The 113,476-nt window shown below is 71.4% G+C and carries 103 protein-coding genes and 1 pseudogene (1 of these 104 running past the window's edge); 52 read left to right on the top strand and 52 right to left on the bottom strand.

The window, feature by feature from the left end; all coding sequences use genetic code 11:
* The 3 genes in view from BLU79_RS06115 to BLU79_RS06105 are tightly spaced (at most 7 nt apart) and all read left to right on the top strand, a layout consistent with a single transcriptional unit that may run on beyond the window.
* On the top strand, positions 1-627 hold the 3' portion of the coding sequence (locus BLU79_RS06115) for a lipid-transfer protein (RefSeq protein ID WP_093904565.1). Its footprint begins 522 nt before the window's first position; 627 of the gene's 1,149 nt are visible here — the last part of the coding sequence; its start codon lies beyond the left edge, outside the window; it ends in the stop codon at positions 625-627.
* Between the two features lie 7 nt (positions 628-634).
* A complete protein-coding gene (locus BLU79_RS06110) occupies positions 635-1,051 on the top strand; it encodes a Zn-ribbon domain-containing OB-fold protein (protein ID WP_093904564.1) in 417 nt (138 codons plus the stop codon).
* Positions 1,048-1,821, top strand: coding sequence for an enoyl-CoA hydratase/isomerase family protein (locus tag BLU79_RS06105; protein ID WP_177000884.1), 774 nt, complete (start codon positions 1,048-1,050; stop codon positions 1,819-1,821). Before BLU79_RS06110 ends, BLU79_RS06105 begins: the two co-directional genes overlap by 4 nt.
* Positions 1,822-1,828: 7 nt before the next feature.
* Here the strand turns inward: BLU79_RS06105 and BLU79_RS06100 are convergent, their stop codons facing one another.
* The 3 genes from BLU79_RS06100 to BLU79_RS06090 form a co-directional block, all read right to left on the bottom strand.
* On the bottom strand, positions 1,829-2,386 hold the full coding sequence (locus tag BLU79_RS06100) for a hypothetical protein (RefSeq protein WP_177000883.1): 558 nt from the start codon (positions 2,384-2,386) through the stop codon (positions 1,829-1,831).
* Between the two features lie 170 nt (positions 2,387-2,556).
* Positions 2,557-4,926 carry a protein serine/threonine kinase AfsK gene (locus tag BLU79_RS06095; RefSeq protein ID WP_093904562.1) on the bottom strand — a complete coding sequence of 790 codons (2,370 nt, stop codon included), beginning with the start codon at positions 4,924-4,926 and terminating at the stop codon, positions 2,557-2,559.
* Between the two features lie 226 nt (positions 4,927-5,152).
* Positions 5,153-5,920 (bottom strand): AfsK-binding protein KbpA, encoded by a 768-nt coding sequence (locus BLU79_RS06090; RefSeq protein WP_093904561.1) that lies wholly within the window; start codon positions 5,918-5,920, stop codon positions 5,153-5,155.
* A gap of 134 nt (positions 5,921-6,054) precedes the next feature.
* Here BLU79_RS06090 and BLU79_RS06085 point away from each other — a divergent pair, with 134 nt between their 5' ends.
* Positions 6,055-6,690 (top strand): TetR family transcriptional regulator, encoded by a 636-nt coding sequence (locus tag BLU79_RS06085; protein WP_093904560.1) that lies wholly within the window; start codon positions 6,055-6,057, stop codon positions 6,688-6,690.
* A 105-nt stretch (positions 6,691-6,795) separates the two neighbouring features.
* Here the strand turns inward: BLU79_RS06085 and BLU79_RS06080 are convergent, their stop codons facing one another.
* Positions 6,796-7,248 (bottom strand): Lrp/AsnC family transcriptional regulator, encoded by a 453-nt coding sequence (locus BLU79_RS06080; RefSeq protein WP_093904559.1) that lies wholly within the window; start codon positions 7,246-7,248, stop codon positions 6,796-6,798.
* An 82-nt stretch (positions 7,249-7,330) separates the two neighbouring features.
* Between BLU79_RS06080 and BLU79_RS06075 the strand changes: the two genes are divergently transcribed.
* Positions 7,331-7,954, top strand: coding sequence for a LysE family translocator (locus BLU79_RS06075; RefSeq protein WP_093904558.1), 624 nt, complete (start codon positions 7,331-7,333; stop codon positions 7,952-7,954).
* A 10-nt stretch (positions 7,955-7,964) separates the two neighbouring features.
* Here BLU79_RS06075 and BLU79_RS06070 read toward each other — a convergent pair whose 3' ends face one another.
* On the bottom strand, positions 7,965-8,438 hold the full coding sequence (locus tag BLU79_RS06070; protein ID WP_093904557.1) for a nitroreductase/quinone reductase family protein: 474 nt from the start codon (positions 8,436-8,438) through the stop codon (positions 7,965-7,967).
* Positions 8,435-9,685: an acyl-CoA dehydrogenase family protein gene (locus tag BLU79_RS06065; protein ID WP_093904556.1), complete on the bottom strand. Its 1,251-nt coding sequence runs from the start codon at positions 9,683-9,685 to the stop codon at positions 8,435-8,437. Before BLU79_RS06065 ends, BLU79_RS06070 begins: the two co-directional genes overlap by 4 nt.
* A gap of 94 nt (positions 9,686-9,779) precedes the next feature.
* Between BLU79_RS06065 and BLU79_RS06060 the strand changes: the two genes are divergently transcribed.
* Positions 9,780-10,958, top strand: coding sequence for a thiolase C-terminal domain-containing protein (locus BLU79_RS06060; RefSeq protein WP_093904555.1), 1,179 nt, complete (start codon positions 9,780-9,782; stop codon positions 10,956-10,958).
* A 5-nt stretch (positions 10,959-10,963) separates the two neighbouring features.
* Here the strand turns inward: BLU79_RS06060 and BLU79_RS06055 are convergent, their stop codons facing one another.
* Complete coding sequence (locus tag BLU79_RS06055; protein ID WP_256333168.1) at positions 10,964-12,238, bottom strand: MFS transporter; 1,275 nt, start codon at positions 12,236-12,238, stop codon at positions 10,964-10,966.
* 14 nt (positions 12,239-12,252) lie between these two features.
* Positions 12,253-13,011, bottom strand: coding sequence for a GntR family transcriptional regulator (locus BLU79_RS06050; RefSeq protein ID WP_093904553.1), 759 nt, complete (start codon positions 13,009-13,011; stop codon positions 12,253-12,255).
* A 157-nt stretch (positions 13,012-13,168) separates the two neighbouring features.
* On the opposite strand from BLU79_RS06050, the gene BLU79_RS06045 reads away from it, so the two are divergent.
* The 3 genes from BLU79_RS06045 to BLU79_RS06035 all read left to right on the top strand — a co-directional run bounded on the left by BLU79_RS06045 (position 13,169) and on the right by BLU79_RS06035 (position 14,962).
* Complete coding sequence (locus BLU79_RS06045) at positions 13,169-13,753, top strand: short chain dehydrogenase (protein ID WP_093904904.1); 585 nt, start codon at positions 13,169-13,171, stop codon at positions 13,751-13,753.
* A gap of 84 nt (positions 13,754-13,837) precedes the next feature.
* The gene (locus BLU79_RS06040) at positions 13,838-14,263 is read left to right on the top strand and encodes a pyridoxamine 5'-phosphate oxidase family protein (protein WP_093904552.1); all 426 of its coding nucleotides are present in this window, start codon (positions 13,838-13,840) and stop codon (positions 14,261-14,263) included.
* A 33-nt stretch (positions 14,264-14,296) separates the two neighbouring features.
* Positions 14,297-14,962, top strand: coding sequence for a pyridoxine/pyridoxamine 5'-phosphate oxidase (locus tag BLU79_RS06035; protein WP_093904551.1), 666 nt, complete (start codon positions 14,297-14,299; stop codon positions 14,960-14,962).
* 18 nt (positions 14,963-14,980) lie between these two features.
* Here the strand turns inward: BLU79_RS06035 and BLU79_RS06030 are convergent, their stop codons facing one another.
* From BLU79_RS06030 to BLU79_RS06015, 4 genes are all read right to left on the bottom strand, one after another.
* Positions 14,981-15,853, bottom strand: a complete 873-nt coding sequence (locus BLU79_RS06030) for a GNAT family N-acetyltransferase (RefSeq protein ID WP_093904550.1) — start codon at positions 15,851-15,853, stop codon at positions 14,981-14,983.
* A gap of 149 nt (positions 15,854-16,002) precedes the next feature.
* A complete protein-coding gene (locus BLU79_RS06025; RefSeq protein WP_093904549.1) occupies positions 16,003-16,611 on the bottom strand; it encodes a GNAT family N-acetyltransferase in 609 nt (202 codons plus the stop codon).
* Between the two features lie 23 nt (positions 16,612-16,634).
* The gene (locus tag BLU79_RS06020; protein ID WP_093904548.1) at positions 16,635-17,024 is read right to left on the bottom strand and encodes a Zn-ribbon domain-containing OB-fold protein; all 390 of its coding nucleotides are present in this window, start codon (positions 17,022-17,024) and stop codon (positions 16,635-16,637) included.
* Positions 17,024-17,470: a DoxX family protein gene (locus tag BLU79_RS06015; RefSeq protein WP_093904547.1), complete on the bottom strand. Its 447-nt coding sequence runs from the start codon at positions 17,468-17,470 to the stop codon at positions 17,024-17,026. Before BLU79_RS06015 ends, BLU79_RS06020 begins: the two co-directional genes overlap by 1 nt.
* A gap of 173 nt (positions 17,471-17,643) precedes the next feature.
* Between BLU79_RS06015 and BLU79_RS06010 the strand changes: the two genes are divergently transcribed.
* The gene (locus tag BLU79_RS06010; RefSeq protein ID WP_093904546.1) at positions 17,644-19,281 is read left to right on the top strand and encodes a subtype B tannase; all 1,638 of its coding nucleotides are present in this window, start codon (positions 17,644-17,646) and stop codon (positions 19,279-19,281) included.
* A gap of 146 nt (positions 19,282-19,427) precedes the next feature.
* Here the strand turns inward: BLU79_RS06010 and BLU79_RS06005 are convergent, their stop codons facing one another.
* Positions 19,428-20,774 carry an MFS transporter gene (locus BLU79_RS06005; protein WP_093904545.1) on the bottom strand — a complete coding sequence of 449 codons (1,347 nt, stop codon included), beginning with the start codon at positions 20,772-20,774 and terminating at the stop codon, positions 19,428-19,430.
* Between the two features lie 371 nt (positions 20,775-21,145).
* Between BLU79_RS06005 and BLU79_RS06000 the strand changes: the two genes are divergently transcribed.
* The 18 genes from BLU79_RS06000 (at position 21,146) to BLU79_RS05915 (ending at position 42,278) form a co-directional block, all read left to right on the top strand.
* Positions 21,146-21,976, top strand: a complete 831-nt coding sequence (locus BLU79_RS06000) for a 2-amino-3,7-dideoxy-D-threo-hept-6-ulosonate synthase (RefSeq protein WP_093904544.1) — start codon at positions 21,146-21,148, stop codon at positions 21,974-21,976.
* Positions 21,973-23,172: a 3-dehydroquinate synthase II family protein gene (locus BLU79_RS05995; RefSeq protein WP_093904543.1), complete on the top strand. Its 1,200-nt coding sequence runs from the start codon at positions 21,973-21,975 to the stop codon at positions 23,170-23,172. Before BLU79_RS06000 ends, BLU79_RS05995 begins: the two co-directional genes overlap by 4 nt.
* A gap of 5 nt (positions 23,173-23,177) precedes the next feature.
* Positions 23,178-24,617, top strand: a complete 1,440-nt coding sequence (locus BLU79_RS05990; protein WP_093904542.1) for a class I adenylate-forming enzyme family protein — start codon at positions 23,178-23,180, stop codon at positions 24,615-24,617.
* A 59-nt stretch (positions 24,618-24,676) separates the two neighbouring features.
* Positions 24,677-24,952: an acyl carrier protein gene (locus BLU79_RS05985; RefSeq protein WP_177000882.1), complete on the top strand. Its 276-nt coding sequence runs from the start codon at positions 24,677-24,679 to the stop codon at positions 24,950-24,952.
* A gap of 8 nt (positions 24,953-24,960) precedes the next feature.
* Positions 24,961-25,224 (top strand): hypothetical protein, encoded by a 264-nt coding sequence (locus BLU79_RS05980; protein WP_093904540.1) that lies wholly within the window; start codon positions 24,961-24,963, stop codon positions 25,222-25,224.
* Positions 25,214-26,416 (top strand): beta-ketoacyl-[acyl-carrier-protein] synthase family protein, encoded by a 1,203-nt coding sequence (locus BLU79_RS05975; protein ID WP_093904539.1) that lies wholly within the window; start codon positions 25,214-25,216, stop codon positions 26,414-26,416. Before BLU79_RS05980 ends, BLU79_RS05975 begins: the two co-directional genes overlap by 11 nt.
* Complete coding sequence (locus BLU79_RS05970; RefSeq protein ID WP_093904538.1) at positions 26,413-27,207, top strand: hypothetical protein; 795 nt, start codon at positions 26,413-26,415, stop codon at positions 27,205-27,207. Before BLU79_RS05975 ends, BLU79_RS05970 begins: the two co-directional genes overlap by 4 nt.
* Entirely contained in the window at positions 27,194-28,864 is a 1,671-nt protein-coding gene (locus tag BLU79_RS05965; protein ID WP_093904537.1) for a class I adenylate-forming enzyme family protein, read from the top strand. The genes BLU79_RS05970 and BLU79_RS05965 overlap by 14 nt, the downstream gene beginning before the upstream one ends.
* On the top strand, positions 28,861-29,421 hold the full coding sequence (locus BLU79_RS05960; RefSeq protein ID WP_093904536.1) for a hypothetical protein: 561 nt from the start codon (positions 28,861-28,863) through the stop codon (positions 29,419-29,421). Before BLU79_RS05965 ends, BLU79_RS05960 begins: the two co-directional genes overlap by 4 nt.
* A gap of 3 nt (positions 29,422-29,424) precedes the next feature.
* On the top strand, positions 29,425-30,339 hold the full coding sequence (locus BLU79_RS05955; RefSeq protein WP_093904535.1) for an NAD-dependent epimerase/dehydratase family protein: 915 nt from the start codon (positions 29,425-29,427) through the stop codon (positions 30,337-30,339).
* Positions 30,336-32,216: an FAD/NAD(P)-binding protein gene (locus tag BLU79_RS05950; protein ID WP_093904534.1), complete on the top strand. Its 1,881-nt coding sequence runs from the start codon at positions 30,336-30,338 to the stop codon at positions 32,214-32,216. The genes BLU79_RS05955 and BLU79_RS05950 overlap by 4 nt, the downstream gene beginning before the upstream one ends.
* Positions 32,213-33,733 carry a nitrosuccinate lyase gene (locus BLU79_RS05945; RefSeq protein ID WP_093904533.1) on the top strand — a complete coding sequence of 507 codons (1,521 nt, stop codon included), beginning with the start codon at positions 32,213-32,215 and terminating at the stop codon, positions 33,731-33,733. The genes BLU79_RS05950 and BLU79_RS05945 overlap by 4 nt, the downstream gene beginning before the upstream one ends.
* Positions 33,730-35,328 (top strand): MFS transporter, encoded by a 1,599-nt coding sequence (locus tag BLU79_RS05940; protein WP_093904532.1) that lies wholly within the window; start codon positions 33,730-33,732, stop codon positions 35,326-35,328. The genes BLU79_RS05945 and BLU79_RS05940 overlap by 4 nt, the downstream gene beginning before the upstream one ends.
* A gap of 1 nt (position 35,329) precedes the next feature.
* Positions 35,330-36,058 (top strand): 3-oxoacyl-ACP reductase FabG, encoded by a 729-nt coding sequence (gene fabG, locus BLU79_RS05935; protein WP_093904531.1) that lies wholly within the window; start codon positions 35,330-35,332, stop codon positions 36,056-36,058.
* A 136-nt stretch (positions 36,059-36,194) separates the two neighbouring features.
* On the top strand, positions 36,195-37,400 hold the full coding sequence (locus BLU79_RS05930) for a flavin-containing monooxygenase (RefSeq protein ID WP_093904530.1): 1,206 nt from the start codon (positions 36,195-36,197) through the stop codon (positions 37,398-37,400).
* Between the two features lie 146 nt (positions 37,401-37,546).
* Positions 37,547-39,055: a flavin monoamine oxidase family protein gene (locus tag BLU79_RS05925; protein WP_093904529.1), complete on the top strand. Its 1,509-nt coding sequence runs from the start codon at positions 37,547-37,549 to the stop codon at positions 39,053-39,055.
* Positions 39,056-39,187: 132 nt separating this feature from the next.
* Positions 39,188-41,413 carry an acetate--CoA ligase family protein gene (locus BLU79_RS05920; protein ID WP_093904528.1) on the top strand — a complete coding sequence of 742 codons (2,226 nt, stop codon included), beginning with the start codon at positions 39,188-39,190 and terminating at the stop codon, positions 41,411-41,413.
* 25 nt (positions 41,414-41,438) lie between these two features.
* A complete protein-coding gene (locus BLU79_RS05915; RefSeq protein WP_093904903.1) occupies positions 41,439-42,278 on the top strand; it encodes an enoyl-CoA hydratase/isomerase family protein in 840 nt (279 codons plus the stop codon).
* An 84-nt stretch (positions 42,279-42,362) separates the two neighbouring features.
* On the opposite strand, the gene BLU79_RS05910 is transcribed toward BLU79_RS05915, so the two are convergent.
* A complete protein-coding gene (locus BLU79_RS05910) occupies positions 42,363-42,737 on the bottom strand; it encodes a hypothetical protein (protein ID WP_177000881.1) in 375 nt (124 codons plus the stop codon).
* Positions 42,738-42,955: 218 nt separating this feature from the next.
* Here BLU79_RS05910 and BLU79_RS05905 point away from each other — a divergent pair, with 218 nt between their 5' ends.
* The 5 genes and pseudogenes from BLU79_RS05905 to BLU79_RS05885 all read left to right on the top strand — a co-directional run bounded on the left by BLU79_RS05905 (position 42,956) and on the right by BLU79_RS05885 (position 46,779).
* The gene (locus BLU79_RS05905; protein WP_256333167.1) at positions 42,956-43,585 is read left to right on the top strand and encodes a flavin reductase family protein; all 630 of its coding nucleotides are present in this window, start codon (positions 42,956-42,958) and stop codon (positions 43,583-43,585) included.
* Positions 43,586-43,837: 252 nt separating this feature from the next.
* Positions 43,838-45,031: a TRM11 family SAM-dependent methyltransferase gene (locus BLU79_RS05900; RefSeq protein WP_093904526.1), complete on the top strand. Its 1,194-nt coding sequence runs from the start codon at positions 43,838-43,840 to the stop codon at positions 45,029-45,031.
* A gap of 84 nt (positions 45,032-45,115) precedes the next feature.
* Positions 45,116-45,405, top strand: a pseudogene (locus BLU79_RS05895) (hypothetical protein).
* Positions 45,406-45,513: 108 nt separating this feature from the next.
* On the top strand, positions 45,514-46,023 hold the full coding sequence (locus tag BLU79_RS05890) for an NUDIX hydrolase (protein ID WP_093904525.1): 510 nt from the start codon (positions 45,514-45,516) through the stop codon (positions 46,021-46,023).
* A 111-nt stretch (positions 46,024-46,134) separates the two neighbouring features.
* On the top strand, positions 46,135-46,779 hold the full coding sequence (locus tag BLU79_RS05885) for a hypothetical protein (protein WP_093904524.1): 645 nt from the start codon (positions 46,135-46,137) through the stop codon (positions 46,777-46,779).
* 39 nt (positions 46,780-46,818) lie between these two features.
* On the opposite strand, the gene BLU79_RS05880 is transcribed toward BLU79_RS05885, so the two are convergent.
* A complete protein-coding gene (locus BLU79_RS05880) occupies positions 46,819-47,589 on the bottom strand; it encodes a TetR/AcrR family transcriptional regulator (RefSeq protein ID WP_093904902.1) in 771 nt (256 codons plus the stop codon).
* Positions 47,590-47,695: 106 nt separating this feature from the next.
* On the opposite strand from BLU79_RS05880, the gene BLU79_RS05875 reads away from it, so the two are divergent.
* Positions 47,696-48,082, top strand: coding sequence for a VOC family protein (locus tag BLU79_RS05875; protein ID WP_093904523.1), 387 nt, complete (start codon positions 47,696-47,698; stop codon positions 48,080-48,082).
* Between the two features lie 39 nt (positions 48,083-48,121).
* On the opposite strand, the gene BLU79_RS05870 is transcribed toward BLU79_RS05875, so the two are convergent.
* Positions 48,122-49,450, bottom strand: coding sequence for an MFS transporter (locus BLU79_RS05870; protein WP_093904522.1), 1,329 nt, complete (start codon positions 49,448-49,450; stop codon positions 48,122-48,124).
* 72 nt (positions 49,451-49,522) lie between these two features.
* Between BLU79_RS05870 and BLU79_RS05865 the strand changes: the two genes are divergently transcribed.
* On the top strand, positions 49,523-50,566 hold the full coding sequence (locus tag BLU79_RS05865) for a GlxA family transcriptional regulator (RefSeq protein ID WP_093904521.1): 1,044 nt from the start codon (positions 49,523-49,525) through the stop codon (positions 50,564-50,566).
* On the opposite strand, the gene BLU79_RS05860 is transcribed toward BLU79_RS05865, so the two are convergent.
* From BLU79_RS05860 to BLU79_RS05845, 4 genes are all read right to left on the bottom strand, one after another.
* A complete protein-coding gene (locus BLU79_RS05860) occupies positions 50,474-51,787 on the bottom strand; it encodes an MFS transporter (protein WP_093904901.1) in 1,314 nt (437 codons plus the stop codon). The two genes, BLU79_RS05865 and BLU79_RS05860, sit on opposite strands and share 93 nt — an antisense overlap.
* 80 nt (positions 51,788-51,867) lie before the next feature.
* Positions 51,868-52,917 (bottom strand): alcohol dehydrogenase catalytic domain-containing protein, encoded by a 1,050-nt coding sequence (locus BLU79_RS05855; protein WP_093904520.1) that lies wholly within the window; start codon positions 52,915-52,917, stop codon positions 51,868-51,870.
* Positions 52,917-54,068 carry an acyl-CoA dehydrogenase family protein gene (locus BLU79_RS05850; protein WP_093904519.1) on the bottom strand — a complete coding sequence of 384 codons (1,152 nt, stop codon included), beginning with the start codon at positions 54,066-54,068 and terminating at the stop codon, positions 52,917-52,919. The genes BLU79_RS05855 and BLU79_RS05850 overlap by 1 nt, the downstream gene beginning before the upstream one ends.
* A gap of 107 nt (positions 54,069-54,175) precedes the next feature.
* Positions 54,176-55,087, bottom strand: coding sequence for an SDR family NAD(P)-dependent oxidoreductase (locus tag BLU79_RS05845; protein WP_093904518.1), 912 nt, complete (start codon positions 55,085-55,087; stop codon positions 54,176-54,178).
* A gap of 95 nt (positions 55,088-55,182) precedes the next feature.
* On the opposite strand from BLU79_RS05845, the gene BLU79_RS05840 reads away from it, so the two are divergent.
* The gene (locus tag BLU79_RS05840; protein ID WP_093904517.1) at positions 55,183-56,109 is read left to right on the top strand and encodes a cyclase family protein; all 927 of its coding nucleotides are present in this window, start codon (positions 55,183-55,185) and stop codon (positions 56,107-56,109) included.
* A gap of 372 nt (positions 56,110-56,481) precedes the next feature.
* On the opposite strand, the gene BLU79_RS05835 is transcribed toward BLU79_RS05840, so the two are convergent.
* The 3 genes from BLU79_RS05835 to BLU79_RS05820 all read right to left on the bottom strand — a co-directional run bounded on the left by BLU79_RS05835 (position 56,482) and on the right by BLU79_RS05820 (position 59,464).
* The gene (locus BLU79_RS05835; RefSeq protein ID WP_093904516.1) at positions 56,482-56,943 is read right to left on the bottom strand and encodes an ATP-binding protein; all 462 of its coding nucleotides are present in this window, start codon (positions 56,941-56,943) and stop codon (positions 56,482-56,484) included.
* 508 nt (positions 56,944-57,451) lie between these two features.
* On the bottom strand, positions 57,452-58,327 hold the full coding sequence (locus tag BLU79_RS05825) for an acyl-CoA dehydrogenase family protein (protein ID WP_093904514.1): 876 nt from the start codon (positions 58,325-58,327) through the stop codon (positions 57,452-57,454).
* A gap of 3 nt (positions 58,328-58,330) precedes the next feature.
* Entirely contained in the window at positions 58,331-59,464 is a 1,134-nt protein-coding gene (locus BLU79_RS05820) for an acyl-CoA dehydrogenase family protein (RefSeq protein WP_093904513.1), read from the bottom strand.
* A gap of 124 nt (positions 59,465-59,588) precedes the next feature.
* Between BLU79_RS05820 and BLU79_RS05815 the strand changes: the two genes are divergently transcribed.
* On the top strand, positions 59,589-61,103 hold the full coding sequence (locus tag BLU79_RS05815) for a class I adenylate-forming enzyme family protein (RefSeq protein ID WP_093904512.1): 1,515 nt from the start codon (positions 59,589-59,591) through the stop codon (positions 61,101-61,103).
* Here the strand turns inward: BLU79_RS05815 and BLU79_RS05810 are convergent.
* Positions 61,082-61,594, bottom strand: coding sequence for an EF-hand domain-containing protein (locus BLU79_RS05810; protein WP_093904511.1), 513 nt, complete (start codon positions 61,592-61,594; stop codon positions 61,082-61,084). The genes BLU79_RS05815 and BLU79_RS05810 overlap by 22 nt on opposite strands.
* A gap of 170 nt (positions 61,595-61,764) precedes the next feature.
* A complete protein-coding gene (locus BLU79_RS05805) occupies positions 61,765-62,145 on the bottom strand; it encodes an STAS domain-containing protein (RefSeq protein WP_093904510.1) in 381 nt (126 codons plus the stop codon).
* A gap of 364 nt (positions 62,146-62,509) precedes the next feature.
* Between BLU79_RS05805 and BLU79_RS05800 the strand changes: the two genes are divergently transcribed.
* Both BLU79_RS05800 and BLU79_RS05795 read left to right on the top strand, forming a co-directional pair.
* Positions 62,510-63,097 carry a sigma-70 family RNA polymerase sigma factor gene (locus BLU79_RS05800; RefSeq protein ID WP_093904509.1) on the top strand — a complete coding sequence of 196 codons (588 nt, stop codon included), beginning with the start codon at positions 62,510-62,512 and terminating at the stop codon, positions 63,095-63,097.
* 167 nt (positions 63,098-63,264) lie between these two features.
* A complete protein-coding gene (locus BLU79_RS05795; RefSeq protein ID WP_093904900.1) occupies positions 63,265-64,545 on the top strand; it encodes a zf-HC2 domain-containing protein in 1,281 nt (426 codons plus the stop codon).
* Between the two features lie 190 nt (positions 64,546-64,735).
* Here BLU79_RS05795 and purU read toward each other — a convergent pair whose 3' ends face one another.
* Together purU and BLU79_RS05785 are read right to left on the bottom strand one after the other, a co-directional pair.
* Positions 64,736-65,617, bottom strand: a complete 882-nt coding sequence (gene purU / locus BLU79_RS05790) for a formyltetrahydrofolate deformylase (protein WP_093904508.1) — start codon at positions 65,615-65,617, stop codon at positions 64,736-64,738.
* A 47-nt stretch (positions 65,618-65,664) separates the two neighbouring features.
* Positions 65,665-66,165: an SCO4402 family protein gene (locus BLU79_RS05785; protein ID WP_093904507.1), complete on the bottom strand. Its 501-nt coding sequence runs from the start codon at positions 66,163-66,165 to the stop codon at positions 65,665-65,667.
* Positions 66,166-66,282: 117 nt separating this feature from the next.
* Here BLU79_RS05785 and BLU79_RS05780 point away from each other — a divergent pair, with 117 nt between their 5' ends.
* Complete coding sequence (locus tag BLU79_RS05780) at positions 66,283-67,593, top strand: ABC transporter substrate-binding protein (RefSeq protein ID WP_093904506.1); 1,311 nt, start codon at positions 66,283-66,285, stop codon at positions 67,591-67,593.
* A gap of 27 nt (positions 67,594-67,620) precedes the next feature.
* On the opposite strand, the gene BLU79_RS05775 is transcribed toward BLU79_RS05780, so the two are convergent.
* Together BLU79_RS05775 and BLU79_RS05770 are read right to left on the bottom strand one after the other, a co-directional pair.
* Positions 67,621-69,561 carry a hypothetical protein gene (locus tag BLU79_RS05775; RefSeq protein WP_093904505.1) on the bottom strand — a complete coding sequence of 647 codons (1,941 nt, stop codon included), beginning with the start codon at positions 69,559-69,561 and terminating at the stop codon, positions 67,621-67,623.
* A gap of 201 nt (positions 69,562-69,762) precedes the next feature.
* On the bottom strand, positions 69,763-71,148 hold the full coding sequence (locus BLU79_RS05770; protein WP_093904504.1) for an NsdA family TPR-like regulatory protein: 1,386 nt from the start codon (positions 71,146-71,148) through the stop codon (positions 69,763-69,765).
* Positions 71,149-71,465: 317 nt separating this feature from the next.
* Here BLU79_RS05770 and BLU79_RS05765 point away from each other — a divergent pair, with 317 nt between their 5' ends.
* The 3 genes from BLU79_RS05765 to BLU79_RS05755 all read left to right on the top strand — a co-directional run bounded on the left by BLU79_RS05765 (position 71,466) and on the right by BLU79_RS05755 (position 74,585).
* The gene (locus tag BLU79_RS05765) at positions 71,466-72,128 is read left to right on the top strand and encodes a bifunctional DNA primase/polymerase (RefSeq protein WP_093904503.1); all 663 of its coding nucleotides are present in this window, start codon (positions 71,466-71,468) and stop codon (positions 72,126-72,128) included.
* 94 nt (positions 72,129-72,222) lie between these two features.
* Positions 72,223-72,996: an ABC transporter ATP-binding protein gene (locus BLU79_RS05760; RefSeq protein WP_093904502.1), complete on the top strand. Its 774-nt coding sequence runs from the start codon at positions 72,223-72,225 to the stop codon at positions 72,994-72,996.
* Positions 72,993-74,585 carry a transporter gene (locus BLU79_RS05755; protein ID WP_093904501.1) on the top strand — a complete coding sequence of 531 codons (1,593 nt, stop codon included), beginning with the start codon at positions 72,993-72,995 and terminating at the stop codon, positions 74,583-74,585. Before BLU79_RS05760 ends, BLU79_RS05755 begins: the two co-directional genes overlap by 4 nt.
* Positions 74,586-74,691: 106 nt before the next feature.
* Here the strand turns inward: BLU79_RS05755 and BLU79_RS05750 are convergent, their stop codons facing one another.
* A complete protein-coding gene (locus BLU79_RS05750; protein WP_093904500.1) occupies positions 74,692-75,573 on the bottom strand; it encodes an alpha/beta fold hydrolase in 882 nt (293 codons plus the stop codon).
* A gap of 705 nt (positions 75,574-76,278) precedes the next feature.
* Entirely contained in the window at positions 76,279-76,971 is a 693-nt protein-coding gene (locus tag BLU79_RS05745) for an iron-dependent transcriptional repressor DtxR (protein ID WP_093904499.1), read from the bottom strand.
* Between the two features lie 272 nt (positions 76,972-77,243).
* Between BLU79_RS05745 and BLU79_RS05740 the strand changes: the two genes are divergently transcribed.
* Positions 77,244-77,999, top strand: coding sequence for an SIS domain-containing protein (locus BLU79_RS05740; RefSeq protein ID WP_093904498.1), 756 nt, complete (start codon positions 77,244-77,246; stop codon positions 77,997-77,999).
* Positions 78,000-78,019: 20 nt separating this feature from the next.
* Here the strand turns inward: BLU79_RS05740 and BLU79_RS05735 are convergent, their stop codons facing one another.
* From BLU79_RS05735 to pdxH, 3 genes are all read right to left on the bottom strand, one after another.
* Positions 78,020-79,468, bottom strand: a complete 1,449-nt coding sequence (locus tag BLU79_RS05735; RefSeq protein ID WP_093904497.1) for a PAS domain-containing protein — start codon at positions 79,466-79,468, stop codon at positions 78,020-78,022.
* A 135-nt stretch (positions 79,469-79,603) separates the two neighbouring features.
* Positions 79,604-80,065, bottom strand: a complete 462-nt coding sequence (locus BLU79_RS05730) for a GNAT family N-acetyltransferase (protein ID WP_093904496.1) — start codon at positions 80,063-80,065, stop codon at positions 79,604-79,606.
* Positions 80,066-80,401: 336 nt separating this feature from the next.
* Entirely contained in the window at positions 80,402-81,088 is a 687-nt protein-coding gene (gene pdxH / locus BLU79_RS05725; protein ID WP_371131830.1) for a pyridoxamine 5'-phosphate oxidase, read from the bottom strand.
* Positions 81,089-81,356: 268 nt separating this feature from the next.
* Between pdxH and BLU79_RS05720 the strand changes: the two genes are divergently transcribed.
* Positions 81,357-82,457 (top strand): citrate synthase 2, encoded by a 1,101-nt coding sequence (locus BLU79_RS05720; protein WP_093904495.1) that lies wholly within the window; start codon positions 81,357-81,359, stop codon positions 82,455-82,457.
* A gap of 242 nt (positions 82,458-82,699) precedes the next feature.
* Complete coding sequence (locus BLU79_RS05715) at positions 82,700-84,031, top strand: serine/threonine-protein kinase (protein WP_177000921.1); 1,332 nt, start codon at positions 82,700-82,702, stop codon at positions 84,029-84,031.
* 42 nt (positions 84,032-84,073) lie between these two features.
* Here the strand turns inward: BLU79_RS05715 and BLU79_RS05710 are convergent, their stop codons facing one another.
* From BLU79_RS05710 to BLU79_RS05660, 11 genes are all read right to left on the bottom strand, one after another.
* Positions 84,074-84,715 (bottom strand): TetR/AcrR family transcriptional regulator, encoded by a 642-nt coding sequence (locus BLU79_RS05710; RefSeq protein ID WP_093904493.1) that lies wholly within the window; start codon positions 84,713-84,715, stop codon positions 84,074-84,076.
* Positions 84,703-85,437 carry an enoyl-CoA hydratase family protein gene (locus BLU79_RS05705; RefSeq protein WP_093904492.1) on the bottom strand — a complete coding sequence of 245 codons (735 nt, stop codon included), beginning with the start codon at positions 85,435-85,437 and terminating at the stop codon, positions 84,703-84,705. The genes BLU79_RS05710 and BLU79_RS05705 overlap by 13 nt, the downstream gene beginning before the upstream one ends.
* Positions 85,434-87,011, bottom strand: coding sequence for a 4-coumarate--CoA ligase family protein (locus BLU79_RS05700; RefSeq protein WP_093904491.1), 1,578 nt, complete (start codon positions 87,009-87,011; stop codon positions 85,434-85,436). The genes BLU79_RS05705 and BLU79_RS05700 overlap by 4 nt, the downstream gene beginning before the upstream one ends.
* 35 nt (positions 87,012-87,046) lie before the next feature.
* Positions 87,047-88,186: an acyl-CoA dehydrogenase family protein gene (locus tag BLU79_RS05695; RefSeq protein WP_093904490.1), complete on the bottom strand. Its 1,140-nt coding sequence runs from the start codon at positions 88,184-88,186 to the stop codon at positions 87,047-87,049.
* Between the two features lie 57 nt (positions 88,187-88,243).
* Positions 88,244-90,085, bottom strand: a complete 1,842-nt coding sequence (locus tag BLU79_RS05690; RefSeq protein ID WP_093904489.1) for an acetyl/propionyl/methylcrotonyl-CoA carboxylase subunit alpha — start codon at positions 90,083-90,085, stop codon at positions 88,244-88,246.
* 11 nt (positions 90,086-90,096) lie between these two features.
* Entirely contained in the window at positions 90,097-91,695 is a 1,599-nt protein-coding gene (locus BLU79_RS05685; protein WP_093904488.1) for an acyl-CoA carboxylase subunit beta, read from the bottom strand.
* Positions 91,692-93,431, bottom strand: coding sequence for an acyclic terpene utilization AtuA family protein (locus BLU79_RS05680; RefSeq protein WP_093904487.1), 1,740 nt, complete (start codon positions 93,429-93,431; stop codon positions 91,692-91,694). Before BLU79_RS05680 ends, BLU79_RS05685 begins: the two co-directional genes overlap by 4 nt.
* Entirely contained in the window at positions 93,428-94,222 is a 795-nt protein-coding gene (locus tag BLU79_RS05675) for a TIGR03084 family metal-binding protein (RefSeq protein WP_093904486.1), read from the bottom strand. Before BLU79_RS05675 ends, BLU79_RS05680 begins: the two co-directional genes overlap by 4 nt.
* A 90-nt stretch (positions 94,223-94,312) precedes the next feature.
* Positions 94,313-95,260, bottom strand: coding sequence for an EamA family transporter (locus tag BLU79_RS05670; protein ID WP_371131813.1), 948 nt, complete (start codon positions 95,258-95,260; stop codon positions 94,313-94,315).
* A 156-nt stretch (positions 95,261-95,416) separates the two neighbouring features.
* Positions 95,417-96,541: a lipid II:glycine glycyltransferase FemX gene (locus BLU79_RS05665; protein ID WP_093904485.1), complete on the bottom strand. Its 1,125-nt coding sequence runs from the start codon at positions 96,539-96,541 to the stop codon at positions 95,417-95,419.
* A 110-nt stretch (positions 96,542-96,651) separates the two neighbouring features.
* On the bottom strand, positions 96,652-99,624 hold the full coding sequence (locus tag BLU79_RS05660) for an FAD-binding and (Fe-S)-binding domain-containing protein (RefSeq protein WP_093904484.1): 2,973 nt from the start codon (positions 99,622-99,624) through the stop codon (positions 96,652-96,654).
* 160 nt (positions 99,625-99,784) lie between these two features.
* Here BLU79_RS05660 and serC point away from each other — a divergent pair, with 160 nt between their 5' ends.
* The gene (serC, locus tag BLU79_RS05655) at positions 99,785-100,903 is read left to right on the top strand and encodes a phosphoserine transaminase (RefSeq protein ID WP_093904483.1); all 1,119 of its coding nucleotides are present in this window, start codon (positions 99,785-99,787) and stop codon (positions 100,901-100,903) included.
* A gap of 71 nt (positions 100,904-100,974) precedes the next feature.
* On the opposite strand, the gene BLU79_RS48845 is transcribed toward serC, so the two are convergent.
* From BLU79_RS48845 to BLU79_RS05630, 5 genes are all read right to left on the bottom strand, one after another.
* Complete coding sequence (locus BLU79_RS48845; protein ID WP_256333166.1) at positions 100,975-101,412, bottom strand: hypothetical protein; 438 nt, start codon at positions 101,410-101,412, stop codon at positions 100,975-100,977.
* 50 nt (positions 101,413-101,462) lie between these two features.
* Positions 101,463-102,539 carry a serine hydrolase domain-containing protein gene (locus BLU79_RS05645; RefSeq protein WP_256333165.1) on the bottom strand — a complete coding sequence of 359 codons (1,077 nt, stop codon included), beginning with the start codon at positions 102,537-102,539 and terminating at the stop codon, positions 101,463-101,465.
* A gap of 200 nt (positions 102,540-102,739) precedes the next feature.
* Positions 102,740-104,287 carry a cellulase family glycosylhydrolase gene (locus BLU79_RS05640; RefSeq protein ID WP_093904481.1) on the bottom strand — a complete coding sequence of 516 codons (1,548 nt, stop codon included), beginning with the start codon at positions 104,285-104,287 and terminating at the stop codon, positions 102,740-102,742.
* Between the two features lie 127 nt (positions 104,288-104,414).
* Positions 104,415-105,236 (bottom strand): ABC transporter permease, encoded by an 822-nt coding sequence (locus BLU79_RS05635; RefSeq protein ID WP_093904480.1) that lies wholly within the window; start codon positions 105,234-105,236, stop codon positions 104,415-104,417.
* Entirely contained in the window at positions 105,233-106,294 is a 1,062-nt protein-coding gene (locus BLU79_RS05630; RefSeq protein ID WP_256333164.1) for an ATP-binding cassette domain-containing protein, read from the bottom strand. Before BLU79_RS05630 ends, BLU79_RS05635 begins: the two co-directional genes overlap by 4 nt.
* A 106-nt stretch (positions 106,295-106,400) precedes the next feature.
* Here BLU79_RS05630 and BLU79_RS05625 point away from each other — a divergent pair, with 106 nt between their 5' ends.
* On the top strand, positions 106,401-107,225 hold the full coding sequence (locus tag BLU79_RS05625) for a TetR/AcrR family transcriptional regulator (RefSeq protein WP_093904479.1): 825 nt from the start codon (positions 106,401-106,403) through the stop codon (positions 107,223-107,225).
* Between the two features lie 74 nt (positions 107,226-107,299).
* Here BLU79_RS05625 and BLU79_RS05620 read toward each other — a convergent pair whose 3' ends face one another.
* Positions 107,300-108,280: a TolB-like translocation protein gene (locus BLU79_RS05620; RefSeq protein WP_093904478.1), complete on the bottom strand. Its 981-nt coding sequence runs from the start codon at positions 108,278-108,280 to the stop codon at positions 107,300-107,302.
* A gap of 132 nt (positions 108,281-108,412) precedes the next feature.
* Here BLU79_RS05620 and BLU79_RS05615 point away from each other — a divergent pair, with 132 nt between their 5' ends.
* Together BLU79_RS05615 and BLU79_RS05610 are read left to right on the top strand one after the other, a co-directional pair.
* Positions 108,413-108,802 (top strand): VOC family protein, encoded by a 390-nt coding sequence (locus tag BLU79_RS05615; RefSeq protein WP_093904477.1) that lies wholly within the window; start codon positions 108,413-108,415, stop codon positions 108,800-108,802.
* A gap of 78 nt (positions 108,803-108,880) precedes the next feature.
* Positions 108,881-109,561, top strand: coding sequence for an SGNH/GDSL hydrolase family protein (locus BLU79_RS05610; RefSeq protein WP_093904476.1), 681 nt, complete (start codon positions 108,881-108,883; stop codon positions 109,559-109,561).
* On the opposite strand, the gene BLU79_RS05605 is transcribed toward BLU79_RS05610, so the two are convergent.
* Positions 109,549-110,343 carry an aminoglycoside adenylyltransferase family protein gene (locus BLU79_RS05605; RefSeq protein WP_093904475.1) on the bottom strand — a complete coding sequence of 265 codons (795 nt, stop codon included), beginning with the start codon at positions 110,341-110,343 and terminating at the stop codon, positions 109,549-109,551. The genes BLU79_RS05610 and BLU79_RS05605 overlap by 13 nt on opposite strands.
* Positions 110,344-110,551: 208 nt before the next feature.
* On the opposite strand from BLU79_RS05605, the gene BLU79_RS05600 reads away from it, so the two are divergent.
* Complete coding sequence (locus BLU79_RS05600) at positions 110,552-110,869, top strand: CU044_2847 family protein (RefSeq protein WP_093904474.1); 318 nt, start codon at positions 110,552-110,554, stop codon at positions 110,867-110,869.
* Positions 110,862-113,476, top strand: a 2,615-nt coding sequence (locus tag BLU79_RS48840) for an nSTAND1 domain-containing NTPase (RefSeq protein ID WP_256333194.1), incomplete at its 3' end; no start/stop codon positions are given. The genes BLU79_RS05600 and BLU79_RS48840, both read left to right, overlap by 8 nt.

The raw sequence follows: 113,476 nt of genomic DNA, 5'->3' as shown, positions 1-113,476 counted from the left end.
GCCAACCAGAACCCCGCGGCGGTGATGTACGAACGGCCCCTCACCCGCGAGATGTACATGACGTCCCGGTGGATCAGCGAGCCCCTGTGCCTCTTCGACAACTGCCTGGAGACGGACGGGGCGTTGGCCTGCGTCATCGTCAGCAGGGAGCGCGCCCGGGACTGCGCCAAGAAGCCCGTCTACGTCCACTCCGCCGCCCAGGGCCTGCCCGCCCAGCACCACGGCATGGTCAACTACTGGAACGACGACCCGCTCACCGGCCCCGCCTGGACCGCCGCCCGGCATCTGTGGAAGCACGCCGACGTCACTCCACAGGATGTGGACGTCGCCCAGATCTACGACGCGTTCACCGCCCTCATCCCGCTCTCGCTGGAGGGCTACGGCTTCTGCGGCAGGGGCGAGGGCGGGGCGTTCACCGAGCAGGGGGCCCTGGAGATCGGCGGGCGGCTGCCCCTGAACACCGGCGGCGGCGGACTCAGCGAGGCCTACGTCCACGGCTTCAACCTCATCAACGAGGGCGTCAAACAGCTCCGCGGCACCAGCACCGCCCAGGTCCCGGGCGCCGCCACCTGTCTCGTCACCGCCGGCGAAGGCGTCCCCACCTCCGCGCTGCTCCTGAGGAGTTGATCGAAGGATGCTCTCCCCCGTCACCGACCCCGATGGCGCCCCCTTCTGGCAGTACGCCGCCCAGGGCGAACTCCGCGTCCAGGCCTGCGCCGACTGCGGCGAACCCCGCTTCCCGCCCCGCCCCTGCTGCCCGCACTGCCAGTCCTTCGCGTGCGAGTGGCGCAGGACCTCGGGGCAGGGCCGCGTCTGGTCGTACGTCGTCCCGCACCCGCCCCTGCTCCCCGACTACGCGGAGCAGGCGCCGTACAACGTCATCGTCGTCGAACTCGCCGACGCACCCCGCATCCGCCTCGTCGGCAACCTCGTCACCGGCCCCGACGCCCGCCTCGACTCCCTCCCCCCGGCGCGGATCCGCATCGGTGCCAAGGTCCAGGCCGTCTTCAGCGGCGCCGGGCTCCCGCAGTGGGTCCTGGAGCGGCCATGAGCCTCACCGTCGCGGCCGACAAGGACACCGGCGTCGCCGTCGTCACCCTCGACCGGCCCGAACGCCTCAACGCCATCGACCTCGCGATGCGGGACGAACTCGTCGCGGCCTGGGGGGAGTTGCGGTTCGACGACACCGTACGTGCCCTCGTGCTCACCGGCGCCGGGGAGCGGGCCTTCTGCACGGGCCTGGACCGGGACGCCGTGGTGCCGCAGCCCGAGTCGCCGTACATGATGGACGATCCGCTGCTCCGGGTCGGGCCCAAGGCCAACGACCTGTGGAAACCGGTCGTCGCCGCCGTGCGGGGCATGGCCTGCGGCGGCGCCTTCTATCTCCTCGGCGAGGCGGACTTCGTCGTCGCCGACCCGACCGCCGCCTTCTTCGACCCGCACACCACGTACGGCATGGTCAGCGCCTACGAGTCGATGCTCATGGCGCTGCGGATGCCGTACGGGGAGGTGGCGCGGATGGCGCTCATGGGGAGCGCGGAGAGGTTGTCGGCGCGGCGGGCCCATGAGATCGGGTTGGTTTCCGAAGTCACCGAGCCCGGCGGGGCGTTGGCCGCCGCCGTCGGCTGCGCGACCGTCGTCGCCGGGTATCCGACCGAGGCGGTGCAGGGGACCGTGCGGGCCCTGTGGGCGGCCAAGGAGGCCGCCCTCGCCCAGGCGTTCGCGCAGGCGCCGCACCTGATCGCGCTGGGGAATCTGCCCACCGAACGCCAGGCGGAGTTGTTCGCGGCTCGGCGAGCCGGTGGGCACCGGGTGCGGTGAGCGCCCGTCAGTACGTGGTCGGGGCCTCGGGCTCGGCCCGGCAGTGGTCGACCTTCGCCACGAGATCCGGGCTGGCGAGGTCCACCTCGACCCGCTCCATCTCGTTGCCGCCGACAAACACCTTCTTGGTGCCCCGCTCCACACGGCGGTTCTTGGCGTCGAGGAAGTCCACCGTCACGGTGAAGAAATCGCTCTCGGCGTTCGGGTTGGTGACGGTGACCGTCGCGTAGGGCTGCCGCACGCTGGTGCAGGTGACCAGTTCAACGGTGGCGTCCTGGGCCGGCGACGCCGTCGGCGTCGGCGAGTAGTCGCCGCCGCTGCCACCGCTGGTGCCGGCGTAGTCGTCGTCATCGTCGTAGTCGTCGTACGTCGAACCCGATGTCCCCCCGCTGGAGGACGTGCTGTCGTGGTCCTGGCTGGAGCTGCTGCACCCGCCGCCCCCGCCGCCGCTGCTGTCGCCGTCGGAGCCGCCATGGCCCCGCCCCTTGGAGGAGAAGCCCGTCAGCGCCAGGCCGACCAGGACCGAAACCGCCGTGAGTTTGAGAATGTGCCCCCGTCGATGCATGGCGGCCACTCTAGCGATCGGCTGTCACGGTCATGTCACCGCATGGCGACCTCTGTGCACTCGGCGTAGCGTCTGCTGTGGGAGCTGGTACACAGTGCCGCTCCCCGAGGTGACGGCCGCCGTCCGGACCCTTCCGTGCGCCGGTACGACGGCCGTCCCCAACCCCTCGGTCACGCGCCCCGCGCCGTGCCCGTGCCCTTCTCCGCGTCCAGCGCGTAGACGCATCTGTCCTTGCTGCACGCGTACACGACGCCGTCCTTCACCACGGGCGACCCGGTGATCTCGCCGCCGGTGGCCAGCTTCCAGCGCAGGCGGCCGTCGTCGGCCTTCAAGGTGTACAGCAGGTGGTCGGTGGAGCCGAAGTGGATCCGGCCCTCGGCCACCGCGGGCGCGCCCACGATGTCGCCGCCCGCCTGGAAGCGCCACTTGGGCGTCCCGGTGACCGCGTCCAGCGTGTACAGGCCCTTGCCGCTGCCGACGTGGACATGGCCCGCGGCCACCAGCACCGGGTCGATCGAGGAGCGGGACTCGGTGGCGATGCGCCAGCGGTCGCGGCCGTCGGCGGCGTCCAGGGCGTAGACCGTGCCGAGGTAGTCGGCGAGGTACACACCGCCGCCGGTCACCGCCGGTCCCGGCACGAAGGCCGGCGGGCACAGGAAGACCGCCGGGGCCTCGAAGTGCCAGCGGACGCGACCGCTCGTCACGTCCAGCGACAGGACGCGGGTCCCGGCCGAGACGTACACATGGCCGTCCTGCGCCTGCGCCACCCGCACCGGGACGCCGCCGCAGGAGGCCGCGTCGCCGATGGGGTACGACCAGCGCTCGTCGCCGCTGCGGGCGTCCAGGGCGCGCAGGCGGGCGTCCTGCCAGACGTACACCGTGCCGTCGTACAGCGCCGGTCCGGCCTCGGGCGACTCGAAGTCGGACTGTGCGCCGGTGATCTCCCACAGCTTCTGGCCGGTCGAGGCCTCCCAGGCCTGGACGCCGCCGCCGCGCGTGCCGGTGACGACGGTGCCCCGCTCGGCCTTGAGCGAGTAGACCCAGGCGTCCGTCTGCAGACGCCACAGGTCGGCGCCCTCACGGCAGTCCAGGGCGAACAGGGTCGGGCCGTCGGAGGCGTGGATACGGCCGTCGGCGACCGCCATCGACCAGGCCACGTCCCGGGTCTTGAAGCTGCGGCGGCCGGTGGCCACGTCGAGGGCGTGCACCTCGAAGGAGGTGACGTAGACGAGGTCGTCGGCGACGGAGGGGGTGCCCCACACGTCGTTCGACATGCGGAAACGCCAGGGGCGCCAGCCGGCCGCCGGCTCCGGGGGCAGGGGCGGGGCGGCCGGTACGGCAGGGCCCACGGCCGGGTCGGTGCCGTTGACGCCGGGGCGGGGTTTGGACCAGGAGGCGACGAGGCCTGCCTCCGGAGGCGGCGCCTGCATGGCGGCGGCGCGGGCGTCGGAGACGCGGGGGCCGGGGCCGATGGGGACCGCGGCGCCGGCCAGCCGTACGGGGCCGGTGTCGGGGGCGCCGACCGGTACGGGCTGCGGGCCGGGGACGACCGGGTCGTGCGAGGGCGGGGGCGGGACGGGTGCGGGGGCGGGGGCGATACGGCCGCCGCTGCGGCCCGAGGACGACGAGGGCTTCGCCGCCGGCCGGCCGCCGCGCCGCGACTCGATCAGGCTCACCGCCCGCTCGGGCAGCCACGCGGACGCCGTACCGCTGTCGTCGGAGCCGGAGCCGAAGAGGTGCGGGGCGAGCTGGGCCTGGAGGTCGGCGGGGTTGGGGCGGGCGGTCGGGTCCATCTGCATACAGGACTCGATCAGCGGGCGCAGCTCGTCCGGGAGGCCTTCGAGGTCGGGGCCCTCGCGGAGCAGCATGAAGACCGTCTCGACCGGGTTGGCGCCGTGGAAGGGCGGGTGTCCGGTGGCGGCGAACACCAGCATCGAGCCGAGCGAGAAGACATCGCTGGCGCCGGTGACGCTGCGGGAGTCCTTCGCCTGCTCCGGCGACATGTAGGCGGGGGTGCCGACGGCGACGTTCGTCATCGTCAAACGGGTGTTCGAGACGCCGGACGCGATACCGAAGTCGATGACGCGGGGGCCGTCCTCGACGACGAGCACATTGGACGGCTTGAGGTCGCGGTGGACGAGCCCTGCGCCGTGGATGGACTGGAGGGCCTCCGCCACACCCGCCGCCAGCCAGCGCACCGCCTGGGCCGGCATCGGCCCGCACTCGTTCACTATCTCTTCGAGGGAGGGCGCGGGGACGTACGCGGTGGCCAGCCACGGCACGGCGGCGCGCGGGTCGGCGTCGACGACCGCGGCCGTGTAGAAGCCGGAGACCGCCCGGGCCGCCTCCACCTCACGCGTGAAGCGGACGCGGAACAGCTGGTCCTCGGCGAGTTCCGTGCGGACCGTCTTGATCGCCACGCGCCGGCCCGAAGCCGAGCGCGCGAGATAGACCAGCCCCATACCGCCGGCGCCCAGCCGTCCGAGCACCTCGAACGGCCCGATCCTGCGCGGATCGTGCTGCGTCAGCTGATCCACCACTCTGCCTGCCACCTCCCCGTACGGGCCCCGTCACCCAGATATGTACGCGACCCCGTGCAGCGTCTCACCACCGCACCGCCTTGGCGGCACGCACCCCGATTCTTCCTGTCCGAGGGCGTGGTTGCGAACCCAAGGGCGGAACGGGGTGTCTTGGGACAAAACCACACTCCGGCACCCGACGGAAAGCGCTGGTTCGCATATTGGGACGCCGGGGGTAAGAGTGAGGTCAGACTTCCGGGGCCGCCCGGCGCTCCAGCACCGCGAAGGACGCCCCCTGATTGTCGGTGACCACGGCGACCGTCCCGTACGACGTTTCGAAGGGCGGCACCTGGACCCGCCCGCCGAGCCGGCTCACCGTGTCGAGGATCTCCGCACAGTCCGCCACCTGGAAGTGGACGACGAAGTGGGGCGGCATCATCGCCGAAAAGCGCTCCGCGACCGCCGCCCGCCCGAAGTCCGGTTCGGCGTCCGGCCCGAACAGGGCGTCGGCGAAGAGCTTGCCGTAGAAGGCGCCTGCGACCTCGGTGTCCCGGGCGTACAGCTCGACCCAGCCGAAGGTGCCGGTCTGGTGCCGGCGCCCGAAGCCCTGGTGCTCGCCCGCCTGCCAGAGCCCGAAGACGGCACCCTCCGGGTCGGTGACCAGCGCGGCCCTGCCCAGGTCCGCCCCGATCTCCACGGGCGCGGTGACCACCTGCCCCCCGGCCTCCCGGATCCGCCTGACCAGCGCTTCCGCGTCCGAGGTGGCGAAGTACACCGTCCACACGGTGGGAAACCGCCCGTCCGCCTTGCGGGCGAGCGAGGCGACGGGCTCGCCGTCCAGCCGGGCGAGCACGGTGGAGTCGTACGCCTCCTCGAAGTCCCACCCGAAGAGCTCCCCGTAGAAGCGCTTGCCCGCCTCGACGTCGGGCAGCTGGGCGTCCACCCAGCACGGGACGCCCTCCGCGTACCCCGCCCCGTTTCCCGTTCCGTCTGCGGATGCCCTGTTTTCGGCCATGTCGTCAAAGTAACGGCCTCTCACGCAACCCGCAGACCAGGCACACCCGCCTCCGTATCCCCGTGCACCCCATTTGCAGTCGGCCGAATCGCGCCCCGATCACGCCTCGGTAAGCTGACGGCATGACAGGACAAGTGCGTACCGTCGACGGCCGCGTGGCCGGCCGGCGTGGGCAGGCGACCCGGCAGAAGCTGCTCGACTGCCTCAGCGAGATGCTCAGCTCTTCCCCCTACCGGGACGTCAAAGTCATCGATGTCGCCCGGAAGGCGGGGACTTCACCCGCGACCTTCTATCAGTACTTCCCGGACGTCGAGGGCGCCGTCCTGGAGATCGCCGAGCAAATGGCCACCGAGGGCGCCGGGTTGACCGAGCTCGTCGAGGGCCGCAGCTGGGTCGGCAAGGCCGGCTGGCAGACCGCCCAGGAACTCGTCGACGGGTTTCTGGAGTTCTGGCGCCGCAACGACGCGATCCTCAGGGTCGTCGACCTCGGGGCGTCCGAGGGCGACAAACGCTTCTACAAGCTCCGAATGAAGATCCTGAACTCCGTCAACAACTCCCTTGCGGAAGCCGTCACTCAGCTTCAGTCCAAGGGCAAGGTCGACAAGGACGTCAACCCGGCCGCGGTCGCGGGTTCGATCGTCGCGATGCTCGCGGCGGTGGCCTCGCACCAGAAGGGCTTCCAGACCTGGGGCGTGAAGCAGGCTGAACTCAAGCCGAACCTCGCGCTGTTGGTGCATCTGGGCGTGACCGGGAAGAAGCCGACGAAGTAGCGCCGGGCGGCCGACGGTTCGGTCGCCGGGTTCCCAAGTCCTGTCTCACCGGCGGCGGTTCACACGTGCGGGCCACCGCCTGCTGTTCATGTACGGCCCCTCGCCTCAGGCGGGCAGCGGCCGGTCCTGCACCACGTGCTTCATCACCAGCGTCGACGTCAGCCGCTGCACCCCCGGCAGCGTGGCCAGCCGCTCGTCGTAGAGCCGCTGGTAGGAGCCGAGGTCGGCGGCGACGACCCGCAGCAGATAGTCCGGCTCCCCGAACAGCCGCTGCGCCTCCAGCACCTCCGCGACCTCGCCGAGCGCCCGCTCGAACTCGGCGACGGTGTCCCGGTCCTCCTGCCGCATGGAGACGAAGACCAGCGCCTCGAAGGTCAGCCCGACGGCAGCCGGGTCCACGACCGCCCGGTACCCGCTGATGGCGCCGGACCGCTCCAGCTCCCGCAGCCGCCGGTGACACGGCGAGACGCTCAGCCGCACCCGCGCGGCCAGCTCGGTCACGGTCAGCCGCCCGTCCTGCTGAAGCTCGGCAAGAATCTTTCTGTCCACGTCATCCATGAGACAGATCTTCCCTCAGAAGTGGCGATCATGGGCAAACTTCGACAACACTTTCGGGCCATTCCCGCCTAATGTCCCCACCATGGACTCCGGACTGCTCCTCTCCTTCCTCGCCATCGACCTGCTGCTTGTCTGCATACCGGGCGCCGACTGGGCGTACGCGATCTCCGCCGGGCTGCGCGACCGCTCGCCGGTGACGGCGGTGGCGGGCCTGGTCGCCGGGTACGCGCTGCACACGGTCCTCGCGGTGGCCGGACTGGCGGTGCTGGTGGCGGGCGAGCCGGCGCTGCTGACCGCGCTGACGGCGGCCGGTGCCGCGTACCTGGTGTGGCTCGGGTGGGGCGTGCTGCGCCGGCCGGGCACGCCGGGGGCGGCCGAGGAGCCCGTCGCCGCGAGCCCGGCCCGGGCCTTTCTGCGCGGTGCCACGATCAGCGGCCTCAACCCCAAGGGCCTGCTGCTCTACCTCTCCGTGCTGCCGCAGTTCCTGGTGACCAAGGGCGACCACCTGCCGGTCCCCGCCCAGACCGCCGTACTCGGCCTGCTCCACATGGCGTGCTGCGCCGCCGTCTACCTGACGGTGGGCCTGGCGGCCCGCGCGGTCCTCGGCGCCCGCCCGGCGGCGGCGCGGGCGGTCGCGCGCACGTCGGGGGCGGCGATGCTGGGGATCGGCGCGTTTCTCCTCGTACAGCGCCTGGCGACGCTGTGACCCTACGGCGCTATGACCGGCGGACGATCCTGAACAGCCGGATCTCCCGCTCCACCCGGGCCTGATAGGTGGCGTACGGCGGCCAGAACGCGAGCAGGTTCTTCCAGACGGCAGCCCGCTCCTCGCCCTCCAGCAGCTGCGCCCTGACGGGGATGTCGGTTCCCTTCCAGCTGATCTCGGCGTCCGGATGCGCCAGCAGGTTCGCGGTCCAGGCGGGGTGGCCGGTGCGACCGAAGTTGGAGCCGACGAGGATCCAGCCGCTGCCGCCCTCCTCGGGCATGCAGGCGAGCGGCGTGCGGCGGGACAGTCCGCTGCGCGCGCCCGTGGAGGTCAGGATCACGCCGGGCAGCATCTGAGCGCTGAGCAGGACCTTGCCGCGGGTGAGCCGGTGCACGGCCCGGTCGAGCGCGGGGATCAGATGGGGGGCGACCTTGGCGAAGCCCCGGGTCGAGGACACCTTCTGTACGACCCGTACGCCGATCACACCGCCACCTCCCGGGCGTCGAAGAGCCGGGCGGCGTCGGCGGCGTGCGCTCGCAGCCGGTGCACCGGGCCGAAGAGCAGGTCGTCGCCGGCGGCCCGCTTGAAGTACAGGTGAGCCTCGTGCTCCCAGGTGAAACCGATGCCGCCGTGGAACTGGATGCCCTCGGCGGACGCGGTTCGGAGTGCTTCCAGGGCCTGCGCCAGCGCCAGCCGCTCCGCGGGGGGTGCCGCGATGGATTGTTGGGCGTCTGCGGGTTCGTTGTGGCTGGTCGCGCAGTTCCCCGCGCCCCTGGGGGGCGTTGCAGCCCACGCCGCGTAATAGGCTGCCGATCTTGCTGCCTGGACCGCCACGTACACGTCCGCCAGCCGGTGCTTCACCGCCTGGAAGGAGCCGATCGGACGGCCGAACTGGTCCCGCTGCTTGACGTACTCCACCGTCCGCTCCAGTACCCGGTCAGCGGCGCCCACGGCCTCGCAGGCCAGTACGGCGGCGGTCACCTGCCCCACACCCGCCAGCGCACCCAGCACGTCAGCGGCTTCCTCCCCCAGCAACTCCGCCTCCACATCGCGGAGTTGGAGGCGTCCCTGCGGTCGGGTGGCGTCCAGTGCGGTCTGTCGTACCCGTACGACACCCGCCGCCTCCCCCGCCACCAGGAACAGCAGCGTCCGCGATCGGGCGAACCCCCCGGCGTGCGCGGCGACCAGCAGCAGCCCCGCGCTGTGCCCGTCCAGCACCTGGTCGACCTGCCCGTACAGCCGCCAGCCGCCCTCCACCCGCCGCGCCTGCACACCGCCGGCACGCCCGCCGCCGGCCCAGTCGCCGCCGTTGTCGCCGGTCAGGGCGAGGGCGGCGGCGAGCGCGGGGCCAGGGACGGCGAGGGTGGCGGTCAGGGTGCCGGAGGCGAGGCGGGGCAGCAGTGCGGCGCGCTGGGCCTCGGTGCCGAGGGCGGCGATCAGCGGTGTGGCGAGGACGGCCGTGCCGAGCAGTGGAGAGGGGGCCAGCGCCCGGCCGGTCTCCTCACAGGCGAGGGCAAGTTCGGTCGCCGAGCAGCCGACACCGCCGTATGCCTCGGGGAGGGCGAGTCCGGGCAAGCCGAGCTGTTCGGCGAGGGCGGTCCACAGGGCGGGGTCGTGCCCGGCCGGGGTGTCGACGGCCGCGCGCAGCTCGCGGGGGCCGCAGCGGCTGTGGAGCAGCTCGCGGAGGGTGCGGCGGATCTCGTCCTGCTCTGGGGTGAAGCTGGCGTCCATGGGTTCTTCCCTCCGGCTCTTCCCTCCAGATCTGACGGGCCGTCATATTAGGAGGGTCGCAACGAGATGCCCAGAGGTTGGAGGCCCTCCTCTCATGACTCCCGCGAGCCGGAAGGTCGCCGTGGTCGGGGTCGCCCTCGCCGACTGCGGTCGGGTGGACGACGCCACCCCGTACACCCTGCACGCCCAGGCGGCCCGCCGCGCCCTGGCCGACGCGGGCCTGGACCGGGCTGTGGTGGACGGCTTCGCGTCCGCCGGCCTCGGCACCCTGGCCCCCGTCGAGGTGGCCGAGTACCTGGGCCTGCGCCCCACCTGGGTCGACTCCACCTCCGTAGGCGGCTCGACCTGGGAGGTCATGGCGGCACACGCGGCGGACGCGATAGCGAGAGGCCACGCGAACGCGGTACTCCTGGTGTACGGCTCGACGGCCCGCGCGGACATCAAGGCGGGCCGACGCACCGGGAACCTGTCCTTCGGCTCCCGGGGCCCGCTCCAGTTCGAGGTCCCGTACGGCCACACGCTCATCGCCAAGTACGCCATGGCCGCCCGCCGACACATGATCGAACACGGCACGACCATCGAGCAGTTGGCGGAGGTGGCGGTCCAGGCGAGGGCGAACGCCGCGCTGAACCCCGAGGCCATGTTCCGCACCCCGATCACCGTGGACGACGTCCTGTCGGGCCCGATGATCGCGGACCCCTTCACCAAGCTGCACTGCTGCCTCCGCTCCGACGGCGGGGCGGCGGTCCTGCTGACCGCCGAGGAGTACGTACGGGACTGCCGTACGGCCCCGGTGTGGATCCTCGGCACCGGCGAGCACGTCTCCCACGCCACCATGTCCGAGTGGCCCGACTTCACCACGGGCCCGGCGGCGGTGAGCGGACGGCTCGCCTTCGAGCGGGCCGGGGTGCGGCCGGAGGAGATCGACTTCGCGGAGCTCTACGACGCGTTCACCTACATGACCCTGGTGACGCTGGAGGACCTGGGCTTCTGCGGCAAGGGCGAGGGCGGCGCGTTCGTGGAGAAGGGACGGCTGCTGGTACGGGGCGGCGAGCTGCCGGTGAACACGGATGGGGGCGGGCTGTCGGCCCAACACCCCGGTATGCGGGGCCTCTTCCTGCTCGTGGAGGCGGTACGACAGTTGCGCGGCGAGGGCGGGGAGCGGCAGGTGTGGCGGCGGGGGCGGGTCGGGGAGTTGCCGCGACTGGGGGTGGCCTCGGCGACCGGGGGGTGGTTCTGCTCGTCGGGGACGGTGGTGCTGGGGCGGGGCTGAGGGGATCAGCGCACGGGCTCCGGGTCCTTCCCGTCAGGCAGTTCGCGTGCGGTTCGCAGCGGCGACAGGAGAGCGGGCAGGATGCTCAGCGTCATTCCGGCCGCACCGATCCACAACGTGGCCGCCGCTCCGAACACGGAGCCCGAGACACCACCCAGAAGCCCTCCCAGCGGAATACCGCCCCAGGACACGAAGCGAGCCGTCGCATTCATCCGCCCCAGGAGCCGATCCGGCGTCAGGGCCTGCTGGAGACTCGCTTGAGCCACATAGCGGACGACTCCGCCCAGCGAAAGGGCCGCCATTCCGATCGCGGCCGCGCACAAGCTCCACCCGGGATTCGCCATCGGCATCAGCACGGTCAGCGGACAGGTGACCAGTGACGCGAGCCAGATGGTCGGCCCTTGCCCGACTCGTTTCGACACCCTGGCCGCCAAGAGAGCCCCCAGCAAAGCACCACACCCCATGCCCGACAGGACGAGACCGATACCGAAGGACTCCAGTCCCATCTCCCGCTCCAGGAAGACCAGCAGCATGGTCTGATACATGACGAGGAAGAGGTTGAATACCGCATCCCCCAGCATGATCGCGCGCAGGGCGGGATGCGTGAGAACGAAATTCAGCCCTTCCCTGATGTCCCGGACCAGCCGAGAGCGCTCGCTGGACTCCGGCTTCGGCTCACGCTTACGGATACCGCCCGCGAGCAGGCCGGACAGGGCCATACCCGCCGAACTCACCAACAGCGTCACCGGCGCTCCGACCCATCCGACCAGCGGACCTGCCATGGCCGGCCCGCTGATGCCGGTCACCGAGCGGATGCCCGAGAGTTTCGCGTTTCCTTCGACGAGATGACCGCGCCCCACCAAGTGCGGCAGATAACTGACGTACGCGACATCGAAGAAGACGGTCAGCACCCCGTGAACCAACGCGACGGCGTAGAGCCAACCGACGGTCAGAAGGTCTGCCCACCACGCCGCCGGAATCGTCATCAGGACGAACGCCCGCAGGAAATCGGCGCTGATCATCACCGACCGTTTTCGCATACGGTCCACCCACGCACCCGCCGGCAGTCCGACCAGCAGCGAGCCCGCCGAGGTCATCGCGGTCAGCGATCCGACCTGGAACTCGTCGGCGTGCAAGGCCACGATCGCCACCAGCGGCAACGCCAGAAAGACGATGCGATCGCCCAGCTGACCGAGCGCGGTGGCGGCGAACAGACGCCGGAAGTCCCGGTCGCGTAAAAGGCCGAGCCGGGAGTGTGTGGGCGTTACGGCTCTGGGCACTACGGCTCTGGGCATTACGGCTGGTCGACCTTGAATTCGTAGACCACTTCCCGGCGCACGTCCGGGATGACGATGTCGGCGGTTTCGACCGGCCGGCCGTCGATGTCGTAAATGGTCCGCTCGATCGCCAGCACCAGATCCCCGACTCCGATCCCCAGCAGGTTCGCCTGTTCCTGGGTGGCCCGGGCCGGCCGCGGCACTTCGACCACGGTCTCGACGTCCACGCCGATGGACCGCATGCGCGCGACCACACCCCTTCCCGCGAGCGGGCCCTCCTCGGGCAGCACGACGGGGGTTCCGTCCGTGATGGCCATCGGTTCCCAGGAGGCGGAGAGCTGGACGGGTTGTCCGTCGGCCAGGAACTCGTAGTGCGTGGTGACGCAGAGGTCGCCGGGGCCGATGGCGAGCCGCTCGGCGACGGCGTCCGGTGCGGGAACGCGCGCCTGGCTGTGCCAATCCCAGGCACCGGCCCTCCCTCGCTCCTTCGCGCCGACTCCGTACAGGGATCCGCCGCGCCGTTCGCGATACCGCGAGCGGACCATGCGCAGGCGCTCGCGCGGCACCCGCACATAGGTGCCCGAGCCCGCGCGTCCTTCGAGGAGACCGTCGCTGATCAACTGGTCCACGGCCCGCTGCGTGACGTTGCGCCCGACCCCGTACTCCTCGGCAAGCCGCACCCGCGACGGCAGGCGCTCCCCGATCCCCCACTCCCCGGCAAGAACACGCTCCCGCAACGCGTCCGCCACCGCGAGATACGGCGCCTCTCTGGGCATTTCACGACTCCCCGGGTGCTGTGCCGCGCAGCCGCCGGTGATTCCGGACGGCGTGGGAAAGCTAGTGCACCGCGGGGGAGCTACTGGAGTAGGAATACGGTCGGTGCGGGGTGCGACCGCAGGGCCCCGGGACGCCGCCGCTGACATGATCGACGGCATGAAGGTACTCGTGATCGGGGCGACCGGAACGGTCGGCAGTGCTGTCGTCGGTGCGTTGGAGACTTCCCATGACGTCGTGAAGGCCTCGCGAAGCGGCCCGGTGAAGGTGGATCTGGAGGACCCTGCCTCCTTGGACGCGCTCTTCGACGAGGTGCGGGACCTGGACGCGGTGGTGTGCTGTGCCGCCAGTGGGCCGCTGGTGGATCTGGAGTCGGCGGCGGACGAGGAGATCGCCGGAGGAATGCGGGGCAAGCTTCTGGGACAGGTCGCCCTGGCTCGGCGGGCCGTGCGGCATCTGCGGGACGGCGGGTCCGTCACCCTGACCGGAGGCACCTTCTCCGCTCCGCTGGCCGGCGGGTCGCTGGGGGCACTGATCAACTCGGGGCTGGAGGGCTTCGTCCGCAACGCCGCCGGGGAGCTGCCGCGGAATCTGCGGATCAATGTCATCAGCCCGGGGTGGATCAAGGAGACCCTGGAAGGCATGGGCCTCGACTCGGCCGGTGGTACTCCCGTCTCCGAGGTGGCGCGGGCCTATGTGGAGGCCGTCGAGGGGGCCATGCAGGGGCAGACCGTACGGCCGTGAGCGGTTCGGGAACACCTGCTCCCCGAGTGCGTGTTGTGCTGCAGCGGAAGGTCATCGGCGCCCGAACCCCTGGAGGAGACCGGAATGGCACTGACCCGGGAAGAGCGTGAAGAGTTTCTGGCCGAGGCGCATGTCGCGGCGCTGGCGGTCGACGCGGGGGCGGGGCGGGCTCCGCTGACCGTGCCGATCTGGTACCAGTACGCGCCCGGTGGCGACATCTGGGTCATGACCGGGCTGGACACCCGGAAGAACCAGCTGATCCAGGCGGCCGGACGGTTCTCCCTGATGATCGACCGGCTCGAACCCACCATCCGGTATGTGTCGGTCGAGGGGCCGGTCGTCGAGACGACCCCCGCCACCCTCGAACAGCTCCGCGAGATCTCCGCCCGCTACCTCCCGGCCGAGAAGGTCGACGGCTATGTCGACTTCGCCTCGAAGAACCACGGCGAGCAGGTCGTCATCCATATGCGGCCCGAGCGGTGGGTGTCGTCCGACCTGGGCCAGGTGTGAGCCGATCTCGACCCCGCACCTGACAATCGGGGCATGGGAACAGATCTTCATGAGCTGCTGAGGTCGCTGCGGGTGTGGGACCCGGAGGTCACCGAGCTGACCTCCTTCGACCCGGCCGCCGCCCCCGCCGACCCGCTCGCCCTCTTCACGGCCTGGTTCGCGGAGGCGGTCGCGGCGGGGCAGGCGGAGCCGCACACCATGTCCCTCGCCACGGCCGACGAGGAGGGCATGCCGGACGTACGGACCGTGATGCTGCACGGTGCCGACGCGTCCGGCTGGTCCTTCGCGACGCATGCCGGGAGCCGCAAGGGACGTCAGCTCGCGGCACGGCCGTACGCGGCCCTCGGCTTCTACTGGCCGGCGCAGGGCCGTCAGGTGCGGGTCCGCGGGCCGGTCACGAGCGCCCCGTCCGCCGAGTCCCAGGCCGATCTGCACGCCCGCTCGACCGGCGCGCTGGCGGCGGCGCTGACCGGGCGGCAGAGCGAAGTCCTCTCCTCGGTCGAGGAGTTGGCGCGGGAGTCGCAGGCCGCCTGGGACCGGGCCCAGCGGGAGCCGGACGCCCCGGTCCCGTCCTGGACTCTGTACCGGCTCCGCGCCGAGGAGGTCGAGTTCTTCCAGGGCGACGCGGCGAGGCGGCATGTACGGCTCGTCTACCGGCGTACGGAGGCGGGGTGGGACAGGGGGCTGCTCTGGCCGTGAGCTGGACGTACCAGGCGGTCAGAAGCCTCGGTTGCCCCGGAAGTCGTACGCCGCGAAATCGGCCACCACCCGGTACCCGATGCGCTGATAGAGGCTGTTGCTCGTCTGGTTGGCCAGGTCCGTGAAGAGCAGCACCTCGCGCACCCCGGAGCCGAGCACGGCCCGGCTGACCTGGGCGGTGACCGCGCCCGCGTAGCCGCGTCCGCGCAGGTGGGCCGGGGTGTAGACGGGGGCCACCCGGACCTGGCCGGCGACCACCGGGGTCACGCCGGCCATGGCGAGGGGGGTGCCGTCCTCGCCCTCCCAGAGGGTGACGCCGCCGTAGGAGATCCGCGAGTCGGCCCAGGCGCCGGCGTCACGGGCGGCGTGATCACCGACGGCGTCGATGAACTCGCCGTACCAGCACGCCAGTTGCTCCCGGTCCTCCTTGCCCGCGATGCGCGCCCGGCCCGCCGGAACGGGCTGTGGAACGGTCAGGTTGCCCAGCCGGTACAGGCGTTGGCGCTGGGTGACGGTGCCCCGGACGCCCGTCTGCCGGCGCCAGGCGGCGCTGAAGGCCTCGGCGGTGTCGCGGGCCGCGAGGACACCGGGGACTTGCTGGCCGAGGGCTATCAGGTGGGCGGCGAGGGAGTCCGCCTCGTCGGGGGTGAGCGGGGTGACGTTCAGGCGGTAGGGCGGGGTGCGGAAGTAGGCGGCCCGTACCTGTCCGCCGACCTCCAGCACACCGAAGACGGGCGGCTCGTCGCCGTATGCGCGCAGCCCGCTCGTGCGCAGCGACTCGGTCACCGTCAGGGCGACGGTGTGCAGATCGGGGCGTGAGCGCAGGAAGCCTCCGGCGTGGGCGAGAAAGCCGGTGAGATCCTGGGTGCAGTACCAGTCGTCCGGGCGCATACCTCATGATCCCGCGCCCGGGCGGAGGTTGTGCACCCTTTTCCTCCGTGGACACCAAGCCGACACAAGAGCCCACCCCCAGGCGGGCGTTGAGGGGCTCGGGGTTCACGGCCCGGCGGGCCCGCAGGTTGACGTCCAGGGCCCTCCGCCTACACGTCGACGTCCGGGTCCTGCGCCAGTCGCGCGTGCAGATGCATGTCCCGGTACGCGTCGTGCCGCCCCGCCTCCCACATCGCGCCCCGCAGGGTCCCTTCGGAGCGGAAACCGCAGCGCTCGGCGATGCGGCAGGAGGAGTCGTGGCCGACGGCGTGGTCGAGTTCGAGGCGGTGCAGGCCCATGCCGTCCGGCTCGGTGAGGGTCCAGCGGGCGACGAGGGAGAGCGCGTGCGTGGCGACGCGACGGCCGCGGGCCTCGGGGAGGACCCAGTAGCCGACGCGGGCGGAGTTCATCACCGGGTTGATGACGTTGACGCCGATGTGTCCGAGGGGTGCGCCGGTCGTCGCGTCGGTGACGCAGTACGGCGCCGAGGCGCCCTCCGCCGAGTTCCGTGCCGCGTCACGCAGGGAGTCCCGGGCGCTGTCGAGGTCCGTGGTGATCCGCAGCGGGGTGTTCCAGCGCCGGAACTCGGGGTCGGTGCGCCCTCGGAACCAGGCGTCGACGTCGGCCGCGGAGTCCGGGTCCCACGGGCGCAGGCGCAGACCGTGGCCGTGCAGATCGGGGAAGGGGTGGCTGGAGGGTCGTATGCCGGCGTGAGTCATCGGGTCATTGAAACGCGCGTCGGTCACCTGACAGGGCGGAACACCGGTACCCGGTCGCGGAAGACGACCTCCAGGTCCGTCCCGCCCCTCAGCCGCCCGGCGTCCGCGCACTCCACGACCTCGGTCATCATCCGTGGCCCCTCGGCGAGTTCGACGACGGCGGCGACGTACGGCGTCCGCTCCCCGAAGGGCGGCAGGTCGTTGCGGTGGACGACGGACCAGGTGTAGAGGGTGGCCCGGCCGCTCGCGGGTTGCCAGTCGACGTCCTCGCTCCAGCAGTGGGGGCAGAACTCCCGGGGGTAGTGGTGGGCCCGGCCGCACGCCCGGCAACGCCGGACGAGGAGCCGCCCTTGCGCGGCGGCGTCCCAGTAGGTCTGTGTGAAGGCGTCGGCCTCCGGTATGTCGTAGCGCATCAGAACAGACCCAGGGCGCTGTCCACCGACCACGACTGCCACGACATCCCGAACAGCGCGACCAGCGAGATCAGCGCCATCATCGAGTTCTGCCCCTGCTCGGCCCAGTCGTGGATCATCAGGGCGAAGTAGAGGCCGTTGAGCAGCAGCCCGCCGACGAGGGCGATCGGGGTGAGGAACCCGAGGATCAGCCCGAGCCCCAGGGCCAGTTCCGCGTACAGGACGACGTACGCCATGGTCCGCGGCCGGGGCGCCACGACGACCTCGAAGCCGGACCGTACGGCGCTCCAGCGGTGCTTGCCCGCCACGTCCGCCGCCCAGGCGATCCCGGCCCCCTCGAACCAGCTCTTCCTGTCCTTGTGCCGCCAGCTCTCCAGCCACCACAGCCCGAGGCCTATGCGGAGCACGGCCAGCCATTCCGCACCTGTGAGCCAGATCGCATCCATGGATCTGACGGTACGTCAGATAAAGGGAGTCTGACAATCGCCTGTGCGTCCGCGATGAGTCCACGGAATTGTTGGCAATATTGTCCGCACTCCCGTTAGGTTCACATCCGGAAGCCGAGACGACCGAGGAGCCGGACGTGAAGCACAGGGCAGTCAAGCGCAGGAGCGTTGTCATGGGGATCGGGGCGACCGCCGGGGTCGCGGCGGTCGGGGGCATAGCCCTGACCGCGCAGGCGTCGAGCGAGTCGAGCGACACGAGCGGCGGCTCGGGGGCCTCGTCGTCGGACGCCCTGGTCTTCGACACGGACGCGTACACGACCCTGACGACGACCATCACGGACGCCGACGGCGCCGAGCACGACGTGGAGTACCGCTTCTACAAGGCGATCACTTACGTCAGCAAGCCGGTCGACGAGACGTACCAGAGCCTGAACGTCAGCGTTCCGGTCAAGATCGACGGGACGGCCGTGGACGCGACCGACGCCCCGATCCTGTTCGCCAACTCGGTGGGCGGTTACATGCCGTCGTCGGTCGCGGACGCGACGGGCGTGGGCGGGGGCGGGACGACCGGGATGCCGGGCGGTGGCGCGGCGAGCTCTTCCGCATCGCCCAGTGCGTCGGCGTCGAGCGGCAGCGGATCCGGCACGGGCTCCGGCTCCGGCGAGGTCGCCTCCGGCGGCAACGGCATGGTGAACGGCCAGGGCGAGATGGTCAGCCTCCCGAAGCTGGCGCTCGCGGCCGGGTACGTGGTCGTCGAGCCCGGCGCCCGCGGTCGTACGCTCAAGAACTCCTCCGGCGAGTACTACGGCGTCGCACCCGCGGCGATCGTCGACCTCAAGGCCGCCGTCCGGTACGTGCGGTTCAACAAGGGCCGCATCCCCGGCAACGTCGACCGCATCGTCTCCTCCGGCACCAGCGCGGGCGGCGCCCTGTCCTCCCTGCTCGGCGCGTCCGGCGACAGCCCGCTCTACGACAAGTACCTCAAGGCGATCGGCGCGGCCGACGCGAGCGACGCCATCTTCGCGACCGGCGCCTGGTGCCCGATCACCGATCTGGAGCACGCCGACGGGGCGTACGAGTGGAACTGGGGCTCCAACGCGACGAGTTCGGGCTCGCAGGTCGACCAGACGGTGTCGAAGGAGCTGCGGTCGCAGTTCGCCGAGTACCAGGCGTCCCTCAGGCTGAGGGGGCTGGGCGGCTTCGGCGCGCTCACCGCCCGCAACTACGACGCGTACCTGGTCGAGCAGTACATGGAGCCGTCGGCGACGAAGTACCTCGCGGCACTGTCGGACGCGGACCGCACCTCCTACCTGGCCGCGAACACCTTCATCACCTGGTCCGGCGGCAAGGCGGCCTTCTCCTGGGCCGACTTCCTCACCCACGTCGGCGCCCGCAAGAAGTCGACGCCGGCCTTCGACGCCTTCGACCTGTCGGCGGGCGAGAACAACCTCTTCGGCAAGGGCACCACGCAGGCCCGCCACTTCACGCTCTACAGCCTGCGTCACGAGAGCGGCAGCAGTGCGCGCCTGGACAGTGACCTGCCCGAGACGCTGCGCCTGATGAACCCGATGCCCTTCCTGGTGGAGAAGGCCAACCCCAAGCGCACCAAGCACTGGTGGATCCGCCTCGGCACCAAGGACTCCGACACCTCGCACACGGTCTCCGCCAACCTCGCCGCCGCAGCGAACGGCCTCGGCGACGAGGTCAGCCACCTCTACTACTGGGACGAGGGCCACGGCGCGAACTCCGACCCGGGCGACTTCATCAAGTGGATCGCCCGGATCAGCGGCCACAAGGCCAAGCGGAAGTAGTCCCCCCTCCCCCCACGGCCCTTGAGGGCCCCACGGACGCGGTGCCGGTTTCCCGTCATACCCCGGCCACCGCCCACGACGCCGAGCCCGGCGCACGTCAGGAGTCAGGGCTCGGCGTCGTGCTGTGCCGTCGTCGTGCTGTGCCGTCAGGCGTCGAACTCGTGGTCGCGGGTCTCCGGCAGGGCCAGCAGACACAGGAGGCTCAGCAGGCAGAGGCCGCCGGTGTAGAAGCCGAGGACGAGCGGCGAGTCCCAGGTGCTGTTCAGCCAGGTGGCGACCAGGGGGGCGAAGCCGCCGCCGAGGGTGTTGGCGAGGATGAAGGCCGCGGAGGCACCGGTGTAGCGCAGCCGCGCCGGGAAGAGCTCGGGGAGGAAGGCCGCCACCGGGGAGAACATCAGGGCGAGCAGGGCGAGTCCGATCGTGTAGGCGCCGGTGATCACCCAGGCGTCGCGGGAGCTCAGCGAGGCGTACATGGGTACGGCCCACAGCACGCTGCCCACGGCCCCGGTCAGCATCACCGGGCGCCGACCGATCCGGTCGGCCAGCCTGGCGGCCGGGAGGGTGACGGCGATTCCGGCCGCCGCGCCGACGCTCGCGGCGGTCAGCATCGTGTTCTGCGGGATGCCGAGTTCCTTCGGGCCGTACGACAGGCTGTAGACGATCGTCAGGTAGTAGACGGCCGAGCCGCCCAGCGCGGCGCCGATGCCCAGCAGCAGCCGGCCGGGGTGCCGGGCGAGCAGCGTGCCGAGCGGGAAGCGGGAGGTCGGGGCCGCCGCCGACGCCTCCGTCGGCGGCGTGAACAGCGGTGACTCGGACACCGTCGTCCGCACCCACAGGCCGACCACGACGAGCACGGTGCTGAGCAGGAACGGGATCCGCCAGGCCCAGTCGGTGAAGCCGTCCCGGCCCACGAGGTTCAGGGTGGGCAGGATGACCGCGCTGGACAGCAGGAAGCCGAGCGAGGGGCCGATGTTCGGGATGGACGCGTACAGCGCCCGGCGTCCGGGCGGCGCGTGCTCCGCGGCGAGGAGCACCGCCCCGCCCCACTCGCCGCCCATGCTCACGCCCTGCAGCAGACGGAGCGTCACCAGCAGGACGGGGGCGAGGACTCCGACGGTCTCGTAGGTGGGGAGCAGTCCTACGCCGATCGTTGCCACGCCCATCAGCAGGAGGGACGCGACCAGGGCGCGGCGGCGGCCGAGGCGGTCGCCGATCGTCCCGAAGAGGGCGACGCCGAGGGGGCGGGCGACGAAGGCCGCGGCGAAGGTGAGGAACGCGGCCAGCGAGGAGACGGTGGCGTTGCCGGAGGGGAAGAAGGCGGGTCCGAGGACGAGTGCGCTGGCGGTGCCGTACACCGCGAAGTCGTAGTACTCGATCGTCGTGCCGACCAGGCTCGCGGCGGCGACCCGCGGCGCGTTGGCCCGGGCGGTCCCGGGTGTCGGCCGTGGGGACGTGCCGATCACGGAAGCGGCTGGGGACGGTAATTCGGACATGGGGAATCCATTCAGGTGGGGAGCGAAAGGCACCCTAAACCCGGGAATTCCATTTCGACAAGGAATTCGACGACGGAGTTATTTACACGCGTGACCGTCGATGAAACGCCCGATGCCGTTATGAGTTCGGACAGATCGTCCCAATGCATAGAACTACACCAGAATATGCACCCGGCCAGAGCGTCAACCTCTGCCACCCGTCAACTCACTGTCAATATTCATACACTCTCCGGCATGAATATTTGCCAGCCGTTACACCTTGCCAACGGCTGATCACTCGCGGAATGCTGACCTCCAAGGGAACTTGAAAGTTCTACGACCATCGATTTTCGGACATTGGAAGGACCACGGACGGGGAAGGCACATTACCCATGCTGAAAACCGGCAAGTTATTTCGCTTGAGAAGACTTTCGCTGGCCGGGGACGGCCGGCATCTCCTCGTGCCGCTCGACCACAGCGTTTCGGACGGCCCGATCGTCCCCGCCGACAAGTGGGACGACCTGTTGCGCGCGCTGGTGGACGGCGGGGCCGACGGGGTCATCGTCCACAAGGGACGCGCCCGCGCCTTCGCGCCGGACATCCTCAAGAACTGCGCGCTGGTGGTGCACCTGAGCGCCAGCACCGCCCACTCCGCCGACGTACACGCCAAGGTCCTGGTCGCCGACGTCGAGGAGGCACTGCGGCTCGGTGCGGACGCGGTGAGCGTCCACGTCAACATCGGCTCGGACACCGAGGCCCGGCAGCTGGCCGATCTCGGGGCGGTGGCGCGTTCCTGCGACGCGTGGGGCATGCCGCTGATCGCGATGATCTACCCGCGCGGCCCCCGGATCACGGACCCGCGCGACCCGGCCCTGCTCGCGCATCTGGCCAACGTGGCCGCGGACCTGGGCGCGGACATGGTGAAGACCTCCGTCGCCCTGCCGCTGGAGCGGATGGCCGAGGTGGTGGCGGACAGCCCCATCCCGATCCTCGCGGCCGGCGGTCCGCCGGACGGCTCCGACCTCGTCGAGTACGGCACCGCGGTGATGGCCGCCGGCTGCCGGGGGCTGGCCATCGGCCGCCGGATCTTCTCGGCCCCGTCCCCCGGTGCGCTGGTGTCCCGGCTCGCCTCCGTCGTGCACGGGCGGTACCCGGGCAGCGGCACGGACATAAGCACGAACTCCCCCACCGACTACTCGACGATCGTGGCAGGTGTCGCATGAGGTTCGCATGGATCGATCTCCGTGAAGTCCCCCGACAGCAGATCCAGGCGGTCGTGGACGCGGCCGTGCACGCCCGGATGGCAGGCGTGGTCTCCGCCGACGCGGAGCTGCTCGCCACCCTGCCGCCGACGGTCACGCGCGTGCTGATGCCCCAGAACCCCGCCGCGAAGAAGACCTCCACCGAGAAGGACGCGCGAGACAAGACGGCCAAGGAGCCTTCGAAGGAGACCCCGAAGGAGACCAAGCCCGCCACCGGATACGACGTCCTGCTGCGGAAGTTCACCACCCAGGACGAGCTGGACGCCCTCGCCACCGACCATCGCGCCGGCACCACCGGCACCTCCGGCACCTCCGTCGCCGGTTTCATCGACGTACGGGACGACCGCACCCTCCAGCTGTCGTGCACGGGCGCCATGGCGCTGCCGTACACCGTCATCCACTTCGCCGATCCGACGAAGATCCCGCTGGAGATCGTGCTCGCCGCGGCCGAGTCGGCCGAGGGCAAGCTGGTGACCGTCGTCGACGGCCTGGAGGAGGCGGCGATCGTCTTCGACGTGCTGGAGCGCGGCTCGGACGGCATCCTGTTCACGCCCCGCGGCGCCGACGACGTGTTCGCCCTCGCGCGGCTGCTCCAGGCCACCACACCCCAGCTGGAACTGTCGACGCTGACCGTGGAGAGCATCCGGCACGTCGGGCTCGGCGACCGGGTCTGCGTGGACACCTGCTCGCACTTCGAGGAGGACGAGGGCATCCTCGTCGGCTCCTACTCCTCCGGGTTCGTGCTGTGCTGCTCCGAGACCCACCCGCTGCCGTACATGCCGACCAGGCCGTTCCGGGTCAACGCCGGCGCCCTGCACTCGTACACGCTCGGCCCCGACAACCGCACCAACTACCTCAGCGAGGTCGGCTCCGGCACCGCCCTGCTGGCGGTCGGCGCCGACGGGCGCACCCGGCGGGTGGTGGTCGGCCGCGCCAAGCTGGAGTCCCGGCCGCTGCTGGAGATCCGCACCCACGCCGAGGACGGCGGGCTGGTCAGCCTGACCGTGCAGGACGACTGGCACGTACGGGTGCTCGGCCCGGGCGGCAAGGTCCTCAACGTCACCGAACTCCAGCCGGGCGACGAGCTGCTCGGCTACCTGGCCACGGACAAGCGCCATGTCGGTCTGCCCATCGGCGAGTTCTGCAAGGAGGTCTGAGCCCCATGGGCGAACGCGCGGCGCACCTCCCGCAGCTCACGACGGACGGGCCGGACGACGGCATGGCCTCCCTCGTCCGAAGACTCTTCGACGCGCACGACGACGCACTCCCCTACCTGGCCCACCGCCAGGAGCTGGTCACCCGGGGCGAGTTACGGGACCGGGTGGCCCAGCAGGCCGCGGTCTTCGCCGGATACGGCATCGGTGCGGGCAGCACCGTCGGCCTGCGGACACCGCCCAGCTTCACCCAGGTCGAGGTGCTGCTCGCGCTGTGGCGGCTCGGCGCCCAGGTGCTGCTCTTCGACTTCCGGCTCAAACCCGCCGAGGTGACCGCGCTGTGCGCCACCTGCCGACCACAGTTCATGGTCAGCGCGGGTGTCAACGTCCGGGCGACGTTCGGTTTCCGGTCCGAGTACGAGGTCGTCACCGAACGCCTCGGCGGCGGTCGTCCGGCCGGCACCGGCCACCGGCTGGTCCAGTTCAGCTCGGGCTCCACCGGGCGGCCGAAGGTGATCGGCAGAACCGCCCGTTCCCTCGCCGCCGAGGTGGACCGGTTCACCAGCGTTCCGGGCATGCCGGGCGTGGACGACCGGCTGCTGCTGCTCAGCTCGACGGCGCACAGCTTCGGTCTGATCGCCGGGCTGCTGCACTCGCTCGTGGCCGGGGTCCGCGTCGTCTTCGCCCCGCGGATCTCCGCCCGCGACATCCTGCGGACCGCGGTGGAGCACCGGATCACCACCCTGTTCGGCGTGCCCATGCACTACGAGTTGCTCGCCGCCGCCTCCGATCCCCCCGCACTGCCCGGGCTGCGCGTCGCGGTGTCGGGCGGCGAGCTGATGCCCCCGCAGGTCGCGGCGCGGTTCGCGCAGCGGTACGGGATCGCGGTCGGCGAGTCCTACGGCACCACGGAGACCGGTGTGGTCGCCATGGACGCGGGCGGCACCCTGCGGCCTGCGGTCGGCCGGGCCGCACCGGGTGTGGTGGTCAGGGAGCACCAGGGCGAGCTGGACGTCGCCCTCGACGAGTCGCCGTACCTCTTCGACTCCGGGGGCACCCAGTACGCGGACGGCTGGTTGCACACCCGGGACCGGGCCACGGTCGACGCCTCCGGGACGGTGCTGGTGCACGGCCGCGCCGACTCCCTCGTCGTGATCGGCGGCCTCAAGGTGGACCTGTCGGAGGTCGAGAACGTGCTCCGCGAGCATCCGGCGGTCCAGCAGGCGGTCCTGGTCCACGAGGGCGTGACCGAGGCGTACGTCGCGGTCGCCGCCGGGGCCGAGCGGCCGTCCGCGGAGGAGCTGCTGCGCTGGTGCCGGGAGCGGCTGGCCGACTACAAGCTGCCGCGGCTGATCCGGGTGCTGGAGGCCCTGCCCCGCACGTCCAACGGGAAGCTGCTGCGGCAGGCGGCGGTGCTTCAGGCGGCTGCGCCGGACGGCGGTTCCTGACCCGGGCGCACCTGTGCCCCCCCCTCTCCCTTCCAACCCCTCACGTGGAGACACCGATCATGAGTACGTCGACCCTGGAAGACGAGATCCGCGAGTTCGTCCTGACCGCGGTCATCGACGAGATGAACGTCCTGCTGAGCCGCGAAGGCATCACGGACGACAGCCCGATGACCGTCGGCGGGCTGGAAGTGGACTCGCTGAGCCTGATCGAGCTGACGATGCGGCTGGAGTCGCGGTTCGGCGTGGAGATACCGGACACCGACATCGAGCCGCTGGCCTCGCTGACCCTCGGCGGACTCGTCGCCGAGGTGATCCGGCGCGGTGCGAAGGCATGAGTGAAGGCATGAGTACGGCCACCTTCACCACCGAATCCGTCCGCGAACTGCTGTCGGACCGCAACATCTTCCCGGGACTGCCCGACGACCTCGGCGAGGACGCCGAACTGGTCCTGGACTCGCTCGGGTTGGTGTGGCTCCTGCATGTGATCGAGGAGCGCCACGGCCTGGTCGTGGAGCCCAGCGACGAGGAGATCTCCGGGCTCACCTCACTGCGACGGCTCACCGCGTACCTGCGTGCCGTCGAGGAGGGCGGCCACGATGAGCGGTAGCGGTGAGGTCAGGGTGACCGGATTCGGGGTGCGTACCGCGTTCGGCGGCGGCGCCGACGCCGTGCGGCGCGGGGTCTTCGCGGGAGTCCCCGGGTTCGCGCCCACCACCCGGTTCGACACCGGCCCGTACCGTACGCCGATGGCGGCCGCCGCCCCCGACGGCCCCGACGCGGTCGAGGACTGGGCACTGCGCCACGCGCTCGCCGAGTGCGGTACGCGGGCCCTCGACATGGCGGGGCTGGGCGCGGGCACCCGGGCGGCGGTCCTGCTCGGCGTCGCGGGCGACCACACGAGCGTCACGCGGTACTGGCGCGGTGCCGGTGAAGGCGAGGCCGACACCGGTGCGGGCGCGGGCGCCGCGGCCGACCGAGCCGCCGACGCCGTACCCGCCCGGCTCACCGAACTGCTCGCCGTACGGCTCGGGTTGACCGGACCGCGGCTTACCTTCACCAACGCCTGTGTCGCCTCCGCCGCCGCGATCATCCACGGCTGTCGGCTGATCTCCTCCGGGCGGACCGACGTGGCGGTCTGCGGCGGCGGCTACCTGGTGGAGGAGGAGACCTTCGGGAAGTTCGACTCCGGGCGGGCGCTGTCCCGGGACGGCATGGTGCGCCCGTTCAGCGCGGACCGCAGCGGGCTGCTGCTGGGCGACGGGGTGGCGGTCGTCGTACTGGAGTCGGCCGAGCACAGCCGGCGCCGGGGTGCCCGGCCGCTGGCGTCGGTGGTGGGCTGGGGCGCGGCCACGGACGCCCACCACATCGCCCAACCGCACCCGCAGGGAGCGGGGTTGGCGCGGGCGGCGCGGCAGGCGATGCGGCTGGCCGGCGATCCGGACGGGACGGCCCTCGGCTACGTCAACGCCCATGGCACCGGCACCAAGTACAACGACGGCGCCGAGACCCGCGGCCTGCGCGCCGCCTTCCCGGATCGGGCGGAGTCGATACCGGTCAGCTCCACCAAGAGCACCACCGGCCACCTCCTGGAGGCGGCGGGCGTCGTGGAGTTCGTGATCACGCTGCTGGCCCTGACGGACGGGGTCCTGCCGCCGACCGCCGGATTCACCGCGCCGGACCCGGAGTGCGACCTCGACTACGTGCCGAACCGGCCGCGCCGGGCCGACCTGCGCCGGGCCCTCACCGTCAACGCCGCGTTCGGCGGCGCCAACACCGCACTCGTGCTGGAGCGGCCATGACGACCAGCGAGAAGTCCCCGCTCCGGGCCCCTCTCGGCATCCTCGCCACGGCGAGGGCCACCCACGGCACCGGCAGGGACGACGACATCCCGCTGCCGAGACTGCCCGGCTTCGTGGAGTCCGCGTTCAGCCCGCTGGCGTACGAGGTGAGCAGACAGTGTCTGACCGAGCGGCCCGGTGAGGGCTCGCGCACCGCCGTCGTGCTGGCCGGTCTGCTGGGCGACACCACCACCGCCGACCTGGCCAGCACGCGCATGGTCTCCGGCAAGGTGCACAACCCGCTGCTGTTCATGCAGGCCACGCCCAACTCCGTACTGGGCCACACCAGCCGGGAGTTCGGGATCACCGGGCAGATGTTCAGCATCTCCAGCGTCGACGACCCGGTGACCGAACTGCTGGCCATGGCGGATCTGCTGCTGGAGGACCCGGAGCTGGCCCGCGTCCTGGTGCTGGGCGTGGAGTTGGGCGGCGGAGAGCGGGTGGCCGCCATCCACCGGGAACTGACCGCCGACGGCCCCCCTGCCCTCCCCGCGTCCGCGGGGCTGGCGGCGGCGGCGCTGCTCGGCCGCCCCGGCGCCGAAGCACCGGTGACGATCCTGGCGGCCGAGGCACCCGCACCCGGGGCCGTCGACCGTCCCGGCGGCATACAGGGCCTGTTCGACCTGGCCGCCGCCCACCGACGGGTGCTGCGGGACGGCGGGAGCCACCTCCTGCCCGGCCCCAACGCGTTCGTCCTCACCACTGATACCGCCGACACCGCCGACGAGACGGAGACCCATGCTCATCAGTAGGCAGGAGCGGGCACGGATCTGCTCCGACACCGAACTGGGCGCCGGCAACCTCCTGGACCGCCTGAGGGCGTACGGCCGCCCGCTCGACGAACCCGTCCTGCGGACCGACGGCACCTGGCGGGCGCCCGACGGCAGCCGCCCCGAGGTGCTGACGCTCGGCGAGCTGTACGCGGCGGTCGAGGCGTACGCGGGCTGGTACGCCGCCCACGGTGTACGGCCCCGCGACCCGGTCGCCCTCCACTCCTACTCCAGCGCCGAGTTCGCGGTGAACTTCCTGGCGCTGACGTCCCTCGGCGCGATCCCGTCGTTCGTCAACGGCAATCTGGCCCAGGAGACCGCCCGGGAGTACGTACGCCGGCAGGGCGCGGTCGGCGCGTTCACGGACGAGGCCCATCGCGAGGTGCTCGCGGACTCCGGGCTCGGCTTCCACGTCACCGCCGACGACATCCGCCCGGAGCACCGCGCGTCGCTGCCGCCGTCGTACCCGTACCGGCACGACCCGACCGACCCGGTGCTCATCTCGCACTCCTCCGGCACCACCGGCATGCCCAAGGGCGTACCGCACACCCACCGCACCCTGATGTACGCCCAGTTGCACCGGCTGCGCTACTCCACCGGCACCGACATGGAGCGCACCCTGGTGGGGCTGCCGGGCGCGCACAACGCCATGGTGGCGACGCTGCTGTACTGCCTGCTGCTGCGCACCGACATCAAGCTGCTGTCCAGCCAGCGCGGCGCCGATGTGCTGGACGCCGTCGAGGAGTTCCGGCCGACCACCGTGCTGGCCTTCGCCGGGACGTTCGGCGAGATGGCCGCCGAGGACCTGACGAAGCGCGACCTTTCCAGCGTGCAGGTGTGGTTCAACACCGGGGATGCCGCGCACGAGGCGCACATCCGCGCCCTGGTGGCGTACGGCAGTCACCAGAAGATCGGCCGGGACCTGCGCCGCGTACGGGTCGACGGCTCGGTCTTCGTGGACGGGCTGGGCTCGTCGGAAGCCGGCTACTCCGTCTTCCACAACCGGCACACCAAGGACACCGACGCCTACTCGCGCCGCATCGGCAAACCGATCAGCTTCGCCGAGGCCGCCGTACTCTCGGAGGACGGCATCCCGCTGCCGCCCGGACAGATCGGCCGCCTGGGCCTCAAGTCCCCGACGCTCACGCCCGGTTACTGGAACGACTCGCTGACCTGGAACCGGATGCGGCTCGGCGGCTACTGGCTCACCGGGGACCTCGCCCACCAGGACGAGGACGGCAACTTCTACCACCTCGACCGCGCGCCGGACGCCGTCCGCACCCGGGCCGGCATCGTCTTCAGCACCCGCACCGAGGAACTCCTGCTGGCCGAGCTGCCCGAGCTGGCCGACTGCACGGTCGTCGGGGTCGCCCCGGACGGCGTACGGGCGGACTGGGACGGCGACGGTGAGGGCGAGGCGTACGCGCTGCTCCAGGTGACCGATGAGGACGCGGCGGACGCTGCCGGTGGCGACGAGGCGTGGACCGAGCGCGTCAACTCCGTGCTGACGGCCGCCGGATTCCCCCCGGTGCACCGGGCCCTGCGGATGAAGCCCGACGACGTGGCCAAGGGTGCCACCGGCAAGGTTCTCAAACGAGTGATGCGCGACAGGTTCGCCGCCGAGGAGCAGCACGCATGAGCAGCACGAGTACAGCCGACGGCGACGGCGTCAACCACCGCGCCCGGGCGAGTGAGGCATACCGGCTGTGGTGGCAGCACGACGCCAACTGGTACCAGGGCGTGGCCGCACGGTTCGGTCAGGAGGCCGCCAACGAGCTCAACGCCGAAGCGCTGCGCAAGGTCGCCCTGCACGTCGCACAGCGTGTCGGCCGCCTCTCCGGCCCGCTCCCCGACACCGGTGACACCCGCAAGGACCTGGAGGAACTGCGCCGCCGCTACGACGACTGCGGTGACCGGATGTTCCCGCCGGAGCTGCGCAACGCCTCCACGGAGGTCGAGGACGACGACCTGATCGTGCTCACCCTCAAGCGGAGCTTCGCCATCACCATGGTGCGGATGGCCGGTTCGCTGGACGGCTACCGCTGCCCCTGCACGGACATCCACGCGGGCTGGTCGGAGGGCCTCGGCGTGACCCTCACGGAGAACAGGGCCGAGAGCTGCCTGAAGGACGGCGCCAAAGCCTGCCGACTGCTGATGCGGATCGCCACGCCCCTGACCGCCGGCGGGGAGGGCTGACGTATGCGCGTACTGGTCGCCGGGGCCACCGGCGTGGTCGGACATCCGCTGGTCGGCGCGCTGCGGGCGCGGGGCCACGAGGTGAGCGCACTGGTACGGGACGCGTCGCGGGCCCCGGAGGCGGACCGGGTCGTGGTCGCCGACGCGCTCGACCGCGAGGCCGTGCTGTCGGCGGTGTCGGCGGCCCGGCCCGAGGTGGTCGTCCACCAACTGACAGCATTACGGCTCCTGCGCGACGACCCTCCGGAAGCCTTCGCGCAGACCGCGCGGCTGCGCACCGAGGGCACCGCCCACCTCGTCGAGGCGGCCCGCGCGGCCGGTGCGCGGCGGCTGGTCGCGCAGTCCATCGCCTTCGCCGCCGCACCGCAGGGCCCGCCGGTCCTCGACGAGGACGCCCCGCTGTACGTGGACGCCCCGGACCCCGGCTGGGCCGCCACCGTACGGGCCGTCGCCGAGCTGGAGCGGCTGGTGGCGGGCAGCGGCCTCGCGGGGATGGTCCTGCGGTACGGCACGCTGTACGGACCGGGGACCGGGTACGCCCGGGACGGCGGGACCGCGCTGCGGGTGCTGGCCGGGAAACTCCCGCTGCCGGAGGGCGGCGCCGGAATCACGTCGTTCCTGCAGGTGGACGACGCGGTGCAGGCGGCCGTAGCGGCCGTCGAGTCCGAGGCGACCGGCTGCCTCCACGTGACGGACGACGACCCGGCCCCGGCCGCACAGTGGCTCCCGCACTACGCCCGCACGCTCGGCGCCCCGCCCCCGCGCACCCTCCCGGCGGCGCTCGCGCCCCGGCTGCTGGGCTGGTTCATGACCCATCAGCTGACCACGGCACGTGGCGCGGCGAACGACCGGGCGCGTACGGCACTGGGCTGGAAGCCGGCGCATCCGAGCTGGCGCGACGGGTTGGGCCGGGAATGACCCTCTCCCTCTGTGTGATCGGCGTAGGTCCGCGCGGGCTGTCCGTCCTGGAGCGGATCTGCGCCAACGCCGCGGGCACCGCCCGGCCGGTCACGGTCCATCTCGTCGACCCGTATCCGCCCGGTCCGGGCGCGGTGTGGCGCACCGGCCAGCCGGGCGAGCTGCTGATGAACACGGTCGCCTCCCAGGTGACCCTGTTCACCGACGACAGCGTGGACTGCGCGGGCCCCTCGGTGCCGGGGCCCAGCCTGTACGCGTGGGCACGCATGATCGCGCAGGACACCGCGGGCCACCCGCTCCAAGTGCTCGACGAGGCACGCCGACTCGGCCCGGACTCCTATCCGACCCGGGCGTTCCACGGCCACTACCTGGAGTGGGTGTTCCGGCACCTCTTACATACCGCGCCCGAGGAGGTGACCGTCCGCACGCACCGGTCGACCGCGGTCGCGCTGGACGACACCCCCGACGGGCGGCAGACGGTGACGCTGGCGGACGGCGTCCGGCTGGCCGGGATGGACACCGTGGTGCTGGCGCTCGGCCATGCGGAGCAGCTCCCCGGCCAGGAGGAACGCGCGCTGGCGGGTTTCGCCGCCCGGCACGGTCTGACGTACGTGGGCCCCGCCAACCCGGCCGACGCCGATACGGCCGGGATCGCGCCCGGCACATCGGTCGCCCTGCGCGGCCTGGGGCTGAACTTCTTCGACCATCTGGCGCTGCTCACCGAGGGCCGCGGCGGCACGTTCAAGGAGAGCGAGAACGGCCTGGTGTACCTCCCGAGCGGCAACGAGCCGGTGCTGTACGCCGGTTCGCGGCGCGGGGTGCCCTACCACGCCCGGGGCGAGAACCAGAAGGGCGCGCTCGGCCGCCACCACCCCCGGTTCCTGACCCCCGAGGTGATCGCCGGACTGCGGCGGCGACCGGTCAGCTTCCGCCGCGACCTATGGCCACTGATCGACCGGGAGGTCCGGACCGTCTACTACGAGGCGTGGATCCGCGCGGCCCAAGGGGCCGGGGCCGCCGAGGAGTTCGTACGGTCCGCTCTCGCCGGCCGGTGTCCCGAGACGGACCTGCTCGACCGGTACGCGGTGCCCCCCGGCGAGCGCTGGGTCTGGCGGCGCGTCGAGCGCCCGTACGGCGAGCGCGCCTTCGCCGGCCGCGCCGACTTCCGGCACTGGCTGCTGGAGTACCTGCGGCGGGACGTCGCCGAAGCCCGACTCGGCAATGTGGACGGGCCGCTGAAGGCCGCGCTGGACGCCCTGCGGGACCTGCGCAACGAGATCCGGCTGGTGGTCGACCACGGCGGCGTCCTGGGCGAGTCCTACCGCGGCGAACTCGACGGCTGGTACACGCCGTTGAACGCCTTCACCTCGATCGGCCCGCCCGCCTTCCGGATCGAGCAGCTGATCGCGCTCGTCGAGGCGGGGGTGCTGCATGTCGTCGGACCGGGGATGCGCGTACGGCCCTCGGCCCGCGAGGGCGGCTTCCTCGTCGACGCGGAGCAGGTGTCCGAGCCGCCGGTGCTGGTCGGCGCGCTGATCGAGGCGCGGCTGCCCGGCATCGATCTGCGGGGCACCGCCAACTCGCTGCTGAGGTCGCTGTTCTCGGCCGGTGCCTGCGTCCCGTACCGGCTGGGCGGTCACGAGACGGGCGGTTACGAGACGGGCGGGCTGGCCGTGTCCGGCAGCGCGCCCCGACTGGTGGACGCGGCGGGCCGCGCGCACCCGCGCCGGTTCGCGTTCGGGGTGCCGACGGAGGGGGTGCGCTGGGTGACGGCGGTCGGCGTCAGGCCCGGCGTCGGCTCGGTGACCTTGGAGGACTCGGACGCGATCGCGCGGGCGGCACTGCTGCTTGCGCAGGATGGGAGTCGACGAACGTGAACGCGCTGTCCGTGGGCACCGACGCGGGCCTGCTCGCCCCCACCTGGGCGGACACTCCGGCGGCTGCCGAGGTGACCGACGAGGCCTGGCTGCAGGCCATGCTGGACGCCGAAGTGGCCCTGGCCCGGGCCCAGTACGCCGTCGGGCGTACGCCCGCCGCCGCGGTGGCGGCGATCGCCTCGGCGGCCCGCGCGGACCGGCTGGACCTCGTCGCCCTCGCCCGCGCGGCCAGGGCCACGGCCAACCCGGTGGTGGCGCTGGTCACCGCGTTCACCGAGCTGGTCGCCGCCAAGGACCCGGCCGCGGCCGAGTACGTCCACCGCGGGTCGACCAGCCAGGACATCCTCGACTCGGCGGCCATGCTGGTCGCCCGCCGGGTGCTCGGCCTGATCGCCGCCGACCTGGACCGTGTCCGCGCCGCCCTCGCCGCCCTGGCCGACACCCATCGGCACACCGTGCTGGCCGGGCGCACCCTCGCCCAGCACGCCGTGCCCACCACCCTCGGCCTCAAGGCGGCGGGCTGGCTCCAGCTGGTCGCCGACGCCCTCGTCCGGGTCCGGGCCGTCGCGTCCACGCTCCCGGCCCAGCTCGGCGGCGCGGCGGGCACGCTCGCGGCGTACGGGGAGTACGCGGTACTGGACGGCGGGCAGGGGGAGGGCGACGCACGGAAGGGCGAGGGCAACGGCATGCGGGGCGCGGGTGGGACGGAGTTGCTCCGACCGTTCGCGCAGGCGCTCGGCCTGGCCGAGCCGGTGCTCCCCTGGCACACCGCACGCACACCCGTCGCCGACCTGGGGGCGGTGCTGCAGCTGGTCACCGGGGCGCTCGGCAAGTTCGCGCTCGATGTGCAGACGCTGTCCCGCACCGAGATCGGCGAGGTGTCCGAACCCGCGGCGACCGGACGCGGGGCCTCTTCGGCGATGCCGCAGAAGCGGAACCCCGTACTCGCCACCCTGATCGTGTCGGCCGCCCGTCAGGTCCCCGCGCACGCCCTCGTCCTGGCGCAGTGCATGCTCGCCGAGGACGAGCGGCCCGCCGGGGCGTGGCACGCCGAGTGGCAGCCGCTCCGGGAGGCGCTGCGGCTGGCGGGCGGGGCCGCGCACACCGCCGTGGAACTCGCGGAGGGACTGGTCGTCCACCCGGAGCGGATGCTCGCCAACCTCGAACTGACCGGCGGCGCCGTCGTCGCCGAACGGCTGACGGTGGCGCTCGCCCCGGCGCTCGGCAAGGCACGGGCGAAGACGCTGCTGACCGCCGCCACGGCCGAGGCGTCCGACACCGGACGCCCACTCGCCGAGGTGCTCTCCGAACACCCCGAACTGTCGGCCCGGTTCACCCCCGCCCGCTTGGCGGAACTCCTCGACCCGGCCGGCTACACGGGCGCGGCCGACGCACTCGTCGACCGGGCGCTGCGCGCATACGGGGGCCTCGGCGCCATCCCTGACCTCGGAGGTCGCGGCGGCACCCCTGATCTCGGAGGTCCAGTCGGCACCCCTGACGAGGAAGGCATGCGATGACCACCGTGAGCAGCACCGAAAAACAGGCGTCGCCCACCCGCTCATGGCCCGTCCTCCTGGTCGTCGTCTGCGCCCAGATGCTGATCTGGCTGGACACCTCGATCCTCAACGTCGCGGTCACCACGCTGGCCGACCCGGCCGCGGGCCTGGGCGCCACCCCCGCCGAACTGGAGTGGGTGGCGAGCGCCTACACCCTGGTCTTCGCGGGCGCCCTCTTCGCGGGCGGCGCGCTCGCGGACCGCTTCGGCCCCCGGACCACCCTTCTCGCCGGACTGGCCCTGTTCGGCGCCGCCTCCGCAGCGGGCGCGTTCGCACCGGACGCGGGCTCGCTGATCGTGGCGCGTGCCTTCATGGGCGCGGGCAGCGCACTGCTGATGCCCGCGACCCTGTCGGTCATCGTGCAGAGCACCCCGGAGGAGAAGCGCACCCGGGCCATCGCGATCTGGAGCTCCTCCAGCGGTCTGGGGGTGGCGGTCGGCCCGGTCGTGGGCGGGGTGCTGCTCGACCACTTCTGGTGGGGTTCGGTGTTCCTGGCCAACGTGCCGATCGTGGCCCTGTGTCTGGCCGGGGTGGTGGCCGTGGTGCCGGCGCTGAAGGGACCCGGGCGCAGGGTGCTCGACCTGCCCGGCCTCGCGCTGTCGGTGCTCGGCCTCGGCGGTGTCGTCTACGGCATCATCGAGCTGGGCAACGGACGGACCTGGTACGGCGCCCACGTCCTCCTGCCGCTCGTCCTGGGCGGCGCCCTGCTCGCCGTCTTCGTGGCCGGTCAGCGTCGGTCCCCGGCGCCCAGCCTGGATCTACGGCTCTTCCGGCAGCCCGGGTTCACGGCCGGGAGCGTGGTGCTGCTGATCGCGTTCATGGCGCTGGCCGGGCACCTGTTCTACGCGGCCTTCTACCTCCAGGGACCCCGTGGCCTCTCCCCCGCCGACGCCGGAACCGTGATGATCGCCGCCGCCGTCGGCATCGTCCTGGGCAGCCAGGCGTCCCCGGCGATGAGCCGGCTGCTGTCGGCCCGGTGGACCATCGCGGCCGGAGTCCTGGCCACGGCGGCCACGTATGTCGGCTACCTGTGGTTCGGCGGAGGGACCCCGATCCCGGTCATCGCCGCGCTGCTGTGGGTGCAGGGTTTCGGGATGGGCCTGGTCGGCACGCCGGTCACGGCCGTGATGATGCGCGGGGTGCCGCCCCAGCTCGCGGGCGCCGGATCGGCCGTCAACAGCGTCACCCGACAGGTCGGCGGAACGCTCGGGGTGGCGATGGCGGGCTCGATCCTCTCCGCCGTCTACCGGGACCACATGGCGGACACCGCCCTGCCCGTCGGCCCGCAGGGCCTGTCGGCGGACGCGGCGGAGCAGGCCCGCACCTCGGCCGAGACGGCCCGCTCGCTGGCCGGTTCGCTACGGCTGCCGGAGCTGGCGGCGGCGGCCGACCGCGCCTTCCTGGACGCCATGTACACGGCCACGTTCTGGACGGCCGTCCTGGCCTTCGCCGGGTTCGTCGTGGCGGTCGTGGGCCTACGCGCACGGGACGTCAAGGGCAAGGACGTCAACAGCAAGGACATCAACAGCAAGAAGAGGGAAAAGGAAAGGGGCTGAAGTGGCGGGCACGAGGGAACAGGCGGCAGCTCGCTCGGTCTTCGTGACCGGCGGGAACCGGGGCATCGGACTGGCCACGGCCCGCCGCTTCGCGGCGGCGGGAGACCGGGTCGCGGTGACCTACCGCGGGGACAGGCCACCCGCCGACGACAACCTCCTCGCCGTACGGTGCGACGTCACGGACGCCGGGCAGGTCGACCAGGCCTTCAAGGAGGCCGAGGCGGCCCACGGCCCGGTCACCGTCCTGGTCGCGAACGCGGGTGCCACCCACGACCGGCTGCTCCTGCGGATGACCGAGGAAGACTTCACCTCCGTCATCGACACCAACCTCACAGGCGCTTTCCGGGTGGCCCGGCGGGCGGTGCGCGGGATGATCGCGCAGGGTCACGGCCGTATCGTGCTGATCTCCTCCACGGCGGCCCTGCACGGCGCCGCCGGGCAGACCAACTACGCGGCGGCGAAGGCGGGGCTGGTCGGTTTCGCCCGGTCGCTGACCCATGAACTCGGCCCCCGCGACATCACCTGCAACGTGGTGGCCCCCGGGCTGACCGAGACGGACATGAGCCGCGCGCTCACCGAGGAGCAGCGCCGGCACCTGCTCGCCCGGACCCCGGCCGGCCGCCTCGCCCACCCCGACGAGGTGGCCGACGCGGTGGCGTTCCTGGCCGGTGCGGGATACGTACGCGGCGCCGTGATCCCGGTCGACGGAGGGGCCGGACTGGGCCACTGACCCCTTCACTTCAGCCCCACAAGCAGGTGCTCTACGTCACAGACCCCACCCACTCCTCCTACAGCCGTGATCGATCCGCAACCAATTCCGGTCTTGACCGAGACCCATCAACCGGCTGCGTGATTACGCTCCGACCATGGCCGACACCCCCCAGCACACGGACCACCCCGTCACGGACCGCCCTGCCACGGACCGCCCCGTCTACGTCATAGGCGGCGGCCCCGGCGGACTCTCCGTCGCGTATGCCCTGCGCGCCCAGGGCATACGGGCCGTCGTGCTGGAGAAGTCGGACAAGGTCGGCGCCTCCTGGCGGCGCCACTACGACCGCCTCCATCTGCACACCACCCGACGGCTGTCCGGCCTGCCGGGACTGCCGATGCCCCGCCGGTTCGGGCGGTGGGTGTCACGGGACGACGTGGTGCGGTATCTGGAGAAGTACGCCGAATACCACGACCTGGAGATCGTCACCGGTGTCCAGGTGTCCCGGATCGAGCCCGCGCCCGACGGCTCCGGCTGGCTGCTGCACGCCACCGGCGGACGTGAACTGACCGGCGCCGCGGTCGTCGTGGCCACCGGCCACAACCACACCCCACACATCCCGGACTGGCCCGGCCGCGACACGTACACCGGCGAGTTCCTGCACGCCGGCGAGTACCGCACCCCCGCGCCCTACGCCGGCCGCGACGTCCTGGTCGTCGGCGTCGGCAACACCGGTGCCGAGATCGCCGTGGACCTGGTGGAGGGCGGGGCCTCCCGGGTGCGGCTCGCGGTGCGGACGGTTCCGCACATCGTGCGGCGCTCCACCGCCGGGTGGGCCGCGCAGTTCACGAGCATCCTCGTACGGCGGCTGCCGGTCGCGCTCGTCGACCGGCTCGCCCGGCCGATGGCCAAGCTCAGCGTGCCGGACCTGTCGGACCACGGTCTGCCGCGTCCCGACACCGGCCTCTACAGCCGCGTCAAGGCAGGATCCATCCCCGTCCTCGACGTCGGCCTCATCGACGCCGTGCGCAAGGGGCGCGTCGAGATCGTGGCCGCCGTCGACGGGTTCGAGGACGGCAAGGTCGCCCTCGCCGACGGCACCCGCGTCTCGCCGGACGCCGTCATCGCCGCCACCGGTTACGTCCGCGCCCTCGAAGACCTCGTCGGCCACCTCGGCGCGCTCGACGCCCGCGGCAGACCGGTCGCCCAGGGCGCCCGCCCCCCGGCCGGCGCCCCCGGCCTCTACTTCACCGGCTTCACCAACCCCATCAGCGGCAACCTCCGCGAGATGGCGATCGACGCCCAGAAGATCGCGAAGTCGATCGCCCGCGACCGCCGGGCCTCCCGGCTTCCGGTGACGTAGACGCCCTCAACTCTCTTACGTATATCTCTTGTTACTTGCGGGTCAGTTGTGACGGGAGAGCTGTACCGCGCCACCGCACGGGGCCAGAATGTGAGCACTGTTCAACTTTTCTGCTCCGCCCCCTCTCGCCCCGACGGAGGACGCACGTGGCAAGCGAAAGACAGCTCCCCCGAAACCCCCGGCTCTCCCGCCGCTCCCTTCTCGGCGGCGCAGCCGCCGCTGCCGGCGCCGCGACCCTCACCACCACCAGTGCCGGCACCGCCTCGGCCGCGACCACGCGCGACGTCGACGTCGCGATCGTCGGCGCCGGCCTGGCCGGCCTCACCGCGGCCCGCGACCTGGTCGCCGCCGGCAAGTCGGTCGTCGTCCTGGAGGCCCGCAACCGGGTCGGCGGCCGGGTCATGGGCCTGAACCTGGCGGGCGGCGGTGTCACCGAGGGCGGCGGCGAGTTCATCGGCCCCACCCAGGACCGCATCAGGGCCCTCGCCGACTCCCTCGGCGTGGGGACCTTCGCCACCTACAACACCGGCGACAACCTCCTCTACAAGGACGGCAAGAAGACCCCCTACGCCACCGACGGCATCCTCGGCTCGGTCCCGCCCATCGACGCGGCCGGTCTCGCCAACGCCGCGATCGTGCAGGCCACGCTCGACGACCTGGCCAAGCAGATCCCGGTCGACGCACCCTGGACCGCCGCCAAGGCCGACGAATGGGACCGCCAGACCTTCGAGACCTGGCTGCGCGCCAACGCCGTCATCCCGTCGGCCAAGTTCCTCTTCGACGTGGCCTGCACGTCGATCTTCTCGGCCGAGCCCCGCGAACTCTCCTTCCTGTTCGTCCTCTTCTACATCGCCGCCGCCGGCAACGCCTCGAACCCCGGCACCCTGGAACGCCTCACCGAGACCGCGAACGGCGCCCAGGAACTGCGCTTCGTCGGCGGCTCCCAGCTGGTGCCGATCAAACTCGCCGCCACGCTCGGCGACCGGGTGGTGCTCAGCGCCCCGGTGCGCACGATCACCAAGTCCGGCGCCCAGTACGCCGTGACGGCCGACGGCATCACCGTCACCGCCAAGAAGGTCGTCGTCGCCGCACCCCCTCCGATCGCCGCCCGCATCTCGTACGACCCCCTCCTCCCCGCCGCCCGCGACCAGCTCACCCAGCGCCTGCCGATGGCCTCGGTCGGCAAGGCCATCGCGATCTACGACACCCCCTTCTGGCGGGCCGACGGACTCAACGGCCAGGTCGTCAGCGACACCGGCGTCATCAGTTCCACCTTCGACAACTCCCCGCCCGACGCCTCCTACGGCGCCCTGATGGGCTTCATCGAGGCCGACGAGGCCCGCAAGCTGGACGCGGCGAGCGAGGCGGAGGTCCGGGCCGCCGTACTGAAGGACTACACGACGTACTTCGGCGCGAAAGCGGCCTCCCCCACCTCCTTCGTCCTGCAACGCTGGAACAACGAGGCCTACACCCGCGGTGGCCCCGTCTCCATCGCCGCGCCCGGCGTCCTGACCCAGTACGGACCCGCCCTGCGCGAGCCCGTCGGCGGCATCCACTGGGCCGGAACGGAGACCTCCACCTACTGGATGGGCTTCATGGACGGGGCGGTCCGATCGGGCGAGCGGGTGGCGAAGGAGGTGCTGGCGGTGCTGTGAGCGGCCCCGAGCGGCCGACCTCCCGGTGGCCCGCGCCCAACTTTGCGTGCACAGCCGTTCCTGACTGAGCGTCAGTTCCTTTAATCTGACACTGCGTCAGTTAATCGCTGTCACACAGGAGCGGGCGGACCGATGCTTGGATCAACCCACGGCACCCTCACCACCGACTCCCGCCGGGCCCGGGTCATCGCATGCGGCGAGCAGCCCGGGCCCGCCGTCCACGGCCGACCGGCCGAGGTCGACGATCTCGACGTCAGCGGCCGGCCGCTGCACTCCGGCGTGCCCGATCTGGACCGCTTCTTCCGGCCGGAGTCGGTCGCCGTGATCGGCGCCTCGGACGCCGAGGGCCGGCCGAACACCGGTGTCACCCGCCAGCTGATCGCCTGGTCCGAGCGGGTCGGCGCCCGGCTCCACCCGGTGCATCCGAGCCGCCCGTCCGTCTTCGGCATCCCCTGCGCTCCCTCCGTCGCCGACCTGCCCGAGCAGGTCGATCTCGCCGTACTACTGGTCGCCGACCCCCTTCCGGTGATCGAGGAACTGGCCGAGACCAAGGTGAAGTTCGCGGTCGTCTTCGCCTCCGGGTTCGCCGAGACCGGCGAGGAGGGCGCCGCCGCCCAGGACCGCCTCACCGCCGCCGTCGAGCGATCCGGGCTGCGGCTGCTGGGCCCCAACACCAACCTCAACGCCTTCGAGCGGTTCCGCGACGACCTGGGCGGTCCCGCGATCGCCCTGATCACCCAGTCCGGCCACCAGGGCCGCCCCGTCTTCGCCCTCCAGGAGCTCGGCATCCGGCTCTCCCACTGGGCGCCCACCGGCAACGAGGCCGACCTGGAGAGCGCCGACTTCATCTCCTACTTCGCCGAGCAACCCGAGGTCGGCGCCATCGCCTGCTACGTGGAGGGCCTCAAGGACGGCCGTTCCTTCCTGCTCGCCGCCGACCGCGCCGCCTGCCACGGGGTGCCGATCGTCGCCGTCAAGGTCGGCCGCACCGAGACCGGCGCCCGCACGGCCGCCTCACACACCGGCAAGCTGACCGGCGCGGACACGGTGGTGGACGCGGCGATGCGGCAGTACGGGGTGATCCGGGTCGACGGCCTGGACGAACTCCAGGACACCGCCGCCCTGTTGGCCCGCGCGCGACCGCCCCGCGCCGACGGCGTCGTCGTCTATTCGATCTCGGGCGGCACGGGCGCGCACTTCGCCGACCTGGCCACCGAGGCGGGGCTCGCCCTGCCGGTGCTGTCCGAGACCAAGCAGGCCGAGCTGCACCAGTGGATACCCGAGTACCTGAGCGTGGCGAACCCCGTCGACAACGGCGGCCATCCGGTCGGCGACCACCGCGGCCGGAAGATCATCGACGCCATCCTCGACGACCCCGCGGTGGGCGTGCTGATCTGCCCGATCACCGGCCCCTTCCCGCCCCTCAGCGACAGGCTCGTCCAGGACCTGGTGGACGCCGCCGAGCGGACGGACAAGCTGGTCTGCGTCGTCTGGGGGTCGCCGGTCGGCACCGAGCCGGCGTACCGCGAGGTCCTGCTCGGCTCCTCGCGCGTGGCCACCTTCCGCACGGTGGCGAACTGCATCACCGCCGTCCGCGCCTACCTCGACCACCACCGCTTCGTCACCGGTTACCGCTCCCCCTTCGACCGGGCCCCCCGCACCCCGTCCCCTTCCTTCCGCAAGGCGCAGCCACTGATGCGCCCGGGCCAGCAGCTGAGCGAACACGCGGCGAAGCAGTTGCTGCGGGCGTACGGAATCCGCGTCCCGCGCGAGCAGTTGGTGACGAGCGCGGCGGCGGCCGTCCGGGCGGCGGGACAGGTCGGCTACCCCGTGGTCATGAAGGCGTCCGGCGCGCGGATCGCCCACAAGACCGAGCTGGGCCTGGTCAAGATCGGACTGACCTCTGCCAGTCAAGTCCGAGACGCCTACCGGGAGTTGACCGACATCGCCCGCTACGAGGACGTCTCGCTGGACGGCATCCTGGTCTGCCAGATGGTCGAGCGGGGCGTGGAGATGGTCGTCGGCGCCACGCACGACGAGCTGTTCGGACCGACCGTGACCGTCGGGCTCGGCGGGGTGCTGGTGGAGGTGCTGGGCGACGCCGCCGTACGCGTGCCGCCCTTCGGCGAGGACCAGGCGCGGGACATGCTCGCCGAACTGCGCGGGCGGGCCCTCCTCGACGGGGTCCGGGGGCGCCCCCCGGCGGATCTCGACGCGCTCGTCGAGGTCGTCCTGCGTGTGCAGCGCATGGCCCTGGAACTGGAGGACGACCTCGCGGAGCTCGACATCAACCCGCTGATGGTGCTGCCCAGGGGGCAGGGCGCGGTGGCGCTGGACGCGTTGGTGGTGTGCCGCTGAGATGAATGCCGACGATGAGATGAACATGCCTGCTTCCCCCCGTGTGCCCGGAAGTTCCGTGGATTTGGTAGATCCAGTGGATTCATTGGTACAGCACGCCACTGACAATCAGGTCTGCCGCATCACCCTCAACCGCCCCGAGGCCCTCAACGCCATCACTCCTGACCAGCGAGAACGCATCATCCACCTACTCGCCGACGCCTCCGCGGACCCGGCCGTACGGGCCGTCGTGCTGACCGGCACGGGCCGTGGCTTCTGCACCGGGGCGGATCTGCGGGGCGGCCCGGTGACCGGCGAGCGAGTCCCCGGCGACGTCGCCCGCACCATCCGTCTCGGCGCCCAGCGCCTCATCGCGGCCGTCCTCGACTGCGAGAAGCCGGTGATCGCCGCGGTGAACGGCACCGCGGCCGGCCTCGGCGCGCATCTCGCGTTCGCCTGCGACCTCGTACTGGCCGCCGAATCGGCGAAGTTCATCGAGGTGTTCGTCCGACGCGGCCTCGTCCCCGACGCCGGCGGCGCCTATCTCCTCCCCCGCCTCATCGGCCCCCAGCGGGCGAAGGAGCTGATGTTCTTCGGCGACGCGCTCTCCGCCGCGGACGCCGAGCGGCTGGGCCTGGTCAACCGGGTCGTCCTGGACGGGGAGTTGGACAAGACGGCCCGCGAGTGGGCCGAACGCCTCGCCACCGGCCCGACCCGCGCCCTCGCCCTCACCAAGCAGCTCGTCAACGCGTCCCTCGACACCGACCGCGCCACGGCCTTCGCGACGGAGGCGGCCGCGCAGGAGATCAACATGACGACGGAGGACGCGCGGGAGGGGGTGGCGAGTTTCGTGGAGCGCAGGGGCGCGGAGTACAAGGGGCGGTGAGTGCGGGGACGGTGAGTGCAGGGACGGTGAGTGCAGGGACGGTGAGTGCAGGAGCGGTGAGCGCGGGAACGGTGAGCGCGGGGCTCAGCCCCGCTTCAGAATCCGCAGGTCACCGGCGTCCGGATCACCGAACAGGACGAACAGTTCGGGGTCGCGCTCCGTGCCGCCGATCGTCCAGCGCGTCTGCCGCCCGCAACCGCCATCGAGTCGTACGACGACACCGTCACGTCCCTCCCGGTCGAGGAGCCAGGTTCCGGTGCCCTCGCACACGGCGAAAGGCGGCTCAGCCAGCCAGTCGCCGGACTCGGACTCGGTGGGCAGGTCGGTGAGTTCGGCCCGTCCGCCCGGGTGCAGTCGCAGGACCGCCCCGTCCTCGCCCCGCCAGACACCGGTGAGCTCGTCTGCAGTCAGGCGCGGGGGCTCGTAGTCCTTGACGACCCCGGTTGCCGTGCCCAGCACGCCGCCGACGAAGACGCTGGAACGCGGACGCCGCCGCAGCGGCGTTCAGATCGGCATACAGCCGGTCAGGACCGTCGGGTCTGTCACCCTCCGGGTCTGTGGACCCGTCCCTCTGCACTGCGTTTCCCCACCCCATACGCGCAGGATAGGCCGCGGTTCTCGGCCTTCTCGCACACCCCTTCCAATCTGACACACCGTCAGCTTCAATGGTTGGCGTGATGGGACACGCAGGGATGGCGGCCGCCGCCGTCCGCTACCTCAGGTCGGTCGAGGCGGCCCCCGAAAGGGGACCTGTCGAAGTGCTGCCGCGCCCCGAGCTGCGGTGCGTCGGCGAGGACGAACGTGCGCCCGTCGGACCGGCCGAGTTCCGGCGCGTGCTGGGGAACTTCGCGACGGGCGTGGCCGTTGTCACGGCACCCGCACCGGCCTCCACCACGGACGACCCGCAAGCCCCGGCCCCGGCCCCCGCCGGCTTCGCCTGCCAGTCCTTCTCCTCCCTCTCCCTCGACCCGCCCTTGGTCGCCTTCATGGTGGGCCGTACGTCGACGACGTGGCCGCGCATCGCGCGCGCGGGCGTCTTCTGCGTGAACGTCCTGAGCGCCGGCCAGGGCGAGCTGTGCCGTGCCTTCGCGGTGAGCGGCGCGGACAAGTTCGCCGGGGTGCCGTACGACGCGGCCCCGGTGTCCGGCTCCCCCCGCCTCGCGGGCACGCTCGCGTGGATCGACTGCACGATCCACGCGGTGCACACCGGGGGCGACCACCTCATCGTGGTGGGCCGGGTGAACGCCCTGGGCGCGAGCGAGGGTGACGAGGCGCCCTTGCTGTTCCACAAGGGGCGGTTCCTTTAAGGGGCGGTTCCTTTAAGGGGGGGGCTCCTTCATAAATCGAACTCAGCGGAACGGCGCGCTGTTACGCTGCCGGACCATGACGTACTTCTTCCCCCTCCGCTAGCCGCTCCGTCGGCACGACGCGGATCAACCCGGCGCCGATGATGCGGGACGGTCTTCCACCGTCCCGGGCTGCGACGTGGGAGAAGACAGGATCATGCGCACACGGCGTGTGTTCGTTCGGCATCCTCGTCCCGGCACGCCGACCGTCTCGTGACGGCGGCGCGCCTGGTGGCGCGGTGCGTACGCGGGCTGGAGCCCGCACTTGGCACGGAAATCCTGCGGACAGGGTCCGCGACCATCGACTGGATCGGCCACCGCGAGGTGGGCTTCCGAACCGGGAACAGCATCAGGACCAGGTCCGGCGACGGTTCCGGCGCCGGCGACAGCCATGACGGCGACGTACGGCTGCGGACCGCCGACGATGTCTTCCTGCTGGCCCGCCGCCAAAGCGACATCGGTCCGCACAAGAGCGACCTGGCCGGCCTGGCCGAACTGGCCCGTGAGGCCGACCTGGAAGCCCTGGCACGGGAACGCCAGGCACACGGCGGCCCGGCCGGGTTCAGCGGGATCGGCGGGTTCAGCGGGATCGAGATCTCGGCGTCCTTCCTGGGGCGGCGGACGTACAACCGCTACGACATCGAGGACGCCGTCGGCCTGGTGCTGGCCGCGCGCGCCGGTGTGCCGTACCACGCGCGCCGGCACGGCGAGCCCGCGCCGCCGGGCCACAGCGGGTGGCGGCTGACCATGGACGGCACCCACGCCACCCTGCTGCTCCGCCTGGGGCGGCGCCCCGCACACCGGCGCGCCTACAAGAACACGACGGTTCCGGGCACCCTGCACCCGCCGGTCGCCGCCGCCATGGCCCAGGCGGCCGAACTGCGCCCGGGCCAGCGGGTGCTGGATCCATGCTGCGGCGCGGGAACGCTGCTTATAGAGGCCCACCACATGGTGCCCGGCACCACACTGCTCGGCTTCGACCTCGATCCGGTCGCGCGCCGGGCGGCGCGGCGGAACGCCGGGTCGCTCCCGGTCGCCGTCGAGCATGGCGACGCCGGCGCCCTCCCCGTCGCCGACCGCAGCATCGACCGCGTCCTGTGCAACCCGCCCTGGGGAGAACAGGTCGACGCGGGCGGACGTCTCGCCGGGCACCCGGAGCGGTGGTGGCGCGAACTCGCCCGTGTCCTCACCGACGAGGGGCACGCGATCGTGCTGCTGCCCGAGGCACGCGGACTGGGCCATGCCCTGACGCTCGGTCTGACACCCGTCCACGTACAGCAGCTGAGCCTGTTCGGCAGCCGTCCGCTGCTGGTTCGGCTCGAACGCCAACGCACGGACCGGAGACGCTCGCGGGCCCGGCGGGAAACGGAGGTGGGTCAGCGCAGCGCTTTGTCCGTCCGTCCCTGACAGGCGTGGCTGTAGGGCCGGGCGGGTGGGTTGATCGGTCTGCCGGTCTTGATCGCTGCCGCGCCTGCTGATTGGCTCACCGGCATGAGTGGGCTCGGACCCGTCGCCTGGCCACCCGCCCCCATCAGGACCGAGAGGCTCGTACTCCGCGAGCCTGAGGGCCGGGACCATGCGGCGGCCATCGAGCCGCCGCCCTCGGCTGGTTCGCCGGCGCACTTCCCGGCGAACCAGTCGTGCTCGCCACCCAGACTGCCAACGTCCGCTCGATGCGCCTCGCGGCGAAGCTGGGGTTCATCGGGGTAGAGCGGTTTGAGGCCTACGGCGCCGAGCAGTGGTTCGGCATGTGGTCGTCCTCGGTCCCGCCGTCCGATTGAGCTCGTGCCCGACTGCGCGGCCACCGGTCTTCCGTCCGTGCGAGCTGACCGGTCATTTGAGCAGGCACTCCCGGCTGGATGTCGGTGCCCTCTGCCACCGTGTAATCCATGGGTGAATTGGTCGAGCGTGTCGACGAGCATGACGAAGTACTGGCTGTTGTGGACAGGGGCGATGCGATTCGCCGGAGATGGCTGCATCGCATAGCGACCATCGTGTGCCGTGACGCCGGCGGACGGGTTCTCGTACACCGCCGTGCGGACGACGTGTCGCTCTTCCCAGGGCAGTTCAACTGGATGGTCGGGGGCGCTGTGGGCGTCGCCGAGTCGTATGGGGACGCCGCTTCACGGGAGTTGGCGGAGGAACTCGGCGTCCAGGGCCGCCCTCGGTTCGTGCTCAAGTTCCTGTGCGCAGGAGCGATCAGTCCGTACTGGCTCGGCCTGCACGAGGTCGTCGTCACGGAACCGGTCCGGCCCGACCCCTCGGAGATCGCCTGGTACGGCTGGCTGACGGAGCCCGAACTGACGGAGTTCGTGCGCCGGGAAGCGTTCGTTCCGGATGCCCGTGAGGCGTTCACCCGATATCGCGCACTGAGCCGCACCACACGCTCACGCCCCTGATGACCGATCACGTCGAACCGATCAGGCCCGGCAACCGGGCTTCGCTCCAGGGCAGTTCGCCCCATGAGAGCCTTGCGCTGATCGTGATCGTGTCGAGCCCGGAGAGCATGCATGACCATCAACAGGCCGGGGCTGCCCGGGGACCTGCCGTCGGCGGAGGTTCTGTGGGCGCGCTGGGCGCTCATCGCCGTGCTGGAGGCCACCACGGCCGACGAGCAGGCGGGCCCTCACCGCACGGGAACCTGGGTGGACGACGAAGGGCTCCATCTGGACGACTCCGGCTGCACATGGTGGGGCTTCGCGCAGCGGGGCGAGGGGCGCTACGTGCTCTTCGGCGAGGACGAGTCCAGCGGCGCCAAGTGGCACGAGCCGCCGGTCGACATGCTCGCCGGCGCCCCCGACTGGCTCCCCCACGAGCGGCTGCGGGACCTGCTGAGCGGCTGGGAACTGGGCTGTGTCTACTGGTACGAGAACGGCACCTGGGCCCGGGCTCCGTACCCGGCGACCCTGGAGGACGACGGGCTCGACTGCGGTATCAGCCGTTTCGTCGAGAGGAAGGAGGTGCTGTGGACGATCGGCGACGAGGACCACGGCACCATGCCGGAGCACGACGCCGAGACACTGCTGGGCCACGCCGAGGGCTACCGGCTGACCCCGGAGATCCTGATGTCCCTCGTCACCGAGCCCGACTGGCGGGAACTGGACCGGCCCGCCATGAGCAAGGCACTGGAACGCGCGGGCCTGAACCGGGCGTAGGCCCGCCGGGCCCTACGGGTCAACGGGCACGTGAGGTCGCTACCGGGAACGGCTCACGATGAGGTGGGTGAGGCCGTCCAGGATGCGCTTCAGCCCGAAGTCGAAGGCGTAGTCGGGGCTGTACATACCCTGGTGAGCCTCACCCGCGGCACTCCCGACCCGCGCTGCGAGGGGGAACCGGGCAGGGTCGAAGACCCTGGCCAGAAGTGGCGCGTTGGCGGCCCACCACTGCTCGTCGGACATGGCGCTGTCGCGGGCGGCGGCCTGGTTGTCGAGGTCGGCGCGAGCGACGGACTGGACGAAGCCGAGCAGGAAAGTGAGGGCCGCGTCCATCTCGACATCGTCCAGCCCGAGGCCGTCGAACGCGGCAAGTTCGTGTTCGTACTTGGCCATGAGCCCGGGGCCGAGCGGCGGGCGTGTGGTGGGCAGGGTCGCCACCCAGGGGTGGCGCCGGTACAGGTCTCGGTTCTCGCGCGCGACGGCCTCCACCCTCGTACCCCACGGGGCGGCTGTGTGATCGGTACGCGGCATCTGCAGATAGGCGGCGTCCAGCATGAGGGCGAGCAGCTCCGCCTTGCCCGGGACGTACGTGTAGATCGTCATCGGCGTGACGCCCAGCCGCTGGGCGACGCTGCGCATGGTCAGGGCGTCCAGCCCACCCGAGTCTGCCAGCTCGATGGCGGCTTGGACGACGGCGTCGACCGTCAAACCCTGCTTGGGGCCCCGCCGAGGGCCACCTTTTGCGGGCTCGCGCCACAGCAGTTCCAGTGTGCGAGCAGGGTCGTCCACACTGCTTCGTTCCTTGGCCATGCGCTCCATCTTTTCCTTCTTTTCCTTGCGGCCCCCCCCACGTCCACTCCGTACTGCGTATAATGTACAACGTATAGAGATTGACTCTCGAGCCTCAGGAGGATCCATGAAGATCACTTCCACTGCCGTCTCCCTGACCGTCGACGACGTCCCCGCCTCCGCCGCATTCCTGACCAGGCACTTCGGCTTCCATGAGGCCATGGCCGCGGAAGGCTTCGCCTCCCTGGTCCGCGAGGACACCGTCAACGTGATCTTTTTGCAGCGCGGTATCGAGGTCCTGCCCGAAGGTGTCAGGGACCAGCACGCCGCCGGGGTGATCACCGCGTTCACCGTGGCCGACCTGGACGCCGAATACGAGCGGCTGCAGAGCGAAGGCGTCTCCATCACCATGCCGCTGCGTGAAGAGCCGTGGGGTGAGCGCCTCTTCCAGGTCACCGACCCGAACGGCGTGATCCTCCAGCTCGTCGCCTGGGCCACACCCGACAACCACTGACGGCCTCGGGGCGCCAAGCCCAGGCCCAGGCCCCGGAACTCAGGCCACAGCCACACCGTCCGCCGTACGCCGCCGGATCACCAGCACCATCAGCGTCGCCGCCGCGCACAGCGCCCCCGACGAGTACCACACCATGTCGTACGTCCCGAAGACGTCCCGCGCGACCCCGCCGAGGAAGGCCACCAACGCGGCGCCGACCTGGTGGGAGGCGAGGACCCAGCCGAAGACGATCGCGCTGTCCTCGCCGTACAGCTCCCGGCACAGGGCGACGGTGGGCGGGACGGTGGCGACCCAGTCGAGGCCGTAGAAGACGATGAAGAGAAGCATCGGCGGGTGGACGCTCGGGGCCAGCAGCATCGGCAGGAACAGCAACGAGACACCGCGCAACGCGTAGTACACGGCGAGCAGCCGGCGCGGTTCGATGCGGTCGGTGAGCCAGCCGGAGGCGATCGTGCCGACGACATCGAACACGCCGATGACCGCGAGCAGCGAGGCGGCGGCCTGGATGGGCATGTGCTCGTCGTGGGCGGCGGGCACGAAGTGGGTCTGGATGAGGCCGTTGGTGGAGGCGCCGCAGATCGCGAAGGAGCCGGCCAGCAGCCAGAAGGGGCCGGTGCGGGCCGCCGAGAAGAGCACCGACATCGCCCGGCGCGCGGCGCCCGGCACGGGGGGCGGCTTGGGCACGAACTCCTTCGCGCCGTACGGCTTCAGGCCCACGTCGGCCGGGTGGTCGCGCAGCAACAGCCAGACGAAGGGGACGACCACGAGGGCGGCCAGGGCCACCGTCACCGCGGCCGGACGCCAGTCGTGCTTGTCCACCAGCCAGGACAGCACCGGCAGGAAGATCAACTGGCCGGAGGCGGAGGCGGCGGTGAGGATGCCGGTGACCAGGCCGCGCCGCTCGGTGAACCAGCGGTTGGTGACCGTCGCGGCGAAGGCCAGCGCCATCGAGCCGCTGCCGAGCCCCACGAGCAGTCCCCAGTACAGCAGCAATTGCCAGGCCGCCGTCATCCAGTACGTCAGCCCCGAGCCGAGCGCGATCACGGTGAGCGCGACCGCGACCACCCGCCGGATGCCGAAGCGGTCCATCAGGGCGGCGGCGAAGGGGGCGGTGAGCCCGTACAGCGCGAGGTTGATCGAGACCGCGGCGCTGATCGTGCCGCGTGACCAGCCGAACTCCTGGTGCAGCGGGTCGATGAGCAGCCCCGGCAGGGAACGGAAGGCGGCGGCGCCGATGATCGTGACGAAGGTGACGGCGGCGACGAACCAGGCACGGTGCAGTGACACTGCGCGGCTCCGCCGCGGGCGGGGCTTCTTGGTCGGCCGGATGCCCTCTGCGGTAGCTGCTGCCTCGGTTGACTGGGTCACGACATAGAGCTTCGGGCCTGTGATCGGTCCGGAACGAGTGGCCCAAGAGACATCATTCGTTAGGATCGGGCCATGGATACGGCCACCAGCGCGGCCCGCGCCCAGCAGGAACCCTTCCGCCCGCACCGCGTCGTCGTGCTCGCCCTCGACGGCCTGCTCCCCTTCGAGCTGGGCATCCCGCACCGTATCTTCGGCCGCCCCAAGGACGCCCAGGGGCGACATCTGTACGAGGTCGTCACCTGCTCGATCCGGCCGCCGGGCCCGGTGCAGACCGACGCCGACTTCGCCATCCAGGTCGAGCACGGCCCGGAGACACTGGCCACCGCGGACACCGTCGTCGTACCGGCGTCGTACGAACTCGGCCCGGTCTTCGAGCAGGGCGTCCTCACCGACGAGCTGGCCGCCGCCCTCGCCCACATCCGCCCCGGCACCCGGCTCACGTCCATCTGCACCGGCGTGTACGTCCTCGCCGCCGCCGGCTATCTGGACGGCCGCCCCGCCACCACGCACTGGGCCGACGCCGAGCGCCTCCAGAGGCTCTTCCCGAAGATCGAGGTCGACCCGGACGTCCTGTTCATCGACGACGACGACGTGCTGACCTCGGCCGGCGTCGCGGCCGGGATCGACCTGTGCCTGCACATCGTCCGCCGCGACCACGGCACGGCGATCGCCAACGAGGTGGCCCGCCGCACGGTCGTACCGCCCCACCGGGACGGCGGCCAGGCCCAGTACATCCACCGCCCGGTCCCCGACCCGCAGCAGTCGTCCACGACCACGGCCCGCGCCTGGGCCCTGGGCCGACTCCACGAGCCGATCCAGCTGCGCGACATGGCGGACCAGGAGTCCATGTCCGTACGGACCTTCACGCGCCGCTTCCGTGAGGAGGTCGGCGTCAGCCCCGGCCAGTGGCTCACCCAGCAGCGGGTGGAACGCGCCCGGCACCTGCTGGAGTCCACCGACCTGTCCGTCGACCAGGTCGCCCGGGACGCCGGCTTCGGCACGGCCCAGTCGATGCGACAGCACCTACAGACCGCGCTCGGGGTCACACCCACGAGCTATCGGCGCACCTTCCGCGCCGGAAGCCGCGACGACGTCCGGGTCCACGGCGGCACCTGAGGCGTCCGCTCTTGGGGCGTCCGCACTTGGGGCGTCTGTGCTTGAGACGTCCGCGCGTGAACCGTCCCGGCGAGCCTCTCCCCACCAGCCGAGCGCCGTCAGCACCAGCGTCAGCTGCACTCCGACCAGGATGGCCGTGGACGGCGCCACCACCTGGAGCAGGCCGCCCGCGAGGGAACCCGTCGCCGCGTAGCCCGCGCCCGCGGCCGCGTACAGCACGGAGTACCCGGCGGCCAGGGCGCTCGGCGGCAGCGCCTCGCGCAGGGACAGGTTGCGGGTGATCAGCGCGCCCGACTGGAGCATGCCCGCCAGGACGAGGGCGAGCGCGATCCCGGCCGCACCCGGTATCAGCGCGGCGAGGGACACGAAGACCGACATCCCGCACATCAGCACGACGCTGCGCGCGCGGAGCCGCCCCGGCCACGACCTCATGCCGTACAGGAACGCCCCGAGCCCCGCCCCCAGGGCCATGCCGGCCAGCATCGGACCGGACCAGCCCACGCCGATGCCGCGCTGTTCGAGCAGGGCGGGCAGGGTGAGTTCGGAGAGGCCCAGCAACGTGATGCTGGCCGCGCCCGTGACGTACACCGGCCACGCGCGTATCAGCACGCGCGTCCTCGCCCGGCCCTCCTCCCCCTCCTGCTCCCCGTTCGACCAGCCGGCCGGCAGCGCCAGCTGGCCCGCGATCGACGACGCCATCAGGACGCCCGCGAGCAGCAGCGGCACCCGTGGCGCCACCCCGAGGGCGAGTCCGGCGACCGCGACCGGGGAGACGGCCCACACCCCGGACATCAGCATCGACTCGGCCGACAGCGCCTGCGCCACGGCACGCTCCGGGACCAGCGAGGTCAGCAGCGCCCGCTGACCGCCGGCGGTCGCGGCCGGTGCCCCACCGGCCAGGAACGCGAACGCCCCCAGCACCACCGGGTGCGCCCCGGCCAGCACCCCGAGCCCCGCGAACCCCACCGTCCCGCCCGCGAGCCCGACGACCAGATGACGCCGGCCGCGCGCCGGGTCCAGCCGCATCCCGAGGACCGGGGCGGCGACGATCTCGCCGAGCACATAGGCAGCCGCGAGCGTCGCACCCAGCGTGTAGCCGCCGGGCCGCTCCCGCACCAGGAACACCAGGGCCAACGGTGTCATGGCGACCGGCATACGAGAGGCGACGGCGGTGCAGGCCCAGATCAGGACCTGCTTGGAGGCGACGTCTCGATAGCTCATGAAGACGACGGTAAGTGCCGCCGCTGACAACCCGGCAGACAATTTCCGGGCCTGTGGAAAACCCGGAAATGCCAACCGCCTCAGAAGGTCAGCACCCCCCGAGCCACCTTCCCCGCCTCCGCGTCCGCCGCCGCCCGCTCGAACTCCTCGACCGGATACGTCTCGGTCACCAACTCGTCCAACAGCAGCCGCCCTTCCCGGTACAACTCGGCGTACAGCGCGATGTCCCGCTGCGGCCTCGACGACCCGTACCGGCACCCCAGGATCGACTTGTCCAGATACATGGAGGACACGACGAAGGAGGCCTCGGCGCGGGCCGGCGGAACCCCCAGCAGGATCGCCTGACCGTGCCGGTCGAGCAGATCGACGGCCGCCCGGATCAACTCGACGCGCCCCACGCACTCGAAGGCGTGGTCCGCCCCCGTCGGCAGCAGCTCGCGCACCCCGTCCACCGAGGTCAGGAAGTCGGTCGCCCCGAACCGCCGCGCCACCGCCTCCTTCGCCGGATTCGCGTCGACGGCGACGATCCGCAACGCACCTGCGATCCGCGCCCCTTGCAGCACATTGAGCCCAATGCCCCCCGTACCGATGACGAGCACACTGTCCCCGCGGTCCACCTTCGCCCGGTTGAGCACGGCGCCCACCCCGGTCAGCACCCCGCACCCGATCAGCGCGGCCGAGGGCATCGGAATGTCCTTCGGGATCCGGACCACCTGCACGGCCTTCACCACGGTCCGCTCGGCGAACGCCGAGTTGGAGGCGAACTGGAAGACGGGCCGCTCCCCTTGGACGAACGGCTGCCCGGGCCGCCCGATCGCCTGCCGGCACATGGTCGGCCGCCCCCGGTCGCACTCGGCGCACGTACCGCAGTTGGCCAGCGTGGACAGAGCCACATGATCCCCCGGGGCGACATGGGTGACCCCCACACCCACAGCCTCGACCACCCCCGCCCCCTCATGCCCCAACACCACAGGAACGGGAAAAGGTATGGTCCCGTCCACCACAGACAGATCGCTGTGGCACAACCCGGCCGCCGAGATCGCGACCAGCACCTCACCGGGCCCCGGATCCCGCACCTCCAGGTCGTACGCGACCTGGACCCGCTTCCCGTCGAACACCACGCCGCGCATCACACAACTCCCTTGGGTTCCCTGGGCAGCCCGAGCACCCGCTCGGCGATGATCGTGCGCTGAACCTGGTCGGACCCGCCGTAGATGGTGTCGGCCCGGGAGAACAGGAAAAGATGCTGCGCCTCGTCAAGTCCGTACGGCGCCGAGGCCGACCACTCCACCGGCCCGACCCCCGCAGCGGCCCCCCGCACCTGCATCGCCAGCTCCCCGAGCCGCTGATGCCAGCCGCCCCACAGCAACTTGGCCACGCTGGGCGCCCCGGCGTCCCCGGCCCGCCCCAGTGTGCGCAGGGCATTCCACCGCATCACCCGCAACTCGGCCCACTGCCGCACCAGCCGCTCCCGGACGACGGGATCACCCACGGCACCGGACCGCACGGCCGTCTCCACGACCCTCCCCAACTCCTGTGCGAACCCGATCTGCTGGGCGAGCGTGGACACCCCCCGCTCGAACCCGAGCAGACTCATCGCGACCTTCCACCCCGCCCCCTCGCCCCCGACGACGTGCTCCACGCGCGCGTGCGCACCGTCGAAGAAGACCTCGTTGAAGTCGCTGGTCCCGGTCATCTGCCGGATGGGCCGAACCTCGATACGACCCGGCTGGTCCATGGGCACGAGGAGGAAGCTCAGACCATGGTGCCGAACCGACTCCGGATCAGTCCGGGCCAACACGAAGCACCAGTCGGCCTCATGGGCGAGGGAGGTCCAGATCTTCTGCCCGCTGACCCGGTACGTCCCGTCCGAGGCACGCTCGGCCTTCGTACGAACCCCCGCGAGGTCGGACCCCGCACCGGGTTCGCTGTACCCCTGGCACCAGAGCTCCTCCCCCACAGCGACCGGAGGAAGAAACCGCGCCTTCTGCTCATCGGTCCCATGAGCAAGGAGGGTGGGAGCCAACAACTTCTCCCCGATATGCCCGGACCGCGGCGGCGCCCCCGACCGCGCATACTCCTCGGCCCACACAACCTGCTGGGTAAGCGTGGCGGACCGATTCCCGTACCCGCTCTCCCCCCACCCGATCCCAATCCACCCGGCTTTCCCAAGGGTGCGTTCCCAAGCGCGGCGGTCTGCTGTGTCCGAGACATTGGCGCCGAGCCAAGCACGAGCTTCGCCCCGGAACACCTCATCTCCAGCAGCGAATCCAAAGTCCACGGGACCTCCTAGCCGACGGTCAGGCATCCAACCTTCAGGGGCGCGGGGAACTGCGAGACCAGCCACAAACAACCCGCGGCCGCCATCCCAGAACACCCCCCGAGCTATTAGGCGTTCGGCCGATCCCCGTCCCGAGCCGCCCTCTCCATCGCCTCCACCCGAGCAAGCATCGGCATCGGATCCACCCCCACCGAGCCTGGCAATACCTCCGCGATCAACTCCGCCGTCCAACCGCCGGAGGCATACGCGGCGCGCAATTCCCGAGGCTGCGCCCAAACCGCGATCTTCGCCCCGGCAACGGTGTACACCTGCCCCGTAACCCCCTGCTCCCGAGCCGCATCGGACAGCAAGTACACGACCAGAGAAGCCACATCCTCCGGCTCGCCGATCTCCGCCAACTCCACAGGAACGTTCGCCGACATCCGCGTACGAGCAACCGGCGCCACCGCATTAGCGGTAACCCCATACTTGTTCAAGCCCAGCGCAGCGCTCCGCACCAGCGAAATGACCCCACCCTTCGCCGCACTGTAATTCGCCTGCGAAACCGACCCTTGATGATTCCCGCTGGTGAACCCGATCAAGGTCCCCGCCCGCTGTTTCCGCATCACCGCGGAGGCGGCCCGGAAAACCGTGAAGGTCCCTTTCAGATGGGTGGCGACAACGGGATCCCACTCCTCCTCGGTCATGTTGAACAGCATCCGCTCCCGCAGGATCCCGGCGACGCACACGACCCCGTCGATCCGCCCGTACGCCGACAAGGCCGTATCCACGACCCGCTGCCCGCCCGCCATCGTGGAGATGTCGTCCGCGACCGCGACCGCCTCCCCGCCCGCCGCCTCGATCTCCTTGACGACGGCCTGGGCCACCTCGCTGGTGGGCGACGCGCCGTCCATGGAGACGCCGTAGTCATTGACGACGACCCGCGCACCCTCTACAGCGGCCGCCAAGGCCACCGCCCGCCCGATCCCCCGCCCCGCACCCGTCACGGCGACGACCTTGCCTGCCAAGAAGTTCCCCATGCCCCGGCCCCTTCCCGCAGTTTCTGACGGTCCGTTAGATTCGAGTTGATTCTACGACCCGTCAGATACATGGAGACAAGCCCCGGGGAGGACTCATGTCACTACCGGACGCGTTCCACGAGATCGCCAAGCGCGTGAACAACTGGGGCCGTTGGGGGTCCGACGACGAGATAGGCACCCTGAACCTGATCACCGACGACGTCGTCCGCGAGGCCGCCGCCTGCGTCCGCACCGGCCTCCGCATCCCGCTCGCCCTGCCCCTGCAACAGGACGGCGTCCAGACCGGGATGATCCCCGGACGCGTCAACCCCCTGCACACCATGGTGCAGATCAACCAGGAGATCTTCGGTCCGGGAACCGTCGCCTGCAGCGACGACACCGTGACCATGGGCCTGCAGGCGGCCACCCACTGGGACGCGCTCACCCACGTCTCGCACTCGGGCCGGATCTACAACGGCCGCCCCGCCGCCACCATCACCCCGCACCGCGGCGCCGAGTTCAGCGGCATCGAGAAGGCGCGGCACATCGTCTCGCGGGGCGTACTGCTGGACGTGGCACGCGCGCGTGGCGTGACGCGGCTCGACGGCGGGCACGCGGTCACCCCGGAGGACTTGGAGGCGGCCGAGGAACTCGCGGGCACGCGCGTGCGCGCCGGGGACATCGTGCTGGTGCGGACGGGGCAGATCCAGGTCTGTCTCGCCGGCGACAAGCACGCGTACGGCTATCCCTCGCCCGGCCTGTCGATCCGTACGCCGGAATGGTTCCATGCGCGCGATGTGGCGGCGGTGGCGAATGACACGCTCACGTTTGAGATCTTTCCGCCCGAGCGGGAGGATTTGTGGCTGCCTGTACACGCGCTCGACCTGGTGGAGATGGGGATGCTCCAGGGCCAGAACTGGAATCTCGAAGAGTTGTCCACAGCCTGTGGACAAGAGGGCCGCTATGCGTTCCTGCTGTCGGCGATGCCCGAACCCTTCGTCGGCGGCACGGGGACTCCCGTCGCACCCGTGGCCGTGCTCTGACGAGGTCGGCTGGCGGCGCGACACCGGTGGCCCCGAGCACGGCACCGCGCCGCCATCCGACTCCGGCGTACCCGCCCCGGTTCCTCCACTCCCCCAGCCCTGAGAGAACCGACGCCGAATCACGACCCACACTCGGCAAGGGTTTCCGTCACCGAAACCCTCGTCGTCCCCTCGCGGCGAATCGCTGACCACAAGCGTGATCAACCGGACACGCGGCGTCAACACCCACTCGGTGATTTGTTACTTAAGCCCTATTTGCAGCAGGCGCGCACAGAAGCATGCCCGGGCGCACCGATACCGACCCGAGCAGGAGAGACAGCGCTTTCTGCAACCGTGCACCGATTCCAGCAAAATTGTCGCCAAGTGCGCCCGTCACACCGCTTCGTACGCGAGCCCCTCGTACGCCGACGCCCCGCTCCCATAGGCGGAGGCGGACCCCTCCGACTCGGCGGCGCGGTCCAGTTCGCACCAGATCCGCTTGCCGGCGCCCTCGGAACTCCAGCCCCATCGGTCCGCGAGGCCGTCGACCAGCGCGAGACCCCGGCCGCCCGTCGCGTCACCGTCGACGCACCGGGGCACCGGCGCACGGCCACTGCGGTCGGCCACCTCGAGCCGGACGGTGGCGGACTCCTGGGTCGCGCCCGGCAGGGACAGACGCAACACGGCCGGACAACCGGTGTGCACCACGGCGTTGGTGACGAGTTCGGACACGAGCAGGATCAGCGTCTCGGCGAGCGGTTCGTCGACCCCTATCCCGGATCCGGCGAGCCGCGAGCGGGCCCACCGCCGGGCTCGCCCCACCTCAGCGGGGTCGGGCCGGATCTCCAGCTGCACTTGAAGCACCTGCACCGCTCACACCATCCGAACCGGCGGACACATAGCCCCGCGCCTCACGAGGGCCACGATCCTAGCCATTTTTTTCATGGCCAGAACAATGGCCAAAGCCAGGGTCACGGAACGTGAATCCCTTAGCTGACAGCATGGTTGACGTACAGTCACCCCAACAAGCGCTTCGGGCATATTCCAGCGCGAAGGAGTACCCGTGCGGCATACTGTGCGACGCTTGTTGCGAGGAGTCGAACAGGCGGGGACAGAACGCCCTCCCACCCTGCGAGCACCGGCGCGCACCGCCGGATCCGGGGCCGCCTCAAGGGCAACTCCGCCATGGCTCATGCTCGGAACCACTCGCATCTCACACAAGGTACCGGAGCAAACCGCCGACTCCAGGCCGTGACGAGTCACACGTAGGACACAACCCGATATCAACGCTCCGTAATTCCGGTATGCCACAATCCGCGACATCCATGCGGGCACCATCGGCGATATCGCAGACCAAGTCGCTTTAGGTCGAGTGTGCGAGAAGTTCGGCGGCCAGACGCTCCTCACTCTGCGTAGCATCGCCAGCACGGTACGTCCGCACCCATGCGCGCTTCAGATGCAGGTGGACCTCGAACTCCCAGGTGAATCCCATGCCGCCGTGCACCTGGAGACAGTCGCGGGCGCCGCTCACGGCCGCCTCGTCGGCGAGCAGCCGGGCCGTGTCGATGTCGACCGTGTCGCCGGTGACGGCCGCCGCGTAGACGGCCGTGCGAGCCGTCTCCGTCCGCACCAGCATCTCCGCGCACAGATGCTTCACCGCCTGGAAGGCTCCGATCGGCTGCCCGAACTGCTCACGTGCCCGGGCGTGTTGCACGGCCAGTTCGCACGCGCGCGTGGCGGTGCCGAGCTGCTCGGCCGCGGTGAGGAGTACGGCGGCGGGGTCCACGTCGGCGGCCGTGGGAACCCGGTGCAGGGGCGTCAGCGGGTCGACCGACCTCAGAGGTACGGCCCCCTCCGCGTCGCCCCGTACGACGTCCGCCTCCGTGAGCCACTCCACCAGGCCGTCGCCCGCCTCCGCCACGACCACCTCCCCGGTGGCCGCGCCCGGCACGTCCCCCGCGGCGAGGTGGGTGGCCACCAGTGGCCCCGGCAGCAGCGCGCGGCCCGCCTCCTCGAACGCCAACACCGCCTCGGGCAGCCCGAGTCCGACCCCGCCCGCCGCCTCCGGCAGCCGCAGCGCGAAGAACCCGGCGGCGCCGAGCTCGCGCCACAGCGCCCGGTCCAGGCGTCCGGGCTCGTCGACGGCGGCCCGCAGCGCCGCCGGGCCGAAGCGGCGCGCCAGCAGCTCCCGTACGCCGTCACGCAACGCCCGCTGGTCGTCGGTCAGTTGGAAGCGCATCCGTCATCGCCCCTTCGGCAGCCCGAGAATCCGCTCGGCCACGATGTTCCGCTGGATCTGCGAGGTGCCGGCCGCGATGGTGTACGACAGCGAGGACAGCCGGTCGAGGACCCACGGCCGGTCGAGGTCGAGGGAGTCCGGCCCCAGTACGTCGGCCGCCGCGTCGTAGAGCTCCTGGCGGGCGTGCGAATACCTCAGTTTGAAAACCGAACCCCCGACGCCCGGCACCCCGCCGGTCAGCTCGGCCTCGCTCACGTTCCACTGCGTCAGCCGCCACAGCGCCCGGAACTCGGCGTTCAGCCGCCCCAGCCTCCGTCGCAGTACCGGTTCGTCCCAGCGCCCGTTCTTGCGTGCCTCACCGGCGAGTTCGCGCAGCACACGCCGGCAGGCGACGACCTCCCCGACGAAGGCCGTGCCGCGTTCGAAGGAGAGGGTCACCATCGTCACGCGCCAGCCGTCGTTCTCGTCCCCGACCCGGTTGGCGACGGGCACCCGTACGTCGTCGAGGAACACCTCGGCGAACTCGGCCGACCCGGCGAGGGTCTTCAGCGGCCGTACGGTGATGCCCGGCGCGTCCATGGGCATGGCCAGCCAGCTGATGCCGCGGTGCTTGGGCGCGGCGGGGTCGGTGCGCACCAACAGCTCGCACCAGTCGGCCACTTCGGCATGGGAGGTCCAGATCTTGGACCCGCTCACCACATAGTCGTCGCCGTCCCTACGCGCGCGCGTGCGCAGCGCCGCGAGGTCGGATCCGGCGTCCGGTTCGCTGAAGCCCTGGCACCAGACCTCGTCCCCGCGCAGGATCGGCGGCAGCCAGCGCGCCCGCTGCTCAGGGGTGCCCTCGGCGGCGATGGTCGGCCCCGCGTGCAGCAGCCCGACGAACCCGGCGCCCACATAGGGCGCGCCCGCCTTCTCGGTCTCTTCGAGGAAGATCAGCCGCATGGTCGGGGACGCGTCCCAGTGGACGTCGGCGTACCCGGCGTCGTACAGCCTGCGTTGCCAGCCGAGGTCGTAGGCGCGGCGCCCCGGCCAGTCGTCGGGGGACGGTTTCGGCGGGAGCGCCGGGAGGGCCTTGCCCAGCCACTTCCGCAATCGCGCCCGGAACTCCTCCTCTTCGGGCGTGTACGTGAGGTTCATCCACCACCTGCCTGACGATCCGTCAGATTCATCCGCAGGCTAGCCCCGCACCCCTGGACCGACAAGGCGCCGAGCCCTACGCTCTCCGCACGATCTGACACATCGTCAGCAAAAGGGGGTTGTCGTGAACGACACCGCACACGCCCTGGGTTCCTCGCGCACGCTCTGGGAACTGGTCGCACGCCGTGCCGAACTGACCCCCGACCGCCCCGTCCTCCTCCAGGACGCCCGCTCGCTGTCCTTCGGCGACCTACGCGCGCGTGCCGAGCGCGTGGCGGCCGGCCTGTACGACATGGGCGTACGCCCCGGCACGGTCGTCGCCTGGCAGCTGCCCACCCGCATCGAGACGGCCCTGCTCTCCTTCGCACTGGCCCGCCTCGGCGCCGTACAGTCGCCGGTCATCCCGTTCTACCGGGACCGCGAAGTCGGCTTCGCGCTGCGGGAGTCGAAGGCGGAGTTCTTCGCCGTGCCGGGCGGGTGGCGGGGCTTCGACCACACCGAGATGGCGCGGCGACTGGGCGCGAAGGGGATCTTCGAGGCGTACGACACCCTGCCGGAGGGCGATCCCGCCGTACTCCCCGCGCCGCCCTCCGAAGGCGCCTCCGTCCGCTGGATCTACTGGACCTCGGGGACGACGTCCGACCCCAAGGGCGTCCTGCACACCGACCGTTCCCTGATCGCGGGCGGCTCGTGCCTGGCGCACGCGCTGCGGCCGAGGGCCGACGACATCGGGTCGATCGCCTTCCCGTACGCGCACATAGGCGGCCCGGACTACATGGTGATGCTTCTGCTGTACGGCTTCCCGGCGGTGATGTTCGAGCAGTTCGCGCTGCCGGAGGCGCTGGCGGCGTTCCGCGGGCAGGGTGTGACGATCGCGGGCGGGTCGACGGCGTTCTACTCGATGTTCCTGGCGGAGCAGCGCCGGCAGCCCGGCGGCGGGAAGGTCGTCCCCTCGCTGCGGCTGCTGGCGGGCGGCGGGGCGCCGAAGCCGCCGGAGCTGTATCACGCGGTGGTGCGCGAGATGGGGGTGCAGCTCACCCACGGGTACGGCATGACCGAGGTGCCGATGATCACGATGGGGGCGCCGGACGACACGGCGGACAACCTGGCGACGACGGAGGGACGGCCGCCGGAGGAAATGGAGATACGGATCGTCGAGGGGGAGGTGCGGCTGCGCGGGGAGGCGGTGTGCCGGGGCTATCTGGACCCGGCACAGACGGCGGCGGCCTTCGACGACGAGGGGTTCCTGCGCACCGGTGACCTCGGGCATCTGACCGACAGCGGACATCTGGTGCTGACCGGCCGGCTCAAGGACGTGATCATCCGCAAGGGCGAGAACATCTCGGCCAAGGAGATCGAGGACCTGCTGCACCGGCACCCGGCGGTCGGGGACGTCGCGGTGATCGGGCTGCCGGACCCGGAGCGCGGGGAACGAGTCTGCGCGGTCGTGGAACAACCGGCCGGCGCCGCCGGGAAGCCGACCCTTGAGGAGCTGACCGCCTACCTGCGCGGGGAAGGGCTGTCGACGCACAAGCTGCCGGAGCAGTTGGAGGTGGTCGACGCCCTTCCGCGCAACGAGACCCTGCGGAAGGTGCTCAAGTACAAGCTCAGGGAGCGCTACTCGGGAACGGTGAAGTAGCGGGCGAACGCGTTCACGATCTCGCTCTCCGCCACCCTGCCGTCGCCGTCCGCGTCGAGCGCGGCGGCGGCGGCCCGGGCGATGTCCTGTGCGACCCCGAGACAGCCGAGCACGCGCGCGGTGTCGGTGACGGTGGCGTATCCGTCACCGTCGGGGTCCGCCACGGCGAGAGCGCCGTGCAGGAAGGGGCGGGCGATCTCCGCGAACCGGTCCGGGTTGTCGCGCAGCCGCTTGACCGCGCCGTTCACGAACTCCTCGCGGGTGATGCGCTGGTCGCCGTCGCGGTCGGCGATCCCGGCCATTCCTTGCCAGAACGCCTCGGCCCCGATGTACAGGGCCTGGCCCTTGTCGGACCGGGCGGTGGTGCCGAACTCCGCGAGCAGCGCCTTGGCCGCCGCGCTGAAGTCCTCCCGGTCGATGTAGCCGTTGCCGTCCTGGTCGAAGGTGGCGAACCGGGCGGCGATCCTGCGCTCGTACTCGCTGCTGACCATGTCTTATCGGGCCGCCTTACGTCACGTGGGGTACCTCTGGGACGGAGCGTACGACGCCGGGGGCCGTCCGGGCGCGGGAAAGGGGCGGTTGTGCCAAGACCGGGGGAATTTTGGGACAACGGTGTGGCACTTCGAGGGGTTCGCGGGGAAAGTGCGCTGCTCGGTCCGCCTCAGGCCGACAGTGGCCCCGCGTCGTCCGCGACCGCCGCCGCGACGTCCGGGTAGACCTCGAACAGCCTGCGCACTCCCAGTGCGCCCAGGACCCGGTTGACGTGCGATCCGTCCGCCGCGCCCTGCGCGGGGAGTATCAGCCGCAGGCTGCCCTGGCAGGAGCGGATCAGCCGGCGGGCGGCGATGAGGACGCCGACCCCGCTGGAGTCGCAGAACAGGACCTCGGAGAGGTCGAGGACGAGGCTGTGGCGCCCCTCGGCCACCACGTCATGGATGTGCTGACGCATCACCGGCGAGGTCACCAGGTCCAGCTCGCCCGACACCTGGAGCACGGCCCAGTCGCCCCGCTCGCCGCCGGTCACTTTCACCGTCACCACCACGCCCCTCGCTCGCCGAACTCGCCGAAACGGAAGCGACTCCTACGCTTCCTTGCAGCGCGGCTGCCCAGCGGCTGTTCCCTGAAACACCCTCCAAGAAACGGTCACCGATCAGAAGAGGCTTGTTTCCATCGCATTCGATCCTGTTCGATCAGGTCTGATCACACGACGTCCGGGTAGCCGAGCGGGTGCGAGGCCCCGGGTCTCCCATCGGAGCCCCCTATCACGAGTGCGAGGTGCGTCACCAGCCATGGCTCTTCAAGGGGCGCACTTTGCGACAAAGGGGCGTGCGCTGTCCGACGTGCCGACTACATTCGGGGAGACGACGGACGCACGCTGGACAGGACGGACCGGTGAGGGGGGCCGTATGGCGAAGAAGGACGCACCGCCCCGCTGGGACCGCAAGATGCAGCAGCGCCTCGCCCGCGGTGAGGCGGCCGCCCTCGGCGAGTTCTACGACCGCTTCGCCTCGCTGGTGCACGGCCTCGCCCACACCGTGCTGGGCGACGAGCGCGCCGCCGACCACCTCACCCGTGACGTCTTCGCCCATGTCTGGCAGCACCCTGAGACCTACGACCCCAAGCAGGGCCCGCTGCGCTCCTGGGTCGCCGCGTTGACCCACCGCCTCGCCGTGCAGCGGCTGCGCGCCACCGAGACCGCCGCCCTCGTCCAGGCCGGCGGCCAGGGCTCCACCGAGGAACTGGAGCGCAAGGTGCGGCACGCCTCGGTCGCCGCCCGCGCCGACTACATCGTCCAGTCGATGCCCGTCCCGCTGCGCGCCGCCCTGGAGCTGGCCTATTTCCAGCGCCGCGACTACCGCCAGACCGCCGCCGACCTCGGCGTCACCGAGGACGAGGCCCGCCGCCGCCTCCGCCTGGGCCTGCAACTGCTCTCCACGGCCCATGACGCCGGAGCCGCGCCGGGGGCGCCGCCGGGGTATGGGGGTGCGGTGTGAACGAGGCGGGACGGTTCGAGGCGTACGACGAGCACGAGGGTCCAGGGGGACACGGAAACAAGGAGGGACGCGGAGGCAAGGAGGGACACGGAGGCCAGGAGGGACACAGGGGTGAGAAGCCATACGAGAACGGCGGCCCCGGCGACACCCCCCGCGGAGCCGACGGGATGAGCAGCGGCAACGGCGACGACCGGCACCCCGCCCCCGAGCCGAGCCCGGACCAGCCGCCCCGCATACCGCTCCCCCGCGCCTCCGTCGAGGACACCGGGCAGCCCCTGCCCGACCTCCGCCCGCAAGACCTCGGGGACCCGGCACCGCGCCCGGCCCCGCTCCTGCTCGAACACCGGGTTCTGAAGTCGCTCCTGGGCGCGTGGGCGCTGGCCGCCTGCTCACCGGACGAGACGGAAGCCGTGGAGGAACACCTCGGCGACTGCGGTTCCTGCGCGGACGAGGCACGGCGGCTGCGCGAGGCCGTCGGCCTGCTGCACCCACCGGAGTCCCTCGACCTGGACCCGTCCCTGCGCACCCGCGTACTGGAGGGCTGCCTGGAGCACCGCCCACCGCGCATCCCGGTGCCCGAGTGGGCGACGGCGTACGACGCCCAGACCGCCCGTCTCGACGCCCTGCTGCAGGACTTCGGCGACGCCGAGTGGCACGCGCCCGTGCGGCTGCGGTGGTTCGAGAAGGACGAGCCGACGAGCCGACGTACGACCGTCGCCGGGGTCATCGCGCATCTGCTGACCGTCGACGGGCTGGTGGCGATCGCGCTGGGCCTGGAGGACCCGCTGGGCGACGTGGCCGCGGACCACCCGACGCCGTCCGCGCGCACCGAGGCGTACTGGCGGGCCTCGCACTACCCGCCGACGCGCGCCGTACGGGCCCCGTGGCGCGAGCAGACCCACGACCTGGTCCGCACGGCGTCCTTCACGGGCGGCGGCACGGGCAGACTGTCGGTGCCGTACGGCGACTTCGAACTGCCGCTGCACGACGCGATGCTGGACCGCGCCTTCGAGTGCTGGGTGCACGCGGAGGACATCGCCGAGGCGGTGGACTACCCGTACGAGCCGCCGTCCGGCCGCGACCTGCACAGCATGGTCGACCTGGCCGCCCGCATGCTCCCCACGGTCCTCGCCGCCCGCCGCCGAGCGGGCCTCGCGACGCCGCCTCCCGGCCCGCATCGGCACCTTGTCCCTGCGGGGGAACCGGGCCGGAGTCTGCGGCTGGAGATCGAGGGCTCGGGTGGTGGTGAGTGGCTGATTCCCCTGGACTCTCCGGCGGCGGTGGGCTCCGCGGAGCATGAGGTGGCGCATGTCGCCCTGGACGGCGGGGAGTTCTGCCGCCTGGCCGCGGGGCATGTGTCTCCGACGGATGCGGCGGCTGGGCAGGTGGGTGATCGGGAGGCGATCAGGGATGTGCTGTTCGCGGCGGCGAGCTTGAGCCGGATGTAGGGGTGGGTTGCGTTTTCGAGGGCGGCTGCGGGTGAGTGGGGGCTGGTCGCGCCCACGCGGCGGAGCCGCAAATCGCTACAGCCCCGCGCCCTTTGAATACGTTCAGCGGATGTGCCTTTAGGGGCGCGGGGAACTGCGCGAGCAACCACGAACCACCCGCAGCCGCCCGACGACAGATGAACCCGAGCTCCTAGGCGAACACAACCGTCCGCCGCCCATTCGGCAGAATCCGCCGCTCGGCATGCCACTTCACCGCACGAGCCAGCGCCTGGCACTCCACATCCCGCCCGATCGCCACCAGCTGATCCGGCGTGACGTCATGCCCCACCCGCTCGACCTCCTGCTCGATGATCGGCCCCTCATCGAGATCAGCGGTGACGTAGTGAGCCGTGGCGCCGATCAGCTTGACACCCCTGGCGTGAGCCTGGTGGTACGGCTTCGCGCCCTTGAAGCTCGGCAGGAAGGAGTGGTGGATGTTGATGATCCGCCCGCTCAGCTGCTTGCACAGGTCGTCCGAGAGGACCTGCATGTAGCGGGCCAGCACGACCAGCTCCACACCCTCCTCGCGCACGAGCTCCAGCAGCTGCGCCTCGGCCTCGGACTTGTTGTCCTTGGTCACGGGGATGTGGTGGAAGGGGATGTCGTACGACCCCACGAGCTCGGCGAAGTCGGTGTGGTTGGACACCACGGCGGCGATCTCCACCGGCAGCGCGCCGATGCTGGCGCGGAACAACAGGTCGTTCAGGCAGTGCCCGAACTTGCTGACCATCAGCAGGACCCGCATCTTCTCCTCGGCCCGGTGGATCTGCCAGTCCATCTGGAAGGAGTCACCGATCGCCGCGAAGCTCGCCCGCAGCTTGTCCAGCGTCACCGGCGCCTCCGCCGAGAAGTGGACGCGCATGAAGAACAGTCCGGTGTCGTGGTCGCCGAACTGCTGGCTGTCCTCGATGTTGCAGCCGGTCATGAAGAGGTAGCTCGACACGGCGTGCACGATGCCCTGCTTGTCGGGGCAGGACAGGATGAGGACGTACTGGTCGGCGGGGACCGCGGCTCGGGTGGACTGCTCGTTCATGCAGCACAGGGTCCCATATCCGACCCCCTCGGCGGACAGTCGTCCCGTTACGCGGACCGCGTCATGATCCGCAGCACCTCGAGTGTGCGCGGCGGGGTGTCCGGTTCCTCGCCGTCGGCCATGGCCATCCGGACATGCGCGTCCCGCGCCGCCCGCACCGCCTCCGGCCACCCCTGGTGCTCCATGTACGCGGAGACCGGCGCGTCCGGGCCGACCTGGTGCATGATCCTCAGTACCCGCAGCACGGCGGTGTCGACGAGCGCCGCCTCCTGCGAGTCCCGGAATATCGTTCCGACGTATTTCTCCGCGGACCAGTTGTCCAGCCAGGTGTCCTCGACCAGGCGGTAGACGGCGTCCGTGACGTCGCCGTATCCGTCGACGCCGGCCAGCCAGACGTCGCGCTGGAACACCTGGTCGGAGAGCATGTGCAGCGCGGAGCGCACATTGCTGCGCCAGCGCCACCACGGCATGTCGTTGAGTGGCATGCCGCCCATGGTGGATGAGCGACGGCCGCGACGGGAAGAGCTATCCGTACCTTGCACGGTCATCGATCGTACGTTCTCCTTCACAGGCGCCTCACCGGCCCCTGTAATTCACCTTCTGGTCACCCGTTGCTCACCATGGGTCACGCCTGGGTTTGTTGTGTGGCGGAATCGTGCGTGTCCATGACCGGCAGGCCACGCATGCGCAGCACCGCCCTCCCCGCGATCACCAAGCGGCCCGCAAGAGCCACGGCTCGCTCTGCGGCCGCCTTGGTGGCGTGTGCGTCGCTCGCCGTCGGATGCGGGGTCATCCCCGGTACCACGGGGGGTTCCGGGGATGACTCGATCACTGTCATGACCTGGGCCCCGGAGAACACCAAAGCCACCAACAAGCCCGGTATGCCCGCCTTCGCGCAGGCGTACGCCCGCTGGATCAACGCCCACGGCGGCCTGGGCGGCCGCAAGCTGAAGGTCCTCACCTGCGACGACCACAACGACAGCGTGGCCGCGGCGAAGTGCGCCGACCGCGCGATCGAGGAGAACGTCGTCGCGGTCATCGGCTCCTACAGCCAGTACGGCGACAGCTTCCTGCCCGCGCTGGAGGGCGCCGGCATCCCGTACATAGGCGGCTACGGCGTCACCAACGCCGAGTTCACCAGCCCCCTCTCCTACCCCGTCAACGGCGGCCAGCCCACCCTCCTGGCGGGCCTCGGCAAGGAGCTGGCCGGCCGGTGCGGCCCCGTCGCCCTGGTACGCCCCGACAGCATCGCGGGCGACGAACTGCCGCCCCTGCTCAACTCCGGCCTCAGGGCGGGCGGGCACACCGTCGCGGGCGACCAGCTGGCCGAGGAGGACGCCACCGAGTACGGGACCCAGTCGGTGCAGGCCCTGGCCTATGCCGCCGACGACCTGTCGGACACGGGCTGCGTGGTGCCCGCCCTCGGCGACCGCAACAGCACCTTCATGGACTCCTTCCGGCGGTCCCGCGAGAACTACCCCGACGTGCGCACCGCCACCGTGCTGGGCAGCGTCGACCAGACCGTGATCAACGCGACCGGCGGGGCGTCGAGCCCGTACGAGGGGTCGTACATCACCGGCTGGTACCCCGTGGCGAGCGATCCGCGCTGGGACGCCATGAAGAAGGTGATCAGCGAGCAGGCCTTCGGCGACAACCGCATCGATCCCGCGGACGCCGGCGTGCAGACCACCTGGATCGCGTACACGGTGTTCAAGAAGGTCGTCGAGTCGCTGGACGGCGGCGAGGTGAACGCCGACTCCGTGCGGGAGGCCCTGAACGACGGCCTGAAGATCTCCACGGGCGGACTGACCCCCACCCTGCAGTGGAAGTTCCAGGACGTCCTGGCCTCCGTCGGCTTCCCCCGTCTGGTCAACCGCAAGGTGACCCTTCAGGTCGTGCGGGACGGCCGGCTGGTGGCGGCCCGCAAGGGCTTCATCGACGTGACGAAGACCCTGCAGAACGCCGACCTGAACTGACCGCCCGGGCAGGGCCCGGGCCCTGCCCTACAGCTGGGTCGGCTGGCGCTCCGTCAGGCCGTACTTCTTGGCGATCGTGTTCCACAGCTGCGCCGCCGTCTTCTTCTGCTCGCTGGCGGTGCCGCTGGCACGGTTGCCGGCCTGGGTCTGGCCGGTGGAGCGGGCCTGGCCCTTCCTGCACAGCTTCTTGTTGCCGGCGACCTGATCGGCCCACGCCGCGTAATGGTTGTCGGCGGACGCCGACGCCTGCCATGCCTTGGTGAGCGCGGTGGTCAGCTCGGTGTGGTTCGGGAGCTGGTCGACTTCGATCTTGGACAGGTCGGTGACCAGCTGGTTGCGCTGCCCGGCCGCGCTCCGCAGGTCCTTGGCGGCCTGCGCGAGGTTTCCGCAGGACTTCACGTCGGCCACCGCGTTGATCACGGCGGTACGGCTGTCCCCGCTGTCGGCGAGGAGCTTGTCCAGGGCGATCGCCTGCTGCTCGGCCGGGTCGGCGGACGGCGAGGGGGAACCCTCCGTCGCCGGTGCCGTGGCCGCGGCGGGCCTGTTCTCGTCGCTCTTCTTGTCGTCGTCGCCCCCGCCGGCGAGCAGCGCGCCCGCGCCGATGCCGAGCACGGCGATACCGACGCCGACGGCGGCGATGAGCGGCAGCCGCGAGCCCGTACGACCGCCCCGGCCGCCGTCGTCACCGCCCGGGCCGTAGGGGCTGTGCGGGTCGTTCGGGCCGGGCGGGAAGTACGCCCCGCCCTGCGGCTGCGGCCCCGGCTGCTGGAAGCGGGGCAGCTGCTGGGTGGCCGCGGCCGGGGGCTCGCCGCCCGGCTCACTGCGGAAGAGGTTGTCGAAGTCGGAGAGCGGCTGCCGCTGCGCACCGCCGTGCGGCACCCCGCCCGCCTGACCGGGCACCGGCGGGATGTACCGCGTGGCCTCGGCGTCGGGCCCGGACGAGGGCGGCATCGGCCCGGCACCGGCCGCGGGACCGGCACCGCCGCCCGGCCGGACCCGCCCCAGAATCTGGGTGCTCTCATGGGACACCTCGGGCGGCAGCGCGCCCGGCCCCACCGGCGGTATGTACTGCGTCGCGCCCTCGAACGCGGAGGGCGCGCCGGGCGCGCCGACGGGCGGTATGAAGCGGGTGGCCTGGTCGTCCGCGCCCGAAGGGGCTGCGCTGACCGGCGGTATGTACTGAGTGGCGCCTTCGTCGGCCGGAGGCAACGGAGCCCCGAAGCCACCGGCCCCGGCACCGGCGTGCGGGAGCAGCGCGTCGGAGGCGCCGTGCGCGGCGGGCGGCAGCGGCGGATTGGAGCCACCGTGCGGGGGCGGCAGCAGCGCGCCCTGGCCGCCCTGCTGGGCAGGCGGCAACGCACCACCGGGGCCGGGAACGCCGTACGTCTCCCCACCTGCGGGCGGCAGCGGCACACCCCCGCCCGGAGCCCCGTACGCCTGCCCACCCGCGGGCGGCAGCGGCGCCGACGACGGACCGCTCTGCCCGTACGGCGGCTGCGGCGCGGGCATCGACGGACCGGCCGGGTCGCCGTGCCCGTACGCCGGCATGCTCGGCGGCGCGCTCTGGACACCCTGCACGCCCCCGCCGTACGCCCCGCCCTCCGGCGGCAGCGGCTGCGTCGGTATGCCCCCGGCGCCCTCCGGCGCCGCGCCCCACGGGGACGGGGCCGGTGCCTGCGCCTGGTACTGCTGTTCCTGCCCGCCCCAGGGCTGACCGGGCTGCGCCCCCCAGGCCTGGCCCGGCGCGGCCGGCTGCGGGGTCGGGGGCTGGTCCGGGCCCCACGGGGTGCCCCAGGCCTGGCCACCGGGCGGTGCCGAGGGCGGCGGTGCCGTCGGCGGCGTCGCCGGTATCGGCGTGGGCTGGCCCGTCATGCCCGGCAGCAGCGGCTCACCGCCGTCTGAGGGCAGCACGATGCCTTCGCGCGCTTGCCGCGCCGAGGGCTCCTCGCCCTGTCCACTCTGCGTCACCGGGACTCCTACGAATGGGGGACCTTCGGAATCGTCGGCTCACGCTACCGGGTCCTCCGTTCCGGCTGCTACGCGGCCAAGGACGTGACCTGCGTCCCTGTGACCGCGGTAACAGCAACGGCCCCCAATCCGCCGTTAAGGCCCTCCCTTCACGCCACTGCCTTCATTTCCCTGCCGTTCACGCCGTCGTACCCCCTGGTTTCATGCCGCGGCCTGAAGGTCCAGCCGCGCCCCGAACTCCCTTACCACCGGCTCGTCCCGGAACGGCTCCAGCCGCTGCTGGAAGTCCTCCAGGTACTCGGCGCCCCGGTTGGAGCGGAGCGTCTCCAGGAGTTCGACGGCTTTCAGCCCGGTGTGGCAGGCCTGTTCGACCTCGCGCTGCTGGACCTGTGCTGTGGCGAGCAGCACATAGCCGATCGCCCGGCGCCGCGCCTTGGTCTCCGGGAGCCCGGCCAGCGACTCCTCCGCGCGCCGCGCCGCCGCCTCGGCCTGGCCGAGGTCGCGGTGGCAGTGGGCCAACTCGTCGGCGAGATAGGCCTCGTCGAAGTGCGCGATCCACGCCGGGTCGTCGCCGGACTCCGGCTCCGCCGTCTCCAGCGCGGTCACGGCCCGCCCGGACGCCACCTGGGCGGCCCGCGCGTCCCCCATCAACGCATGCCCTCGGGCCTCGGCGGCGTAGAACATCGCCTCCGCGCGCGGTGTCACGCGCCCCCGCGCCCCTTCCTGCGCCGCCCGTGCCAACTGCGCGATCTCGCGCGGGTTCCCGAGCTGCGCGGCGAGGTGGCTCATGGAAGCGGCCAGCACATACCCGCCGTACCCCCGGTCGCCCGCCGCCTGCGCCAGCCGCAACGCCTGGATGTAGTACCGCTGGGCGAGCCCCGGCTGCCCGGTGTCGACGGCCATGTACCCGGCGAGCTCGGTCAACCGCGCGACGGCGGCGAAGAGTTCCCGCCCGATCGCCTCCCGGTACGACCCGGCGAGCAGCCCGGACACGACACTGTTCAGGTAGTGCACGACGACCGGCCGCACATGCCCGCTGCCGTACTGATGATCAAGGTCTACGAGCGCCTGCGTCATCGCGCGCACGGCCGCCACGTCGGACTGCCCCACCCGCGGCCCCGCCGAGCGCGACACCTGCGAGTCGGGCGACGAGATCAGCCAGTCCCGGCTGGGCTCGACCAGCGCGGACGCGGCGACGGACGAGCCGGACAGGAAGTCCCGCCGCCCGACGTCGCTGCGCCACAGCTCGCAGACCTGCTCGATGGCCCCCAGTACAGTCGGCGAGAACTGGAGACCGACGCCGGACGCGAGATTCTTGCCGTTGGCCATACCGATCTCGTCGATCGTGACCGTACGGCCCAGCTTGCGGCCGAGCGCCTCCGCGATGATCGCGGGCGCCCGCCCCCGCGGCTGCTGTCCACGCAGCCAGCGCGCCACGGACGTCTTGTCGTAGCGCAGATCGAGGCCGTGCTCGGCGCCGCACATATTGACCCGGCGGGCCAGCCCTGCGTTCGAGCAGCCCGCTTCCTGGATGAGCGCCTGCAGCCGTTCGTTCGGCTGTCGCGCGACGAGAGGCCTTGCGGCCATGGCGTACCCCCTGTGGCTGCGGTGCCTGCCCACGCACCGAGTTGACGTTCTTCCACCGGCCGACTCCGGCCCGGGGCACCGGCAGTGCACCGAAAGGAACCGGCCGTGAAGATCAATGCCCCGTCGACATACCGAAAATGCGAGGCTTGCGAGGATTGCCGGGGTAAAGGCGGAACCCGACCCCACAGTTGGCTACCCAGCTCGGACCATGGATCCTCCTGCGCGCCCCCACACATGCACCCATGCGCCCCAAATGAGGAATCAATGCTCCTCCCCCGCGCGCGCGACGCCCGTAACCCGAGGTGGGTGCGGGAGTTGTGTTCAGCGTGGAAGAGACGATCCCGGCCACCGAAGCCGCACAGATTCCCAAGCAGCGCGGCGAAACGCTGCTGGAGACCGCCGTTCGCTACGCCGAGGAGCGCCACTGGGACGTGTTCCCAGGTACCTGGTTGGAAGCCGTCGACGGGGTGCAGCTGTGCTCCTGTGGCGACGCCGCCTGCCCCGCGCCCGGTGCGCACGCCGCGCGCCCCGACTGGGCGACGCAGGCCACGGGGAGCGCGACGGTCGCGCGACGGATGTGGCAGAAGCAGCCGAACGCGTCGATCCTGCTGCCGACGGGGCGCACCTTCGACGCGATTTCCGTCCCGGAGACGGCCGGGTTTCTCGCGCTGGCCCGGATGGAGCGGATGGAGTTGTCGCTGGGGCCGGTGACGTTGACGCCGGATCGTCGGATGCACTTCTTCGTGTTGCCGGGTGCGTCGGTGAAGGTGCCCGAGCTGGTGCGGAAGCTGGGCTGGTCGGTCGGGTCGCTGGATCTGATCGCGCTCGGGGAGGGGGCGTATGTCGCCGGGCCTCCTACGCGGTTCGGGTCTCGGGGGGCTGTGCAGTGGGCCTGCCGGCCGACGCCGGCGAATCGGTGGCTGCCGGATGCGGAGGAGTTGATCTCGCCGTTGGCGTATGCCTGCGGCAGGGATCGGTAGTTCGCCGCTTCATCTGCCTGGTTGATCATCATCGGCGGCCGCCGGTCGTTCGTGGCTGGTCGCGCAGTTCCCCGCGCCCCTAAGGTTGGCGTTCATGACGTCGGCTGTTCGTGTGCGTGGGCTTTGGAAGCGGTTCGGGCAGCAAGTTGCTGTTGCCGGGATTGATCTCGAGTTGCCTGCCGGGAAGTTCATCGGGCTCGTGGGCCCCAATGGGGCCGGGAAGACCACGACCCTCTCCATGGTGACCGGGTTGCTGCGGCCCGATCAGGGATCCGTCGAGGTCGTCGGGCACGACGTGTGGCGGGACCCCGTCGAGGTCAAGGCCCGGATCGGGGTGCTGCCCGAAGGGCTGCGGCTCTTCGAGCGGCTCTCCGGGCGGGAACTGCTCGCGTACTCGGGGCGGTTGCGCGGGCTGCCCGGGGCCGAGGTCGACAAGCGGGCCACGCAACTGCTCGACGTACTCGATCTGGCGGGGGCCCAGCACAAGCTGGTCGTCGACTACTCGACCGGTATGCGCAAGAAGATCGGGCTCGCCGCCGCCCTCCTGCACAATCCCGAAGTGCTGTTCCTGGACGAGCCGTTCGAGGGCGTCGATCCCGTCTCCGCGCAGACCATCCGCGGCGTCCTGGAGCGCTACACCGCCTCCGGCGCGACCGTCGTCTTCTCCTCCCATGTCATGGAGCTCGTCGAGTCGCTGTGCGACTGGGTCGCCGTGATGGCCGCCGGGCGCATCCGTGCCCACGGCACCCTCGCCGAGGTGCGCGGTGACGCGGCCTCGCTGCAGCAGGCGTTCCTCGAACTCGTCGGCGCGAACGGCCGCGACGCCGGGACCGACCTCGACTGGCTCGGCGGCGGTGCGGCCCGATGAGCACCGACGTCACCGCCGTCGTCGTACGGCTGAAGCTGTCCCTGCTGCGGAACGGGCTGCGGCAGTCCGCCGGGCGGCGGGCCGCCTACATCGCCTCGGCCGTCCTGGTCCTCCTCTTCGCGGCCCTGCAGTTCCTCGGGCTGGTCCTGCTGCGCGGCAACGCGCACGCGGACTCCGTGGTCGTCCTGCTGGTCGCGGTGCTCGCGCTCGGCTGGGCCGTGATGCCGCTGTTCTTTCCCGGCGGCGACGAGACCCTCGACCCGACACGGCTGGTGATGCTGCCGCTGCGCCCCAAGCCACTGGTACGGGCCCTGCTCGCGGCCTCACTGGTGGGGATAGGGCCGCTGTTCACGCTGTGCCTGTTCGCCGGCTCGGTGATCGCGGTCGCGCGGGGCGCGGTGGCGTACGTCGTCGGGGTCATCGGTGTCGTCCTGGCCCTGCTGGTGTGCGTGGCGCTCGCGCGGGCCGTCGCCGCGGCCAACATCCGGCTGCTGACCAGCCGGAAGGGCCGCGATCTGGCGGTACTGAGCGGGCTCGTCATCGCGATCGGCGCGCAGCTCGTGAACTTCGGGGCGCAGCGGCTGGGTTCGGCCGGGCTCGGCGAGCTCGATCCGGCGGCGGAGGTGCTGCGGTGGGTGCCGCCGGCGTCCGCGATCGGGGCGGTGAAGTCGGTGAGCGAGGGGGCGTACGGCGTCGGGCTCCTCCAACTCGCCTTGAGTGCGGGCGCGTTGGTTGCGCTGATCGCCGTATGGTCACGGCATCTGACCCGCCTGATGACCGCACCCGACGGCTCCACGCTCCAGGCGGCCACCGAGTCCGCCGTACGGGAACGGACCTCGACCGGACTGGCCCGCCTCCTGCCGGCCGGCCGCACCGGCACCGTCGTGGAGCGCAGCCTGCGTTATGTCTGGCGCGACCCGAAGACCAAGGCGGCCTGGGTGACCTCGCTCGCCATCGGCCTGATCGTGCCGCTGTTCAACGCTCTGCAGGGCACCGGCTCGATCTACTTCGCCTGCTTCGCCGCCGGGATGCTCGGCATCCAGATGTACAACCAGTTCGGGCAGGACACGTCCGCGTTCTGGATGGTCGCGATGACGATCTCGTCCCCCCGCGACGCCTACGTCGAGCTGCGTGGCCGAGCGCTCGCCCTGCTGCTGATCACGCTCCCCTACGCCGCCCTCGTCACCGTCCTGACGACAGCGCTCCTCGGCGACTGGCCGAAGCTGCCCGAGGTCCTCGGCCTGTCCTTCGCCCTCCTCGGCGCGATGCTGGCGACGGGCGCCTGGACATCGGCCCGCTTCCCGTACTCCATCCCCCAGGAGGGCTACAAGAACGTCGCTCCCGGCCAGGCCGGCCTGGCCTGGATCTCCATCTTCGGCGGCATGATCGCGGCAGCCCTGCTCTGCGCGCCCGTGATCGCGGTGACGATCTGGCTGAACGTGAGCGAGAACGGGGACACCTGGACGTGGCTGCTGCTACCGGCGGGCACGGCGTACGGTGCGGCACTCACCTGGCTGGGCCTACGCCTGGCGGCCCCACGCACGGCGGCCCGCCTACCGGAGATCCTCGCGGCGGTGAGCAAGGGCTGACGGTTCCTTGTGAGGCGCGGGGCTGCAACGCCGCCCAAGGGGCGCAGGGAACTGCGCGATCAACCACCACCAACCCGCAGCCGCCGTCCGTCAGAAAGCACCGAGCTCATAGGCGCCCGGCGTCACCCCGTACCCCGTCCAGAAACGGCTCGATAGCCGCCCGCCACCCCTCCGGCTGGTCGTAGTGCACCAAGTGACCGGCGTCGGCCACCTCCGCATACTCCCCCCGCGGCAGCACCCGCACCATCTCCTGCGCCTCCGCCCGCCCCAACTCCCCATCGAGCCCCCGCACCACCAGCGCGGGGCACTGCACCTGAGCCAGCTCCTCCCAGTGCGCGTCGTACACCCACGTCTCCCGGGAGGCGAGCATCTGCTCCAGCTCGAAGACCGGCCGCCACCCGTCCTCGCACTCGTGCATCACTTCGGCGTAGAACTCCCCCCGCGCGGGGTTCGGCCGCTCGACCCACGGATCGTCCTCGCCGAACCACTTGCGTACGTCGGCCAGCGTCGCGAAGGGGACGGGCCAGGACTTGAACCAGTCCGCCCACTCCCGCTGCGAGGCCGTCCCGAGCGCGGAGGCCCGCATGTCGCAGATGATCACGCCCCGCACCAGGTCGGGCCGCTTGGCGGCCAGCTGCCAGGCGGTCAGCGCACCCATGGCGTGGCCGATGAGGACGACGGGGGCGAGGCCGAGCTGTTCGAGGGCCGCCTCGGCGTCGTCGACGTACGCCTCACGTGTGAAGGCGGCCTGCACCGGCTTGTCGCTGCGGCCGTGGCCGCGCTGGTCGAGTGCGACCGCACGGTGTCGTTCGGAAAGCCAGCGGGCGGTGGACGCCCAGTGGGAGGCGCGGCCCATCAGGCCGTGCAGTAAGAGGACGCCGGTTGTTCCGTCGTGCTCCTTCAGGGGGTCGGTCTTGAGAGGGTCGCCGAACTCCCAGGCCGCGAGACGTACGCCGCCTGTCCCGGTCACGTCGATGCGCCGCGCCATAGATCCTGGCACCCCCCTAGCTCCCCTCGGACTGCTCGCTCCCGGTCGAGCCGGCCGATCCTGTGAACCACGTCCTGCCTGCCGTGCGCGCTGTGCCTGCCGTATCCGCCATCGCTCACGCGAGCACCGGGCGCCACCTGCGTCACAGGCGCCGTCGAAGCCGTTGCACGCGATGTGCATGTCCTGTGTGTCTCACGTGATCTTATGCGCACATACCTGAAGCGCACGTTCCGCGTGAACCGTCACCCGCAGACTATCGAACCCCTATTCGAAAATACGGTCTCCGCGGCGAACACCCCTCATTCGAGTGACCCCCCGCAAGGATTGATCGCCCCTGCTGAGGGGAGATCTTCACCGGGAGGCGGACCGATCGGGGAAACCGGTCCGAAGGGGATGACCCTGAGAGCTCGGGGCTCCGGGTCAGCACAGGGGAGGACAGGCCCCGGCGCCGCAAGGCGCCGGGGCCCTCTCCACAACTACGGCACATCCGCCCGCCCCCTCACCGGCCGATCGCATCGTCGGCGATCACGGCCAAGAGCCCTCAGGTCATATGCCTCACGCGACAGCCTCGCACGCGAAGGGTCCGAGCGCTGCGATTTGGCGGAGTGGATCTTGGATTCGACGCGTTCGACGAATCGTCACAACTCCCGCTCCCTTACCGGGAGTTACGCGGGAAGGAACCCGAGACGGCCAAGCGCCGACGGCTCAGCGCTTGGCGACGAACACATGGGAGGCGACGTCCGCCTCCAGCTCGGCCGCCTCACCACCGCTGCCCACCAGCACACCGCCCGCGGACTCGGTCACGCTCACCACCGAGCCGGGCTGCACGCCCGCCCGACGCAGCGTGTACATCAGCTGCGCGTCCGTCTGGATCGGCTCGCCGATACGGCGCACGACGACCGTCTTGCCCTCGATGCCCGGGTCGAGGTCGGCCAGCGAGACCATGCCCTCGTCCAGGAACGGATCGGCGCCGTCCTTCTCGCCGAGCTCCTCCAGGCCGGGGATGGGGTTGCCGTACGGCGACTCGGTCGGGTGCCGCAGCAGCTCCAGCACACGCCGCTCCACGGCCTCGCTCATCACGTGCTCCCAGCGACACGCCTCGGCGTGCACCTGCTCCCACTCCAGCCCGATCACATCGACGAGCAGACACTCGGCGAGGCGGTGCTTGCGCATGACGCGGGTGGCCAGGCGCCGCCCCTCGTCCGTGAGCTCCAGGTGCCGGTCGGACGCCACGGACACCAGCCCGTCACGCTCCATCCGCGCCACCGTCTGGCTGACGGTCGGCCCGCTCTGGTCCAGCCGCTCGGCGATCCGGGCGCGCATGGGGACCACACCTTCCTCCTCCAGCTCGAGGATGGTGCGGAGATACATCTCCGTGGTGTCGATCAGTCCGGACATACGTGCCCCTCGATTAGCTCTGCGATTAGCTCAGCTAGCTCTGCGATCAGCTCAGCCGGAAGCGAGACAGCTCCACGGCGCGTGCGCTGGCCCTGCACTCAATTCTGCCGGATACCACTGACAAGCGTGCCGCGCCGTTGAAACCAACGGGTTACACGGCGGCGAGCCATGCGGCCGAGCGGAGGCATCCGGCCGTATTGACACCGCACTGGTCCAGACCGCACGGTGATCCGCAACACACCGTCACCCGACGACCACCCGGAGGGCCCCGCATGAGCGACAGCAAGCCGGCCGACCAGTTCTTCGACGCCGCGATCGGCCTGCTCCAGCAGGTCCGAGACGAAGAGGCCGAGAACATCGGGGCAGCCGGCACCCTGCTCGCCGACACCGTCGCCACCGGCGGCCGGCTCTTCGCCTTCGGCGCGGGCCACTCCTCCCTCGCCGCCCAGGACATCGTCTACCGCGCCGGCGGCCTCGCCCTGATGAACCTGCTCGCGGTCCCCGGTGTCGTGGGTGTCGACGTCATGCCCGCCACCCTCGGCTCCGCCCTGGAACGCGTCGACGGCCTCGCGAGCGCGGTCCTCGACAGCTCCCCGCTCCGCGACGGCGACGCGCTGATCATCATCTCCCTCTCGGGCCGCAACGCCCTCCCCGTGGAGATGGCCATGAGCGCCCGCGCCCTCGGCGTCAGGGTCATCGGCGTGACCTCGGTGGCGTACGCCTCCCAGACGCAGTCCCGCCATGCCTCCGGCACCTACCTCAAGGACCACTGCGACATCGTCCTCGACTCGAAGATCGCGATCGGCGACGCCGAACTCACCCTCGACACCATCCCGGCCCCGTTCGCCCCCGCGTCCACGGTCGTCACGTCGGCTCTGCTCCAGGCGGTCATGGCCACGGCGGCGAGCACGCTGGCCGAGCGCGGCATCGAGCCCCCGCTCCTGCGCTCCGGGAACGTCGACGGCGGCCTCGACTGGAACAGCCGGGTGTTCGAGAAGTACGGCGACCGGATCTTCTACCGGCACTGACCCGGCGCCGCCGGGCACCTCTACTCCGGGCCCAGCGCCCCCGCCAGATCCAACGAGGAAGCGATCCGCACCGCCACATCCTCCGCGTACACCGCGTCGCTCCGCTCGAACGCGCTGCGCCCGGAGCCCCGCAGAAACGTCACGACCCCCAGCGTCCGCCCCCGACTCCGCAACACGGCACACAGCGCGTGCACCACGTCGGCCGGCCACTGCCGCCCCACGGCCCACTCGCGCGCCTTCTCCGCCGACAGATTCCCCGCGTCGGCCCGCACCGACCCGGCGCGGGCCACGCACTGCAACGCCGGATGCCCCTCGCCGTACCGCACCGGCAGCCCGGCCTCGCCGCCGAGCAGACTCGGCCCCGGCGCCCCGGAGGGCGTCACGGCGACCCGGACCAGCCGTACCGGCTCCGCCGTGTCCGTGTCCGCGACCGCACCGCCCGCGACCCGGTCGATCAGCGCGTGATCGGCGAACCCGGCCAGCGCGAAGTCCAGATGCACGGTCGCCGCCTCCGCCGGGTCCTCGCACTCCGCGGCGGCCCGCGCGGCCCGATGCAGCTGGTTCGTCCGGAACCGCAGCATCGCCGCCTCCTGCTCGCCCTGCTTGGCGGCGGTCACGTCCTGGAAGAGCCAGCCCACCCCCAACGGGACGGGCTCCTCCGCGAGCGGCGAGGCCAGCCGTACGAAGCCACACCGCCAGCACCGGCGCCGCTCGCCCTCCGGCGTCCGTACGCTCACCCAGACCTCGGCCGGCGCGGGCGGCGCGCCCTCCGCCAGCACATGGGTGAGCGCGCTCTCCAGCTCCTCGACGCCCTGGGCGAGCAGTTCCCCGAGCGGCCGCCCCAGCACGGAGGTCCGCCCGATGCCCAGAGCCCGAGCCGCATGAGCGTTCACGACGGCGGGCCGCAGGTCGGCGTCGACGAGCACCACACCCCACGACGCGTCCTCGAACAACGCCTCACTCAACGCGATCGACCGCTCCAGATCGATCTGCGCGTGCACCTCACTGAACGCGCAGTACACCCCGGCGGGCTTCCCGTCCGGGCCGCGCACGGCGGCCGACTGCGTCCGTACGAGCACCCGCCCGCCGTCCTTGGTCAGCAGCGCGAACTCGTGCACCTGCCGCCCGGGAGCCTGCATGGCGGACAACAGCCGCCCCTCGACCTCCTCGGCGTCGGCCTCGCGCACCGCCCACCCGGCGAACCCGTGCCGCCCCACGGCCTCGTCCGCACTCCACCCGAGGATCCGCTCCGCCTCACGGTTCCAATGGGTGACGACCCCGTCGGCGTCGAAGGCGCACAGGGCAGCGTCCATCCCGTCCAGCAGCGCGGCCAGCAGATCAGAACCGCCTGCCGAACCCTCGGCACCTGCCGCACCCGCCGAACCTGCCGACGAACCGCCCGGGCCGTCCCGTTCGGGTTCGTCCGGGCCCAGCTCGTCGGTGGTCCCACTACGCCGGGAAGCACTCACATGGACCCCCTGCCAAGCTGCGTCCGCACGTACGACGCGTCGGTTCGCTCACTTGCAATCATCTAACTGGAACGTGACGCAGCACACACCGTGTTCCCCAAGATTGAAGGAATCGTTGTACGCGCCGCCCCGTGCCTACGTGTCCCTGCGTGTGACCTGCTCCAACCGCAGGTCCAGCCACAGATCGCTCTCGCCGTCCAGCACGTACCGGTCGACCTCCACGAACCCACGCGCCTCGGCGAACCGCAACCCGTCCTCGTTGGCGGCCAGCACACAGGTCTCGATCACCCCGGCGCCCAGCACGCGCGCGTGCGCGATCCCGTCCTCGTACAGCTCCCTGCCGTACCCACGCCGCCGGTACTCGGGCAGCACGCGCGCGATGACCGTCGCCACGGCCTCCTCGCCCTCCGGCGGCCGCACGGTCGAACAGCCGACCAGGACATCACCGACGTACGCGTTCCGCAGCCGGTAGCGCCCGCTGCGCTCCCGTACGTCTCCGAGATCCATGGCCGCGGGCGGAACGATCACGTTGTGGACGTACCGCCACTCCTCGAGCATGACCTCGCCGTCGACCGGCGCTATCCGAAGCTCAGACATGGGCGTCATGATCGGAACGCTAGGTGAGCAGTGCCGATACGTCCATCACGAAAAAAACGGTTGATCGGGGGAGAGCCCCTTCCTAGTGTGTGCGGTACACGAGAAGGGAGGTGGTTCGGCAGATGTATGAATACCGGACGCGTGAGGTGGCTGCGGGCTAGCGGCCCGTCACCCCACCCAGTGCGGTGCCGGACCAGCACGTGAGAGACGCGTGCAGCCGGCCCAATCCCAGCAGTCACCCGACCCGCGAACTCGCCGGCACGTCCGGCCGGCTCCCCGCCACGGCGGAGGACCCGAGTTCGCGGGTCGTCTGCGTATCCGGAGCCTGTGCCGCCGTCAGGGGCTGAGCCGCTCCACGCGCCAGCTCCCGTCCTGCTCCGCCACATACCGCAGCCGGTCGTGCAGCCGGTTCTCCCGTCCCTGCCAGAACTCCACCGTCTGCGGCGCCACCCGGAAACCGCCCCAGTGCGGTGGCACAGGCACCTGCTCGCCCTCGGGGTAGCGCGCGGCCAACTCGGCGTAGGAGGCGTCGAGTTCGGCGCGGGACGGGATGGCGCTGGACTGCGCGCTGGCCCAGGCGCCGAGCTGGGAGCCGTGCGGGCGGGTGCGGAAGTAGGCGGCCGTCTCGTCGCGGCCGGTGCGCCGGGCCACGCCCGAGACGATGACCTGGCGGGCCATCGCGTGCCAGGGGAACAGCAGGGAGACGTACGGGTTGTCGGCGAGGTCGCGGGCCTTGCGGGAGTCGTAGTTGGTGTAGAAGACGAAGCCCTGCTCGTCGAACTGCTTCAGCAGCACCGTGCGCGAGCTGGGCCGGCCCTCGGCGTCCGCGGTGGAGACGATCATCGCGTTCGGCTCGAAGAGGTGGGCCTCCGCCGCGGCCTGCTTGAACCAGCGCGCGAACTGCTCGACGGGAGTGGCGGCCAGGTCGTTCTCGGCGAGGCCCTCGGCCCGGTACTGCTTGCGCATCGCGGCGGGGTCGAGGGGGACGGCGTCTCGGTCGGTCACGCCGTCATCTTGCCGCATGAGGCGGGCGCCGTAGGGCACGGTGTCCTTGGTCACTGCATGGCACTGAGTGCCGCAAGACCTCCCCAAGGGTGGCACTCGGGGTTATCGTGCTGTTGCCGTCGCGATTGGATGACCGCCAGTCGCACGGGGCATCACAGGGGTACGCCCCCGGACCGCGAGTCGTCCGTGACCGTGGATCCATCGGCGTACGTCCATCTCTGCCGACTGACATGTGGTCGTCCCACCCACAACCCCACCTGTCGCACACATCATGAGGAGCCGCCTGATGTCCGACTTCGTACCCGGGCTCGAAGGAGTCGTCGCGTTCGAGACGGAGATCGCCGAACCGGACAAGGAGGGCGGCGCCCTCCGGTACCGGGGCGTCGACATCGAGGACCTGGTCGGCCACGTCTCGTTCGGCAATGTGTGGGGGCTGCTGGTCGACGGTGCGTTCCGGCCCGGTCTGCCGCCCGCCGAGCCCTTCCCGATCCCCGTGCACTCCGGCGACATCCGCGTCGACGTCCAGTCCGCCCTCGCCATGCTCGCGCCCGTGTGGGGACTGAAACCGCTCCTGGACATCGACGAGGAGCAGGCCCGTGCGGACCTGGCCCGGGCCGCCGTCATGGCCCTCTCCTACGTCGCCCAGTCCGCGCGCGGCCAGGGCCTGCCCATGGTTCCGCAGCGCGAGATCGACAAGGCCCAGTCCGTCGTCGAGCGCTTCATGATCCGCTGGCGTGGCGAGCCCGACCCCAAACACGTGGCCGCCGTCGACGCCTACTGGACGTCCGCCGCCGAGCACGGCATGAACGCGTCCACCTTCACGGCCCGCGTCATCGCCTCCACCGGCGCCGATGTGGCCGCGGCCCTCTCCGGCGCCGTAGGAGCCATGTCCGGTCCGCTGCACGGCGGCGCCCCGTCCCGTGTCCTGCACATGATCGAGGAGATCGAGCGCACCGGCGACGCCTCGGCGTATGTGAAGCAGACCCTCGACAAGGGCGAGCGCCTCATGGGCTTCGGTCACCGTGTCTACCGCGCCGAGGACCCACGCGCGCGCGTGCTGCGCCGTACGGCCCGCGAACTCGGCGCCCCGCGCTTCGAGGTCGCCGAGGCCCTGGAGAAGGCCGCCCTGGCGGAGCTCCACGCCCGCCGTCCGGACCGTGTCCTCGCCACGAACGTGGAGTTCTGGGCCGCCATCGTCCTGGACTTCGCGGAGGTCCCGGCGCACATGTTCACGTCCATGTTCACCTGTGCCCGTACGGCGGGCTGGTCGGCGCACATCCTGGAGCAGAAGCGCACCGGCCGCCTCGTCCGCCCGTCCGCGCGCTACATCGGCCCCGGCCCGCGCGACCCGCGCGACGTCGTGGGCTACGCCGACATCGCGCACTGAGCCCCACGCACGCGTACCTCTCCGGCGGGCCGGTGCCGGTCATCACGCGGGGCGGATCCTGCTCCGCGTGATGCCGGGTCCCGGCTCCGCGTGATGCCGCTGAAGATCGCATACGGAACGTGACTGATCCGCTCCGCCAGTATGCTGGGGCGGCTGCGGCAACCCACCATCACCCGTCCCTACGTGGTGAGTTACGGCCTGCGGCGATCAGGACGTCTCACGGCATGGGGATGGGGAAGCAAGTGCTGATAGCGGGCCGCTACCGGCTGGCCGAGTCGATCGGGCGCGGCGGGATGGGGGAGGTCTGGCGGGCCTACGACGAGACGCTCGCCCGGCATGTGGCCGTCAAGCTCCTCCTGCCCCAGGACTCCGACCCCACCGCGACCTCCCGGTTCCGGTTGGAGGCCCAGACCGCGGCACGGATCGACCACCCGAACGTGGTCGGCGTACGGGACTTCGGCGAGCAGGACAACCAGCTCTACCTGGTGATGGAGCTGGTCGAGGGCGACAGCCTCGCCCGGACGCTGGCCCGCTCCGGGGCGCTGCCCGCCGAGCGCGTGGCCCGTATCGCCGCCCAGGCCGCCTCGGGGCTGGCCGCGGCGCACCGGCAGGGCATCGTCCACCGGGACATCAAGCCCGGCAATCTGCTCCTGGACTCCGACGGCACCCTCAAGATCGGTGACTTCGGGATCGCCCGCTTCCTGGACGACCCCGGAGCCGCGCTCACGGCCACCGGCCAGATCGTCGGCACGAGCCTGTACCTCGCCCCCGAGCGGGCCCTGGGCCAGCCGGCCGGCCCGCCCTCCGACGTCTACGCGCTGGGCTGCGTCCTCTACCAGCTGCTGACCCGCCGCCCGCCCTTCCAGGCCGACACGGCCGTCGCCATCCTGCACCAGCACCTCGACGCCGCCCCCGTACCGCCCCGCGAGCTGGGCGTCCCCGGCCTCCCGCCCGCCTTCGAGAGCTACCTCCTCGGCCTGCTCGCCAAGGACCCCGAGCAGCGGCCCAGCGCCCAGCAGGCCGCCGACTGGTTCACGACCGGCGCCTGGCAGGGCCGCCCCGAGCCTCTGCCCGACGTGACTCCGCCGTCCCGGCGGCAGACGGCCGTGTCGCCCTCGGTCGCCGGGTCGCAGCAGGTGGGCGAGACCAGCAACCCGACGACGTACATGCTGCCCTCGGCTCAAGGGACAGCGCCCACGGACGGACCGAGCCCCAGACCGAGATCCAGATCGAGATCGCGGTCCGGGACCAGCCGCGTGGCCGTCACGGCGGCCGGAGCGGTGCTCTTCATGATCGCGATGCTCCTGGGCATGCTGTGGTTCTCCCCCGACAACACCGGGTCGGAGGGCACGAAGTCGGAGGCCCCGCCCGGCCCGAGCACGCCCGCGTCCGCATCCGCGTCCCTCCTTGAGTCGACCCCGTCCCCGACGGCATCCCCGACTGAGTCCCCGAGCCCGGCGGCGGAGACGAGTGCCGGTCGGGACGGGCGGGACAAGGAGGAGCGGGAGCAGCAGAGGCGGCATGAGGTGCCGCAGGATGACGACGGCGAGGGGGACGGCGGGGAGGACGACTGACGGCCGCTGCAGGTGGTCGGCGGTTCAGGTCCGGTCGCGTCCTCAGCCGAGCGCTTCCTCCAGCAACCCCGCCCACTGCACCACCACCCGCTCCCGGCGGGCGGCGTCGTCGGTGAGGAGGTTGGCGAGGCCCAGGCCTCGGGCCATGTCGAGGAGGCCCTGGACCGTCTCGCGTACGCCCGGGCGGGATTCGTCGGCGCCGAGCAGGTCCACCGCTATCCGGTGGGTCTCGCGGCCCACGCGTGCCTCCAGTTCCGTCACGCGGGGGCGCAGCTGCTCCTCGTTCGACGCGGCCACCCACAGGTGCAGGGCCGCGCGGAAGAGGGGGCCGGTGTAGAGGTCGACGAGGGCGGAGACGACCGCGCGCCGGTCGCCCGCCGCGCCCTCGGGGAACAGGGCGCGCAGGGCGAGGGAGCGTTCCTCGGCGACGTACTCGACCGCCGCGGTGAAGAGGTCCTCGCGGGTCGGGAAGTGGTGCTGGGCGGCGCCGCGGGAGACGCCGGCGCGTTCGGCGACGACGGAGACCGTGGAGCCCGCCCAGCCGTGCTCGGCGAGACAGGCCACGGCGGCTTCCAGGAGCCGCTGCCGGGTGGCGCGGCTGCGGTCCTGCTTGGGTACGCGGTCCGCGCGGGCCTCGCGGGCCGCGCTGTCGGCACGGTCGCCTGCTGTGCTCACACCACCCATGCGGGATCCCGTCTTTCGAGGAAGGCCGTCATCCCCTCGCGGGCCTGCGCGGAGGAGAACAGCCGGGCCGAGAGTGCGGTCAGGTCGGCCGCGTCCCGGTCGAAGGTTTCCAGCACCTTAGCCGTGAGCAGCGCCTTCGTCTCGGCCAGGGCCTGGGGGGCGGCTCTGCGGAGGCCGTCCAGGACGGGGGCCAGCGTCTCGTCGACGTCCTCGCCGTCGGTCGTCAGCAGGCCGATGCGGGTCGCCTCCGGTGCGGTGAAGCGTTCGCCGGTGAGGTAGTAGCGGGCCAGGGCGCGGGGGTCGGTGCGCGGGAGCAGGGTCAGCGAGATCACCGCGGGGGCCACGCCTATGTGGACCTCCGTGAAGGCGAAGGTGGCCTGGGGTGACGCGGCCGAGATGTCGCAGGCGGCGAGCAGGCCGAGGCCGCCCGCGCGTACGTGGCCGGTGACCCGGGCGACGACGGGTTTGGGCAGCTCCACGATCTGGCGGAGCAGCGCGACCAGTCCGTCCGGGGGCGGCGGGTCGCGCAGGTCCGCACCCGCGCAGAAGGTGTTGCCGGTGTGGGTGAGGACGATCGCGCGTACGTCGGTGTCCTTGGCGCAGTCCGTCAGCGCGTCGGCCAGTTCGCCCACGAGCGCCGCCGAGAGCGCGTTGCGGTTGTGCGGGGCGTCGAGGGTGAGGGTTTCGACGCCCCGCGCGCGTGTGCGGCCGATCAGTGTCACGTGGCCTTCCCGAGTGTTCGTAGTTCGCGGCGCAGGATCTTCCCGGAGGCGGCCCGGGGGACGCCGTCTATGAAGGTGACCTGGCGGACGCGCTTGTAGGGGGCGACGCGTTCGGCGACGTGCATCATGACCTCTCCTTCGGAGAGGTCGGTGGCGGACGGCTGGCGGACCACGTAGGCGTGCGGGACCTCGTTGCCGTCGTCGTTGTAGACGCCGATCACCGCCGCGTCCGCGATGCCGGGGTGGGTGAGCAGGAGCGCCTCCAGCTCGGCGGGGGCCACCTGGAAGCCCTTGTACTTGATGAGCTCCTTGACGCGGTCCACGACGAAGAGCCAGCCGTCGGCGTCCGCATGGCCCACGTCGCCTGTATGCAGCCAGCCGTCCTCGTCGATCATCGCGGCGGTGGCGTCGGGGCGGCCGAGGTAGCCCTTCATGACCTGGGGGCCGCGGATGAGGATCTCTCCGGCCTCGCCGACGCCGAGGTCCTTGTCGGGGTCGTCGAGGGAGACGATGCGCATCTCGGTGCCGGGGATGAGCCTGCCGACGGTTCCGGCGGGCGCGTCGTGCATCGCGGCCAGCGGGACGACATGGGTGCCGGGGGACAGTTCCGTCATGCCGTACGCCTGGCCGATCGGCGGCAGTCCGAGGCGCTGCGAGCAGGCGGCCGCGAGCGCCGCGTCCAGGGGTGCGGCGGCGCTGACGATGTACTTCAGGGACGACAGGTCGTACTGCGCGACCAGCGGGTGCTTGGCGAGGGCCAGGACGATCGGCGGAGCCACGTACAGGCCGGTGATGCGGTGGTTCTGGATGGCCGCGAGGAAGGTCGTCAGGTCGAAACGGGGCAGGACGACGACCGTCGCGCCCAGCCTCAGGGGCGCGTTCATCAGAGCGGTCAGGCCGTAGATGTGGAAGAAGGGCAGCACGGCGAGGATGCGGTCGCCGGGGCCTGCCGGGATGGTGGGTTCGAGCTGGGCGAGGTTGGTGGCGATCTGGCGGTGGGTGAGCATCACGCCCTTGGGGATGCCGGTGGTGCCCGACGAGTACGGCAGGGCCGCGACGTCCGCCACGGGGTCGATGTCGACCTGCGGTTCGGGGGCGGCGGAGGCCAGCATGTCGATGAGCGACCGGTGTCCGGGCGCGCTGTCGCACACGAAGATCTCCTGGACGCCGCCCGCGAGTTCGGCGGCCCGGCGGGCGGTCTCCAGCAGCGGTGAGACGGTGATGATCCAGCGGGCCGCCGAGTCCGTCAGCTGCTTGGCGAACTCCTCGGGCGTGGCGAGCGGGTGCACGGTCGTGACGGAGGCACCCGCGCGCGTGGCGGCGTAGAACGCCGTCGGGAAGGCCACCGTGTTGGGGCTGTGCAGGGCGAGGACGTCGCCCTTGCGGACGCCCGCCTCGGCGAGGGCGGCGGATATGCGCCGGTGGAAGCGGTCGAGCTGCTCGTAGGTCAGGGTCATGCCGTCCGTGCCGTCGACGAGCGCGGGCGCGTCCCCGAACTCGGCGGCGCGGCCCAGTACGGCCTCGTGGATGGGGAGTTCTACGGCCGGGACGTCTGCGTACTCGCTGCGGAACACGGTTCCTCCTCGCGACACGGTGCCGGTCGTGCCGGTCAGTACGACTTCGGCAGACCGAGGGTCTGGTGGGAGACGTAGTTGAGAATCATCTCCCGGCTCACCGGAGCAATACGAGACACGCGCGCGGCGGTTATCAACGAGGCGAGACCGAACTCGCGCGTGAGGCCGTTGCCGCCGAGGGTGTGCACGGCCTGGTCGACGGCCTTCACACAGGCCTCCCCGGCCGCGTACTTGGCCATGTTGGCGGCCTCACCGGCGCCGACGTCGTCCCCCGCGTCGTACAGAAGGGCAGCCTTCTGCATCATCAGCCGGGCCAGTTCGAGGTCGATGTGCGCCTGGGCGAGGGGGTGCGCGATGGCCTGGTGGGAGCCGATGGGGGCCTTCCAGACGGTGCGGTCGCGCGCGTACTCGACGGCACGGGCGAGGGCGTAGCGTCCCATGCCGATCGCGAAGGCGGCCGTCATGATGCGCTCGGGGTTGAGGCCGGCGAAGAGCTGGAGGAGGCCGGCGTCCTCGTCGCCGACGAGTGCGTCGGCGGGGAGCCGTACGTCGTCGAGGGTCAGCTCGAACTGCTTCTCCGCGGCGTTCAGTTCCATGTCGATCTGGTGGCGTGTGAAGCCTTCGGCGTCTCGGGGGACGATGAACAGGCAGGGCTTGAGGTTGCCGGTGCGGGCGTCTTCGGTGCGGCCGACTATGAGGGTGGCGTCGGCTATGTCGACGCCGGAGATGAAGACTTTGCGGCCGGTGAGGATCCAGTCTCCGGTGTCCGGGTCGCGTCGGGCCGTGGTGGTGATGCGGTGGCTGTTGGAGCCGGCGTCGGGTTCGGTGATGCCGAAGGCCATGGTGCGGGTGCCGTCGGCGAGTCCGGGAAGCCAGTGCTGTTTCTGTTCTTCCGTGCCGAAGCGGGCGATGACCGTGCCGCAGATGGCGGGGGACACGACCATCATCAGGAGCGGGCATCCGGCTGCGCCCAGCTCTTCGAGGACGATGGAGAGTTCGGCGATTCCGCCGCCTCCGCCGCCGTATGCCTCCGGCAGGTTGACGCCGAGGTAGCCGAGCTTGGCTGCTTCGGCCCAGAGTGCTTCTCGGTCATAGGTGCGGCCGTGGCGCTTGCCGAGGGCGGCGACTGCGGATCGTAGGACCTTGTGTTCTTCGGATGCGAGAGTGGTGGGCATGGGGCTCCTCCCGGGTGCGGGTTGTGTGTGGCTGGTCGCGCAGTTCCCCGCGCCCCTTCAGGTCTCCTGCACTACCGCCAGCAATGCGCCGACCGTCACCTGTAGGCCAGGTACTGCATGCAAAGCCGTCAGCGTCCCTGTGACCGGTGCCGCGATCTTGTGCTGCATCTTCATCGCCTCCAGCCACAGCAGGGGCTCCCCGGCCCGCACAGGCGCTCCTACGGCCAGCCCCTCAGCCACGCGTACGACCGTCCCCGGCATCGGCGCGAGCAGGGAGCCCGGTGTGTGCTGTTCCGTCGGGTCCGGGAAGCGGGGCAGGGCGGTGAGGCGGGTGGCGTTCACGTGGATCTCGTCGCCGTACCTCGCCACCTCGAAGTTCCTTCGTACGCCGTCCGCTTCGAGTACGACCAGGGCGGCATCGGCGTGGACGATCCGCACCCCGTCGGCCTCCAGGCCCGCGCGCGTGTGGCGGTAGCGGACCTCGATCTCCTCGCCGGCCATGGCGTAGCGCTTGGTCTGCGGCTGGGAGGGCACGTTGCGCCAGCCGGCGAAGCGGGAGCGGCCGTGGGCGTCGGCGAGGGCGGCGGCCAAGGGGGCGTACGGGTCGGGTGCCGGGTCGGTGAGGTCCGTGAGGTGGCGGTCGTAGAAGGCGGTGTCCATGCGGGCGGACGTGAACTCCTCGTGGCGCAGGGAGCGGACGAGGAGGTCGCGGTTGGTGAGGGGGCCATGGAGTGTCGAGCGTTCCAGGGCGCCCGCGAGCTTGCGGATGGCGCCCGCGCGCGTGGGGGCATGGGCGATGAGCTTGGCGAGCATCGGGTCGTAGTGGACGCCGATCTCGTCGCCGTCGGTGAAGCCGGTGTCCAGCCGGACGCCCTCGGGTACGGCGAAGCGGTGCAGGGTGCCGGTCTGCGGAGCCCAGTCGCGGGCCGGGTCCTCGGCGTACAGGCGGGCCTCTACGGCGTGGCCACGCGCGTGTGGCGGTTCGTCGGCGAGGGCGTGGCCTTCGGCGACGCGGAGTTGTTCCGCGACCAGGTCGATGTCGAAGACGGCCTCCGTCACGGGGTGTTCGACCTGAAGGCGGGTGTTCATCTCCAGGAAGTGCGCCTTGTCGCCGGCCACCAGGAACTCGACGGTGCCGGCGCCGACGTAGTCGACGGCGCGGGCGGCGCGTACGGCCAGCGTGTGCAGTTCGTCCGTGAGCCGCTCGGTGAGGCCGGGCGCCGGGGACTCCTCGATCACCTTCTGGTGGCGGCGCTGGAGGGAGCAGTCCCGGGTGCCGAGGGCCCAGACCGTGCCATGGGTGTCGGCGAGGATCTGCACCTCGACGTGGCGGCCGTTCTCGATGTACGGCTCGACGAACACCTCACCGTCACCGAAGGCACTGGCGGCCTCGGCGCGTGCGCCCTCCAGGGCGTCGCTCAGCTCCTCCGGGCGGCGTACGACACGCATCCCACGTCCGCCGCCGCCCGCAGCCGCCTTCACCAGGACCGGGAGGTCGGCCTCGGTGACCTCGCCCAGGGGCGCCAGCCCCATCAGCTCCTTCGCCCGCGTCTTGGACGCCATCGCCTCGATCGCCTCCGGGGGCGGGCCGATCCAGACGAGCCCGGCGTCGAGGACGGCGCGCGCGAAGTCGGCGTTCTCGGAGAGGAAGCCGTAGCCGGGGTGCACGGCGTCCGCGCCGGCGGCCACGGCCGCCTTCACGATCAGGTCGCCGTCCAGATACGTGACGGAGGGCGCCGCTCCCGGCAGCCGTACGGCAGCGTCGGCCACGCGCGTGTGGAGGGCGTTCGCGTCGGCGTCCGAGTACACGGCGACCGTCCGGATTCCCAACTCACCGCAGGTGCGGAAGATCCGGCAGGCGATCTCGCCCCGGTTGGCGACGAGGACAGAAGTGATCACTGGAAGGTCCCTCACATCCGGAAGACGCCGAAGCCGCCACGCGCGCCCTCGTAGGCAGCCGTGTGAATCGCGGACAGGCACAGGCCGAGGACGGTACGGGTGTCGCGCGGGTCGATGACGCCGTCGTCGTACAGCCGCCCGGACAGGAACATCGGCAGCGACTCCGACTCGATCTGCTGCTCCACCATGGCGCGCAGCGCGGCGTCCGCCTCCTCGTCGTACGGCTGCCCCTTCGCCGCCGCCGACTGCCGGGCGACGATCGAGAGCACTCCGGCGAGCTGCTGCGGGCCCATGACGGCCGACTTGGCGCTGGGCCAGGCGAAGAGGAAGCGGGGGTCGTAGGCCCGCCCGCACATGCCGTAGTGCCCGGCCCCGTACGAAGCGCCCATGAGCACGGACAGGTGCGGGACCCTGCTGTTGCTCACGGCGTTGATCATCATCGCGCCGTGCTTGATGATGCCGCCCTGCTCGTACTCCTTGCCGACCATGTAGCCGGTGGTGTTGTGGAGGAAGAGGAGGGGGATGTCCCGCTGGTTGGCCAACTGGATGAACTGGGCCGCCTTCTGCGACTCCTCGCTGAACAAGACGCCCTGGGCGTTGGCCAGGATGCCCACGGGATAGCCGTGCAGCGCCGCCCAGCCGGTGGTCAGGCTCGTCCCGTACATCGGCTTGAACTCGTCGAAGTCGGAGGCGTCGACGATCCGGGCGATGACCTCGCGCGGGTCGAAGGGGGTGCGCAGATCGCCCGGCACGATCCCGAGCAGTTCCTCCGCGTCGTACTTGGGCGGTTCGGCCGGGCCCGGATCGCCGTACGCCTTGCGGTGGTTGAGGCGGGCGATGACCCGCCGTGCCTGCCGCAGCGCGTCCGGCTCGTCGACGGCGAAGTAGTCCGCGAGACCCGACACGCGCGCGTGCATCTCCGCGCCGCCCAGCGACTCGTCGTCGCTCTCCTCACCGGTCGCCATCTTCACCAGGGGCGGACCGCCGAGGAACACCTTGGCGCGCTCCTTGACCATGATCACGTGGTCGGACATGCCGGGGACGTACGCGCCGCCGGCCGTCGAGTTGCCGAAGACGACCGCCACGGTCGGGATCCCGGCCGCCGACAACCGTGTCAGATCCCGGAAGATGGCGCCTCCGGGGATGAAGATCTCCTTCTGGGACGGCAGGTCGGCCCCGCCCGACTCGACGAGGTTGATGCAGGGCAGCCGGTTGGCGAGCGCGATGTCGTTCGCGCGCAGGGCCTTCTTCAGCGACCAGGGATTGCTCGCTCCCCCGCGCACGGTCGGGTCGTTGGCGGTGATCAGACACTCCACGCCCTCGACCACCCCGATACCGGTCACGAGGGAAGCGCCGACCGTGTAGTCGCTGCCCCAGGCGGCCAGCGGGGACAGCTCCAGGAAGGGCGTGTCGGGGTCGAGGAGCAGCTCGATGCGCTCGCGGGCGAGCAGCTTGCCGCGCTTTCGGTGCCGCTGGACGTACTTCTCCCCGCCGCCCGCGAGGGCCTTGGCGTGCTCGGTGTCCAGTTCGGCGAGCTTGGCCAGCATGGCCTCGCGGTTGGCCGCATGTTCGGGGCTCTTCGGGTCCAGGGCTGAGGCGAGGACGGTCACAGGAGAGTCTCCGGGATGTCGAGGTGGCGGCTGCGCAGCCATTCGCCGAGGGCCTTGGCCTGCGGGTCGAAGCGGTGCTGGGCGGCGACTCCCTCGCCGAGGATGCCTTCGACGACGAAGTTGAGGGCGCGGAGGTTGGGGAGCGGGTGCCGGGTGACCTTCAGCCGGCTGCTTTCGGGGATCAGCTGCCGGAATCGGTCGACCGTGAGCTCGTGCGCCAGCCAGCGCCAGGCCTCGTCCGTCCGCACCCAGACACCGACGTTGGCGTTGCCTCCCTTGTCCCCGCTGCGGGCGCCCGCGATGCGGCCGAGGGGGGCGCGCTGGGTGGGGCCGGACGGCAGCGGCTGCGGCAGGGGCTGCGGCAGGGGCGGCTCGGGGACTTCGTCGAGTACGGCGATGCCGTGGGCCGGCGGCACAGGGACCCGGCGTCCGTCATGGAGGACGGCCACATGGTCGACGGCACCATGGGGGACATACACATCCTCGAAGACCCCATAGGGCGAGCCCTTCCCAGGTGGCGCCAGCACATGGAAGCCGGGGTAACTGGCGAGTGCCAGCTCCACTGCGGCCCCGCTCAGGGCCCGCCCGACGGTCTCCTGGTCCCGGTCGCGCACGACGAGCCGAAGCAGCGCGCTCGCCGTCTCCTCGGTCGGGGCGTCGGGCCGGTCGGTGCGGACCAGGTCCCACCGCACGTCAGCAGGCGGTGACTTGGCGAGCGCGTCCGTCATCTGCTCGCGCACCAGGGCGGCCTTGGCCTCGATGTCGAGGCCGGTGAGCACGAAGGCGACCTCGCCCCGGAAGCCACCGAGGCGGTTGACGCCGACCTTGAGGGTCGGGGGCGGCGCCTCTCCGCGTACGCCCTCGATGCGGACGCGATCGGGGCCGTCCTGAGTGAGCCGTACGGTGTCCAGGCGAGCGGTGACGTCCGGTCCCGCGTACCGGGCGCCCGCCGTCTCGTACAGCAGCTGGGCCGTGACCGTGCCGACGTCGACGAAGCCGCCGGTGCCGGGGTGCTTGGTGATGACGCAGGTGCCGTCCTCGTGGAGCTCGGCGAGCGGGAAGCCGGGGCGGCGGAGGTCGCCGCCGCCCCGCGCGCCCGCCCCGCTCCTCCGGAACTCATGGAAGAAGGCGTAGTTGCCGCCGGTCGCCTGTGCCCCGCACTCCAGCACATGTCCGGCGACGACGGCGCCCGCGAGCCGGTCGTGGTCGCCGGGCCCCCAGCCGAAGTGGGCGGCGGCGGGCCCGGTGACCAGGGCCGCGTCCGTCACCCGCCCGGTGACCACGATGTCGGCGCCCTCGTGCAGACAGGCCGCGATACCGAAGCCGCCGAGGTAGGCGTGGGCGGCGAGGCTGCCGGGGTGGGCGGCGGTGAGGTCGTCGCCCTCGACGTGGGCGACGCGGACGGGGACACCGAGGCGGTCGGCCAACTGCCGTACGGCGTCCGCCAGCCCGGCCGGGTTGAGGCCGCCCGCGTTGGCGACGATCCGGACGCCGCGTTCGTGCGCGAGCCCGAGGCACTCCTCCAGCTGGCGCAGGAAGGTGCGGGCGTATCCGGCGCCGGGGTCCTTCAGCCGGTCGCGGCCGAGGATCAGCATGGTCAGCTCGGCGAGGTAGTCGCCGGTGAGGACGTCCAGTTCGCCGCCGGTGAGCATCTCGCGCATGGCGTCGAAGCGGTCGCCGTAGAAGCCGGAGGCGTTGCCGATCCGCAGCGGGCGGGAAGCCTGCGTGGGCGTCACAGCGAGGCTCCCTTCGGTGCGCGGCCCTCGCCGGGCGGGCCGGCGAAGACCTGGGCGAGGTCGAACCAGCGGTCGGCGTCGGGGCCCTCGGCGCGCAGGGCGAGGTCGGAGCGGTGGGCGCGCTGGGTGACGAGCTTGCAGAAGTCGAGCGCCGGGCCGGTCACACGCTGTGCGGCGTCTTCGGGGCCGTAGGTCCACAACGCGCCGGACGGCGCGACGAGTTCGATGCGGAAGTCGTCGAGAGGTGCGGGGAGTCCGTGGACGCCGAAGGCGAAGTCCCGGGTGCGTACCCCGATCCACACCACATGCTTCAGCCGGTCGCTGGGTGTGCGCACCACACCCAGCGCGTCGGCGATGTCCAGACCGTGGGCCCAGGTCTCCATGAGTCGGGCCGTGGCCATGGAGGCGGCGGACATGGGTGGGCCGTACCAGGGGAACCGGACGCCATGGTCCGCCTCGCGCAGCGCCGTGTCGAGGGCGGCCCGTCCTTCCCGCCACCGCGCCAGCAGCCCGGCGGGCGGCAGCCCGGCCCCCTCCTCCGCTCCCTCGTCGACGAACGACCCGGGCGACACCAGCGCCTTCTCCACCAGCGTGTGGAACGCGTCCACGTCGGTCACCGCCAGCAGCGCCGAGTGGTCCGTCCAGGCGAGGTGGGCGATCTGGTGGGCGACGCTCCAGCCGGGGGCGGGCGTGGGCAGCGCCCACCGCTCGGGGCTCAACTCGGCGACGAGCAGATCGAGTTCGTCGCTTTCGGCACGCAGGTCGTCGAACACGGGCGTCGGGTCGGCCATGGGGGGAGCATGGCAGCGAGGCCAGAAACAAGCAAGCATGCTTGCATTAATTCAGCTGCACCCACTCCCAGCCGCATCCACTACCAAAGGTCAGTCGGAGCGGTCGGCACGACCCTTGCGCCCCACCTGCGTCCGCACCGCCCCCATGCTCGCCGCGATGACCAGGGCGATGGCGACGGCCTGGGCGGCGGACAGGGCCTGGTCGAGGATGAGGAACCCGGCGGCCCCGGCGACGGCCGGCTCCAGGCTCATCAGGATCGCGAAGGTCGGCGCGGGCATGCGCCGCAGGGCGAGGAGTTCGAGGGTGTAGGGGAGGACCGAGGAGAGGATCGCCACGGCGGCGCCGAGCCCGAGGGTCACCGGGTCGAGGAGCTTCGCGCCCGATTCGACGATCCCCAGCGGCAGGAACAGGACGGCGCCCACGGCCATCGCGAGCGCCAGCCCGTCGGCCTGCGGGAAGCGTCGGCCGGTGCGCGCGCTGAAGACTATGTAGGCCGCCCACATGGCGCCGGCCGCCAGGGCAAATGCGACACCTATGGGGTCGAGGCTCTCGAAGCCTCCGCCGCCGAGAAGGAAGACACCGGCGAGGGCGAGCCCGGCCCAGACGACGTTGACCAGGCGGCGCGAGGTCAGGACGGAGAGCGCGAGCGGGCCGAGCACTTCCAGGGTGACCGCGGGGCCCAGCGGGATACGGGCGACCGACTGGTAGAAGAGGCCGTTCATCGCGGCCATCGTGATACCGAAGACGATCACCGTGCCCCAGTCGGTACGGGAGTGACCGCGCAGCCGGGGCCGGCAGATCAGCAGCAGGACGACCGCCGCCACCAGCAGCCGCAGCGCCACCACGCCGAGCGCGCCGGCCCGCGGCATCAGGCTCACCGCCAGGGCGCCGCCGAACTGCACCGAGACCCCGCCGGCGAGCACCAGGCCCACCGGGCCGAGCGAGCCCCACCGGCGCGGGGCGCCGGCCGTCGGCTCGGGCATGACCGTACGGGTGCGGGTCGGTGCGGGCGTGGCGGCGGCATCGGGGGTACTCACGGGCGTTCCAGGGGCTTGGCTCGGCGGGTGTGCATCGTGCTGTACTGCCGAGTCCAGGGTAGTGGACTACGTCAGGTGTGTGAACCCGTTATGCCACTGTCCCGGAATGTGGACGGGGAGGGCCCGCCAAGACCCGGACCGTCCCCCTGCGGCCCGCTACCGACGCGCCATGTACAGATCCAGCGCCTTGTGCAGCAGCCGGTTGAGCGGGAAGTCCCACTCCCCCAGGTACTCGACGGCCTCGCCGCCGGCACCCACCTTGAACCGCAGCAGGCCCAGCAGGTGGTTGGAGTCCTCCAGGGTGTCGGTGATGCCTCGGAAGTCGTAGACGGAGGCGCCGAGTTCGTGGGCGTCGGTCATCATGCGCCACTGCATGGCGTTGTTGGGCTGGACCTCGCGCTTGCGGCTGGTGGAGGCGCCGTAGGAGTACCAGACATGGCCACCGACGGTGATCATGGTGGCGGCGGCGAGGGTGTCGCCGTCGTGCCGGGCGAGGTAGAGCCGCATACGGTCGGGGTGCTCGGCGGTGAGCGCGGTCCACATGCGCTGGAAGTAGGGCAGGGGGCGCGGGATGAAGCGGTCGCGCTCGGCGGTCTCGGCGTAGAGGTCGTAGAAGGCGGGCAGGTCCTCGTGGCCGCCCCGCACGACCTGCACGCCCGCCTTCTCGGCCTTCTTGATGTTGCGCCGCCACTGCTGGTTGAGACCGCGCTGGATGTCGTCCAACGACCGTCCGGCGAACGGCACCTGGAAGACGTAGCGCGGCTGCCCCGCGGCGAAGCCCTCCTCGCCCCCCGGCTCGGTCTGCCGCCAACCGCTTCGCCGCAGCCGCTCGGCGATGTCCGAGGCGCCCGGTTCGCACGACGTCGGCTCCGCGTCCCGCAGCCGCCGGGCGGCCGGGTCGGCGATGGCCGCCTTCACCGCCTCGGCGCTCCAGCGGCGTACGACGACGGGCGGGCCCATCTTGACCGAGAAGGCGCCCTGCCGTTTGAGGTGGGCGAGCATCGGTTCGAGCCAGCGTTCGCCGAGGTCGGGGGCGTACCAGTCGACGAGCGGGCCCTCGGGAAGGTAGGCGAGGTACTTCTTCACCTTCGGAAGCGGCCGGTACAGCACCAGCCCGGCGCCCACCAGCCGCCCCGCCTCGTCGGACCACCCGAGACTCTCCGCCCGCCAGTCGGGCTTCACCTCACCCCAGGAGGGCACCTGCATATGGCTGGCGGCGGGGCGGGACGCGACGAAGGCGAGGTGCTCGTCGCGGGTGATGGGCTGGACGCGGAGGGGCATGCGGGGCTCCTGACGGTCGGTGGCCGCGGTGATCTTCGAGCCTATGCACGACCCCCGACCGCCTCACGGTTCCCCGGCCCACTCGCGCACGATCGGCCCACAACCGCCGCTCACGCGTCCGCCTCGGGCAACCGCTCCGCCAGCACCTCCGCGAGATGCCGCCCGCGCACCCCCGCCAACTGCTCCAACTGCGTACGGCAGGAAAACCCGTCCGCCAACACCAGGGCGCCCTTCCTCTCCCCGGCCTCCCCCTCCGCGCCCGTCCCCTCCACAGCCGTCGCCTCCCGCACCGTCGGCAGCAACTGCTCCTCCGCGCACGCCGCCGACACCTCGAAGTGCCCCTTCTCGAAGCCGAAGTTGCCCGCCAGGCCGCAGCAGCCGCCGCTGAGTTCCCCGGTGAGCCCCGCGGCCTCGCGCAGCCGGCGGTCGGCCGCGTCCCCCAGTACCGCGTGCTGGTGGCAGTGGGTCTGCCCGACCGCCGCCCGGTCCACGCGGGGCGGCGTCCAGTCGGGGGCGAGCCGCTCCAGGGCCTCGGCGAAGGTGAGGACGCGGTCGGCCAGGCGCCTGGCCCGCGGATCGTCGTGCAGCAGTTCCGGCAGGTCCGAGCGGAGGGCCGCCGCACAGCTCGGCTCCAGAACGACGACCGGGGCGGCCGTCTCCAGCACCGGCTCCATCAGGTCGAGTGTGCGCCGCAGCACCGCGCGGGCCTGGTCGAGCTGCCCGGTCGAGACGTACGTCAACCCGCAGCAGACGCGGCTGCGGCCCCGCAGGAGGGACACCGGGTCCATGGCGACCGACGTACGGCCGCCCAGCCGCTCACCGCCGCCCACAGGCTCACCGCCGCCCACGGGCTCACCGTCGCCCGCCGACGCCGTCCTCAGCCGCACCGTGGGCGGCAGCGCCACCCGCAGCCCCGCCGCCTCCAGCACACGTACGGCCGCCTGTCCCACGGACGGCGAGAGGTGCTCGGTGAAGGTGTCCGGCCACAGGATCACCCGCTCACCGCCCCCGGCGACGCCCTCCGTCTCCCGCCGCCGCTCCCACCACCGGCTGAACGTCCGCGTCGCCAGCCGCGGAATCTCCCGCTCCGGCGCGATGCCGCCCACCCGTTTCGCGGCCCACGCCAACGGCCGTACGGCGGCCAGGGCGTTGACCATCGACGCGGTACGCGTGCGTGCCACCACGTGCAGCCACTGCGGCAGCCTGCCCATGCTGTAATGCGCGGCGGGGCGGCGACGGCCCTCGTAGTGGTGGTGCAGGAACTCCGCCTTGTACGTGGCCATGTCGACCTCGACCGGGCAGTCGGACCGGCAGCCCTTGCAGGACAGGCACAGGTCCAGCGCGTCCCGCACCTCGGTCGAGCGCCACCCGTCGGTCACCAGTTCCCCGGCGAGCATCTCGTGCAACAGCCGGGCACGCCCGCGCGTGGAGTGCTCCTCCTCGCCGGTGGCCCGGAAGGACGGGCACATGACGGACGAGCCCGACACGGATGTCGTACGGCACTTCGCGACCCCGACGCATCGCCGTACGGCTGCCGAGAAGTCCCCGCCGTCGGCCGGGTATCCGAAGGCCACGTCGACCGGCTCGCGGGGCAGGACGGAGAAGCGGAGGTTGGAGTCGAGGGGTGCGGGGCGCACCAGCATCCCCGGGTTCAGCAAGTCGCCGGGGTCCCAGACACCCTTCGCCCGCTCGAAGAGACGGACCATCTCCGCCCCGTACATCTTCGGCAGCAGTTCGGCCCGCGCCTGCCCGTCCCCGTGCTCCCCGGACAGCGAGCCCCCGTGCGCCACGACGACCTCGGCGAGCTCCTCCGAGAAGCGCCGGAAGCGGCCGATGCCCGCCTCCGTCAGCAGGTCGAAGTCGATACGGACGTGGATGCAGCCGTCCCCGAAGTGCCCGTACGGCGTCCCGCGCAGCCCGTGCGCGGTCAGCAGCGCGCGGAAGTCCCGCAGATACGCGCCGAGGCGCTCGGGCGGTACCGCGCAGTCCTCCCAGCCGGGCCACGCCTCGCTGCCGTCCGGCATCCGGGTCGCCGTACCGCTGGCGTCCTCCCGGATCCGCCACAGGGCCCGCTGCCCGGCCGCGTCCGTCACGACGAGCGCGTCGACGACATCGGCGGCCCGCACGATCGCCTCCGCACGCGCGCGTGCCTCCCCCTCCGACTCCCCGCCCGTCTCGACGAACAGCCAGGCCCCGCCCCGGGGAAGCGCGGCGGTCGAGCGCACGAGGTCGGCCGCCATGCCCTCCACGGTCAGCGGCCCGTACGGCAGCAGCCCGGCCGCCGCCTCCGCGGCCGCGCCCTCGTCGGTGTACGCCAGCACGGCGAGCGCACGCACGCGTGGCGCCTCCACGAGGCGTACGACCGCCTCGGTGAGGATCCCCAAGGTGCCCTCGCTCCCGCAGAAGGAGCGGGCGACGTCGGCGCCCTTCTCGGGCAGCAGGGCGTCGAGCGCGTATCCGGAGATACGGCGGGGCAGTTCGGGAAAGCCGGTTCGGAGGCGAGTCAGCTCCCCTTCCGCCAAGTCCCGCAGCCCTCGCGGCGCCCCGGCCCACCCCTGTCCGAGCCGCAGCCGCTCCCCGCGCGCGGTGATCACGTCCAGCTCCCGCACACTGTCCGCGGTCGTCCCCCACGCCACCGAGTGCGAGCCGCACGAGTTGTTGCCGATCATCCCGCCGAGGGTGCAGCGGCTGTGGGTGGAGGGGTCAGGGCCGAAGCGGAGCCCGTGCGGGGCGGCGGCCTCCTGGAGGCGGTCGAGGACGAGGCCGGGTTGGACCACGGCGGTGCGGGTCTCCGGGTCGAGGGACACGATCCGGTTCATGTGACGGGTGAAGTCCAGCACGATGCCGGTGCCGGTGGCCTGCCCTGCGATGGAGGTACCTCCGCCGCGAGCCACGACCGGCACCATGTGGTCCCGACACACGTCGAGTACGGCGGCGACGTCGTCGGCGTCATGTGGTGCGACCACACCCAGGGGGACGCGTCGGTAGTTGGACGCGTCCATGGTGGTGAGCGCCCGAGAGGTGACATCGAACCCGACCTCGCCCCGGACGACCCTGCGCAGCTCCGCCTCAAGTTCCGACATGCGTCCACTCAATCAGCCCGTCCGGCGTTTGAGGACAAGGCCCCTTCAGAGCCGAAGCGGGGGTCTGGGGCGGCAGCCCCCAGGTCACGGCCACGACAACGCCGTCTCACCCGACGGACCACGTTTCACCGAGGTTTCCCAAAACAGCTACGCTCCCCCCGTGGCTGAGATCCAGATTCCCGCTGACATCAAGCCCGCCGACGGACGATTCGGCGCGGGCCCCTCCAAGGTGCGGACGGAAGCGCTGGACGCGCTGGCCGCCACCGGAACCTCCCTGCTCGGTACCTCCCACCGCCAGGCCCCGGTCAAGAACCTGGTCGGCCAGGTGCGCGAGGGCATCAGCGAGCTGTTCCAGCTCCCCGACGGCTACGAGGTCGTCCTCGGCAACGGCGGCTCGACGGCGTTCTGGGACATCGCGACGCACGGCCTCATCGAGAACAAGTCGCAGCACCTCACGTTCGGCGAGTTCAGCTCCAAGTTCGCGAAGGCCGCCAAGCTGGCCCCGTGGCTCGCCGAGCCGGACGTCATCTCCACCGACCCGGGCACGCACCCGGAGCCGGTCGCCGAGGCGGGCGTGGACGTCTACGCCTTCACCCACAACGAGACCTCGACCGGTGTCGCCATGCCGATCAAGCGCGTGGCCGGTGCCGACGAGGGCGCGCTGGTCCTGGTCGACGCCACCTCGGGCGCCGGCGGCCTCCCGGTGGACGTGTCCGAGACGGACGTCTACTACTTCGCCCCGCAGAAGTCCTTCGCCTCCGACGGCGGCCTGTGGATCGGCGTCTTCTCCCCGGCCGCGATCGAGCGCGCCGAGCGCGTCCACGCGTCCGGCCGCCACATCCCGGAGTTCTTCTCGCTGCCCACGGCGATCGACAACTCCCGCAAGAACCAGACGTACAACACCCCGGCCCTCTCCACCCTCTTCCTGCTCAACCAGCAGCTGGAGTGGATCAACGGCCAGGGCGGCCTGGACTGGGCAGTCCGCCGCACGGCCACCTCCGCCCGCACCCTGTACGGCTGGGCCGAGGACATCAAGTACGCCAACCCGTTCGTCACCGACCCGGCCAAGCGCTCGGCGGTCATCGGCACGATCGACTTCACGGACGAGGTCGACGCCGCCGCCGTCGCCAAGGTCCTGCGCGCCAACGGCATCGTCGACACCGAGCCCTACCGCAAGCTCGGCCGCAACCAGCTCCGTGTCGCGATGTTCCCGGCGATCGACCCGGCGGACGTCGAGGCGCTGACGAAGTGCATCGACTATGTGATCGAGAAGCTGTAGCCGCTTCTGCCACGACACACGAAGGGCGCCCGGCGGACCACCGCGGGGCGCCCTTCGCGCATCCGTACGTCCTAGTCCTCGGCGAACAACTCCTCGGCGTCCGCCACATTCAGGGAGCGATCGAGCCAGGCCCTCAGCACGTCGAGGTCGGTGCAGGCGGTGACCCGCTCCCGGACGGAGTCGGAGACCTCGATGCCCCGCACGCCGAGAATGTGCAGGATGTCCTCGGCTTTGCCCTCGACTTGGCCCTTGGCGCGGCCTTCGGGCCACGACTCTTCGACGATCGTGTTGCTGCCGGGAAAGTTCGGCGTGTAAGTGGCCATCAGATGCCTGCAATAGTCACGGCCCGGCCCCTCGCCCAGCCCGATCTCGACGATTTCCGCCCAGTCCACCCGGTCCACGTCTTCGCCCTCGTCAGTCTCGGCATTGCCCATGGACTCCTTGGCTTTGTCTGCCATCCCTGACGCCAGCGCGTCCAGCGACAGAACATAATCGCGCGAGTACGTCACGTGCAGATTTTCGAGATGGGCTCAGCCATACGCGTGAACATGCCGCAGGCCTATGCCAGTTGAGCAAGCTCGCCGAGCAACCCGAAGGCGAGGGCGTCGACCGGGCGAAGGGCGGTCGGGGTCTCCTCGCTGAACGTGTTCACCATCATCACCACCGCCGTGCCACTCTCCCGGCTGAACGCGGCGCAGGTACTGAAGCCGCCGGTGCCGCCGTTGTGCCAGGTCATGGTGCGGCCGCCGACGAGCGGGCTGAGGTGCCAGGCGAGCCCGAGGCGTAGGTTCCGGTCCGCCGTGAACCGGGGTCGCTGGGTGAGTTCGATCGCGTCCCGCAACGGTGAGCGGTCGGGGCGGAGTTGGGAGCGCAGGAAGCGCACCATGTCGTCAGCGGTGCTGTACATCGACGTGCCGGCCGCGCTGAGGGTGTGGTCACGCCAGTCGGGGACGGGCTCTCCACCGAGGTGCCCGACGGCCTTACGGGACGCCATGTCCGGCCGCAGGGTCGTCGTCGTGTCGACCATGCCTAGCGGCGCCGCCACTTGGCGGCGCACCATCGAGTCGACGTCACCGAAGGCCAGCGCCTGGCCGAGCAGACCGAACCCCAGGTTCGAGTACGCGCTGACCTTGCCCGGCTCGGTACTCAGCCGCGTGTCTCGCAGCCCGACGGCCAGGTCGTCCAGCGTGTAGTGCGCGTACGGGTTGTACGGATCCGCTCCGGCGAGCAGGTTCGGCGGCAGGGAGGGCAGACCGGAGGTGTGGGTCGCCAGGTCGGCCAGGGTGATCCGCCGAGGCCCCTTGCGCGGGATGTGGAACCGGGCGGGCAGCACGAGCGGCGCGTTCAGGCGAGTCGCCCCCGCGCCCACGGCTCGTGCGAGTGCCGTGGCGGTGAGCGTCTTGGTGATGGAGCCGAGCTGGAACACCGTCCTGCCGTCCGGCGCCGGCCCACCCACGGCCGCACCCTGCACCCATGTACGCCGACCGTGGACAACCCCGCAGACCACACTCGGACTGCCGGCGGCCAACGCCCGGTCCAGGTACCGCCTCACCAGCGCGGATATTCCGTCGGCCGCGGCGACGGCGCTACCGGGCAGCAGCGACGCGCCCGCCGTCATCGCCCCCGTCGTAGCCACGGCAAGAAACTTCCTTCGTTCCATGGGTTACTCCCCCGTCAATCGGTCTGCGGTCGACACCGCTACGGACGGCCGGTCGAACCATCCGCGACGAGGCACGAGATTACGTTATTACGTAATCTCAGAGCAACAAGTTGATGATGAGGACGGCAAAGGGCGCCCGCACGAACGTCACCGGGCGCCCCCATACGGCCGCTCCTCTAGATGGCCGTACAACTCACACTCGGCACACCCCCACCCCCAGGCGCACCCCCGAACCCGAAACTCGCCGACCCGCCGACCGCAACCACCCCGTTGTGCCCGGCGCTGGACGCGGTCACCGTCCCCCCGTCCTGGGTGTACGACGCGTTCCACATGGACGTCACCTGCTGGGGCCCGCCCCAAGTCCAGATCACTTTCCAGGAGTTGATCGGCGTCGCCCCGGTGTTGGTCACCTTCACCTCGGCGTTGAAGCCCCCGCCCCAGTCGCTACTGACGGTGTAGGCGGCACTGCACGCGGCCGTGCCCCCGCCGGGGTCGGGATCACCCCCGCCCCCACTGCCACCTCCCGGAAATCCGGGCGCCTTGATGCTCGCCAGATACCCGTCCTTCACGGTGTCCACGGTCGACCAGTCGTCCTTCAGGATGCCGCCCGTGTCACCGGAGTTGGGGTTCCAGGACCAGAACGTCCAGTGGAAGGAGTCCGCGCCGTACGTCGACGTCGACCGCAGGTACGTCGCCAGCGCGGCCAGCCACTTCTGGTCGACCGTCGACTGGAGTGTCGTACCGAACTCGCCGAGCCAGACGGGAGCGATGTTCTGCTTGAAGATGTAGCCCCAGTACTTGTCCCACACGCCCGGCAGGTTGTCCGGGAAGGACGGGTCGCTGAACCAGGGCTGCTGGGCCACGCTCGTCGCGTAGTCGTGGGCCGAGTACACGAGCCGGTTCGGGACGTCGAGTTGGACCGGGTACTGCGCGACGCCCATGAGGTTGCCGCCCCACCAGCCGTTGACGCCGTTGTACGACTGGACGCCCTCGACCATGATCAGCAGGTCGGGGTTGACGGACAGGACGGCGTTCCCGGCGCGTTGCGCGGCGAGCCGCCAGTCGCGCGTCGTGTCGCCGCAGCCCCAGCAGGCGGGGTCGTGCGGCTCGTTGTGCAGGTCGATGCCGATGACCGTGCTGTCGCCCCGGTAACGCTGCGCCAGTGCTTTGAGGTTGGCGATCCACGTCGACTCGGGGACCGCCGAGGTGTACCAGAGCGCCGACTGGCCGCCGGCGTCCGGGCGGTGCCGGTCGAGGACGATCTTGAGGCCGGCCCGACCGGCGTACGCCACGATCTTGTCCATGACCTGCAAGGACGTCAGCCCTTGCAGATCGGCGTTCTTGCCGTCCGCGAAGGTGATGCTGTCCGGCATGGTGCCGGTCTTGAGGATGTCGTCGCTGAAGGGCAGGCGGAGGGTGTTGTAGCCCAGCGACCTCATCTGGTCGAGCATGCTCTTGTAGTCGCGGGCCCACAGGCCGTGGACGACGTGGTTGCCGGTCTCGAAGCCGAACCAGTTGATCCCGGCGATCCGGACCGGCTGTCCGGCCGCGTCCAGGATCTGCCGGCCGCTGGTGTGCCAGTAGCCGGCACCGGCCTCGGCCGCCGACACCTCGGCTGCCTGAGCCGACCCCGCCGCCCCGGCCGGCTGCGCACCGACCCCGGCCAGCGGTAACAGGAGCGCGGCGGCCACCGCACACAGCGCTCTGCGCAAGCTGCGGAACATGTCCCTTGTTCCTCTCGGGAGGCGCGGCCCCGGAATCGATGGGAGCGCTCCCATGCACCGCGCACCTCCTAGGAAACTGACGCACCATGAGCACGTCAAGGAGGTGCGCGGCATTCAAGGCCCTCGGCTACCGGCTCAGCTTCTGGAAACGGCGCACCGCGAGCGGCAGGAAGATCGCGGTCAGGATCACCGGCCACACCCCCGCCATCAGCAGCGCGTGCTGCTCGACCCAGGAGTCCCCGCCCCCGACCGGCGTACCGAACAGCTCACGGCTGGCCGCGGCGGTGGAGGAGATCGGGTTCCAGGCCGCCACCCAGCCCAGCCAGTCCGGCATCAGCTGCGGCGCGACGAAGATGCTGGAGATCATCGTGAGCGGGAAGGCGACGGCGAACAGGCCGCCCGCGGCCTCCGGGTTGGGCACGAGCAGGCCCAGCCACACCCCGATCCAGATCAGCGCGAACCGCAGCCACAGCAGCAGCCCGAAGGCGCCGAGGAAGCCGAACCCGCCGTCCGGGCGCCAGCCCATCGCGAAGGCGGTGAGCATCATGATCGCCAACTCGGCGCAGGCGGCGAGCAGATCGGTGATCCCGCGCCCGGCGACCACCGCGGACGAGGCCATCGGCATGGAGCGGAAACGGTCGATGACACCCTTCGTCGAGTCGTAGACGACGAGCGTCGCGGTGTTGATGAAGCCGAACGCCATGGTCATCACGAACATGCCCGGCATCAGGAAGTCCTTGTAGTCCCCGCCGCCGGGGACCTTCATGGCGCTGCCGAAGACATAGCCGTAGAGGAGGACGGAGAGGATCGGGAAGCCCAACTGCCAGGCGATGTTGACCGGTTGGCGCTGATAGTGGGTGAGGCCGCGGCGGACGATGTTCCAGACGTCGGCGAGCGCCCAGTACGCGCGCCCGCGGGTGCCGGGTGTGCTCAGGTCGACGGCGCTCATACGGCGGCCTCCTTCTCGGTCTTGTCGGCCACGGTCCTGTCGGGCGCGGCCTTCCCGGCCTCGGTCTTCCCGGCCTCGCCCTTGTCGGCCTCGGTCTTCTCCGCGTCGGTCCTCTCGGCGCGGTGTCCGGTCAGGCGCAGGAAGACGTCGTCGAGGCTCGGCCTGCGCAGCCCGATGTCCTCGACCGGTACGCCCTCGTCCTGGAGCGTGCGCGCGACCTCCGTCAGCGCGGAGACCCGGTCGACCACGGGCGCGTGCACCCTCAACTCGCCCTCCTCCGCCTCGGGTTCACCGTCCGAGACGCGGGCCACGACCTTCACCACGCGCGGGATGTCGGACCGCTCGGCGACGACGACCTCGATCCGGTCGCCGCCGACGAGGTTCTTCAGCCCGTCCGGGGTGTCGTCGGCGATGCCCCGCCCCTGGTCGATGACGGTGATGTGCGAGGCGAGCTTGTCGGCCTCCTCCAGGTACTGGGTCGTCAGCAGCACGGTCGTCCCGCCGGCCACCAACGCCCGTACCGACTCCCAGACTTCGCCCCGGCTGCGGGGGTCGAGCCCGGTCGTCGGCTCGTCGAGGAAGAGGACGGCCGGGGCGAGGATCATCGACGCGGCGAGGTCGAGGCGGCGCCGCATGCCGCCGCTGTACTTGCCGACGCCCTTGTCGGCGGCGTCGGTCAGGTCGAACTGCTCCAGCAGCTCGGCGGCCCGCAGCTTGGCCCGCTTTCCGCCCAGGTGGAAGAGCCGGCCGAACATCTCCAGGTTCTGCCGGCCGGTGAGCACCTCGTCCACCGCCGCGTACTGCCCGGTGAGGCCGATGCGCGCACGGACCTCGCGCGGCTGCCGGGCCACGTCGAGACCGGCCACGGTCGCCCGGCCGCCGTCCAGCCTGATCAGCGTGGACAGGATGCGTACGGCGGTGGTCTTGCCGGCGCCGTTCGGCCCGAGCAGACCGTGCACCGTCCCCTCACGGACGGCCAGGTCGAAGCCGTCGAGGGCGTGCTTCTCGCCGTAGCGCTTCTCCAGGCCCTCCGCCTGTACCGCGTATCCGTCGCCCATGGGTCCAGGTCCCCCTTCTCGGTAATCGAGTCTGTAATTGAGTACACCGTACCCGATTGCGCGTACACCGTACCCAGTTTTTCGCGCAGGACCTAGACTCGGCCCCATGACGAGCGGCAAGGGCGGCACGGGCGGTACAGAGACCAGCGGAAGCGGCGACATCGTCCGCACCCTGGAGTTGCTGTGGGAGACAGGCCGACGGCCGAGCCGCGGACCCAAGCCGGCCCTCACCCTGGACCAGATCGTGGAAGCGGCCGTCCGGGTCGCGGACACCGAGGGCCTGGAGTCGGTGTCCATGCGCCGGGTCGCCGCCGAGCTGGGCACCGGCACGATGTCGCTGTACCGCTACGTCCCCGGCAAGGCCGAGCTGCTCGACCTGATGCTGGACCGCGTCCAGCGGCCCTCCGAGAACCCCGCCGACCTCGGCGACGGCACCTGGCGCGCGGCACTGGAGGCCCTGGGCCGCGCGACCCTCGACCTCTACCGCCGCCACCCCTGGCTGCTCCAGGTCAACCAGTCCCGCCCGATCCTCGGCCCGAGCGCCCTGGACGGCATGGAGAAGGTGCTCGCACGCATCAAGCCGATGGGCCTGTCCGACCCCGAGCTGGTCTCGGCGATCATCATGATCGACGGATACGTCGTCGGGGCCGCGCGCACCCAGCTGTACGCGCAGGAGGCGGAGCGCCGGACCGGCCTGACGGACACGGAGTTCTGGCAGGCCCAGACCCCGATGCTGGAGAAGGTCCTGGCGTCCGGCCGCTACCCCCTCATGGCCTCCCTCGACGAGAACACCTGGGGCACCGACTTCGACCACTTCGAGTTCGGGCTGCAGCGGATCCTGGACGGGCTGGAGGTGTTCGTCGCGGGGCGGGCGGAGGAGCGGCGGGAGGGGCAGGCGGAGGGGTCTCCGTCACCTACGGAGCGGCAATAGCCCCCGCTCTGGCGCACCAGCCCCCTGCCCCCACCGCCGACGCGGCAGCCACCCACCGCCGACGCAGCAACCACTCACCGCCGGCGGAACAGCCTCCGCACCCCGAAGAGCAGCACACACGCGACGGCCACCGCGACGGCGCCGACCTTGATGTCCCCGCTCGACCCGCCGTTGCCGTCGCCGTCGCCTCCGGAGGCCGAACTACCGCTTCCGGACGAGGAGTCGGAGGACCCGGCGTCCTCGGGCGGGTCCTGCGCGACGACAGCGCTGCCCGCCCCCTCACTGCCGAGCATGAGCTTGGAGCCGTCGGGCGAATAGCTGACGGACTCCCCCTGCCCGAGGGGCACGCTGATGCGCTCCAGCCGCTTGAGCTTGCCGCCGTTCCAGTCGTAGGCGATGCCGCCGAAGTAGCCGCGTACGGCGAGGGTCCGGCCGTCCGGGGAGAAGGTGGCGTCGGTGGCCCACAGGTCGACCGGGGTGATGGGCTTGAAGACGTTCGTGCCGGAGGCGGAGAGCTTGGCCGGTGACTCGTAGAGGTGTCCGCCGTCCTCCTGCTTGTCGATGATGTAGACGCGCCCGGTCTTGGGGTGCACGACGAGCGACTCGGCGTCGCGGGGCCCGTCGGAGTACTTCACCACGTACTGCGTGGCCCGGATCGACTGGTCCTTGAGCGTCTTCGGTTCCGGCAGCCGGTAGACCCACACATAGGGCCACTCCACACCGTCGTTGTCGCCGATGTCGCCGACGTAGATCTCGTTCCCCGGCCCCATGGCGATCGCCTCCACGTCGCGCGGGGTGCCGATGCCGGTCATGGTGATCGTCGCGACGGTCTCGCCGGTGCTGCTGTCGACGGCGTAGAGGTAGGCGCCCTCGTCCTGGTCGTTGTGCGTCCAGTAGATGCCCGGGTGCTGACGGGAGGCGGCGAGGCCGCTGGACTCCGTGATGCGGGGGTCCTTGATCGTGAAGTCCTCGTTCCCGTCGGCGGCGGAGGCGGGTACGGCGGTGAACGCCCCCACAAGAAGGACCCCGGCAAGAGACGCGAGCAATCGGCGCATGGCCCCAAGCCTGCCATCCCGGCCGGGTTCACGGGGCCGGGCCGACCTCAGTAGGATCTACGACGACATCGCGTGTCGGTCACCGGTCGGGTGAGGCATGGAGGTGTCGGGAGATGCCCTCGGAGGCATTCCTTGTCAGTCGAGTTGAACCACACGATCATCCATGCCCGGGACAACCGGGAGTCCGCGGAGTTCTTCACGGACCTGCTGGGCCTTGAGATCACCGCGGAGTGGGGCCCCTTCATCGCAGTCGCCCTGAGCAACGGCGTCACGCTGGACTTCGCCACGATCCCCGCGGACAAGATCGCGCTCCAGCACTACGCCTTCCTGATCTCCGAGGAGGAGTTCGACGCGGCGTACGCGAAGATCAAGCAGCGCGATATCGAGCACTACGCCGATCCGCAGCAGCAACACCCCGGCACGATCAACCACAACGACGGGGGCCGCGGGGTGTACTTCATGGACCCGGCGGGCCACGCCATGGAACTCATCACCGTGCCGTACGGCGGCTGGACCTCGTAACACCAGGCGCAGGCGGCGTGTCAGGCTTCACACGCCGCCTGCGCCTACCGACAGGTAACGATCGTCCATCATGAGCGGATGCTCAGGTTCATGCCCGTCGGCGACTCCATGACCATCGGCAGCGCCGGCGAACACACGTGGCGCTACCGCATGTGGCAGCACCTGCGTGAGACGTACAGCGGTCCCTTCGCGCTCGTCGGCCCGCGCGAGACCCTGTACGACAAGGCGCTGGACGCACCGACGTCGTACGAGTACGCCGACCCCGACCCGGCCTTCCCGCGCGCCCACCTCGCCGGCTGGGGCGAGGGCTGGCTGCACATGGCACCGCTGATCGGTGACGCGGTGCGGTCGTGCCGGGCGAACGTGCTGCTGGTGTCGCTGGGCCTGATCGACCTGGGGTTCTATACGAACGCGGAGCAGACGGCGGAGAACGCGCGGGCGTTCGTGGCCGAGGCGCGGGCGGCGAACCCGAAGGTACGGATGGTCGTCCTGCCGGTGACCCCGAACGTGCGCGCCGAGTCGGACCCGCCCTTCGCCGCCGAGGTCACCCGCTTCAACGAGTTGCTGGCCAAGACGGTGGCCGACCTGGACGAGCCGCGCTCGCCTTTGCTGCTGGCCTCCCCTCCGCCGTCGTACGACATCCATCTCGACACGTACGACGGGACGCACCCGAACGCGAGCGGGGAGCACAAGATCGCGGGGGCGTTCGCGGCGGCGATGTACCAGGCGTGGGATTTGGGCGAGCCCTACGGCGCCTGACTGTTGATCGCCTGACTCTCGATGACCTGACTCTCGATGACCTGACTCTCGATGGCCTGAATGAGCTGATCGGCACAGGGGCGGACGCGCGGGAGCAGGTCGTCGCCCCAGTGCTCGTCCCGCTCGCCGAGGTAGAGGGCGCGGGCGTGCGCGAGGACGGGGCGGTGCTCGGCGGGGAGCCGGGCGAGGGCCCAGTCGGCGGCGGCGTCCTTGGAGCGGATGGCGCCGGTTTCGAGGGTGGTCCAGATCCGGGCGAGGGTGAGCAGGACGTTACGGGTGTCGGAGTCCAGCTCGGCGAGGAGCTCGGGTACGCCGGTGACGATCGCACGTCTGAGGTCCGCGGGTGGCACGGGGTCGAGGAGTTCTGCGGGTGGGGGGCCGTAGAGCGGGGCGTTCGCGAGCAGCACCATCGTGAGGAGCGGGGCGAGGTCGGGGCTGGGTTCCGGGGCGGGGGTGACGCCGCGCCCGTAGTCGGCGCGCAGCCATTCGCCGTAGAGGAAGTCGCAGGTGGGCGGGTAGCGCCAGGGGCGTACGTCGTCCTGCACGACGACGATGAGCTCGACGGGGCGGGAGGCTCCGCCGGACACCTTCATCAACTCCTGCACCAGTGCGTGCCGTTGGGCACGGGTGGTGGGCTCGCGTACGACGACCAGGACGTCGATGTCGCTGTGGGGGCGCAGGCCGCCGAGGGTGGCGGAGCCGTGGAGGTAGATGCCGAGGACGGTGTCGGGGAGGGTGCGGTGGAGGAGAGGGAGGAGGGGGTCGGTGCTGGGGTCTGGCATGTGCCTCCGCCTTCGTGTCCTGGTCAGGGTGCGGCACCAAGCTCAAGCCGCGCAGAGGAGCAGCTTCCTGGGAGCGGGTCCGACGCAGTCCCCGGTCCACGAGTGTCCTCATGGCGTCCCGGCCCGCTCCGGAGTGCGGCGTGTGCCACGGTGCCGCATTCTGGTTCGGGATTCGTGACGGACACACCCGTGCGCCGAAGGAGGAGTCGTGACCGTGCTGACCCGGATTCCTCTGGAGGGCGGGGGCTCTGTCCTGGTCGAGGCACCGGCCGGGGTGGAGGGGCCGGTGAAGGCAGGGCGGCTGGGGGACTTCGTCCGGGACGTGCCGGCGACCCTCCAGGATGCTCTGGAGCCGATCACGCAGGCGGCACAGGCGGCCCTCGAACAACTGCGGAAGGTTCGGCCCGACGCGGTCACGGTCGAGTTCGGCGTGGACCTCTCCGTGGCGGCCGGCGCGGTGATCACCAAGGGGATGGCCGGTTGTCATCTGCAGGTGACGGTGTCGTGGGAGGCCGACGGTGGCTAGCGCCGCGCAGTGGGCGGACGGCGGCATGCCGTCGGACCTGCCCATGGCGGTGGCACAGCTCCTCGGGCCCGACGGGAGGGCGGCGGGAGCCGGTTTCCTGGTGGCCGAGGACCTCCTGGTCACCTGTGCGCACGTGATCCGGGCGGCCGAGGCCGGGCCCCGGGACCGAGTACTGCTGACCTTCCCCCGAGTGGCGGGTGCCGACCGGCTGGAGGGGCACGTCGAGGAGTGGCGGGTGCCCGAGGAAGAGGATGTCGCCTTCGTCCGGCTACCCGAAGCCCCGCCCGGTACCTGGGTGTTGCCGCTGGGGTCCGCCGAGGGGTGCGGGGGCCACAAGGTCCGGTCGTTCGGCTTTCCGGCCCAGGCGCCGCAGGGCGGACACTTGGGCGTCGGAAAGGTGGCCGATCTGCTGCCGGCCTCGCCGGACAGGGGCGCGCTTCTTCAGCTGACCGAGGCCAACGACCTCACCACCGGGTTCAGCGGTGGTCCGGTGCTGGATGAGACGACCGGCCTGGTCATCGGGATGCTCACCGAGATCACGGCACCCGACGTGTTCCAACGGGGGCAGGGCATCGCGTACGTCACGCCCACGCAGGTCCTGCGGGAGATCATGCCCGACCTGGCCGAGCAGGAGGTGTGCCCGTACCGGGGGCTGGAGCCGTTCGCCGTGGAACACGCGCGCTGGTTCAAGGGGCGGGGCGAGGCGATACGGCAGGTCCTGGCGAACCTGGCCGGACAGCGCCCGCTGGCCCTGCTGCTCGGCCCGTCCGGGTCGGGCAAGTCGTCCCTGATCCAGGCGGGGGTGCTGCCGGCCTTGGCGGAGGGGGAACTGCTGGGCAGTGACCGCTGGCTGCCGTTGCTGGCACGGCCCCGCCAGGACCTGCTGACGGAGATCGAGCGAGCCGGGCTGCCCGGGGCACGCCACGACGGGCTCACGGCGGCGGTCAACCGCAGGCTGGCGAGCGAGCCCGACTCCCCTCGTGTGCTGCTGGTCATCGATCAGTTCGAGGAGCTGCTGGTCCAGGGCACTGACGGACGGCTGCAGGAATTTCTCGCCGTCATCGAGGACATCACCACGGTCGCCGATGCCTGCACCAAGCTCAGCGTGATTCTCGTCATGCGAGACGACTTCTACCCCCAACTGGCCGCAAGCGCCCCGAAGTTACTGGAAGCCGCGACGCCCGGTCTGCTCAATGTGCCCGGCGCGCTGGGCCGGCAGGACCTGCACGACATCATCGTCCTGCCCGCCCGTGACGTGCGGCTCGGCTTCCAGCAAGGGCTGCCCGAGCAGATCATCAGCGACGTCCTGGAGACCACCCCCGACGAGGCGATGACCCGCCAGGCTCCCGTCACCGTGCTGCCGCTGCTTGAGATGACCCTCAAGCAGCTGTGGCGGCAGCGGAAGGACGGCTACTTCACCCACGAGGCGTACAGACGCATCGGAGCGGTCAGCGGGAGCCTGACCACGTGGTGCGACAGCGCGCTGGAGGAGCTGTCGCCCGATCAGCGGCGTATCGCAAGGAGTGTCCTCACCTCACTGGTGCGCCCCGCGGACCCGAACCGCCGTGTCCCGCCCGTCCGCGCACAGGTGCCCCTCGACGAACTGCGCGACCTGGCGGCCGGCCCCGACAGCGCGCCCGATGGCGACGTGGACGCCGTCATCGCCACTCTGGCCCGCCATCGCATCATCACCACGCAGACTCTCCGCGACCCACATCGCCACCCGGATGCCCCGCGTGAGCCGGTCGCGGAACTGATCCATGACGCGCTCATCCGCGACTGGGGCACGCTGCGCGAGTGGGTGCGCCAGGATCACCGGTTCCACGAGTGGCTCGATCGGGCGCGTGAACGGCAGCTGCGCTGGGCCGAGAAGCGGGATCCGGGGGACCTGCTCGCGGGTTCGGCCCTCGCGGAGGGCATCGATCAGTCACGGCGTCATGGTCTGCCGGACGACATCGCGGCCTTCCTCGCCGCGAGCCGACAGCGCCAGGAGGTGATCGCCCAGCGGCGCAGACGTGTGATCACCTATCTGGCCACGTTGCTGGTGATCGCGCTGCTTGCCGGCGCGGGGGCGTTCTGGCAGTGGCGGGCCGCTGTCGCCGAACGGGCGGCGGCCCTTTCCCGCCAGCTCGCCACCGAGTCCGGCACGCTCATCGACGTAAACCCCGAACTCTCCTCGCTATTGGCCGTCCAGGCATACCGCACCAGCCACACGCCCGAGGCCCTCGCGAGCCTGCGCACCGCCGCGTACCTCCCCCTGGGCCGGCGTCTGCTCGGGCATACCGATGCTGTGAGCTCGGTGGCGTTCAGCCCCGACAGCCACACCCTCGCCACCGGCAGTTCCGACGGCACCGTGCGCGTGTGGGATATCGACACCGGCAAGACCCGCACCAGGCTCACCGGTCTCTCCGGCGAGGTGAACTCGGTGGCGTTCAGCCGTGACGGCGGCACCATCGCCACCGGGAGTTCCTACAGCGCGTGGCTGTGGGATGCCGTCACCGGCAAACCGCGCACCCCCCTGACCGGGCACACCAACACGGTGCATGCCGTCGCGTTCAGTCCGGACGGCCACACCGTCGCCACCGCCGGCGCGGACGGCACCGCGCG

It is taken from the genome of Streptomyces sp. cf386, from assembly GCF_900103585.1.
GTDB lineage: Bacteria > Actinomycetota > Actinomycetes > Streptomycetales > Streptomycetaceae > Streptomyces.
The sequence above is the reverse complement of the archived record's forward strand: the minus strand, read 5'-3'. Positions and strand labels throughout refer to the sequence as shown.

Bases quoted from the DNA above. Each gene is read 5' to 3' on its own strand.
- BLU79_RS05695 (WP_093904490.1), bottom strand. From the start codon at position 88,186: ATGCCCACCACTCTCGCATCCGAAGAACACAAGGTCCTACGATCCGCA.
- BLU79_RS05885 (WP_093904524.1), top strand. From the start codon at position 46,135: ATGACCATCAACAGGCCGGGGCTGCCCGGGGACCTGCCGTCGGCGGAG.
- BLU79_RS05660 (WP_093904484.1), bottom strand. From the start codon at position 99,624: ATGTCGGAACTTGAGGCGGAGCTGCGCAGGGTCGTCCGGGGCGAGGTC.
- BLU79_RS05730 (WP_093904496.1), bottom strand. From the start codon at position 80,065: ATGTCTGAGCTTCGGATAGCGCCGGTCGACGGCGAGGTCATGCTCGAG.
- BLU79_RS06105 (WP_177000884.1), top strand. From the start codon at position 1,048: ATGAGCCTCACCGTCGCGGCCGACAAGGACACCGGCGTCGCCGTCGTC.
- BLU79_RS05810 (WP_093904511.1), bottom strand. From the start codon at position 61,594: ATGGTCAGCAGCGAGTACGAGCGCAGGATCGCCGCCCGGTTCGCCACC.
- BLU79_RS05995 (WP_093904543.1), top strand. From the start codon at position 21,973: ATGAGGTTCGCATGGATCGATCTCCGTGAAGTCCCCCGACAGCAGATC.
- BLU79_RS05750 (WP_093904500.1), bottom strand. From the start codon at position 75,573: ATGGCGCGGCGCATCGACGTGACCGGGACAGGCGGCGTACGTCTCGCG.
- BLU79_RS05905 (WP_256333167.1), top strand. From the start codon at position 42,956: ATGGGACACGCAGGGATGGCGGCCGCCGCCGTCCGCTACCTCAGGTCG.
- BLU79_RS06005 (WP_093904545.1), bottom strand. From the start codon at position 20,774: ATGTCCGAATTACCGTCCCCAGCCGCTTCCGTGATCGGCACGTCCCCA.
- BLU79_RS05975 (WP_093904539.1), top strand. From the start codon at position 25,214: ATGAGCGGTAGCGGTGAGGTCAGGGTGACCGGATTCGGGGTGCGTACC.
- BLU79_RS05860 (WP_093904901.1), bottom strand. From the start codon at position 51,787: ATGAGCTATCGAGACGTCGCCTCCAAGCAGGTCCTGATCTGGGCCTGC.
- BLU79_RS06025 (WP_093904549.1), bottom strand. From the start codon at position 16,611: ATGACTCACGCCGGCATACGACCCTCCAGCCACCCCTTCCCCGATCTG.
- BLU79_RS05875 (WP_093904523.1), top strand. From the start codon at position 47,696: ATGAAGATCACTTCCACTGCCGTCTCCCTGACCGTCGACGACGTCCCC.
- BLU79_RS05710 (WP_093904493.1), bottom strand. From the start codon at position 84,715: ATGGGTGGTGTGAGCACAGCAGGCGACCGTGCCGACAGCGCGGCCCGC.
- BLU79_RS05610 (WP_093904476.1), top strand. From the start codon at position 108,881: ATGCTCAGGTTCATGCCCGTCGGCGACTCCATGACCATCGGCAGCGCC.
- BLU79_RS05785 (WP_093904507.1), bottom strand. From the start codon at position 66,165: ATGACCGTGCAAGGTACGGATAGCTCTTCCCGTCGCGGCCGTCGCTCA.
- BLU79_RS06050 (WP_093904553.1), bottom strand. From the start codon at position 13,011: ATGCCCAGAGAGGCGCCGTATCTCGCGGTGGCGGACGCGTTGCGGGAG.
- BLU79_RS05950 (WP_093904534.1), top strand. From the start codon at position 30,336: ATGACCCTCTCCCTCTGTGTGATCGGCGTAGGTCCGCGCGGGCTGTCC.
- BLU79_RS05640 (WP_093904481.1), bottom strand. From the start codon at position 104,287: ATGTTCCGCAGCTTGCGCAGAGCGCTGTGTGCGGTGGCCGCCGCGCTC.
- BLU79_RS06000 (WP_093904544.1), top strand. From the start codon at position 21,146: ATGCTGAAAACCGGCAAGTTATTTCGCTTGAGAAGACTTTCGCTGGCC.
- BLU79_RS05940 (WP_093904532.1), top strand. From the start codon at position 33,730: ATGACCACCGTGAGCAGCACCGAAAAACAGGCGTCGCCCACCCGCTCA.
- BLU79_RS05825 (WP_093904514.1), bottom strand. From the start codon at position 58,327: ATGCGCTTCCAACTGACCGACGACCAGCGGGCGTTGCGTGACGGCGTA.
- BLU79_RS05720 (WP_093904495.1), top strand. From the start codon at position 81,357: ATGTCCGACTTCGTACCCGGGCTCGAAGGAGTCGTCGCGTTCGAGACG.
- BLU79_RS05845 (WP_093904518.1), bottom strand. From the start codon at position 55,087: ATGGGGAACTTCTTGGCAGGCAAGGTCGTCGCCGTGACGGGTGCGGGG.
- BLU79_RS05890 (WP_093904525.1), top strand. From the start codon at position 45,514: ATGGGTGAATTGGTCGAGCGTGTCGACGAGCATGACGAAGTACTGGCT.
- BLU79_RS06020 (WP_093904548.1), bottom strand. From the start codon at position 17,024: ATGCGCTACGACATACCGGAGGCCGACGCCTTCACACAGACCTACTGG.
- BLU79_RS05965 (WP_093904537.1), top strand. From the start codon at position 27,194: ATGCTCATCAGTAGGCAGGAGCGGGCACGGATCTGCTCCGACACCGAA.
- BLU79_RS06040 (WP_093904552.1), top strand. From the start codon at position 13,838: ATGGCACTGACCCGGGAAGAGCGTGAAGAGTTTCTGGCCGAGGCGCAT.
- BLU79_RS05840 (WP_093904517.1), top strand. From the start codon at position 55,183: ATGTCACTACCGGACGCGTTCCACGAGATCGCCAAGCGCGTGAACAAC.
- BLU79_RS05920 (WP_093904528.1), top strand. From the start codon at position 39,188: ATGCTTGGATCAACCCACGGCACCCTCACCACCGACTCCCGCCGGGCC.
- BLU79_RS05970 (WP_093904538.1), top strand. From the start codon at position 26,413: ATGACGACCAGCGAGAAGTCCCCGCTCCGGGCCCCTCTCGGCATCCTC.
- BLU79_RS05605 (WP_093904475.1), bottom strand. From the start codon at position 110,343: ATGCCAGACCCCAGCACCGACCCCCTCCTCCCTCTCCTCCACCGCACC.
- BLU79_RS06065 (WP_093904556.1), bottom strand. From the start codon at position 9,685: ATGGACGCCAGCTTCACCCCAGAGCAGGACGAGATCCGCCGCACCCTC.
- BLU79_RS05865 (WP_093904521.1), top strand. From the start codon at position 49,523: ATGGATACGGCCACCAGCGCGGCCCGCGCCCAGCAGGAACCCTTCCGC.
- BLU79_RS05780 (WP_093904506.1), top strand. From the start codon at position 66,283: ATGACCGGCAGGCCACGCATGCGCAGCACCGCCCTCCCCGCGATCACC.
- BLU79_RS05620 (WP_093904478.1), bottom strand. From the start codon at position 108,280: ATGCGCCGATTGCTCGCGTCTCTTGCCGGGGTCCTTCTTGTGGGGGCG.
- BLU79_RS05800 (WP_093904509.1), top strand. From the start codon at position 62,510: ATGGCGAAGAAGGACGCACCGCCCCGCTGGGACCGCAAGATGCAGCAG.
- BLU79_RS05770 (WP_093904504.1), bottom strand. From the start codon at position 71,148: ATGGCCGCAAGGCCTCTCGTCGCGCGACAGCCGAACGAACGGCTGCAG.
- BLU79_RS06015 (WP_093904547.1), bottom strand. From the start codon at position 17,470: ATGGATGCGATCTGGCTCACAGGTGCGGAATGGCTGGCCGTGCTCCGC.
- purU (WP_093904508.1), bottom strand. From the start codon at position 65,617: ATGAACGAGCAGTCCACCCGAGCCGCGGTCCCCGCCGACCAGTACGTC.
- BLU79_RS05915 (WP_093904903.1), top strand. From the start codon at position 41,439: ATGCCTGCTTCCCCCCGTGTGCCCGGAAGTTCCGTGGATTTGGTAGAT.
- BLU79_RS06090 (WP_093904561.1), bottom strand. From the start codon at position 5,920: ATGGCCGAAAACAGGGCATCCGCAGACGGAACGGGAAACGGGGCGGGG.
- BLU79_RS05625 (WP_093904479.1), top strand. From the start codon at position 106,401: ATGACGAGCGGCAAGGGCGGCACGGGCGGTACAGAGACCAGCGGAAGC.
- BLU79_RS06110 (WP_093904564.1), top strand. From the start codon at position 635: ATGCTCTCCCCCGTCACCGACCCCGATGGCGCCCCCTTCTGGCAGTAC.
- BLU79_RS06045 (WP_093904904.1), top strand. From the start codon at position 13,169: ATGAAGGTACTCGTGATCGGGGCGACCGGAACGGTCGGCAGTGCTGTC.
- BLU79_RS05985 (WP_177000882.1), top strand. From the start codon at position 24,677: ATGAGTACGTCGACCCTGGAAGACGAGATCCGCGAGTTCGTCCTGACC.
- BLU79_RS05930 (WP_093904530.1), top strand. From the start codon at position 36,195: ATGGCCGACACCCCCCAGCACACGGACCACCCCGTCACGGACCGCCCT.
- BLU79_RS06080 (WP_093904559.1), bottom strand. From the start codon at position 7,248: ATGGATGACGTGGACAGAAAGATTCTTGCCGAGCTTCAGCAGGACGGG.
- BLU79_RS06010 (WP_093904546.1), top strand. From the start codon at position 17,644: ATGGGGATCGGGGCGACCGCCGGGGTCGCGGCGGTCGGGGGCATAGCC.
- BLU79_RS06100 (WP_177000883.1), bottom strand. From the start codon at position 2,386: ATGCATCGACGGGGGCACATTCTCAAACTCACGGCGGTTTCGGTCCTG.
- BLU79_RS06060 (WP_093904555.1), top strand. From the start codon at position 9,780: ATGACTCCCGCGAGCCGGAAGGTCGCCGTGGTCGGGGTCGCCCTCGCC.
- BLU79_RS05855 (WP_093904520.1), bottom strand. From the start codon at position 52,917: ATGCGCGGCGTGGTGTTCGACGGGAAGCGGGTCCAGGTCGCGTACGAC.
- BLU79_RS05740 (WP_093904498.1), top strand. From the start codon at position 77,244: ATGAGCGACAGCAAGCCGGCCGACCAGTTCTTCGACGCCGCGATCGGC.
- BLU79_RS05955 (WP_093904535.1), top strand. From the start codon at position 29,425: ATGCGCGTACTGGTCGCCGGGGCCACCGGCGTGGTCGGACATCCGCTG.
- BLU79_RS06035 (WP_093904551.1), top strand. From the start codon at position 14,297: ATGGGAACAGATCTTCATGAGCTGCTGAGGTCGCTGCGGGTGTGGGAC.
- BLU79_RS05820 (WP_093904513.1), bottom strand. From the start codon at position 59,464: ATGAACCTCACGTACACGCCCGAAGAGGAGGAGTTCCGGGCGCGATTG.
- BLU79_RS05760 (WP_093904502.1), top strand. From the start codon at position 72,223: ATGACGTCGGCTGTTCGTGTGCGTGGGCTTTGGAAGCGGTTCGGGCAG.
- BLU79_RS05795 (WP_093904900.1), top strand. From the start codon at position 63,265: ATGAGCAGCGGCAACGGCGACGACCGGCACCCCGCCCCCGAGCCGAGC.
- BLU79_RS05880 (WP_093904902.1), bottom strand. From the start codon at position 47,589: ATGGCCAAGGAACGAAGCAGTGTGGACGACCCTGCTCGCACACTGGAA.
- BLU79_RS05980 (WP_093904540.1), top strand. From the start codon at position 24,961: ATGAGTACGGCCACCTTCACCACCGAATCCGTCCGCGAACTGCTGTCG.
- BLU79_RS05745 (WP_093904499.1), bottom strand. From the start codon at position 76,971: ATGTCCGGACTGATCGACACCACGGAGATGTATCTCCGCACCATCCTC.
- BLU79_RS06030 (WP_093904550.1), bottom strand. From the start codon at position 15,853: ATGCGCCCGGACGACTGGTACTGCACCCAGGATCTCACCGGCTTTCTC.
- BLU79_RS05675 (WP_093904486.1), bottom strand. From the start codon at position 94,222: ATGGCCGACCCGACGCCCGTGTTCGACGACCTGCGTGCCGAAAGCGAC.
- BLU79_RS05755 (WP_093904501.1), top strand. From the start codon at position 72,993: ATGAGCACCGACGTCACCGCCGTCGTCGTACGGCTGAAGCTGTCCCTG.
- BLU79_RS05990 (WP_093904542.1), top strand. From the start codon at position 23,178: ATGGGCGAACGCGCGGCGCACCTCCCGCAGCTCACGACGGACGGGCCG.
- BLU79_RS06075 (WP_093904558.1), top strand. From the start codon at position 7,331: ATGGACTCCGGACTGCTCCTCTCCTTCCTCGCCATCGACCTGCTGCTT.
- pdxH (WP_371131830.1), bottom strand. From the start codon at position 81,088: ATGCGGCAAGATGACGGCGTGACCGACCGAGACGCCGTCCCCCTCGAC.
- BLU79_RS05960 (WP_093904536.1), top strand. From the start codon at position 28,861: ATGAGCAGCACGAGTACAGCCGACGGCGACGGCGTCAACCACCGCGCC.
- BLU79_RS05665 (WP_093904485.1), bottom strand. From the start codon at position 96,541: ATGCCCCTCCGCGTCCAGCCCATCACCCGCGACGAGCACCTCGCCTTC.
- BLU79_RS05630 (WP_256333164.1), bottom strand. From the start codon at position 106,294: ATGGGCGACGGATACGCGGTACAGGCGGAGGGCCTGGAGAAGCGCTAC.
- BLU79_RS05635 (WP_093904480.1), bottom strand. From the start codon at position 105,236: ATGAGCGCCGTCGACCTGAGCACACCCGGCACCCGCGGGCGCGCGTAC.